The sequence below is a fragment of the Micrococcus sp. 140720015-1 genome (genome assembly GCF_053627595.1).
Genome location: NZ_JBSEYC010000002.1, coordinates 279,868 through 391,782 on the forward strand (window position 1 = coordinate 279,868; position 111,915 = coordinate 391,782).

106 protein-coding genes, 1 tRNA gene and 1 other RNA gene (2 of these 108 cut by a window edge) are annotated in these 111,915 nt (G+C 73.5%); 32 read left to right on the plus strand and 76 right to left on the minus strand.

The features are described from left to right. On the minus strand, window positions 1-578 hold the 5' portion of the coding sequence (locus tag ACUXPL_RS04570) for an ABC transporter ATP-binding protein (protein WP_454182218.1). Its footprint begins 247 nt before the window's first position; only the first 578 of its 825 coding nucleotides appear in the window; its start codon is at window positions 576-578; its stop codon lies beyond the left edge, outside the window. Between the two features lie 64 nt (window positions 579-642). Then, window positions 643-1,599: a co-chaperone YbbN gene (locus tag ACUXPL_RS04575; RefSeq protein ID WP_454182220.1), complete on the minus strand. Its 957-nt coding sequence runs from the start codon at window positions 1,597-1,599 to the stop codon at window positions 643-645. Window positions 1,600-1,724: 125 nt separating this feature from the next. Here ACUXPL_RS04575 and ACUXPL_RS04580 point away from each other — a divergent pair, with 125 nt between their 5' ends. After that, the gene (locus tag ACUXPL_RS04580; protein ID WP_454182222.1) at window positions 1,725-3,047 is read left to right on the plus strand and encodes an AI-2E family transporter; all 1,323 of its coding nucleotides are present in this window, start codon (window positions 1,725-1,727) and stop codon (window positions 3,045-3,047) included. Window positions 3,048-3,081: 34 nt separating this feature from the next. Here the strand turns inward: ACUXPL_RS04580 and ACUXPL_RS04585 are convergent, their stop codons facing one another. Further along, window positions 3,082-3,441: a hypothetical protein gene (locus tag ACUXPL_RS04585; RefSeq protein ID WP_454182224.1), complete on the minus strand. Its 360-nt coding sequence runs from the start codon at window positions 3,439-3,441 to the stop codon at window positions 3,082-3,084. Between the two features lie 52 nt (window positions 3,442-3,493). Here ACUXPL_RS04585 and nucS point away from each other — a divergent pair, with 52 nt between their 5' ends. Continuing rightward, the gene (gene nucS, locus ACUXPL_RS04590) at window positions 3,494-4,189 is read left to right on the plus strand and encodes an endonuclease NucS (RefSeq protein WP_002857250.1); all 696 of its coding nucleotides are present in this window, start codon (window positions 3,494-3,496) and stop codon (window positions 4,187-4,189) included. 14 nt (window positions 4,190-4,203) lie between these two features. On the opposite strand, the gene ACUXPL_RS04595 is transcribed toward nucS, so the two are convergent. From ACUXPL_RS04595 to thiO, 24 genes are all read right to left on the minus strand, one after another. Further along, entirely contained in the window at window positions 4,204-4,572 is a 369-nt protein-coding gene (locus ACUXPL_RS04595) for a DUF2550 domain-containing protein (protein WP_454182226.1), read from the minus strand. Window positions 4,573-4,627: 55 nt separating this feature from the next. Further along, entirely contained in the window at window positions 4,628-4,903 is a 276-nt protein-coding gene (locus ACUXPL_RS04600; RefSeq protein WP_200968574.1) for a F0F1 ATP synthase subunit epsilon, read from the minus strand. Window positions 4,904-4,909: 6 nt separating this feature from the next. Beyond that, entirely contained in the window at window positions 4,910-6,367 is a 1,458-nt protein-coding gene (gene atpD, locus ACUXPL_RS04605) for a F0F1 ATP synthase subunit beta (RefSeq protein WP_044659202.1), read from the minus strand. 53 nt (window positions 6,368-6,420) lie between these two features. Continuing rightward, window positions 6,421-7,314 carry a F0F1 ATP synthase subunit gamma gene (locus ACUXPL_RS04610; RefSeq protein ID WP_044659203.1) on the minus strand — a complete coding sequence of 298 codons (894 nt, stop codon included), beginning with the start codon at window positions 7,312-7,314 and terminating at the stop codon, window positions 6,421-6,423. An 83-nt stretch (window positions 7,315-7,397) separates the two neighbouring features. Further along, window positions 7,398-9,032 (minus strand): F0F1 ATP synthase subunit alpha, encoded by a 1,635-nt coding sequence (gene atpA, locus ACUXPL_RS04615; protein WP_036334989.1) that lies wholly within the window; start codon window positions 9,030-9,032, stop codon window positions 7,398-7,400. Window positions 9,033-9,122: 90 nt separating this feature from the next. Next, the gene (locus tag ACUXPL_RS04620) at window positions 9,123-9,935 is read right to left on the minus strand and encodes a F0F1 ATP synthase subunit delta (RefSeq protein ID WP_044659210.1); all 813 of its coding nucleotides are present in this window, start codon (window positions 9,933-9,935) and stop codon (window positions 9,123-9,125) included. Continuing rightward, window positions 9,935-10,489: a F0F1 ATP synthase subunit B gene (locus ACUXPL_RS04625; protein ID WP_454182229.1), complete on the minus strand. Its 555-nt coding sequence runs from the start codon at window positions 10,487-10,489 to the stop codon at window positions 9,935-9,937. The genes ACUXPL_RS04620 and ACUXPL_RS04625 overlap by 1 nt, the downstream gene beginning before the upstream one ends. 84 nt (window positions 10,490-10,573) lie before the next feature. Then, the gene (locus ACUXPL_RS04630) at window positions 10,574-10,789 is read right to left on the minus strand and encodes an ATP synthase subunit C (protein WP_002857264.1); all 216 of its coding nucleotides are present in this window, start codon (window positions 10,787-10,789) and stop codon (window positions 10,574-10,576) included. A gap of 150 nt (window positions 10,790-10,939) precedes the next feature. Next, the gene (gene atpB, locus ACUXPL_RS04635; RefSeq protein WP_115165153.1) at window positions 10,940-11,740 is read right to left on the minus strand and encodes a F0F1 ATP synthase subunit A; all 801 of its coding nucleotides are present in this window, start codon (window positions 11,738-11,740) and stop codon (window positions 10,940-10,942) included. A 231-nt stretch (window positions 11,741-11,971) separates the two neighbouring features. Beyond that, a complete protein-coding gene (locus ACUXPL_RS04640) occupies window positions 11,972-12,406 on the minus strand; it encodes a hypothetical protein (protein WP_454182231.1) in 435 nt (144 codons plus the stop codon). Beyond that, window positions 12,403-13,542 (minus strand): MraY family glycosyltransferase, encoded by a 1,140-nt coding sequence (locus ACUXPL_RS04645; RefSeq protein WP_454182233.1) that lies wholly within the window; start codon window positions 13,540-13,542, stop codon window positions 12,403-12,405. Before ACUXPL_RS04645 ends, ACUXPL_RS04640 begins: the two co-directional genes overlap by 4 nt. A gap of 9 nt (window positions 13,543-13,551) precedes the next feature. Then, window positions 13,552-14,286 carry an L-threonylcarbamoyladenylate synthase gene (locus ACUXPL_RS04650; RefSeq protein ID WP_454182235.1) on the minus strand — a complete coding sequence of 245 codons (735 nt, stop codon included), beginning with the start codon at window positions 14,284-14,286 and terminating at the stop codon, window positions 13,552-13,554. Further along, on the minus strand, window positions 14,283-15,185 hold the full coding sequence (gene prmC / locus ACUXPL_RS04655; RefSeq protein WP_454182237.1) for a peptide chain release factor N(5)-glutamine methyltransferase: 903 nt from the start codon (window positions 15,183-15,185) through the stop codon (window positions 14,283-14,285). Before prmC ends, ACUXPL_RS04650 begins: the two co-directional genes overlap by 4 nt. Further along, window positions 15,182-16,291, minus strand: coding sequence for a peptide chain release factor 1 (prfA, locus tag ACUXPL_RS04660; RefSeq protein WP_454182239.1), 1,110 nt, complete (start codon window positions 16,289-16,291; stop codon window positions 15,182-15,184). Before prfA ends, prmC begins: the two co-directional genes overlap by 4 nt. Before the next feature lie 115 nt (window positions 16,292-16,406). Next, a complete protein-coding gene (gene rho, locus ACUXPL_RS04665) occupies window positions 16,407-18,488 on the minus strand; it encodes a transcription termination factor Rho (protein ID WP_454182241.1) in 2,082 nt (693 codons plus the stop codon). Window positions 18,489-18,808: 320 nt separating this feature from the next. Beyond that, complete coding sequence (gene thrB / locus ACUXPL_RS04670) at window positions 18,809-19,762, minus strand: homoserine kinase (RefSeq protein WP_454182243.1); 954 nt, start codon at window positions 19,760-19,762, stop codon at window positions 18,809-18,811. 3 nt (window positions 19,763-19,765) lie between these two features. Then, on the minus strand, window positions 19,766-20,878 hold the full coding sequence (thrC, locus tag ACUXPL_RS04675) for a threonine synthase (protein WP_248102288.1): 1,113 nt from the start codon (window positions 20,876-20,878) through the stop codon (window positions 19,766-19,768). Window positions 20,879-20,881: 3 nt separating this feature from the next. Beyond that, window positions 20,882-22,204: a homoserine dehydrogenase gene (locus ACUXPL_RS04680; RefSeq protein WP_454182245.1), complete on the minus strand. Its 1,323-nt coding sequence runs from the start codon at window positions 22,202-22,204 to the stop codon at window positions 20,882-20,884. 171 nt (window positions 22,205-22,375) lie between these two features. Beyond that, on the minus strand, window positions 22,376-23,848 hold the full coding sequence (gene lysA, locus ACUXPL_RS04685; RefSeq protein WP_454182247.1) for a diaminopimelate decarboxylase: 1,473 nt from the start codon (window positions 23,846-23,848) through the stop codon (window positions 22,376-22,378). Between the two features lie 8 nt (window positions 23,849-23,856). Continuing rightward, window positions 23,857-25,527 (minus strand): arginine--tRNA ligase, encoded by a 1,671-nt coding sequence (gene argS / locus ACUXPL_RS04690; protein WP_454182249.1) that lies wholly within the window; start codon window positions 25,525-25,527, stop codon window positions 23,857-23,859. Between the two features lie 117 nt (window positions 25,528-25,644). Further along, window positions 25,645-26,841 (minus strand): molybdopterin-synthase adenylyltransferase MoeB, encoded by a 1,197-nt coding sequence (gene moeB / locus ACUXPL_RS04695; RefSeq protein ID WP_454182251.1) that lies wholly within the window; start codon window positions 26,839-26,841, stop codon window positions 25,645-25,647. Further along, window positions 26,838-27,656, minus strand: a complete 819-nt coding sequence (locus ACUXPL_RS04700) for a thiazole synthase (protein ID WP_087114105.1) — start codon at window positions 27,654-27,656, stop codon at window positions 26,838-26,840. Before ACUXPL_RS04700 ends, moeB begins: the two co-directional genes overlap by 4 nt. Before the next feature lie 3 nt (window positions 27,657-27,659). Beyond that, complete coding sequence (thiS, locus tag ACUXPL_RS04705) at window positions 27,660-27,902, minus strand: sulfur carrier protein ThiS (protein WP_454182253.1); 243 nt, start codon at window positions 27,900-27,902, stop codon at window positions 27,660-27,662. Next, entirely contained in the window at window positions 27,899-29,068 is a 1,170-nt protein-coding gene (thiO, locus tag ACUXPL_RS04710; protein ID WP_454182255.1) for a glycine oxidase ThiO, read from the minus strand. Before thiO ends, thiS begins: the two co-directional genes overlap by 4 nt. 145 nt (window positions 29,069-29,213) lie before the next feature. Here thiO and thiE point away from each other — a divergent pair, with 145 nt between their 5' ends. Together thiE and ACUXPL_RS04720 are read left to right on the plus strand one after the other, a co-directional pair. Then, window positions 29,214-29,957, plus strand: a complete 744-nt coding sequence (gene thiE, locus ACUXPL_RS04715; RefSeq protein WP_454182257.1) for a thiamine phosphate synthase — start codon at window positions 29,214-29,216, stop codon at window positions 29,955-29,957. An 86-nt stretch (window positions 29,958-30,043) separates the two neighbouring features. Beyond that, window positions 30,044-30,116, plus strand: a tRNA-Arg gene (locus ACUXPL_RS04720). A 199-nt stretch (window positions 30,117-30,315) separates the two neighbouring features. Here the strand turns inward: ACUXPL_RS04720 and thiD are convergent. Continuing rightward, entirely contained in the window at window positions 30,316-31,155 is an 840-nt protein-coding gene (gene thiD, locus ACUXPL_RS04725) for a bifunctional hydroxymethylpyrimidine kinase/phosphomethylpyrimidine kinase (RefSeq protein ID WP_454182259.1), read from the minus strand. Between the two features lie 73 nt (window positions 31,156-31,228). Between thiD and ACUXPL_RS04730 the strand changes: the two genes are divergently transcribed. The 7 genes from ACUXPL_RS04730 to ACUXPL_RS04760 all read left to right on the plus strand — a co-directional run bounded on the left by ACUXPL_RS04730 (window position 31,229) and on the right by ACUXPL_RS04760 (window position 39,960). Then, window positions 31,229-32,386, plus strand: a complete 1,158-nt coding sequence (locus tag ACUXPL_RS04730) for a YkvI family membrane protein (RefSeq protein WP_180537241.1) — start codon at window positions 31,229-31,231, stop codon at window positions 32,384-32,386. A 170-nt stretch (window positions 32,387-32,556) separates the two neighbouring features. Beyond that, window positions 32,557-34,380, plus strand: coding sequence for a phosphomethylpyrimidine synthase ThiC (gene thiC / locus ACUXPL_RS04735; RefSeq protein ID WP_180537240.1), 1,824 nt, complete (start codon window positions 32,557-32,559; stop codon window positions 34,378-34,380). A 533-nt stretch (window positions 34,381-34,913) separates the two neighbouring features. Then, complete coding sequence (locus ACUXPL_RS04740; RefSeq protein WP_180537239.1) at window positions 34,914-35,834, plus strand: hypothetical protein; 921 nt, start codon at window positions 34,914-34,916, stop codon at window positions 35,832-35,834. Beyond that, window positions 35,831-36,967, plus strand: coding sequence for a hypothetical protein (locus ACUXPL_RS04745; protein WP_257643211.1), 1,137 nt, complete (start codon window positions 35,831-35,833; stop codon window positions 36,965-36,967). Before ACUXPL_RS04740 ends, ACUXPL_RS04745 begins: the two co-directional genes overlap by 4 nt. Then, on the plus strand, window positions 36,967-37,638 hold the full coding sequence (locus ACUXPL_RS04750; protein ID WP_180537238.1) for an ABC transporter ATP-binding protein: 672 nt from the start codon (window positions 36,967-36,969) through the stop codon (window positions 37,636-37,638). Before ACUXPL_RS04745 ends, ACUXPL_RS04750 begins: the two co-directional genes overlap by 1 nt. 105 nt (window positions 37,639-37,743) lie before the next feature. Then, complete coding sequence (locus ACUXPL_RS04755) at window positions 37,744-38,481, plus strand: DNA-3-methyladenine glycosylase I (protein ID WP_454182262.1); 738 nt, start codon at window positions 37,744-37,746, stop codon at window positions 38,479-38,481. A gap of 63 nt (window positions 38,482-38,544) precedes the next feature. Beyond that, the gene (locus ACUXPL_RS04760; RefSeq protein WP_180537236.1) at window positions 38,545-39,960 is read left to right on the plus strand and encodes an NAD-dependent succinate-semialdehyde dehydrogenase; all 1,416 of its coding nucleotides are present in this window, start codon (window positions 38,545-38,547) and stop codon (window positions 39,958-39,960) included. Between the two features lie 150 nt (window positions 39,961-40,110). On the opposite strand, the gene thpR is transcribed toward ACUXPL_RS04760, so the two are convergent. Together thpR and putP are read right to left on the minus strand one after the other, a co-directional pair. Further along, entirely contained in the window at window positions 40,111-40,704 is a 594-nt protein-coding gene (thpR, locus tag ACUXPL_RS04765; RefSeq protein ID WP_180537235.1) for an RNA 2',3'-cyclic phosphodiesterase, read from the minus strand. Then, window positions 40,701-42,332: a sodium/proline symporter PutP gene (putP, locus tag ACUXPL_RS04770; RefSeq protein ID WP_180537234.1), complete on the minus strand. Its 1,632-nt coding sequence runs from the start codon at window positions 42,330-42,332 to the stop codon at window positions 40,701-40,703. The genes thpR and putP overlap by 4 nt, the downstream gene beginning before the upstream one ends. Before the next feature lie 107 nt (window positions 42,333-42,439). Between putP and hrpA the strand changes: the two genes are divergently transcribed. Next, window positions 42,440-46,543, plus strand: a complete 4,104-nt coding sequence (hrpA, locus tag ACUXPL_RS04775) for an ATP-dependent RNA helicase HrpA (protein WP_454182265.1) — start codon at window positions 42,440-42,442, stop codon at window positions 46,541-46,543. Between the two features lie 24 nt (window positions 46,544-46,567). Here the strand turns inward: hrpA and ACUXPL_RS04780 are convergent, their stop codons facing one another. Both ACUXPL_RS04780 and ACUXPL_RS04785 read right to left on the minus strand, forming a co-directional pair. After that, the gene (locus ACUXPL_RS04780; RefSeq protein WP_135019684.1) at window positions 46,568-46,996 is read right to left on the minus strand and encodes an HIT family protein; all 429 of its coding nucleotides are present in this window, start codon (window positions 46,994-46,996) and stop codon (window positions 46,568-46,570) included. A 44-nt stretch (window positions 46,997-47,040) separates the two neighbouring features. Continuing rightward, entirely contained in the window at window positions 47,041-48,168 is a 1,128-nt protein-coding gene (locus ACUXPL_RS04785; protein WP_180537232.1) for a rhodanese-like domain-containing protein, read from the minus strand. A gap of 111 nt (window positions 48,169-48,279) precedes the next feature. On the opposite strand from ACUXPL_RS04785, the gene ACUXPL_RS04790 reads away from it, so the two are divergent. Next, the gene (locus ACUXPL_RS04790; RefSeq protein ID WP_036381728.1) at window positions 48,280-48,726 is read left to right on the plus strand and encodes a Fur family transcriptional regulator; all 447 of its coding nucleotides are present in this window, start codon (window positions 48,280-48,282) and stop codon (window positions 48,724-48,726) included. 18 nt (window positions 48,727-48,744) lie between these two features. Here the strand turns inward: ACUXPL_RS04790 and ACUXPL_RS04795 are convergent, their stop codons facing one another. The 6 genes from ACUXPL_RS04795 to guaB1 form a co-directional block, all read right to left on the minus strand. Further along, complete coding sequence (locus tag ACUXPL_RS04795) at window positions 48,745-49,563, minus strand: metal ABC transporter ATP-binding protein (RefSeq protein ID WP_180537231.1); 819 nt, start codon at window positions 49,561-49,563, stop codon at window positions 48,745-48,747. Next, a complete protein-coding gene (locus ACUXPL_RS04800) occupies window positions 49,560-50,459 on the minus strand; it encodes an iron chelate uptake ABC transporter family permease subunit (protein ID WP_454182269.1) in 900 nt (299 codons plus the stop codon). The genes ACUXPL_RS04795 and ACUXPL_RS04800 overlap by 4 nt, the downstream gene beginning before the upstream one ends. 2 nt (window positions 50,460-50,461) lie before the next feature. Continuing rightward, on the minus strand, window positions 50,462-51,469 hold the full coding sequence (locus ACUXPL_RS04805; RefSeq protein WP_180537229.1) for a metal ABC transporter substrate-binding protein: 1,008 nt from the start codon (window positions 51,467-51,469) through the stop codon (window positions 50,462-50,464). 76 nt (window positions 51,470-51,545) lie between these two features. Further along, complete coding sequence (locus ACUXPL_RS04810; RefSeq protein ID WP_454182271.1) at window positions 51,546-52,604, minus strand: hemolysin family protein; 1,059 nt, start codon at window positions 52,602-52,604, stop codon at window positions 51,546-51,548. After that, entirely contained in the window at window positions 52,601-53,917 is a 1,317-nt protein-coding gene (locus ACUXPL_RS04815) for a hemolysin family protein (RefSeq protein WP_180537227.1), read from the minus strand. The genes ACUXPL_RS04810 and ACUXPL_RS04815 overlap by 4 nt, the downstream gene beginning before the upstream one ends. 184 nt (window positions 53,918-54,101) lie before the next feature. Further along, entirely contained in the window at window positions 54,102-55,583 is a 1,482-nt protein-coding gene (gene guaB1, locus ACUXPL_RS04820; protein WP_454182273.1) for a GMP reductase, read from the minus strand. Between the two features lie 200 nt (window positions 55,584-55,783). Between guaB1 and ACUXPL_RS04825 the strand changes: the two genes are divergently transcribed. The 3 genes from ACUXPL_RS04825 to ACUXPL_RS04835 all read left to right on the plus strand — a co-directional run bounded on the left by ACUXPL_RS04825 (window position 55,784) and on the right by ACUXPL_RS04835 (window position 60,295). Beyond that, window positions 55,784-59,494, plus strand: coding sequence for a multifunctional oxoglutarate decarboxylase/oxoglutarate dehydrogenase thiamine pyrophosphate-binding subunit/dihydrolipoyllysine-residue succinyltransferase subunit (locus ACUXPL_RS04825; protein WP_180537225.1), 3,711 nt, complete (start codon window positions 55,784-55,786; stop codon window positions 59,492-59,494). A 76-nt stretch (window positions 59,495-59,570) separates the two neighbouring features. Then, window positions 59,571-60,176, plus strand: a complete 606-nt coding sequence (locus tag ACUXPL_RS04830; protein WP_180537224.1) for a GDSL-type esterase/lipase family protein — start codon at window positions 59,571-59,573, stop codon at window positions 60,174-60,176. A 44-nt stretch (window positions 60,177-60,220) separates the two neighbouring features. Then, a complete protein-coding gene (locus tag ACUXPL_RS04835) occupies window positions 60,221-60,295 on the plus strand; it encodes a 50S ribosomal protein bL37 (protein WP_369997043.1) in 75 nt (24 codons plus the stop codon). Window positions 60,296-60,431: 136 nt separating this feature from the next. Here the strand turns inward: ACUXPL_RS04835 and rsrA are convergent, their stop codons facing one another. Next, window positions 60,432-60,710: a mycothiol system anti-sigma-R factor gene (rsrA, locus tag ACUXPL_RS04840; protein WP_036381745.1), complete on the minus strand. Its 279-nt coding sequence runs from the start codon at window positions 60,708-60,710 to the stop codon at window positions 60,432-60,434. Continuing rightward, on the minus strand, window positions 60,707-61,423 hold the full coding sequence (locus tag ACUXPL_RS04845; protein WP_036314006.1) for a sigma-70 family RNA polymerase sigma factor: 717 nt from the start codon (window positions 61,421-61,423) through the stop codon (window positions 60,707-60,709). The genes rsrA and ACUXPL_RS04845 overlap by 4 nt, the downstream gene beginning before the upstream one ends. Window positions 61,424-61,623: 200 nt before the next feature. On the opposite strand from ACUXPL_RS04845, the gene aroA reads away from it, so the two are divergent. The 5 genes from aroA to ACUXPL_RS04870 are packed head-to-tail and all read left to right on the plus strand — an operon-like array spanning window position 61,624 to window position 66,029. After that, entirely contained in the window at window positions 61,624-63,054 is a 1,431-nt protein-coding gene (aroA, locus tag ACUXPL_RS04850; protein ID WP_180537223.1) for a 3-phosphoshikimate 1-carboxyvinyltransferase, read from the plus strand. Beyond that, a complete protein-coding gene (gene rsgA / locus ACUXPL_RS04855; protein WP_454182276.1) occupies window positions 63,054-64,154 on the plus strand; it encodes a ribosome small subunit-dependent GTPase A in 1,101 nt (366 codons plus the stop codon). Before aroA ends, rsgA begins: the two co-directional genes overlap by 1 nt. Window positions 64,155-64,183: 29 nt before the next feature. After that, window positions 64,184-65,023 (plus strand): histidinol-phosphatase, encoded by an 840-nt coding sequence (gene hisN / locus ACUXPL_RS04860; RefSeq protein ID WP_454182278.1) that lies wholly within the window; start codon window positions 64,184-64,186, stop codon window positions 65,021-65,023. Then, on the plus strand, window positions 65,023-65,586 hold the full coding sequence (locus ACUXPL_RS04865) for a FluC/FEX family fluoride channel (RefSeq protein ID WP_454182280.1): 564 nt from the start codon (window positions 65,023-65,025) through the stop codon (window positions 65,584-65,586). The genes hisN and ACUXPL_RS04865 overlap by 1 nt, the downstream gene beginning before the upstream one ends. Next, a complete protein-coding gene (locus tag ACUXPL_RS04870; RefSeq protein WP_454182282.1) occupies window positions 65,583-66,029 on the plus strand; it encodes a CrcB family protein in 447 nt (148 codons plus the stop codon). Before ACUXPL_RS04865 ends, ACUXPL_RS04870 begins: the two co-directional genes overlap by 4 nt. A gap of 23 nt (window positions 66,030-66,052) precedes the next feature. Here the strand turns inward: ACUXPL_RS04870 and ACUXPL_RS04875 are convergent, their stop codons facing one another. From ACUXPL_RS04875 to ACUXPL_RS04950, 16 genes are all read right to left on the minus strand, one after another. Next, window positions 66,053-66,886, minus strand: coding sequence for a hypothetical protein (locus ACUXPL_RS04875; protein WP_454182284.1), 834 nt, complete (start codon window positions 66,884-66,886; stop codon window positions 66,053-66,055). Between the two features lie 118 nt (window positions 66,887-67,004). Next, window positions 67,005-67,376, minus strand: a transfer-messenger RNA (tmRNA) gene (gene ssrA / locus ACUXPL_RS04880). Window positions 67,377-67,510: 134 nt separating this feature from the next. Then, entirely contained in the window at window positions 67,511-68,026 is a 516-nt protein-coding gene (gene smpB, locus ACUXPL_RS04885; RefSeq protein WP_044659238.1) for an SsrA-binding protein SmpB, read from the minus strand. A gap of 129 nt (window positions 68,027-68,155) precedes the next feature. Continuing rightward, window positions 68,156-68,821 carry a CoA transferase subunit B gene (locus ACUXPL_RS04890; RefSeq protein ID WP_454182286.1) on the minus strand — a complete coding sequence of 222 codons (666 nt, stop codon included), beginning with the start codon at window positions 68,819-68,821 and terminating at the stop codon, window positions 68,156-68,158. Continuing rightward, window positions 68,818-69,627: a CoA transferase subunit A gene (locus ACUXPL_RS04895; protein ID WP_454182288.1), complete on the minus strand. Its 810-nt coding sequence runs from the start codon at window positions 69,625-69,627 to the stop codon at window positions 68,818-68,820. Before ACUXPL_RS04895 ends, ACUXPL_RS04890 begins: the two co-directional genes overlap by 4 nt. Before the next feature lie 31 nt (window positions 69,628-69,658). Then, window positions 69,659-70,867 (minus strand): acetyl-CoA C-acetyltransferase, encoded by a 1,209-nt coding sequence (locus ACUXPL_RS04900; RefSeq protein ID WP_454182290.1) that lies wholly within the window; start codon window positions 70,865-70,867, stop codon window positions 69,659-69,661. A gap of 190 nt (window positions 70,868-71,057) precedes the next feature. Further along, window positions 71,058-72,125, minus strand: a complete 1,068-nt coding sequence (locus ACUXPL_RS04905) for a 2,3-butanediol dehydrogenase (protein WP_200970092.1) — start codon at window positions 72,123-72,125, stop codon at window positions 71,058-71,060. Between the two features lie 219 nt (window positions 72,126-72,344). Then, window positions 72,345-73,466 carry a peptide chain release factor 2 gene (gene prfB / locus ACUXPL_RS04910; protein WP_354403123.1) on the minus strand — a complete coding sequence of 374 codons (1,122 nt, stop codon included), beginning with the start codon at window positions 73,464-73,466 and terminating at the stop codon, window positions 72,345-72,347. 12 nt (window positions 73,467-73,478) lie between these two features. Further along, the gene (locus tag ACUXPL_RS04915; protein ID WP_180537217.1) at window positions 73,479-74,213 is read right to left on the minus strand and encodes an alpha/beta fold hydrolase; all 735 of its coding nucleotides are present in this window, start codon (window positions 74,211-74,213) and stop codon (window positions 73,479-73,481) included. Next, window positions 74,210-74,668 carry a pilus assembly protein TadG-related protein gene (locus tag ACUXPL_RS04920; RefSeq protein ID WP_180537216.1) on the minus strand — a complete coding sequence of 153 codons (459 nt, stop codon included), beginning with the start codon at window positions 74,666-74,668 and terminating at the stop codon, window positions 74,210-74,212. The genes ACUXPL_RS04915 and ACUXPL_RS04920 overlap by 4 nt, the downstream gene beginning before the upstream one ends. Continuing rightward, on the minus strand, window positions 74,668-75,096 hold the full coding sequence (locus ACUXPL_RS04925; protein ID WP_180537215.1) for a hypothetical protein: 429 nt from the start codon (window positions 75,094-75,096) through the stop codon (window positions 74,668-74,670). Before ACUXPL_RS04925 ends, ACUXPL_RS04920 begins: the two co-directional genes overlap by 1 nt. Then, window positions 75,080-75,508 carry a TadE/TadG family type IV pilus assembly protein gene (locus ACUXPL_RS04930; RefSeq protein WP_180537214.1) on the minus strand — a complete coding sequence of 143 codons (429 nt, stop codon included), beginning with the start codon at window positions 75,506-75,508 and terminating at the stop codon, window positions 75,080-75,082. The genes ACUXPL_RS04925 and ACUXPL_RS04930 overlap by 17 nt, the downstream gene beginning before the upstream one ends. 2 nt (window positions 75,509-75,510) lie before the next feature. Continuing rightward, entirely contained in the window at window positions 75,511-75,717 is a 207-nt protein-coding gene (locus tag ACUXPL_RS04935) for a hypothetical protein (protein WP_180537213.1), read from the minus strand. Between the two features lie 87 nt (window positions 75,718-75,804). Further along, entirely contained in the window at window positions 75,805-76,746 is a 942-nt protein-coding gene (locus tag ACUXPL_RS04940; RefSeq protein ID WP_180537212.1) for a type II secretion system F family protein, read from the minus strand. Next, window positions 76,743-77,600 carry a type II secretion system F family protein gene (locus ACUXPL_RS04945; RefSeq protein ID WP_454182294.1) on the minus strand — a complete coding sequence of 286 codons (858 nt, stop codon included), beginning with the start codon at window positions 77,598-77,600 and terminating at the stop codon, window positions 76,743-76,745. Before ACUXPL_RS04945 ends, ACUXPL_RS04940 begins: the two co-directional genes overlap by 4 nt. After that, on the minus strand, window positions 77,600-78,826 hold the full coding sequence (locus ACUXPL_RS04950) for a CpaF family protein (protein WP_180537210.1): 1,227 nt from the start codon (window positions 78,824-78,826) through the stop codon (window positions 77,600-77,602). Before ACUXPL_RS04950 ends, ACUXPL_RS04945 begins: the two co-directional genes overlap by 1 nt. Window positions 78,827-79,063: 237 nt before the next feature. Between ACUXPL_RS04950 and ACUXPL_RS04955 the strand changes: the two genes are divergently transcribed. The 3 genes from ACUXPL_RS04955 to ACUXPL_RS04965 all read left to right on the plus strand — a co-directional run bounded on the left by ACUXPL_RS04955 (window position 79,064) and on the right by ACUXPL_RS04965 (window position 84,551). Next, complete coding sequence (locus ACUXPL_RS04955) at window positions 79,064-82,063, plus strand: FtsK/SpoIIIE domain-containing protein (RefSeq protein ID WP_454182296.1); 3,000 nt, start codon at window positions 79,064-79,066, stop codon at window positions 82,061-82,063. A 1,422-nt stretch (window positions 82,064-83,485) separates the two neighbouring features. After that, entirely contained in the window at window positions 83,486-84,067 is a 582-nt protein-coding gene (locus ACUXPL_RS04960) for a dienelactone hydrolase family protein (RefSeq protein WP_180537208.1), read from the plus strand. 124 nt (window positions 84,068-84,191) lie between these two features. Further along, the gene (locus ACUXPL_RS04965) at window positions 84,192-84,551 is read left to right on the plus strand and encodes a hypothetical protein (protein WP_180537207.1); all 360 of its coding nucleotides are present in this window, start codon (window positions 84,192-84,194) and stop codon (window positions 84,549-84,551) included. Between the two features lie 122 nt (window positions 84,552-84,673). Here the strand turns inward: ACUXPL_RS04965 and ACUXPL_RS04970 are convergent, their stop codons facing one another. The 3 genes from ACUXPL_RS04970 to ACUXPL_RS04980 all read right to left on the minus strand — a co-directional run bounded on the left by ACUXPL_RS04970 (window position 84,674) and on the right by ACUXPL_RS04980 (window position 87,583). Continuing rightward, window positions 84,674-85,402 (minus strand): SDR family NAD(P)-dependent oxidoreductase, encoded by a 729-nt coding sequence (locus ACUXPL_RS04970; RefSeq protein WP_454182298.1) that lies wholly within the window; start codon window positions 85,400-85,402, stop codon window positions 84,674-84,676. A 115-nt stretch (window positions 85,403-85,517) separates the two neighbouring features. Next, entirely contained in the window at window positions 85,518-86,930 is a 1,413-nt protein-coding gene (locus tag ACUXPL_RS04975) for an MFS transporter (RefSeq protein WP_454182300.1), read from the minus strand. A 71-nt stretch (window positions 86,931-87,001) separates the two neighbouring features. Continuing rightward, the gene (locus ACUXPL_RS04980; RefSeq protein ID WP_180537204.1) at window positions 87,002-87,583 is read right to left on the minus strand and encodes an LURP-one-related/scramblase family protein; all 582 of its coding nucleotides are present in this window, start codon (window positions 87,581-87,583) and stop codon (window positions 87,002-87,004) included. A 223-nt stretch (window positions 87,584-87,806) separates the two neighbouring features. Here ACUXPL_RS04980 and ACUXPL_RS04985 point away from each other — a divergent pair, with 223 nt between their 5' ends. Genes ACUXPL_RS04985 through ACUXPL_RS04995 form a run of 3 tightly spaced genes read left to right on the plus strand, consistent with a single transcriptional unit; the run spans window position 87,807 to window position 90,194 of the window. Then, window positions 87,807-88,994: an LLM class flavin-dependent oxidoreductase gene (locus ACUXPL_RS04985; protein WP_180537203.1), complete on the plus strand. Its 1,188-nt coding sequence runs from the start codon at window positions 87,807-87,809 to the stop codon at window positions 88,992-88,994. Further along, the gene (locus ACUXPL_RS04990) at window positions 88,991-89,680 is read left to right on the plus strand and encodes an FMN reductase (protein ID WP_180537202.1); all 690 of its coding nucleotides are present in this window, start codon (window positions 88,991-88,993) and stop codon (window positions 89,678-89,680) included. Before ACUXPL_RS04985 ends, ACUXPL_RS04990 begins: the two co-directional genes overlap by 4 nt. After that, window positions 89,652-90,194 (plus strand): MarR family winged helix-turn-helix transcriptional regulator, encoded by a 543-nt coding sequence (locus ACUXPL_RS04995; RefSeq protein ID WP_239664502.1) that lies wholly within the window; start codon window positions 89,652-89,654, stop codon window positions 90,192-90,194. Before ACUXPL_RS04990 ends, ACUXPL_RS04995 begins: the two co-directional genes overlap by 29 nt. Before the next feature lie 105 nt (window positions 90,195-90,299). Here ACUXPL_RS04995 and ACUXPL_RS05000 read toward each other — a convergent pair whose 3' ends face one another. From ACUXPL_RS05000 to ACUXPL_RS05035, 8 genes are all read right to left on the minus strand, one after another. Next, a complete protein-coding gene (locus ACUXPL_RS05000; protein ID WP_257643209.1) occupies window positions 90,300-91,529 on the minus strand; it encodes a trypsin-like serine protease in 1,230 nt (409 codons plus the stop codon). Between the two features lie 123 nt (window positions 91,530-91,652). Then, window positions 91,653-92,654, minus strand: coding sequence for an SseB family protein (locus ACUXPL_RS05005; protein ID WP_180537201.1), 1,002 nt, complete (start codon window positions 92,652-92,654; stop codon window positions 91,653-91,655). Beyond that, entirely contained in the window at window positions 92,651-93,436 is a 786-nt protein-coding gene (gene priA / locus ACUXPL_RS05010; RefSeq protein ID WP_180537200.1) for a bifunctional 1-(5-phosphoribosyl)-5-((5-phosphoribosylamino)methylideneamino)imidazole-4-carboxamide isomerase/phosphoribosylanthranilate isomerase PriA, read from the minus strand. The genes ACUXPL_RS05005 and priA overlap by 4 nt, the downstream gene beginning before the upstream one ends. Window positions 93,437-93,468: 32 nt before the next feature. Next, window positions 93,469-93,627 carry a hypothetical protein gene (locus tag ACUXPL_RS05015; RefSeq protein WP_004167696.1) on the minus strand — a complete coding sequence of 53 codons (159 nt, stop codon included), beginning with the start codon at window positions 93,625-93,627 and terminating at the stop codon, window positions 93,469-93,471. Further along, complete coding sequence (gene hisH / locus ACUXPL_RS05020) at window positions 93,627-94,286, minus strand: imidazole glycerol phosphate synthase subunit HisH (protein WP_454182303.1); 660 nt, start codon at window positions 94,284-94,286, stop codon at window positions 93,627-93,629. The genes ACUXPL_RS05015 and hisH overlap by 1 nt, the downstream gene beginning before the upstream one ends. Next, window positions 94,286-94,867: an imidazoleglycerol-phosphate dehydratase HisB gene (gene hisB, locus ACUXPL_RS05025; RefSeq protein WP_152743305.1), complete on the minus strand. Its 582-nt coding sequence runs from the start codon at window positions 94,865-94,867 to the stop codon at window positions 94,286-94,288. The genes hisH and hisB overlap by 1 nt, the downstream gene beginning before the upstream one ends. Before the next feature lie 181 nt (window positions 94,868-95,048). Then, window positions 95,049-96,170 carry a histidinol-phosphate transaminase gene (locus ACUXPL_RS05030; protein WP_454182305.1) on the minus strand — a complete coding sequence of 374 codons (1,122 nt, stop codon included), beginning with the start codon at window positions 96,168-96,170 and terminating at the stop codon, window positions 95,049-95,051. Window positions 96,171-96,213: 43 nt separating this feature from the next. After that, entirely contained in the window at window positions 96,214-96,588 is a 375-nt protein-coding gene (locus ACUXPL_RS05035) for a LysM peptidoglycan-binding domain-containing protein (protein WP_180537197.1), read from the minus strand. 294 nt (window positions 96,589-96,882) lie between these two features. Here ACUXPL_RS05035 and lexA point away from each other — a divergent pair, with 294 nt between their 5' ends. Beyond that, window positions 96,883-97,599, plus strand: a complete 717-nt coding sequence (lexA, locus tag ACUXPL_RS05040) for a transcriptional repressor LexA (protein ID WP_454182307.1) — start codon at window positions 96,883-96,885, stop codon at window positions 97,597-97,599. Between the two features lie 48 nt (window positions 97,600-97,647). Here the strand turns inward: lexA and ACUXPL_RS05045 are convergent, their stop codons facing one another. From ACUXPL_RS05045 to ACUXPL_RS05055, 3 genes are all read right to left on the minus strand, one after another. Further along, a complete protein-coding gene (locus ACUXPL_RS05045) occupies window positions 97,648-99,747 on the minus strand; it encodes an ATP-dependent DNA helicase (protein ID WP_454182309.1) in 2,100 nt (699 codons plus the stop codon). Then, the gene (hflX, locus tag ACUXPL_RS05050; protein ID WP_454182310.1) at window positions 99,744-101,366 is read right to left on the minus strand and encodes a GTPase HflX; all 1,623 of its coding nucleotides are present in this window, start codon (window positions 101,364-101,366) and stop codon (window positions 99,744-99,746) included. The genes ACUXPL_RS05045 and hflX overlap by 4 nt, the downstream gene beginning before the upstream one ends. 68 nt (window positions 101,367-101,434) lie before the next feature. After that, window positions 101,435-102,061 carry a GNAT family N-acetyltransferase gene (locus tag ACUXPL_RS05055; RefSeq protein ID WP_454182312.1) on the minus strand — a complete coding sequence of 209 codons (627 nt, stop codon included), beginning with the start codon at window positions 102,059-102,061 and terminating at the stop codon, window positions 101,435-101,437. A gap of 216 nt (window positions 102,062-102,277) precedes the next feature. Between ACUXPL_RS05055 and ACUXPL_RS05060 the strand changes: the two genes are divergently transcribed. The 4 genes from ACUXPL_RS05060 (at window position 102,278) to ACUXPL_RS05075 (ending at window position 106,338) form a co-directional block, all read left to right on the plus strand. Further along, window positions 102,278-103,405, plus strand: a complete 1,128-nt coding sequence (locus ACUXPL_RS05060) for an NAD(P)-binding domain-containing protein (protein ID WP_454182314.1) — start codon at window positions 102,278-102,280, stop codon at window positions 103,403-103,405. A gap of 5 nt (window positions 103,406-103,410) precedes the next feature. After that, entirely contained in the window at window positions 103,411-104,058 is a 648-nt protein-coding gene (locus ACUXPL_RS05065) for a class I SAM-dependent methyltransferase (protein ID WP_454182316.1), read from the plus strand. Between the two features lie 28 nt (window positions 104,059-104,086). Next, window positions 104,087-105,526: a dihydrolipoyl dehydrogenase family protein gene (locus ACUXPL_RS05070; RefSeq protein WP_454182318.1), complete on the plus strand. Its 1,440-nt coding sequence runs from the start codon at window positions 104,087-104,089 to the stop codon at window positions 105,524-105,526. A 92-nt stretch (window positions 105,527-105,618) separates the two neighbouring features. Continuing rightward, window positions 105,619-106,338 (plus strand): DUF6270 domain-containing protein, encoded by a 720-nt coding sequence (locus ACUXPL_RS05075; protein ID WP_454182320.1) that lies wholly within the window; start codon window positions 105,619-105,621, stop codon window positions 106,336-106,338. Between the two features lie 36 nt (window positions 106,339-106,374). Here ACUXPL_RS05075 and dapF read toward each other — a convergent pair whose 3' ends face one another. From dapF to recA, 6 genes are all read right to left on the minus strand, one after another. Beyond that, window positions 106,375-107,322, minus strand: coding sequence for a diaminopimelate epimerase (gene dapF, locus ACUXPL_RS05080; protein ID WP_454182322.1), 948 nt, complete (start codon window positions 107,320-107,322; stop codon window positions 106,375-106,377). Window positions 107,323-107,331: 9 nt separating this feature from the next. Further along, on the minus strand, window positions 107,332-108,258 hold the full coding sequence (gene miaA, locus ACUXPL_RS05085) for a tRNA (adenosine(37)-N6)-dimethylallyltransferase MiaA (protein ID WP_454182324.1): 927 nt from the start codon (window positions 108,256-108,258) through the stop codon (window positions 107,332-107,334). Further along, window positions 108,258-109,799 (minus strand): tRNA (N6-isopentenyl adenosine(37)-C2)-methylthiotransferase MiaB, encoded by a 1,542-nt coding sequence (miaB, locus tag ACUXPL_RS05090; RefSeq protein WP_454182326.1) that lies wholly within the window; start codon window positions 109,797-109,799, stop codon window positions 108,258-108,260. Before miaB ends, miaA begins: the two co-directional genes overlap by 1 nt. Before the next feature lie 212 nt (window positions 109,800-110,011). After that, entirely contained in the window at window positions 110,012-110,776 is a 765-nt protein-coding gene (locus ACUXPL_RS05095) for a hypothetical protein (protein WP_454182328.1), read from the minus strand. A gap of 69 nt (window positions 110,777-110,845) precedes the next feature. Continuing rightward, a complete protein-coding gene (locus ACUXPL_RS05100; RefSeq protein WP_454182330.1) occupies window positions 110,846-111,886 on the minus strand; it encodes a RecX family transcriptional regulator in 1,041 nt (346 codons plus the stop codon). Further along, window positions 111,883-111,915 carry the 3' end of a recombinase RecA gene (gene recA, locus ACUXPL_RS05105; RefSeq protein WP_180537184.1) on the minus strand. 1,032 nt of this gene lie beyond the right edge of the window, so only the last 33 of its 1,065 coding nucleotides appear in the window; its start codon lies off the right edge, out of view; it ends in the stop codon at window positions 111,883-111,885. The genes ACUXPL_RS05100 and recA overlap by 4 nt, the downstream gene beginning before the upstream one ends.

Consider the following 111,915-nt stretch of genomic DNA (forward strand, 5'->3'; position numbering starts at 1 on the left):
TCCACGGCCTCGAACGGCTCGTCCAGGACGAGCAGGTCCGGGGCGTGGACCATGGCGGCCGCCAGGGACACCTTCTTGGTCATGCCGGCGGAGTAGTCGGCCACGAGCTTGCGGCCCGCGTCCTCCAGGTCCATCACCCGCAGCAGGTCCGCGGTCCGCTCGGCCACGGTGTCCGCGTCGAGGCCATGCAACAGCCCGGCGTAGGTCACGAGCTGCGCGCCCGTGAGGCGATCGAAGGTCCGCACGCCGTCGGCGAGCACGCCGACCCGGCGCTTGGCCTCGAGGGGCTGCTCCCACACGTCGACGCCGTGGATCCAGGCGCGGCCGTGGTCCGGGCGCAGCAGCCCGGTGGCCATGGACAGGGCCGTGGTCTTGCCCGCCCCGTTGGGCCCGACCACCCCGAAGAACGAGCCGGCCGGGACGTCCAGGTCCAGCGCGTCCAGCGCCAGCTTGTCCCCGAACCGCTGGGTCAGCCCGCGGGTGACGAGGGCGAGGTCCGGATCGGGGGCGTCCGCCGCGCGCCGACGGGCGGTGGCCGCGAGATGGGCGGGGGCAGGCTCGGGCTCGTGCGGAGTCATGCCTGGGACGTTACCCACCGTCAGGCGGACACGGCGTCCTCCTCAGGGATGAACCGTGGGTCCCTCAGAACAACGCTGCGGCCAGCCGGCGCCGCGAGGCCTGCACGCGGGGGTCGTCCGTGCCCACCACCGTGTAGAGGTCCACGAGGTGGGCGCGCGCCGTCTCACGGTCCTCGCCGGGGTGGAGGGCGATGAACCGCACGAGCCGGGCGAAGGCGTCCTCCACGTGGCCGCCGAGCACGTCCAGGTCGGCGACGGCGAGCTGGGCGGCGACGTCGTCCGGGCTGTCCGCGGCGGCCGCGCGCACCGCCGCGGCGTCGGCGTCGCGGGTGCGCAGCATGAGGCGGGCCGCGGACAGGCCCTGCTGGGCCACGGCGTCTGCGGGGCTGTCGGCCAGCGCCGCCTCCCACGCCGAGACGGCCCCGGGCAGGTCGTCGGCGGCGAGGGCCTCGTGGGCGGCCCGGTGCAGCGGCGGCACGGGCGGAGCCTCCGCGGCCGCGGCGCCGGCGTCCTGGCGCGCCGGGGCGACGGGGGGCACGGTGCCGGCGACGCCGTTCTGACGGGCCACCTCGAGGATCTCCCCCATGAGCTGGCGCAGCGTCTCCTCCGGCACCTCCTGATTGACCAGCGGCACCGGCTGCCCCGCCACCACGGCCATGACCGCGGGGCCGGCCCCCAGGCCGAGCGCCTGCAGCACTGCGGGCTCCTTCGCCACGTCCAGACGCGCGAGCACGAGCCGTCCCGCCTGGGCGTCGACCGCGTCCGCGAACTGCCGGTAGAGCGCCTCGCTCGCCGCGGCCCCGGGCACGTGCAGGTGCAGCAGCACCGGCACCTGGGCGGAGAGCTGGACCAGCTGCTGCAGCAGACCCTGGTCGGCGTCCGCGATGACCCACGAGCCGCCGCCGGCGCCGGCGTCGGCCCCCGGCGCGGTGCGCCCGGCCGGGGCCGGGGTGCCGAGCGAGGACAGGTCGACGGCGCCGCGCAGGTGGGACGGGGCGTCGGAGGGGGGCTGGGCGGTCACGTCGGTCACGATCCTTCCGGTCCGGGGCCGCCCCGTCGCCGGGGCGAGGGGCGTTGTCACTGGGCCCCACGGTAGCCTCCCGGGCGCGGCGCGGTCAGACCGGGGCCCTGACGTACGCTGAGCGCGTGGAGGAGAAGGAGACCGCATCCGGCCCGGACGCCGCCGGCGTCGCCGACGTCCGCGCCCCGGCCGAGCCCGAGGGCGCCGAGCAGCCGCCCGTGGCCGGCGTCCCCGTGGAGCCGGTCGGGGTGGCCGCCGCGCCGCCGTCGCACGGGCCGGCGCCCGCCGGGCGTCGTCGACTGCTCCGCCTGGGCTCCGTCCTGCGGCGGCGCCGTCCCTTCCTCGAGGAGGACCGGGTGGACCCCGAGTCGGTCCCCGCCGACGGCGCCGAGGATCCGGCGGTCGCGGCCGTGGCCGTCGCGTCCCCCGTGCTGACCGGCTTCCTGCTCGCGGTCGGCGTGGCCCTGGCCATCGGCGTCGTCTCGGTGCTGCGCACGAACGGGCAGCTGATCGTGTGGATCGCCGCGGCCCTGTTCATCGCCCTGGGCCTGGACCCGCTGGTGCGCCGGGTCGAGTCCTGGGGCGCGCCCCGCTGGGTCGGCGTGCTCACGGCCGCGCTCGGCCTGGCCGCCGTGGCCGGAGCGTTCGTCGCCCTCCTGGTCCCCACGGTGATCGAGCAGTCCACCCAGCTGGTCCAGGACCTGCCGGCCATCATCGACGGGGTGATGCGGGCCGAGTGGTTCGTGCAGCTCGACGAGGAGTTCCACCTCCAGGAGGCCGTCCGCGCCCAGACCGAGCGCCTCGCCGCCGACGGCGCCGCCGTCACCGACCTGTTCGGCGGGCTCCTCGGCTTCGGCCAGACCGTGCTGAACGCCGTCTTCTCGGTGCTCGTGGTGGTCGTGCTGACGCTGTACTTCCTCTCCTCCCTGCCGCACATGAAGTACTGGGCCTACCGGCTCGCACCGCGCTCGCGCCGGCCCCGGATCGAGGCGCTGTCCGAGCAGATCACCTCCTCGGTCGGCCACTACGTGATGGGCCAGTCCTTCGTGGCCGCCCTCAACGGTGCGGTGGCGTTCACGGCGCTGGCCATCGCCGGCGCCCCCTTCGCCGTCCTGCTCGCCGCGATCGCCGCCTTCATGGCCTTCATCCCGCTGGTGGGCGCCGCGATCGGCGGCACGCTGCTGACCCTCGTGAGCCTGCTGACCTCGTGGCAGACCGCCGCCGTGTTCGCGGCCATCTACTTCGTCTACCTCCAGATCGAGGCCTACGTCATCTCGCCGCGCGTCATGGCGCGCGCGGTGTCCGTGCCGGCGGCCGTGGCCGTGATCGCGGTGATCGCCGGAGGCGCGCTGCTCGGCGTCCTCGGCGCCCTCATGGCGATCCCGCTCGCCGCCGCGCTGCTGTTGCTGGTCCGCGAGGTCTTCATCCCCCGCCAGGACGCCCGGTAGGCCCACGACGGCGGCGCGGCCCGGACCGTCGCGCTCAGCGGCCCGGTCGGGCGCGCCAGCACACCGGGTGCCAGTGCCGCCGGTCCGCGCCCGCGTCCTCGTCCCCCATGATCCAGTCGGCGCGCCAGGCCACGAGGTGCGCCTGGCCCTGCCGGATCACCCGACCGCAGCCGGGGCACGTGTAGTCCTTCACCGCGCGCCACGCGGGGATCTGCCGGACGTGCCAGCCGCCGTCGGACCCGAACTGGCGCGAGTAGCCCGCGTCCAGCCCGAGGAGCTCCTCGAGCGGGTCGGCGCGCCCCGGCGACGGCCGGGACCGCCGGGAGGCGCCGGAGGCCCCGCGCTCGCTCCGCCGAGGCGTGGACGAGCGGCGGGGGCGGTTCGAACGGGGCATGCCCCCATGCTGGCACACGAGCCGGTGGGCGCGGTCCGCCTAGGATGGACCGGTGCGACTCGTCATTGCCCGCTGCTCCGTGACCTATGAGGGCCGCCTGAACGCCCACCTGCCCACCGCCACCCGCCTGCTCATGGTGAAGGCGGACGGCTCGGTGCTGGTGCACTCCGACGGCGGCTCCTACAAGCCCCTCAACTGGATGTCGCCGCCCGCGACCCTGCACGTGGAGGAGCCCTCCCCCGACCAGGCCGACCAGGGGGTGACGCAGGTCTGGCGCGTGCAGGCCAAGAAGTCCGACGACCGGCTCATCGTGCTCATCGAGGAGGTCCTGGCGGACGACTCCCACGAGCTCGGCGTGGACCCCGGCCTCGTCAAGGACGGCGTGGAGGCGGATCTGCAGCGTCTGCTGGCCGAGCAGATCAGCCTGCTCGGCGACGGCCACACCCTCGTGCGCCGCGAGTACATGACGGCGATCGGCCCCGTGGACATCCTGGCCCGCGACGCCGACGGCGGCACCGTGGCGGTCGAGCTCAAGCGCCGCGGGGACATCGACGGGGTCGAGCAGCTCACCCGCTACCTCGAGCTGATGAACCGGGACCCGCTTCTGGCGCCCGTGCGCGGCGTGTTCGCGGCCCAGCAGATCAAGCCCCAGGCCCGCACCCTCGCCGAGGACCGCGGCATCCGCTGCGTGACCCTCGACTACGACGCGATGCGCGGCGTGGACGACGCCGAGTCCCGCCTGTTCTGAGGCGCCGGGCGGGCTCAGCGACGCCAGAAGGACGACGCCGCGGACGGCCCCGCCTCGCTCCAGGCGCGCAGGGCGCCGGCGTCGTCGGGGTCGACGACGACGCGCACCGGACGTGCGCCGGCGCTCAGCTCCAGGACGGCCCGGCCGGCCTCGTCCGCCGGGAGGCGGTCGATCTGCAGGCGGCTCCGGTCCGCGCTCCAGCGCTCCCGAGAGAGGCGCCGGCGCCCGGTGAGGCGCAGGCGGGACTCGTCGTAGACGCCGATCACGCGCTCACGCCCCGGGCCCTCCCGCTCCAGGACCGCCGGGAAGGCGGCCGTGACACGGGCGAGGGCCCGGCGCCGCATCACCAGGGCGAGTGCCGACAGCACGATGACTGCCGCCACGGTCGCCGAGGCGATGAGCACCGGGCCCTCCACCGTCAGGTCCTGCCGCGCCGCGTCAGGCCGCCGCGGCGTCGCCCAGCCGGGCGGACGTCGCGGCGATCACGACACGGTCGTGGTCCACGGAGAAGAAGCCGCCGTGGGCCTGCGCGGTGACGGTGCCGCCGTCCGTGGTGCGCACCACGACCTCGCCGTCGCCGAGGACGGCGAGCATCGGGGTGTGGCCCGGGAGGACGCCGATCTCACCGTTGACGGTGCGCGCCGACACGGCCGACGCGGCGCCCGACCAGATGGACCGCTCCTCGGAGACGATCTCGACGTTGAGCTCAGCCATGATCGATCAGCCCTCGGCCTGGATCTTGGCCCACTCGCGCTCGACGTCGTCCAGGCCGCCCACGTTGTAGAAGGCCTGCTCCGCGACGTGGTCCAGGTCGCCGTCGGCGATGGCCTTGAAGCCCTCGACGGTGTCCTTGACCGGCACGGTGGAGCCCTCGACGCCGGTGAACTGCTTGGCGGTGTAGGTGTTCTGCGAGAGGAACTGCTCGATCTTGCGGGCGCGGCCCACGGTGATCTTGTCCTCCTCGGAGAGCTCGTCCACGCCGAGGATCGCGATGATGTCCTGCAGCTCCTTGTTCTTCTGCAGGATCTGCTTCACGCGGATGGCCACGTCGTAGTGGTCCTGGCCCACGTACTGCGGGTCGAGGATGCGCGAGGTCGAGGCCAGCGGGTCCACGGCCGGGTACAGGCCACGGGACGCGAGGTCACGGGTCAGGTTGGTGGTCGCGTCCAGGTGCGCGAACACGTTGGCCGGGGCCGGGTCGGTGTAGTCGTCCGCGGGGACGTACACGGCCTGCATCGAGGTGATGGAGTGGCCGCGGGTCGAGGTGATGCGCTCCTGGAGCACACCCATCTCGTCCGCCAGGTTCGGCTGGTAGCCCACGGCGGAGGGCATGCGGCCCAGCAGCGTGGAGACCTCGGAACCGGCCTGCGAGAAGCGGAAGATGTTGTCGATGAACAGCAGCACGTCCTGGTTCTGCACATCGCGGAAGTACTCCGCCATGGTCAGCGCGGACAGGGCCACACGCAGACGCGTGCCCGGCGGCTCGTCCATCTGGCCGAACACGAGGGCGGTGTCCTTCAGGACGTCCGCCTCGTCCATCTCGACCCAGAGGTCGTTGCCCTCACGGGTGCGCTCGCCGACGCCGGCGAACACGGAGGTGCCGCCGAAGTTGCGGGCCACACGGGTGATCATCTCCTGGATGAGCACGGTCTTGCCCACGCCGGCGCCGCCGAACAGGCCGATCTTGCCGCCCTTGATGTAGGGGGTCAGCAGGTCGATGACCTTGATGCCGGTCTCCAGCATCTCGGTGGAGCCCTCGAGGGAGGCGAAGTTCGGCGCCGGGCGGTGGATCGGCCAGCGGTCCTCGGCCTGCAGCTGCGAGGCGGGCATGTCCAGGGTCTCGCCGAGCACGTTGAAGATGTGGCCCTTCACGGCGTCGCCGACCGGCACCGAGATGGGGGCGCCGGTGTCCACGACGTCGGTGCCGCGCACCAGGCCGTCGGTGGACTGCAGGGAGATGGCGCGGACCATGTTGTCGCCGAGGTGCTGGGCGACCTCGAAGGTGACCGTGCGGCGCTGGCCGTTGAGGTCGATCTCGGTGGTCAGCGCGTTGTAGATCTCCGGCATCGCGTTGGCCGGGAACTCGGCGTCGATCACGGGGCCGATGACGCGGGACACGCGTCCGGTGGCACCGCCGGTGGGGGTCCCGGTGCCCTGGTCAGTGATGGTGGCAGTCATCTCTCTCACTTCTATCGTGTGTGGATGGCGAGTCTGGTGAGTCCCGAACGGGCTCAGGAGTTGTTGAGCGCGTCCGCGCCCGCGATGAGCTCGGTGAGCTCCTGGGTGATCTCGGCCTGACGGGCGTTGTTCATCAGGAGGGTGTAGTCCTTGATGAGGCTCGTGGCGTTGTCGCCCGCCGACTTCATGGCGCGCTGACGGTTGGCGAGCTCCGAGGCCGCCGACTGCAGCATCGCGTTGAAGATGCGCGACTCGATGTACTTGGGCAGCAGTGCGTCGAGGACCTCCTCCGCGTCCGGCTCGTACTCGTAGAGCGGCAGCACGTCCTCGGCGGTGGCGGCCTCCTCCTCGACGACCTCGAGGGGCAGCAGGCGCACCACGTGGGGGTTCTGCTTCACGAGCGAGACGAACTCGGTGAACACGACGTGGATCTCGTCCACACCGCCGTCCGCCGTGTCCGTGAGGAACGCGTCCACGAGCACCTCGCCGATCTCGGCGGCGCGCTCGGCGACGGGGGCGTCCGTCTGACCGGTCCACAGCTTCTTGTAGCCGCGGCCGCGGAAGTCGAAGTACGTCTGCGCCTTGCGGCCGACGACGTACACGTCCACGTCCTTGCCCTCCTCGCCGAGGCGGGAGAGGAGCTGCTCGGCCTTGCGCAGCACGTTCGCGGAGTACGCGCCGGCGAGGCCGCGGTCCGAGGACATGATGAGCACGGCCGCCCGGGTCGGGTTCTCGGGCTCCGTGGTGAGGACATGATCGATGTCGTGCTGGCTCGACACGGCCGAGACGGCGCGGGTGATCGCGTTCGCGTAGGGCAACGACGCGCTGACGCGCTCACGTGCCTTGGTGATGCGAGACGTGGCGATCAGCTCCATCGCCTTGAAGATCTTCTTCATCGACGACGTCGACGCGATCTTCTGACGGTAGACCCGGATCTGGGCTCCCATGGTGGTCCTTTCCCTGGCGGGAGGGCGGCCCGGCGTCGTCCCCGTGGGGTCCGACGCCGGACCGCTCCCTCACCGACCGGCGGTCAGCGCTTCTGCTTGGTGATCTGCTCCTGCGCGACCTGGTCCTGCTCGATCGCGCGGTGCTCCTCGTGGCCGGCCTGCACGCCGCCGTCCTCGGAGGACTGGAAGCCCTTCGAGAACTCGGCGACGGCCGACTCGAGCGCGGACACGGTGCCGTCCTCGAGCTTGCCGGTGGAGGCGATGTCGGTCAGGACGGAGGTGTGGCGTCGCAGGTGGTCGATGAACTCGCGCTCGAAGCGCAGCACGTCCTGCACCGGCACCTCGTCGAGGTGGCCCTTGGAGCCGGCCCAGATGGACACGACCTGCTCCTCGACCGGGTAGGGCGAGTACTGCGGCTGCTTGAGCAGCTCCATGAGGCGCTCACCGCGGGCGAGCTGGCGGCGGGTGGCCGGGTCCAGGTCGGAGGCGAACATGGAGAACGCCTGCTGGTCGCGGTACTGCGCCAGGTCCAGCTTCAGCGTGCCGGAGACCTTCTTCATGGCCTTGACCTGGGCGGCGCCGCCCACGCGGGACACCGAGATGCCCACGTCCACGGCGGGACGCTGGTTGGCGTTGAACAGGTCCGACTGCAGGAAGATCTGGCCGTCGGTGATGGAGATGACGTTGGTCGGGATGTAGGCCGAGACGTCGTTCGCCTTGGTCTCGATGATCGGCAGGCCGGTCATCGAGCCCGCGCCCATCTCGTCCGAGAGCTTGGCGCAGCGCTCGAGCAGACGGGAGTGCAGGTAGAAGACGTCGCCCGGGTAGGCCTCGCGGCCCGGCGGGCGGCGCAGCAGCAGGGAGACGGCGCGGTAGGCCTCGGCCTGCTTCGACAGGTCGTCGAAGATGATCAGCACGTGCTTGCCGCCGTACATCCAGTGCTGGCCGATGGCCGAGCCGGCGTAGGGGGCGAGGTACTTGAAGCCGGCCGGGTCGGACGCCGGGGAGGCCACGATGGTGGTGTACTCCAGGGCGCCGTGCTCCTCCAGCGTGGCGCGGACGCCGGCGATGGTGGAGGCCTTCTGACCCACGGCCACGTAGACGCAGCGGACCTGCTTCTCGACGTCGCCCGACTCCCAGTTGGCCTTCTGGTTGAGGATCGTGTCGACGGCGATCGCGGTCTTGCCGGTCTGGCGGTCACCGATGATCAGCTGACGCTGGCCACGGCCGATCGGGATCATGGCGTCGATGGCCTTCATGCCGGTCTGCAGCGGCTCGTGGACCGACTTGCGCTCGGTCACGGTCGGCGCCTGCAGCTCGAGGGCACGGCGGCCCTCGGCCTCGATCGGGCCCAGGTCGTCGATGGGCTGGCCCAGCGGGTCCACCACACGGCCCAGGAAGGCGTCGCCCACCGGGACGGAGAGGATCTCGCCGGTGCGCTGCACCTCCATGCCCTCGCGGATCTCCTGGAACTCGCCGAGGACGACGACACCGATCTCGCGGGTGTCGAGGTTCTGGGCCAGGCCCTGGATGCCGTTCTCGAAGCGCAGCAGCTCGTTCGCCATGACGGAGGGCAGACCCTCCACACGGGCGATGCCGTCCGCCGCGGAGATGACACGGCCGACCTCGGTGCGATCGGTGCCCGACGGTTCGTACGATGCCGCGAAATCGTTCAAGGCATTGCGGACATCGTCAGCGTTGATGGTCAATTCGGCCATCTGCAGTCCCTGCTCTCTGTGCTTGGTGATCATCGACGTGACGATGATGCTTACGTTCGTGGGTGTTCCGGATGCGGGCGGGAGCCGGCGTCAGCCGGCCATCCGCCGCTGGAGGTCGTGGAGGCGCGAGGCCATGGACCCGTCGACGACGTCGTCGCCGACCTGGACGCGGATGCCGCCCACCACGTGGGGGTCCACCGTCACGTCCATGACGAGATCGCGGCCGAAGGCGCGGCGCAGGCCCAGGGCCAGCCGCTCCTGCTGCTCGGCCTCGAGCGGCCGCGCCACGGTCACCTCGGCGATCCACTGGCGCTGCCGCTCGGCGACGACGTCCGCGGCCTTGCGGACGGCGGCGGACGGCTTCAGGCCGCGCGGGGCCGAGACGGCGCGCTCGACCAGCAGTCGGCCGGCCGGGCTGGCCGACTCGCCCAGGAGACGACCGGCCAGAGCGGCCCGTGCCTCGAGGGGTGCGTGCTGATCGGTGAGCGCCCGCTGCACCTCGTGCGAGTCCTCCACCGTGCGGTTGAAGGCCAGCAGCTCGCCCGAGAGGGCGGCCAGGCCCGCGTGTCCGCCGCGTGCGGCCTCCGCGGCGGCCGCGTGCGCGGCCACCGTCTCGAGGGCGTCCCCGAGATCGCGCTCCGCCGACCAGCGGCGGCCGGCCAGGTCCTTGAGGACCTGCAGTGCACCGGGGGTCACCCGGGCGCCGAACAGCGAGTCGACGAGGCCGTGACGGCGCTCGGTGGTCCAGGCGGGGTCGGTCAGGGCACGGCGCAGGGCGCCGTGCTCGTCCACCACGTCCAGCGCGCCGAACAGCTCGCGTGCCAGGGCCACGCCGCCCTCGTCCAGCACCGGACCGACGGCCTCCAGGGAGGCGGCCAGGGAGTCCCTCGATGCGCCCGTCATCATTCGGCGACACCTGCGCTCTGGTGACGGTCCAGGTCAGCCAGGAAGCGGTCGACCACGCGCTGCGAGCGGGCGTCGTCCTCGAGGGACTCGCCCACGATCTTGCCGGCCAAAGTCGTGGCCAGCGAGCCGACCTCGCCCTTGAGCTGCGCGGCGGCCTGCTGACGCTCGGCGGCGATCTGCGCCTGCGCCTGTTCGGAGATGCGCGTCGCCTCGGCGGTCGCGCGCTCGCGCGCCTCGGCCACGATCTCGGCGGCCTCGGTGCGGGCATCCTCGCGGATGCGGTTCGCCTCGGTGCGGGCGTCCGCCAGCTGCGACTCGTAGTCCGCCATCATCGCGTTCGCCTCGGCCTGGGCCTTCTCAGCCTTGGCCAGACCGCCCTCGATCGCCTCGACACGGTCCTGGTAGGACTTCTCGAGGGTCGGGTAGATGAACTTGATGACGATGAACATGAGCAGGGCGAAGCCCACCACGACGACGAGGATCTCCCACGGGTTGGGGATCAGGGGGTTGGCCCCCTCAGCCGCCGCGAGGATCAGTCCGTTGCTGATCATGTTTCAACCATCCTTCGGTCAAGAGTCCTGTGGAGATGGAGCCCCGACGGTCTCACCGTGCGGGCGCTCCGTGGACGCGGCGCGTCAGGCGCCGATGACGAAGGCGAAGACGAGGCCCAGGATGGCGAGGGCCTCGGCGAGCGCGAAGCCCAGGAGGGCGATCGGCTGCAGGATGCGCTGGGCCTCCGGCTGACGGGCGACGCCGTTGATGTAGGCGGCGAAGATCAGGCCCACGCCGATGGCGGAGCCGATGGCGGCGAGGCCGTAGCCGATCATGTTGAGCGAACCGTGCAGTTCCATGGTGTTCCTTTCACGAGGCCGAGGTGTCCGGCCGGGTTGTGGAGGGTCGGCCTCCCGGGTGGTCCTCCTGCGGAGGGCCGGGAAGACTGGTGGCGGGCTCTCCCGCCGTACCGCGGCCGCCTGGGTCGTGCCCGGGGCGGCCCCGGAAGATCAGTGGTCGTTCGCGTCGATCGCGCCCTGGATGTAGATCGCGGTCAGCAGCGTGAAGACGAAGGCCTGCAGGTACATGATCAGCAGCTCGAGGAAGTACAGGGCCACCGAGCCGAGGATGACCAGGATGCCGGTGCCCTGCAGGGCCAGGCTGCCGGTCTGCGTGATCAGGTAGGCGGCGCCGGCGCCGGCGAGCATCACGATCATGTGGCCGGAGAGCATGGTGGCCATCAGACGCAGGGAGTGGGTCAGCGGGCGCACGATGAAGTTGGAGATGATCTCCAGCGGCACGAGCAGCGGCAGGATCCAGCCGGGCACACCCGAGGGCACGACGGCCAGCTTCAGGTAGCGCACGCCGTGGCGCTTGATGCCGACGCCGATCCAGATCGCGTAGACGATGAGGGCCAGGCCGTAGGCGGCGCCCGCGTGGGAGAAGGTCGGCAGCTGCAGCACCGGGATGGCGCCGAACAGGTTGTTCAGCAGCACGAAGAAGAAGATGGAGAAGAGCAGCGGGACCCACTGCTTGAAGTTCTTCTCGCCCAGGATGTCCTTCGCGATGTCGTTCCGGACGAAGGAGTAGCCGGACTCGGCGAGCCACTGGGCCTTGCCGGGCACGAGCCGGGGACGGCGCATGGCCCACGCGAAGAAGGCGGTGATGAGCACCACGGAGAACAGGACGAGCAGCATCTGCTTGCCGAAGCCGGTGCCGTACTCCGCACCCCAGGGGAAGATCTCCGGGAGGTGACCATCAGAGATGGTGGGGGGCACGAATGATGCGTTGGCCAGCACGAGGGTCAGCACGCGGTTCCTCTCCGAAGTGATGCAGTCGACGGGACCGCAGCCTCGTCCCCGGACCACAGGCGGGCGCCGCGACATTGCGGGGGTACCGGTGCGATGCGAGACACGGATGGCGGCAGGTGGGCGCCGTCGAAGTGTTCGCCGCCAACGATACCAAACGGTGACCCGTGCTCCGTACCGCAGAAGGGGCCTACGGCGTGGCCGCCGGCCCTGAGCCCTCGCCCCTCGGACGGGTCAGTCGGCGTAGATCCCGCGGCGGGTCCGGGCGAAGACGAGGACCTCCGTGGCCTGCCAGACGAGGATCGTCACGAGGGCGGCGATCGCCGCCGCGTCCGCCCGGACCCAGCCGGGGCGGGGCAGGACCCCCAGCAGCACCGCGAACACCGCGATCTTGAGCACGAACAGCCCCACGCTGACCGGCAGCGCCGCCTCGCGCGCCCGGTCCCAGACGAGTGCCGTCGTCGCCCCGGTGAGCGCCGAGAGCGCGAGCACCGCGCCGCCGCCCAGCAGGGCGCTGCCGGCCGCCTCCCCGCCGGCGGAGAGCAGCCACGCGACGCACGTGATCGCCAGGGCAGTCCCCGCCGAGGCCAGGGACCACCCGAGGATCCCCCACCAGCCGCGGCGGTTCTCCCAGCGGCGCCGGCGTCGGCGACCGCCCGCCCCGGTCACGCGTCCCCCCGCTCGTCCGGGTGGGCCACGGCGTCGTGCCGGTCCGCGCGACGGCGCTCCACGATCGGATGCAGGGTCAGGTAGCCGGCTCCGGCCAGGGCCACGGCGAGCACGGGCAGGACGATCATGTGGTCCACGAAGTTCAGGGACACCGCGCCCCATGCCACGAGGAACGCCCAGAGCCAGAGCAGCGCGACGGCCTGCGGCTGGGTGTAGCCGCCGTCCACGAGCTTGTGGTGCAGGTGCCCGCGGTCCGCCGAGAAGGGGCTGGTGCCCTTGGCCGTCCGCCGCAGCACGGCCAGGGCGAGGTCCGCGAGTGGCAGTGCGAGGACGGCGATGGGCAGCAGGATCGGCATGTAGGCGGGGACGTTGCGGAAGCGCATCCCGTCCAGGGCGTTCACGTCGGCGGTCACGGCGACCGCGGCCGCGGCCATCAGCAGGCCGATGAGCATGGCCCCCACCTCGCCCATGAAGATACGGGCCGGGGACAGGTTCCACGGCAGGAAGCCCACGCACGCGCCGACGAGCAGGGCCATGAGCAGGGTGGCGAGGTTGGCGTAGTCGAACTGGTTGATGGTCCGCGTCAGCAGATACGAGTAGACGAAGAAGGCCGAGCCGCCGATCAGCGCGACGCCCGCCGCCAGGCCGTCCAGACCGTCCACGAAGTTGATCGCGTTCATCGTCAGCACCACGGCGAACACCGTGAGGATGACCTGCGTGGTCTCGTTCCCCACCGGGATCCAGCCCACCGGCATCGCCTCGATGCGGATCCCGCCCAGGGCCACCGCGAGTCCGGCCAGCACCTGGCCGGCCATCTTCACCCACCAGCGCAGGTCCCACATGTCGTCGGCGATGCCCACGACGAGCACGACGGCGACGGCGACCAGGAGCCCGCGCATCGCGGCGTCGTCCGCGTAGATCCCCTGGAGGAACGGCACGACTCCCCCGACGGCGAATCCCACCAGCACGGCCGCGGCCATGGCCACGCCGCCCAGCTTCGGCACGGGATGCCGGTGCACGTCCCGCTGGCGCAGCGGGGTGAACACGCGCGCGCGCAGCCCCAGCCGGCGCATGAGGGGCGTCAGGGCCCCGCAGGCGACGGCTGTGACCATGACCAGGACGAGATACGCGCGCATGGGGGCCGGTCAGGCCTCCCGGTCGGCGAGGCGCGCCGCGGCGGCGTCGTCGGCGGCCGCGATCCGCTCGGCGGCGACCGGCGGCTCCTCGCCCTCGGCGAGCAGGTCCGGCACCACCGCGCGCAGCTCCTCCAGGGGCACGGAGCCCTGCCGGGCGACGCGGAACGGGGTGACGGTGCAGTCCACGATCGTCGAGGGATCCCGGCTCTCGCGGGGGCCGGCGTCGAGGTAGAGGGCCACGGACTCCCCCAGCATCGAGCGGGCGGCGTCGGCGGTGGTGGCGGCGTCCATGCCGGTGCGGTTCGCGCTGGAGACGGCCATGGGGCCGACGGCGTAGAGCAGCTCGCGGGCCACCGCGTCGTCGGGCACGCGCAGGGCGACGGTGCCGCGGGTCTCGCCGAGGTCCCAGGTCAGCGTGGGCTGGGACTTGAGGATGAGCGTGAGGGCGCCGGGCCAGAATCGCTCGGCGAGGGCCTCGGCCTCCTCCGGCACGTCGTACGCGAGGCCCGCCATGACGCGGCGGTCCGCGATGAGCACGGGCGGCGGCATGGAGCGGCCACGGCCCTTGGCGGCCAGCAGCACGGCCACGGCCAGCGGGGAGAACGCGTCCGCTCCGATGCCGTAGACGGTGTCCGTCGGCAGGACCACGCAGCCGCGGTCCGCGAGGACCTCGCGGGCGCGGGCCACGGCATTCTCGAGGGCGGCCGGATCCGAGACGTCGATGAAGTCACTCACGTCGGTCATTCTTCCACCTCCGCGCCCGCCGCGGCTTCGCAGGACCGGCGCGCCGTCAGGAACCGATCTCGCCCGGTGAGGTCCGGGTGCACGCGGACGCCCGTGAACCGGGGGTCCGCGCCGAGGGCGGCCAGGAGCGCCGGGCCCTGCGTCTCGTGGTGCTCCATGGCGAAGAGGCCGCCCGGGGCGAGCAGGTCCGCCGCCCGGTGCGCGATGGCCCGCGGGATCCGCAGCCCGGGCGTGTCCCCGCCGTAGAGCGCCCGCGCCGGGTCCAGTCGGGCCTCGGGCTGGGCGGGCACCTCGGCCTCGGGCACATAGGGCGGGTTGCTCACGACGACGTCCGCGCGGCCGTCGAGGTCGGGGCATGCGACAAGGGCATCACCTTGTCGCAGGTCGACCCCGCGCGGGGCGAGGTTCCGCCGGGCCCAGTCGGCCGCCGTCGGGTCGAGCTCGACGGCGGTGACGGCGAGCGGGCGGCCCCGCGCCTCGCCCCACGCCGCGACGGCCGCGGCGATCGCGCCGGAGCCGGTGCACAGGTCCACCACGACGCCCGCCGCGGGCCGCGCGGCCAGGTCGGCCACGACGGTCTCCACGAGCAGCTCGGTCTCCGGCCGCGGGATGAAGACGCCCGGGCCGACCGCCAGGTCGAGCCCGTGGAAGTGCGCGACGCCGGTCAGGTGCTGGACGGGCTCGCGGGCGGCGCGGCGTCCGACGAGCGCCTCGAACGCCGCCGCCTGCGCGGGCTCGGCCACGGCACCGGCGAACACCCGGGCCAGCAGCGCGCCGCGGTCGAGGCCGAGCACGTGGGCCAGCAGCAGCTCGGCGTCCACGCGCGGCGAGTCGATGCCCACCGCGGCCAGGCGGGCGGCGGCGTCGCGCAGCAACGCGGACCAGGCCGGTGCGCTCACGCGTCCCCGCCCAGCGCGGCGAGCCGCCGCTCCTCGTCGACGGCGAGGCAGGAGGCGATCACGGCCTCGAGGTCGCCGTCGAGGACCGCGTCGAGGTTGTGCGCCTTGTAGCCGGTGCGGTGGTCCGCGATCCGGTTCTCCGGGAAGTTGTAGGTGCGGATGCGTTCCGAGCGGTCCATGGTGCGCACCTGCGCGGCGCGCGCCGCGGAGTCCTCGGCGTCCTGCTCCGCCCGCTGCCGCTCGAGCAGCCGCGACCGCAGCACGCGCAGCGCGGCCTCGCGGTTCTGGATCTGGGACTTCTCGTTCTGCATGGAGACGACGATCCCCGTGGGCAGGTGCGTCAGACGCACCGCGGAGTCGGTCGTGTTGACGGACTGGCCGCCCGGCCCGGAGGAGCGGAAGACGTCCACCTTGAGGTCGTTCGGATCGAGGTGGACCTCGTCCGGGGCGTCCACCTCGGGCAGCACGAGCACGCCGGCGGCGGAGGTGTGGATGCGGCCCTGGGACTCGGTGACGGGCACGCGCTGCACGCGGTGCACGCCGCCCTCGAACTTGAGCCGGGCGTAGACGCCGTCGGCCGGGTCGGCCGCGCTCCCCCGCACCGCCACGTGGACGTCCTTGTAGCCGCCCAGGTCGGAGTGCGTGGCGGAGAGGACCTCCGTCTTCCAGCCCCGGGACTCGGCGTAGCGCAGGTACATGCGCAGCAGGTCGCCGGCGAACAGGGCCGCCTCCTCGCCGCCCTCGCCGCCCTTGATCTCGAGGATCACGTCGCGGGCGTCGTCGGGGTCGCGCGGGATCAGCAGCCGGCGCAGCCGTTCGGCGGCCTCGGCCTCGGCCGCCTCCAGACCGGGCACCTCGGCCGCGAAGGCCGCCGCGTCGTCGTCGCCGGCCTCGGCCAGCTCCCGCGCGTCGGCCAGCTCCTCCGCGGCCGCCGACCAGGCGCGGTGGGCCGTCACCACGGCGCCGAGCTCGGCGAACCGCCGGTTCAGCCGCCGGGCGAGCGCCGGGTCCTGGTGCACCGCCGGGTCGGACAGGCGCGCCGTCAGCTCGCGATGCTCCGCCAGGAGCCGATCCACGGCCTCGCGCCGCTGATTCGAATCGAACACGTGCCTGCCTCTCCTCCTCCGGCCTCAGCGGGCCGGGCTGTCCGACGCGGACGGCCCCGCCCCGTCCGGCGGAGACGAGCTCCCCCGGACGGGACGGGGCCGTGCGACGGGACGGTCAGTCGTCGCCCTTGGACCCCAGCGTGGTCTTGGAGACCAGCATGAGGAACTCGGCGTTGGACGCGGTGTCCTTGATCTTGTTGGTGAGCAGGTCGAGGGCCTGCTGCTGCTCGAGGCCGGAGAGCACCCGGCGCAGCTTCCACATGATCTTGACCTCCTCCTGCGAGAGCAGGGCCTCCTCGCGGCGGGTGCCGGACGCGTTGACGTCCACCGCCGGGAAGATGCGGCGCTCCGCGAGGTGGCGGGACAGGCGCAGCTCCATGTTGCCGGTGCCCTTGAACTCCTCGAAGATCACCTCGTCCATGCGCGAGCCGGTCTCGACCAGCGCGGTGGCCAGGATGGTCAGCGAGCCGCCGTTCTCGATGTTGCGGGCGGCGCCGAAGAACTTCTTCGGCGGGTACAGCGCCGAGGAGTCCACACCGCCGGAGAGGATGCGGCCCGAGGCCGGGGCGGCCAGGTTGTAGGCGCGGCCCAGGCGGGTCATGGAGTCGAGCAGCACGACGACGTCGCGGCCCATCTCCACGAGGCGCTTGGCGCGCTCGATGGCCAGCTCGGCGAGGGTGGTGTGATCATCCGCCGGGCGGTCGAACGTGGAGGCGATGACCTCGCCGTCCACCGACCGCTGCATGTCGGTGACCTCCTCGGGGCGCTCGTCCACGAGCACCATCATGAGGTGGACCTCGGGGTTGTTCGTCTTGATCGCGTTGGCGATCGACTGCAGGATCATCGTCTTGCCGGCCTTGGGCGGGGAGACGATGAGGCCGCGCTGGCCCTTGCCGATGGGGCTGACCAGATCGATCACGCGGGGGCCGATCAGCTTGGGATCGGTCTCCAGGCGCAGGCGCTCCTGCGGGTACAGCGGCACGAGCTTGCCGAACTCCACGCGCTGCGGGTGCTCGACGGCGGGCTGGCCGTTGACCGAGGAGATCTTCACCAGGGCGTTGAACTTCTGGCGGTTGGAGCCGCCGCCGTGGTGCTGCTGCTTCTCTCCGTCGCGCGGGGCGCGGATCGCGCCGACGACGGCGTCGCCCTTGCGCAGACCGTACTTCTTCACCATGGCCAGGGAGACGTAGACGTCGTTCGGGCCCGGCAGGTAGCCGGAGGTGCGGACGAACGCGTAGTTGTCCAGCACGTCGAGGATGCCGGCCACGGGCTGCAGGACGTCGTCCTCGGTCAGCTCGGTCTCGTCGACCTCGGGGCCGCCGCGGCCACGGCGGTTGCGGCCGCGCTCGTTGCGGTTGCGGCGGTTGCGACGGTTGCGGCCGCCCTCGTCGTCGCGGTCGTCGCGGCGGCTGCGGTCCCCGCGTCCGCCGTCGCCCCGGCCGCCGTCCTCGGACTTGTCGCCGCGCTGCTCGCGCGAGCCGTCACGGCCGTTCTCACGGTCCCGGTTGTTCTCGCGGCCGTTCTCGCGGTCGCGGCCGTTGTCGCGGTCCCGCCCGTTGCGGCCGTTGCGGCCGCGGCTGTTCTCGCGCCCGTTGTCGTCACGGTCCTCCCGGTCGCCGCGGCGGTCGGCGTCGGCGCCGTCCTCGCCCTGGGCGCCGTCGGAGCGACGGTCCTGACCCTGCTGGGCGTCGTCGTCGCCGGCGCGGCGGCGGCCGCGGGAGCGGCGCTCGGACTGCGAGCGGTCCTCGCCCTCGTCGCGGGCCTCGGACCCCCCGGACCGATCCTGGTCCGAGGCGGCCTCGCGGGGGGACTGCTCGGTCTGGGCCTCGCGGGCCTCGGCCTGGGGCTGCCCGTCCTGGGCGGCGGCGACCGGAGCCGAGGTGTCGGCGTCGGCGCGGCGCGAGCGGCGGCGGGCCGGGCGCTCGGCGGCCGGGGCGGCGTCCTGAGAGGACGCGGCCGCCGGGGCGGCCTCGGCGGCGGGGGCGGCGGTGGTCTGGGCCGCGCGTTCGGCGGCGTCGCGGTCCGCCACGGAGCCGCCGCGCTGGTGGTCGGAGATCGCGGTCACCAGGTCGGCCTTGCGCATGCGCGAGCCGCCGGCGATGCCGAGCTGAGAGGCCAGGGCCTGGAGCTGGGCGAGCTTGAGCGAGGCCAGGCCACCGCCGTTCGTCGGCGTGGTCTGTTCCGTGGATTCGGTCACGAAGGTTCCTTCTCCCTCGAATGCGGCCCGGCGGCGCGTGGCGCGTCGGGCTGCGGTGTGCATCCGGTCGGGCCGCGCAGCGGCGCCCCAGAAAACCGGGTTTCATGGTGTGAACTCATCAGTGGCGCCTCCCCTGATCGTGCGCAGTCGCTGCGTGACGGGGCGGAGGCGTCCGGACTCGACCGAGCCGGAGGGGGTCCCGCACGCCGGCCGTGCGCAGCACGGGATGGATCGCGGCGGGGTTCCGGCCGACGGCGCACGGTGCGTCCGGCCGTCACTGGCCCGGGCACCGGAGACCCGGGCCGCGCGAGGCGGTGGGGTCAGCCGTGGTGGAGTGATTCCACCCTAACACCGTCCACGGCCACGGACGGCACCAGCACGCGCCAGGAGGCCGCCCCGTCCGCCGTCAGAGCACGCGCAGCCTCCGCGGCGTGCTCGGCCGCCTGGACGCCGTCGCACAGCGCGAGCACCGTGGGGCCCGCGCCGGAGACGACGGCGGCATGGCCGCGCTCGCGCAGCCCCGCGACCAGTGCGGCGCTGGCCGGCATGGCCACGGCGCGCGGCTCCTGGTGCAGCCAGTCCCGCGTGGCGGCCAGCAGCAGCGCGGGGTCCTCCGCCAGCGCGTGGACGAGCAGCGCGGCACGGCCGGCCTGGGCCGCCGCCACGGCGTGGGGCACCTCGGCGGGCAGGACACCCCGGGCGACATGGGTGGACAGCTCGGTGTCCGGGATCGCGACCACCGGCACCACGCGCTCGTGCAGCCGCAGCCGCGCCGTGGCCGGGCCGGGGACGTCGTCGCGGGTCCAGGAGACGGTGGCCCCGCCCACGAGCGCGGGGGCGACGTTGTCCGGGTGCCCCTCGAAGCGGGTGGCCGCCTCGAGCAGGCCCGCGGGCGCCCGGCGCAGCGCGGCCGGCACCAGGGCCTCGGCCGCGGCGTAGGCCGCGACGACGGCGGCCGCGGACGAGCCGAGCCCACGGGCATGCGGGATCCGGTTCACGGCGCGCAGGTGCAGCCCCGGCGCGGTGAACCCGCGGTCCCGCAGGTGCTCGTGCGCCAGGCGCAGGATCAGGTGCGCGCCGTCCCGCGGCAGGGTGGCCTCCCCCTCCCCCTCGACCTCCGCGACGTCGGGGCCCGCCACAACCGTGAGCGTCACCTCGTCGCGCAGCTCCAGGGCCAGGCCCATCGAGTCGAAGCCGGGGCCGAGGTTGGCGGAGGTGGCGGGGACGGAGACGGACGCGGCGGTCCCGGGCGCCAGCGACTGCGGTGCGGCCATGGCTCAGCTCAGGCCGAGCGCCTGGGCGACGGTGACCACGTCGAACGGCACCGAGCGCGGGGTCACGTCGGCGCCGTCGTCGCCGCGCAGGGCCCACTGCGGGTCCTTGAGGCCGTGGCCGGTGACGGTGATGACCCAGCTCTTGCCGGCCGGCACGTTCCCGGCGGCGTGGTGCTTGAGCAGCCCGGCGACGCCGGCGGCGGAGGCGGGCTCGACGAACACGCCCTCCTTCGCGGAGAGCCAGCGATGGGCCTCGAGGATCTCCTCGTCCGTGACGGAGTCGATCATGCCGCCGGACTCGTCGCGGGCGGCCTCGGCCTGCTCCCACGAGGCCGGGTTGCCGATCCGGATGGCGGTGGCGATCGTGTCCGGGTCGGTCACGGGGTGGCCCTGGACGATCGGGGCGGCGCCCGCGGCCTGGAAGCCCCACATCACGGGGGTCTTCGTGGCCACCGCGGGCAGCTCGGCGTCCGAGGCGCCCTCGTGCGGGTTCACGTAGGGGGCGGCGTACTCGCGGTAGCCCTTCCAGTACGCGGTGATGTTGCCGGCGTTGCCCACGGGCAGCAGGTGGTAGTCCGGGGCGTCGCCGAGGGTGTCCACGACCTCGAACGCGCCGGTCTTCTGCCCCTCGATGCGGGCCGGGTTGACGGAGTTCACGAGGAACACGGGGTAGTTCTCGGCCAGCTTGCGGGCCACCTCGAGGCAGTCGTCGAAGTTGCCCTGCACCTGGAGGATCTCCGCGCCGTGGGCCACGGCCTGGGACATCTTGCCCATCGAGATCTTCCCCTCGGGGACGAGCACGGCACACGTGATCCCGGCCTGCGCGGCGTAGGCCGCCGCCGAGGCGGACGTGTTGCCGGTGGACGCGCAGACGACGGCCTTCGCGCCGTCCGCGACCGCGGCGGTGATCGCCATGGTCATGCCGCGGTCCTTGAAGGACCCGGTCGGGTTCATGCCCTCGAACTTCACGTGCACGGTGCCCTGCACCAGCTCGGAGAGGTGGGGGGCGTGGATGAGCGGGGTGCCGCCCTCGCCGAGGGTGATCACGCGCGTGTCCTCGGTGACGGGCAGGCGGTCGGCGTACTCGCGGACGACGCCGCGCCACTGGTGGGCCATGGGTCAGTTCCCTTCGACTCGGAGGACGGACGCGACCTCGTGGACGACGTCCAGGGCGGCGAGCGCCTCGACGGTGGCGTCGAGGTCGCGCTGCCGCGCACGGTGGGTGATCAGCCGCAGGGACGCGCCGGGGGCGTCCTCGCGTTCAGACGGGACCTGGCGCAGCGTCTCGATGGAGACGCCGTGCTCCTCGAACACCCCCGCGACGCGACGCAGCACGCCGGGCTGGTCCGCCGCACGCAGCACGACCATGAAGGAGGTGTGGGCCTCGGCCGGGTCCAGGGCGGGCAGGGCGGTGACGGGGGTCCGCAGGCGCGCCGGGCCGCCGCGCACGATGCGCTGGGCGATCGAGACGACGTCGCCCATCACCGCGGAGGCGGTGGGGGCGCCGCCGGCGCCGGGACCGTAGAACATGAGCTCGCCCGCGTTGTCGGCCTCCACGAAGACGGCGTTGAACGCCCCGCGCACGGAGGCCAGCGGGTGCTCCCGCGGCAGCAGGGTGGGGTGCACGCGCAGGACCGCGCCCTCGGCGCCGCCGGCGGCGCGGCCGCGCTCGGCGATCGCCAGCAGCTTGATGACGTAGCCCGCCTCCGCGGCGGCGGCGTTGTCCTCGGCCGTGATCGCGGTGATGCCCGCGACGGCCACCTGGTCCAGGGTGTACGGCGCGCCGAACGCGATGGTCGCCAGGATCGCGGCCTTCGCGGCGGCGTCGTGGCCCTCGACGTCGGCGGTCGGGTCGGCCTCGGCGTAGCCGAGCCGCTGGGCCTCGGCGAGGGCGTCGTCGAAGTCTGCCCCTTCGGAGTCCATCCGGTCGAGGATGAAGTTGGTGGTGCCGTTGGCGATGCCCATCACGCGGGTGACGCGGTCGCCGCCCAGGGAGTCGCGCAGCGGGCGCAGGATCGGGATGGCGCCGGCGACGGCGGCCTCGAAGCTGAGCTGCGCGCCGGTGGCGGCGGCCGCGGCGTACAGCTCCTCGCCGTGCTGGGCCAGCAGCGCCTTGTTGCCGGTCACCACGGACGTGCCGGCGGCCAGGGCGCGCAGGATCAGGGTGCGGGCCGGCTCGATGCCGCCCATCAGCTCGATGACGACGTCCGCGCCGTCCACGAGCGCCTCGGCGTCGGTCGTGTAGAGCGCCGGGTCCGCCTGCCAGTCGCGCGTCGCGCCCGTGTCCCGCACCGCGATGCCCGTGAGCTCGAGGTCGGCGCCCACGCGGTCCCGCAGGATGTCGGCGTCCTCGGTGAGGATCCGGGCGGTCTGGGACCCCACGGTCCCGCCGCCCAGCAGGGCGACCTTGAGTGCGGTGGGGGCGTCGGTGTGCTGGGGCATGGTCCTCCGTGATCCAGGGTGGGGTCGGGCCCGCGCGACCGCGCGGCCCGGCTGGCCTCGAATCTAGCGTGGCGCCCCGGCCCGTCCCACCGCGCGACACTCGGTGTCCGCAGAGCGGGACGGGCCCACCCGGGGCCGAGGCCGGCGGCCGGGTGCGCCTCGCCCGCGTCCTCAGCGGGCGAGGCGCGGATCGGCCTCGCGGGCGAACAGGTCCTCCTGCGTCTCGCGACGGATGATCACCCGCGCCTGCCCGCCGGAGACCGCGACGACGGCCGGGCGGGCCAGCGCGTTGTAGTTCGAGGACATCACATGCGTGTACGCGCCCGTGGCCGGCACGGCCAACAGGTCGCCGCGGCCCAGGTCGGACGGCAGGTACACGTCGCGGACGAGGATGTCGCCGGACTCGCAGTGCTTGCCCACCACACGGGAGAGCACCGGCTCGGCCTCCGAGGTGCGGCGCGCGGAGACGGCGGTGTAGTCGGCGTCGTAGAGCACGGGACGCGGGTTGTCGGACATGCCGCCGTCCACGGCGACGTAGCGGCGGGCCGCGGTGCCGCCGTCCGGGGCGTCCGCGTCCACGGTCTTGGTCACCCCGACCGTGTAGAGGGTCAACCCCGCGGGGCCCGAGATGGCCCGCCCCGGCTCGAGGGAGACGCGCGGGCACCTCAGGCCGAGGCGCTCGACGGTCTTCTGGACGTCGTCGGCGAGGGCGTCGGCGATCTCCGCGGCCGGGCGCGGCTCGTCCACGGCCGTGTAGGCGATGCCGTGGCCGCCGCCGAGGTCGAGCTCGGCCAGCTCCACCCCGTGTTCGGCCTTGACCTCGGCGAGGAACTCGAGCACGCGTCCGGCCGCCAGCCCGAAGCCCTCGGCCTCGAAGATCTGGGACCCGATGTGGCAGTGCACGCCCAGCAGGTCGATCGACTCGGCGGCCAGGGCCGCGGCCACGGCGACGGCGGCCGGCGAGCGGCCGGCCACGTTGCCGTCCCGGTCGGTGGACGCCGGGGCCAGGGAGAGCCCGAACTTCTGGTCCTCGTGCGCGGTGGCGATGAAGTCGTGGGTGTGCGCGTGCACGCCCGGGGTCAGCCGGAGCATCACGGGGGCGCGGCGGCCGGCCTCGGCCGCGAGCGCGGCCAGGTGGGTGAGCTCGTCGAGCGAGTCCACGATGATCCGGCCCACGCCCGCCTCGAGGGCGGTGCGCAGCTCGGCGTCCGACTTGTTGTTGCCGTGCAGTCCGATGTGGGCCGGGTCGACGCCGGCGGCCAGCGCGATCGCCAACTCGCCGCCCGAGGCGGTGTCCACGCGCAGGCCCTCCTCGGCCGCCCAGCGGGCGGTGGAGAGAGTGAGCATGGACTTGCCGGCGTAGTAGACGTCCGCTCCCCCGCACAGGTCGGCGAACGCGGCGTCGAAGCCCTCGCGGAACGCGCGGGCGCGGGCGCGGAAGTCGTCCTCGTCCACCACGAGCAGCGGCGTGCCGAACTCCGCGGCGAGCGCGCTCGCGCGCAGGCCCTGGACGGTGAGCTCGCCGTCGGCGGCACGGCCCACGCCGGCGGCCCACAGGCCGGGCACGAGCGCGTCCGGGTCCCCCGGCGCGGGGAGCCAGGCGGGGGCGAGCGGGGAGGCGGGGGCGGGCTGCGGCGTCGTCATCCGGGCGCTCACATCTTCTCCGGGGCGGTCACGCCGAGCAGGCCGAGGCCGTTGGCCAGCACCTGGGCGGTGGCGTCGTTGAGCCACAGGCGGGTGCGGTTGAGGGTCTCGACGGGACGCGGCGTGCCGTCGTCGGTGGGCATGGGCACGATCCGGCAGGCGGCGTACCACGAGTGGTAGGCCCCGGCGATCACCTCGAGGTGGCGGGCCACGCGGTGCGGCTCGCGCAGGCGCGCCGCCGCGGCGACGACGGCCGGGAACTCCGCCAGCTGGGCCAGCAGCTCCGACTCGGTGGCGTGGGTGAGCAGGGCGGCGTCGAACTCGGAGCGGTCCACGCCGTGGGCCTGCGCGGTGCGCGCCGCGCCCGAGGCGCGGGCGTGGGCGTACTGCACGTAGTAGACGGGGTTGTCGTTCGTGGCGGAGCGCAGCAGCTCGGGGTCGATCGTCAGGGGCGAGTCCGCGGGGTAGCGGGCCAGGTCGTAGCGCAGGGCGTCGCGGCCGAGCCACTCCACGAGGTCCTTGAGCTCGATGATGTTGCCGGCGCGCTTGGAGAGCTTCGCGCCGTTGACCGAGATGAGCTGGCCGATGAGGATCTCGATGTTCGTCGCCGGGTCGTCGCCGGCGGCGGCGGCGATCGCCTTGAGGCGGTTCACGTAGCCGTGGTGGTCGGCGCCGAGAAGGTACACCTTCTCCTCGAAGCCGCGGTCGCGCTTGTGGAGGTAGTAGGCGGCGTCGGCGGCGAAGTAGGTGGGCTCGCCGTTGGCGCGGATGAGCACGCGGTCCTTGTCGTCGCCGAAGTCGGTGGTCTTGAGCCACACGGCGCCCTCGCGGTCCTCGATGTGGCCCTGCTCGCGCAGCCGCTGCACGGCCTGTTCGATCGCGCCGGAGTCGTGGAGCGTCTGCTCCGAGGTGAACACGTCGAAGTGCACGTCGAAGGCGGCGAGCGTGTCCTTGATGTCCTGCATCTGGAGCCGGTACGCGGCCTCGCGGACCACCGGGCGGGCGGCCTCGTCCGTCAGCTCGCGCACGTCCGGGTGCTCGAGGGCGACGGCGTCGGCCAGCTCCTGCACGTACGCGCCGGGGTAGCCGCCCGCGGGGACGTCGCGGCCGTGCAGGCGGGCGAGGACCGAGTCGGCGAACACGTTCATCTGGTTGCCGGCGTCGTTGACGTAGTACTCGGCGGTGACGTCCGCGCCGGAGGCTCGCAGCAGGCGGGCGATCGCGTCGCCCAGCGCGGCCCAGCGGGTGTGGCCGATGTGCAGCGGGCCGGTGGGGTTGGCGGAGACGAACTCCATGTTCACGGTGTGTCCGGCCAGAGCCTCGTTGCGGCCGTACTCCGGGCCGGCCTCGACGATCTCGCGGGCCAGGGCGCCGGCCGAGGCCGCGTCCAGGGTGACGTTGAGGAAACCGGGGCCGGCGACGTCGACGGCGGCGATGCCCGGCTTCCCGGTCAGACGCTCGGCCACGAGCCCGGCGAGGTCGCGCGGGGCCATCCCGGCCTTCTTGCCCAGCTGGAGGGCGACGTTGGTGGCCCAGTCGCCGTGCTCGCGGCTGCGGGGTCGCTCCACCTTCACGCGCGCAGGGGTGATCTCCTCCCGCAGCGCGGCGGGGAGGTCACCGGCATCGACGGCGTCGGTGAGGACAGCGGACAGCAGGGCGGAGAGGTCTTCGGGCTTCACCCGTGCAAGTCTACGGAAGGGCCGCCGCGCCCGTGCGCGTGCGAACGAACCCTGCGAGATGGCCCTCTCCGGCCCGCGGTGGGGGCCATCTCGCAGGGTTCGTCGGGGTGGGGGGGGTCAGGCGGGCCAGGCGGCGAGGCCGCCGGCGAGGGACAGGACGCGCCCGCCGGCGCTCGGGTCGGCCTCGACGACGGCGTCCCGCGCCCGGGCCGACCGCGCGCCGGCGGCGCAGTAGACCACCAGGACGCGGTCCTGCCCGGGCGTGTGGGCCACCGGCTCCGCGAGGACGGCCTCGAGCGGGACGTGCCGATCGGCCACCGCCGCGGGGGCCTCGACCCGGCGCAGGCGGCGCTCCCAGTCCTCGCGGACGTCGAGCAGGGTGAGGGACGCGGCCCGGGCGGGGTCGGCGAGCAGGGCGGCCAGCGCGGCGGGGGCGATCTCCCCGCCCGCGGCGCCGCAGGCCTCCGCCGAACCGGGGGCGCCGGCGTCGTCCGAGCCGGGGGCCTGGTCCGCGTGGGCGGACAGGTCCGTCACAGGGGTCCGCTCGGGGTCGGCCACGAGCCGCAGCTCACGGAAGCGCATCGTCAGGGCGTCCACGGAGAGCAGCCGCCCGACCAGGGGCTCGCCCACCCCGGAGAGCAGCTTGATCGCCTCGGCCGCCATGAGGGAGCCGATGATCCCGGGCAGCACCCCGAGCACCCCGGCCTGCGCGCACGAGGGCACCTCGCCGGGTTCGGGCCGCTCCGGGAACACGTCCCGGTACAGCGGCCCGCCCGGGGCGAACACGCTCACCTGCCCCGCGAACCGCAGGATCGCGCCCCACACCACGGGCACGCCCGCGATCTCGCACGCGTCGGCCACGAGGTAGCGGGTCGCGTAGTTGTCCGTGCCGTCGAGCACGAGGTCCACGGCGCCGACCCGCTCGAGCGCGTTGGCCGCGGTCAGGCGTTCGCGGTGCTCGACCACGCGCACCGCGGGGTGCAGGCCGCGCATCGTCGCGGCGGCGGAGGCGGTCTTGGGGCGGCCGAGGTCCGCCTCGGCGTGGATCACCTGGCGGTGCAGGTTGGAGCGGTCCACCACGTCGTCGTCGATCACGTGGACCTCCCCCACGCCCGCGGCGGCGAGGTAGGTCAGCACGGGCGCGCCGAGGCCGCCGGCGCCGACCACGAGGACGCGGGAGCGCAGCAGCGCCAGCTGGGCCTCGGGGCCGAAGCCGTCCAGGCTCAGGTGGCGGGCGAAGCGCTGCAGCTGGGTGTCGGACAGTGCGGTGAGGTCGCGGGGCTCACGGTCGGCGGGGTCCGGGGCGGCGGTCACCGCTCGTCCTCCTCGGCCGTGACCCGCCCGGCCATCGGTGAGGAGGCCAGGGCGTGCTCGCGGCGCGGGATGCGCCCGGCGCGGCGGGCGTGGAAGCCCGCCTCGAGCGCGAGCCGGCACGCGTGGGCCATGCGGGCGGGCTCGGCGGCGCGGGTGATCGCGGAGGCGGCGAGCACGGCGTCGCAGCCGGCCTCCATGGCCAGGGCGACGTCCGAGGCGGTGCCCACGCCGGCGTCGAGCACGATCGGCACGGAGGCGCGGGAGACGATCAGCTCCAGGTGTGCGCGGTTGAGGATGCCCAGCCCCGAGCCGATCGGCGAGCCCAGCGGCATGACGGCGGCGGCGCCGGCCTGCTCGAGGCGCAGCGCCATGGCGGGGTCGTCCGAGGTGTAGGCCAGGACGGTGAAGCCGTCGGCGGCGAGCAGCTCGGTGGCCTCGAGGGTCTCGACGACGTCGGGCAGCAGGGTGCGCTCGTCGGCGATGACCTCGACCTTCACGAGGTCGGTCTCGAGCGCCTCCCGGCCGAGCCGGGCGGTGAGCACGGCGTCCCGGGCGGTGTAGCAGCCGGCGGTGTTGGGCAGCACGTCGATGCCGAGGCGGTCCAGCAGCGCGACCAGGCCGTCACGGGTGTCCGCGGACCAGCGGCGCAGCGCCACGGTGGTGAGCGTGGTGCCGGAGGCGACGAGGGCGCCCTCGAGGGCGGTGAGGTCGGTGATGCCGCCCGTGCCCATGATGAGCCGGGAGGCCAGGTCGTAGCCGCCGATCCGCAGCGGCGGGATCGCGGGGGCGGCGGGCGGGGTGCGGTGCTCGGCCATCGCTCAGCCCCCCTGCACCGCGGTGACGACGTCGACCTCGTCCCCGGCGGCCAGCCCCCGGGTGGCCCAGGCCGACCGGGGCACGACCTCGCCGCCGACCGCCACGGCCACGCCGAGCCGCCGCCCGTCCGCGGCGGCGCCGTCGTCGCCGACCGCGCGCCCGGTGACGTGCGCGACGACGTCGCGGACGGTGGCTGCGGCCAGCTCGGCGGGCTCTCCGTTGAGGGTCAGGGTGAGGGTGCTCATGCGATCTCCTTCAGGCGGGCGTGCAGCAGCTCGAGGATCCGCCCGGCCGCCCAGGGGGCGAGCAGGATCCCGTGACGGTGGAAGCCGGTGGCGACGACGGCGCCCGGGGCCTCGGGCACGGTGAGCACGCGCGGGGCGTCGTCGGGGGTGCCGGGGCGGGCGGCGGTGGTGATCTCGGCGAGCTCGCACTCGCGGACGGCGGGCAGGATCGCGGCGGCGTCGGCGAGCAGGTCCAGCACGGCCCCGGCGGAGGTGCCGGCCAGGCCGTCCTCGCGGGCCGAGGCGCCGACCACGAGGGTGCCGTCCGCACGGGGCACGAGGTAGACCTGGCGCCCGTGGACGAGGCCGCGGACGGTGCGGGTGATCAGGTGCGACTCCCCCGGCAGCAGCTGCTCGGGGCGCACCCGCAGGCGCAGCACGTCGCCGTGGACGGGGCGCAGCGGGACCTCGACGGCGGTGGCCGCGCCGCCGATCCCGCGGTGGCCCAGGCCCGCGGCGAGGACCGCGCCGTCGGCGGTGAGGACGCCCCCGTCGGCCAGCGTGAGGCGCACCCCCTCGCCCTCCGGGTCGGCGGCGGTGACGCGTCCGGCCACGAACCGGGCGGCGGGTCCAGCGCCGGCCGGGAGCGGGCCGCCGTCGGGTCCGGTCTCGGCGCGCAGGGCGGCGACGCAGGCGGCGGCGAGCCGTCGCGGGTCCACCTGATGGTCGTCCGGGGCGTCGAAACCGGCGGCCAGGCCCGGGGCCAGGGCGGGCTCGGCGCGGCGCAGCGCGCGGGCGGAGACGGGCTCGACCCGGCGACCGAGGATCGAGGCGTGCTCGAGCACGTGGTCCCAGGCGCGGGCGTCCGAGGGGTCCGCGGCCACGATCCAGGCGCCCTGTGCGAGGAAGCCCGTCTCGACGTCGGTGAAGGCGGCGAGCAGGTCCACGAGGGCCGGGTAGGCCTCCCAGCCGGCCTGCAGCAGCGGGGCGAGGTCGTCCTGGCTGAACTGGGTCTCGGCGAGCGGCGCGAGCATCCCCGCCGCGGCGTGGGTGGCCCCGGCCACGGCGTGTGGGCGCCCGGCGGCGTCCAGCTCGGGGGCGATCAGGGTGACGGCGTGGCCTGCGGCGCGCAGACGCACGGCGGCGGTGAGGCCGATGATCCCGGCCCCGACGACGGCCACGTGCACGGACCGGTCCTCCTCACGGCGGCATGACCCGCATCGAGTGGTGATGGTCGGCCGCGCCGGCGCGGTGCGCCCCTGCGGCCCTCTCAGCCCGGCGTGTGCGGCCCGGGCTCCCATGGAACAGTGGCCAGTCTGCCACAGTGGGCGCATGCACTCCCCTGATCCGCTCCTGATGACCGCGGCCGGCCGCGACGACGGCGGCACCGGCCCCGGCGCGGGCCGCCGCGCCCGCCTCGCCGCCTCCCGGCTGTACGTCTGCACCGACCTGCAGCGGTTCCTGCGCCCGGACGGCACGCTCGACACGGCCGCGTTCGCCCACTTCTGCGCGGCGGCGTTCCGCGGCGGAGTGGACCTGATCCAGGTGCGGGACAAGGCCGTGGACGTGGCGGTCGAGCTGGCCGCGTTCGCCGTGCTCATCCCGCTGGCCCGGGAGCACGGGGCGCTCTCGGTCGCCAACGATCGCGCCGACGTCGCCGCCCTGGCCGGGGTGGACGTGTTCCACACGGGCCAGACCGACCTGACCACCGCGCAGTGCCGCGCCCTGTTGGGCCCGGACGTGGTGCTCGGCCGCTCGTGCCACACCGAGGCGCAGGTGCGCGCCGCCCGCGCGGAGGACGGCCTGGACTACTTCTGCACGGGACCGGTGTGGGCGACGCCCACGAAGCCGGGCCGGGCCGCCGTCGGACTGGAGCTGCCCTCCTTCGCCGCGCGCCTGGACGCCGAGGACCCGGCGGGGGCGCGGCCGTGGTTCGCCATCGGCGGCGTCGACGCGGACCGGCTGCCCGAGGTCCGCGCGGCCGGGGCGGAACGGATCGTGGTGGTCCGCGCCGTGACGCAGGCCGAGGACCCCGAGGCCGCGGCCCGGACGCTGCGCGCGGGCCTGCCCGGCTGACGTGCCCCGTGGGGAGGTCACGGACGGGCCGTCCTGATGGTGTAGAGTCGACGAGTCCGCAACGCGCTCGACGCGTCGCGACCCCCGCCTCCGTAGCTCAGGGGATAGAGCGTCTGCCTCCGGAGCAGAAGGCCGCAGGTTCGAATCCTGCCGGGGGCACGAGCGAACAGAGCCGGTCCCCCGTGACGACACGGGGGTCCGGCTCTTCCGCGTTCTGCGGCCCCGGACGCTCGAGCGGAGCGGGAGGTCCGGGTCAGCGGCATTCGAGGCGGGAAATCGACCTCATGGAACGTCCCGCGGCGCGCATTCGCCGGATTTTCCGCCTCGAACGTGTCGAAGCCCGGAGGTCCGCCGCGCCTCAGCCCCGCTGCGCGTGGCCGTGGTCCACGGGCCCGTGCCACGTCGGCCGCGAGGCGTCCCCGACCGCGAGCGCCTCCCCCGCCCGCATCGCGTCGGCCAGCCACGGCTTGGCCCGCTCGAGTGCGTCCTCCCAGCTCAGGCCCGCGCCGGCCAGCGTGGCCAGGGCCGAGGAGAGGGTGCAGCCGGTGCCGTGCGAGGCGCGGGTCGTCACGCGCGGGCCGCGCACCTCGTGTACGGCTCCGTCCACGCGCACGACGGCGTCCGGCACCTCCGCCGCCTCGGCCTCGTCCAGATGCCCGCCCTTGAGCAGGACCGTCACGTCGTGCTCGGCGGCCAGGCCCCGGGCCGCGTCGAGGGCGGCGTCCCAGTCCGTCGCGTCCCGCCCGGTCAGCCGGGCCAGCTCGGGCATGTTGGGGGTCACCAGGTGCGCCGCCCGCAGCAGCCGGGCCCACGCGGCGCGCCCGTCGTCGTCGCCCGCCGTGGTGAGGGCGTCCCCGCTCGAGGCCACCATGACCGGGTCCAGCACGACGACGGCGGGCCGGGTTTCCTCAAGCCAGCCGGCGACGGCCCCCATGAGCTCCGCCGTGCCGAGCATGCCGATCTTCACGGCGTCCACGGCGATGTCGGCGGCGACCGAGTCGAGCTGGGCGCACACCACGTCCACCGGCAACGGGTGGACGGCCTGCACGCCCTGCGTGTTCTGGGAGGTGATCGCGGTGATCGCGGTCATCCCGTAGCCACCCCACGCGGCGATGGTCTTCAGGTCGGCCTGGACACCGGCGCCGCCGCCCGAGTCGGAGCCGGCGATGCTGAGCACGCGGGGGACGGCGGACGTCATGCGGGGGCTCCTTCGGGTCGGGGCGGATCGGCCGCCCGGGCCGGGCCGATCCCGTCCATGAGAATGTAGTCGCATGTCCCACGTCACAGAGAGCTCTCCCGCGCACCCCGGCCGAACCGAGAAGTCGGCGCCGCTGCGGCCGACCTCCCCGCTCGGGATCGCCGCCACGTTCATCGGCACCACCATCGGCGCGGGCTACGCCTCGGGCAACGAGATCCTGCAGTACTTCGTGAGCTTCGGCCTCTGGGGCGGCACGGGGGCGCTCGTGATCGCCGGCGCGCTGTTCTTCCTGCTCGCGGTGATCGTGCTGCGGCTGGCGCAGAAGCTGCGGACCACGGACATCCACCGGATCGTGAACCCCACGACGTCGCGCGTGCCCACCTGGTTCGCGGACCTGTGCATCACCACGTCCCTGCTGGGGACGCTGGTGATCATGCTGGCCGGGGCCGGGGCGGCGGTGCACACCGCGTTCGGGCTGCCCTCGCTCGTGGGCTCGCTGGTGATGGCGGCCGTCTGCGTGGTCTCGGTGTTGGCCGGCATCACAGGCCTCGTGCGCGTCCAGGCCGTGGTGGTCCCCCTGATCATCGTGGTCGCCGTCGGCGTCGCGGTGTGGGGGTTGGCGAACCCGGGGGCCGCGGTGGACGACGTCGCCGCGCTCGTGACCTCGTCCCCGCTGATCAACCAGTGGTGGCTCTCGGGCGTGCTGTACGTGGCGTTCAACATCCAGCTGGCCTACGCGGTGCTCGCCCCGATCGGCGAGGAGAGCTCCTCGTCGGGCCGCTCCCTCGTCGCCGGGGCCGGGCTCGGGGCACTGGGCCTCGTGGTGATGGCCGGCGCGGTGATGGCCGCGATGACCGCCCACGCCCAGCTCATCGGCCGCGCCGAGCTGCCCATGGTCGAGCTGGCCGCGATGATCGGCGGCTGGGCCGCCCTGCTGTACACGGTCGTCCTGCTGCTGGCGCAGTTCACCACGGCGGTCTCGTGCCTGTACGGCGGTGTGGAGCGCATCGCCCTGCTGTCCTCGATGCGCCGTGTGCCGGGCTGGGTCATCGCCGTCGTCACGGCCCTGGCCGCCACCCTGCTCTCGAGCGTCGGCTTCTCCGACCTCGTGGGCACCGTCTACCCCGTCCTCGGCTACGCCGGGATCGTCATCATCGTGATGCTCATCGTGACGTGGATCGTCGAGCGCACCACGGTGCGCCGCCGGGCGGCCCGCGCGGCGCGCGCCTGAGCGGCCCGCCGCGGCCGGACGGCGGACGGTGAGGCGCCGCGGGGGACGTGCTAGGGTCGCTCACATCCCACGGGAGCCCCACGGCACGGGGCTGAGACCGGGCTGACGCCGCCCGGAGACCGTCTGAACCTGTCCGGGTCATTCCGGCGAAGGAAGAAGGAGCCGCGGCCATGTCCGTTTCCGAGCGCACCCCCCTGCCCGCAGCCGAGTCGACGGCCGAGGTCGTCGCCGAGGAGAACTACCCCACGCACCGTCTGGGCTGGCTCGAGGATGCCGAGCACGGCATCCGCGTGCCCGTCACCGAGGTCCACCAGGACGACTCCCCCGACGGCACGCCCAACCCGCCCCTGACCGTCTACCGCACCATGGGCCCGGGCTCCGTGCCCGAGCGCGGCCTGCCCGCCCAGCGCGCCGAGTGGATCCGCGCCCGCGGCGACGTCGAGGAGTACGAGGGCCGCGAGCGCGACCTGCTCGACGACGGCCGCTCGGCCGTGCGCCGCGGCGCCGCCTCACAGGAGTGGGCCGGCGAGCGCCGCCCCCCGCTGCGCGCCAAGGAGGGCGCGCGCGTCACCCAGATGCACTACGCCCGGCGCGGCGAGATCACCCCGGAGATGCGCTACGTCGCCCTGCGCGAGGGCGTGGACGTGGAGCTGGTGCGCTCCGAGGTCGCGGCCGGCCGCGCCATCATCCCGGCGAACGTGAACCACCCCGAGTCGGAGCCGATGATCATCGGCAAGGCGTTCGCCGTGAAGGTCAACGCGAACATCGGCAACTCGGCGGTGACGTCGTCGATCGCCGAGGAGGTCTCGAAGCTGCAGTGGGCCACCCGCTGGGGCGCGGACACCGTGATGGACCTGTCCACGGGCGACGACATCCACACCACCCGCGAGTGGATCCTGCGCAACTCCCCCGTGCCGATCGGCACCGTGCCGATCTACCAGGCCCTCGAGAAGGTCGGCGGCGACCACCAGGCCCTGACCTGGGAGATCTTCCGCGACACCGTGATCGAGCAGTGCGAGCAGGGCGTGGACTACATGACCGTGCACGCCGGCGTGCTGCTGCGCCACGTGCCCCTGTCCGCAGACCGCGTGACCGGCATCGTCTCCCGCGGCGGCTCGATCATGGCCGGCTGGTGCCTGGGCCACCACAAGGAGAACTTCCTCTACGAGAACTACGACGAGCTCTGCGAGATCTTCGCGCGCTACGACGTCGCGTTCTCCCTCGGCGACGGCCTGCGGCCGGGCTCCGTGGCGGACGCCAACGACGCCGCCCAGTTCGCCGAGCTCGACACGCTGGCCGAGCTGACGGAGCGGGCGTGGGCGTACGACGTCCAGGTCATGGTGGAGGGCCCCGGCCACATCCCGCTGCACCTGGTGCGGGAGAACGTGGAGCGCCAGCAGGAGCTGTGCAAGGGCGCCCCGTTCTACACGCTCGGCCCCCTCGTCACGGACATCGCCCCGGCGTACGACCACATCACCTCGGCCATCGGCGCCACCGAGATCGCCCGCTACGGCACCGCGATGCTCTGCTACGTCACGCCCAAGGAGCACCTGGGCCTGCCGAACCGGGACGACGTGAAGACGGGCGTGATCACCTACAAGATCGCCGCGCACGCCGCCGACGTCGCCAAGGGCCACCCCGGCGCCCGCGACCGCGACGACGCGCTGTCCAAGGCGCGCTTCGAGTTCCGCTGGCGCGACCAGTTCGGCCTCGGCCTGGACCCGCAGCTCGCCGAGGAATACCACGACGAGACGCTGCCGGCCGAGCCCGCCAAGACCGCCCACTTCTGCTCGATGTGCGGGCCGAAGTTCTGCTCCATGCGCATCAGCCAGGACATCCGCAGCGAGTTCGGCGGCGCGTCCGAGCAGGCGCGGATCGCCGAGGCCGGCATGGCCGCGAAGTCCGCGGAGTTCCGGGCCGCCGGCGGGTCCGTGTACCTGCCCGAGCCGAGCCTGCGCCGGCCCGAGGGGGACGCGGTGCTCGCGAGGGACTGAGCGGTCCGTGCCGCGGCGCGGGGGCCAGGGTGCCGGCCGTGAGCACCTCCCCCGCGCGCGGTGCGAACCTGCCCGCGATCGCGGCGGCCACCGGCTGCCCCTGGGCGGAATGGAGGCGTGTCCGCCGGCCGACGGGAAACCCGCGAAGGCGGCAGTCACCGCCACGCAGTCCAAGGTCGCTGCCCCCGAGGAGACGGCCGCCTGGAGGGGGCTCTGGAAGGACCTGCTGGGGCGACTGTGACCAGCCTTGAGGGGCCAGCAGGAAGGGTGCGAGTGAGCTCTTGACACACACATACTTCTTAGCGTTCGGTTCGACATCTGTAATGTGTGTCACATTCGCCCGCGAGGGCCCTGTGGAGGGAATCCGCCATGGACAAAGTCGCTCTTTCATTCACGGCGCCGAAAACTCGCATGACCGACATGCCTGAACCGTGCACCCGTGGGGGCCGTCGGCATTCCAGTCGACCGCGTCGTAGAGGTTGAGGTGAAGTGACCGCTCATTCGATCCTGACGCGTCCTCCCAGACCCCGCCCGTGACACGGTTGTTCGCCTCCCGGTTCCTCCTTCTCCTGATCGCGCTCGGAACAGCAGCGCTCCTCGCGTCCTACGTCGGGGTGGAGAAGGAGGAACGCTGGCACCTGGACGGCACGGTGTACGAGATCTCGGCATTCCCCGCTGGCGAGGCCTGGCTCATGATCCGGACGTCGCTGACGGGACCGGACTCCGGTTCTGCAGCCACGTCCACGAGCCCCCACGTGACTGCCCTCGCTGGCCGGCCTGCCCTGGACGTGCTCCCGGATGGCGTCGCCCCGACCGCGGTCGTCCCCAGCACCTCCCCCTTCGCCGCACGTGCCGCTGCGGGCGAGCTGAGCTGGCCGGACGTCGATCGGGTCGTCGTCCGAGACCTCTCCTCCGCGCCGGATCGCGCCACCGAAGCAGACCTCCTGGTCCCGTTCCTGTCCACCGACAGTTCGTCCCTTGCCGGCGTGATCGGCGGATCACCGGCCCAGGTCGACGAGCTCGTCCAATCGCTGCGGCGGGCCGGTGTCGTCGTCGACGTCGTCCCGCTCCCGCCGCCGTGGGAGGCAGCGATGCGACGCAGTGTCCACGTGCCCCTGCTCGCCGTGATCGCCGGCTTCGCCCTGCTGGGCGCACAGGTCGTCTGGCGCACGACCCTGCGCAGCCGACTGCTCCCTGCCGTCACCTCGCACCGCCTCGTCGGTGCCTCCCCGCTGCGAGCGGCCCGGCTCGGTGTCCGGCCCGCCATGCTCGCCTGGGCGACCGCCGCCGCGAGTGCCGGCGGAGTCTGGCTCGTGGCATGGCCCCGGTGGGACGCGGAGATCGGGCTCACGGGGGACACCGCTCTCCTCTGGTCCGCCGTGCTCGTCGTGGACGCCATCCTCATCCTCGGCACGACCCTGTCCACCCTCTGGGTCCGAAGGGCACACGCATGATGGCAGCCATGCGGGCCGTTGCGGACGGCCTCCGCGACCTGTTCGACACGCCCGGACTGCTGTTCCTGTCCCTGCTGCACACGACCGTGGCGTCGGTCGTGTTCGGACTGGCCCTGGGCGTCGCCGGCGGGGTGACCACGGCGCTCGAGGTGCTCGAGGACGCCGAGTCGTCGGGCCTGGTGACAGCCAGGATTCTGGACCCCGCCGTCACGACCGACCTCCGCCCCCGCGCCGTCGACACCGTCTCCCGGGCGTTCGCCGCCCATGTCGACGGAGTCGACCCCCGTGCCTTTCTCGTGACGGACGCCATCGGAATCGAGGACCCCCGGCTGCAGGGGGCGGTCATCGCCACGCCTGGTCTGGCCCGGGAGTTCGGCGCTGCCGCTGCCGTCAGTCCCGCCGAGGGTGTGTACTTCGCTCCCGCCGCGATCACCTCCGGGGGGCCGGGCGGCACCGTGTATGTGGGGTCCACACCCCACAGCTATGCCGGCCCACTCCCCGGGGACGCGGCCGCGCCGCGGGCCGACGGATCCCTCTGGCCCCTGGGTGAGTCGCCCGTCATCGTCACCAGCACGACGACCATGGTCGGCCTGATCGAACCGGCCCAGCTCGCGGCGGTCTACGGTTCCGTCGTGGCACGCCAGGACGCGGCCTCCGAGGTGAGAGCGGCACTCGACGTCCTCGAGGACGAGACGGGCGTGGTCGCCGAGTTGGCCCCGACCGCCTCGGCCAGGTCTCCGATCGCCCGAGAAGCCCGCGGTGCCGCGCTCATGGTCACCGCCTACACCGCCGGGCTTGCCAGCGCCGTCGTGACGGTGGTGAGCCTCCTGACGACCATGACCCGTCGACTCACGCCCACGTGGCTGGCGCACCTGACGGTCGGGGCGCCCAGACGACTGATCCGGCTCCGGATCGCCACATCCGTGGCCGCGGTATGGGGCATTCCGGCCGTGCTCGGATCGTTGCTCGGCCTCGGCATCGCCTCGGAAGCGGGCGGACTGCGTCCGGCGCCTGCCGTCGTCGTGGTCGGGCTGGCGGTCGTCTTGGCGATCGCCGCTGCGTGCACCCGCCATCCCCTCCGCCGGCTGCACCGGGCCGTCCGCACGGCGGCACTCGTCGAAAGGACCGTGTGATGTCCCTGCTCACCGTGCACGACGTGCACCGCTCCTACCGCGGCCCCGCCGGGGATGTCCCCGTGCTCCGCGGCGTCTCACTCCAGGTCCCCGAGGGCGGCATTCACGCGATCATGGGACCCTCCGGGTCCGGCAAGTCCACCCTGCTGCGGCTCCTCGCCTGCCTTGACACACCGGACGCCGGCAGCATCCGTGTGGCCGGGCGGAGCCTGCCGGCACCGTGGTCGTCCGACGGCGACGCCTACCGGAACCGGACGTGCGGCATCGTGCTCCAGGACCATCTGCTCATCGACCGGGCGACCGCCGTGGACAACGCGGCCCTGCCGCTGCTCTACGCGCGGCCGCGCACCTCGAAGCGGGAGCGCCGCGACATGGCCGCCGAGCTTCTGACGCGGCTCGGACTCGGAGACCGTCTCCGCCACCCCGTCGGCCGACTCTCCGGCGGCGAGCGCCAGCGCGTGGCGATCGCCCGGGCCGTGATCATGGGGCCCTCACTGCTGCTCGCCGACGAGCCGACGGGCGCCCTGGACGAGGAGCGCACCGACGAGGTCATGGGGCTCTTCCGCTCCATGTCGCAACCGGGGCGGGCGATCGTGATCGTCACGCACGACCCCGCCGTAGCGGCCGGGTGCGACCACACGTGGCGGCTGCGGGCCGGGCGGCTCGAGTGACGAGGTCCGGCCGTGCCTCCTGCACAGGTGTCCGCAGACGGCGTGGCGTCCCCGGGCGTCGCGTTCCGGCTCCGGATGTCCGGGGCCGCTCCTAGGCTCGGGGGCATGAGCGCGCACCACGCCGACGACGGCCTCCCCACCCCCGCCGAGGATCCACCGGCGGGCGGGCGCCAGGCGCCGCCGAGTGGCGTCGTCGTGGGTGAGGACGGGCGAGCCCGCCCGCCGTGGGCGGCACGGGATCCGCTGCTGCGGGAGTACTACGACACGGAGTGGGGCCTGCCCGTCACGGACGAGCAGGGCCTGTTCGAGCGCCTCGTGCTCGAGGCGTTCCAGTCGGGCCTGAGCTGGCGGACCGTCCTGGCCAAGCGGCCGCGGTTCCGGGAGGTGTTCGGGGGCTTCGACCCGGACGCCGTCGCGGCGTTCGGGGACGCGGAGGTCGAGGCGCTGCTGGCGGACCCCGGCGTCATCCGGAACCGGCGCAAGATCGAGGCCGCGATTGCGAACGCACAAGCCGTCGTGGGGATGCGCGGCGAGCGGTTCGCCCCGCTGCACCCAGGCTCCCCCGGTGCGGGCCCCGCCTGGCACGGCGACAGCGACCGGCCGGCCCGCGGCCTGCCGGGGCTGGTCTGGGCTCACCAGCCTGCGGCGACCCCACGGCCGGAGACGGTGGCGCAGGTCCCCTCGACCTCGGACGAGTCGCGCGCGCTCGCGAGGGCGCTGAAGGCGCACGGCTGCCGATTCGTGGGGCCGACCACGTGCTTCGCCCTGATGGAGGCCGCCGGGGTCGTGGACACCCACCTTCTCGGCTCGTGGCGAAGAGGGGCGTCCGGGATCTGGGAGTGAACGGGGGCCTCCGGCAGGATGGGGAGCTCAACGCAGGACGTCCACACGAAAGGGTGACGACTGATGACCACCACCTCCGCCTCTCAGGGCTACCGCACGATCAACCCGGCCACCGGGGAGCTGCTGAAGTCCTTCGACAACGCCACGGATCAGCAGATCGCCGACGCCCTCGACGCGTCGCAGGCCGCCTACGAGCAGTGGTCCCAGAAGTCGGTGGCCGAGCGCGCCGCCGTCGTGAAGCGGATCTCCGAGCTGCTGGCCGAGCGCTCCAAGGACATCGCCGCGCTGATCACCATGGAGATGGGCAAGTCCCTCGGCGCGGCCGTCGGCGAGGTGCGCTACAGCGCCCAGATCTTCGGGTACTACGCGGACGAGGCCGAGGAGCTGCTCGCGGACCAGCCGATCAAGCAGTTCTCCGGGCAGGAGGCGTTCGTCCAGCGGCTGCCGATCGGCCCGCTGCTGGGGATCATGCCCTGGAACTTCCCGGTGTACCAGGTGGCCCGTTTCGTGGCGCCGAACCTCGTGCTCGGCAACACCATCCTGCTCAAGCACGCCGAGATCAACCCGCAGGTGGCGCAGCTGCTGGAAGAGCTCTTCACCGAGGCAGGGCTGCCGGAGGGTGTGTACCAGAACCTGTTCGCCACCCACGACCAGATCTCCACGATCATCGCCGATCCGCGCGTGCAGGGCGTGTCCCTCACCGGTTCGGAGCGGGCCGGCGCTGCCGTCGCCGAGCAGGCCGGCCGGCACCTCAAGAAGGTCGTCCTCGAGCTCGGCGGCTCCGATCCGTACATCGTGCTGTCCGCACCGGACGCCCGCGCCGCCGCCCGCGACGCACTGGCCACCCGGCTGGGCAACTGGGGCCAGGCCTGCAACTCGAACAAGCGCATGATCGTCATGGAGGACATCTACGACGACTTCGTGGACGAGCTGGTCCAGCGCTCCTCGGCGATGCAGCCCGGCGACCCGACCTCGCGCGACGCCGACGTCTACGGCCCGCTGTCCTCCGAGTCCGCGGCCGACGGGCTCGCCGAGCAGATCGCCGCGGCCAAGGAGGCCGGCGCCACCGTCCACGTGGGCGGCGAGCGCGTCTCCGGCCCCGAGGGCGAAGGCTTCTACGTCTCCCCGGCCGTGATCACGGACGTGGACCAGGAGAACCCCGCCTACTCGCAGGAGCTGTTCGGCATGGCCTCCGTGGTCTACAAGGTGTCCTCGGCCGAGGAGGCCGTGGCCCTGGCCAACGACTCCCAGTACGGTCTCGGCGGCGCCGTGTTCTCCACGGACCTGGACGAGGCCAAGCGCGTGGCCGGCCAGCTCGAGGTGGGCATGGCGAACGTGAACCTCGCCTCCGCCGCCGGCGCGAACCTGCCCTTCGGCGGCGTGAAGCGCTCGGGCTTCGGCCGCGAGCTCGGCCCCCTGGCCCTGGACGAGTTCGCCAACAAGCGCCTGTACGCGGTGCAGGGCCCCCTGGAGGGCTGACCCCGGGCCGGGTCGGCCGGACGGGTCCCCCGCTCCGGCCGGCTCGTCGGTCGCCTGACGCACACAGAGTGGTCACGACATGCCGTCACCGGAGTCCGGTGACGGCATGTCGTGGCCACTCTGTTCGTTGGGGGCCGGCTCGTCGGTCCCTCAGCCGCGCAGCGGGACGGTCGCCAGCACCTCGTGCAGCGGCCCGCCGGACCGGCCCTCGCCGAGCCGGGACGCCACGACCTCGAGCTCGTCCGCGGTCCACTCCGGCCCGCGGTACACCGCGAGCGCGTGCACGGCTTCGGCCAGCAGGACGGTGGCCGGCGCCGGCGGACGGGGCTCGCCCCGCCTCCGACCCCGAGGTCGGGGCGCGGCCCCCGAGACCCGCGCCACGGTGAGGTGGGCGCGCCGGCGGTCCCGGCCGTCGTCGTCGGCGAGCCAGGGCTCCGCCAGGAGCGCGCCGAGCTCCCGGACCTGCCCGCCCACCCCCATCCAGAGCGTGCGGTGGGAGAACTCCCCCGCCCCGGCCAGGTGCAGGTCCAGCGGCGCATGTCCCGCCGCGATGCGGCCGGCGTCGGCGACGACGTCGTCCACGGCGCCGGCGGGCACCTCCGGGTGGAACGCCAGCGTCAGGTGCCGCTGCTCCGGATCGGTCCAGCGCAGCGCGCGTCCGGCCCGGTCCCGGACGCCGTCGAGGGCCGGCTCGAGGTGGTCGAGCACGGCCCTCGGCGGACGGATCGCGAGGAAGAGCCTCACGCCTGCGCGCGCGGATCCGCGGCGGCTGCGGTCGAGCCCCCGGCGGCGTCCCGCGTCATGGCGGCCGGGGCCACGTCCGGGTGCGGCTCGCGGCCGGCCACGATGTCGATCGCGCCGGTGAACTCGGCGTCGATCCGCCGCTGCACACGGCGCGAGCGCTGGGTCACGAGGGACACCACCACACCCACCACGAGGGCGGCGACGAAGCCCGGCAGCAGCTCGTACAGGCCGAACCATTCCCACGTCTCGGCACTGGCCTCGGACCACAGCCAGGCGACGGCGGCGCCGGTGACCATGGCGGCCATCGCGCCCCACGAGGTGAACCGCGGCCAGTACAGGGCGAGCAGGATCACGGGGCCGAAGGCGGCGCCGAAGCCGGCCCACGCGAACGAGACGAGCTCGAGCACGGAGGAGTCCGGGTTGAGGGCGAGCAGACCCGCCACGAGCGCCACCACCAGCACGCCGATGCGGCCGAGCCACAGGGTGAACGTCGGGGAGCCGGTGCGCCCGCGCAGCATGTAGAGGTCCTCCACCAGGGCGGAGGAGCACACGATCAGCTGCGAGGAGAGCGTGGACATGATCGCGGCGAGGACGGCGGCCAGCACCAGGCCGGCCACGAACGGGTGGAACATGATCGAGGCCAGCACGAGGAACACGGTCTCCGGGTCCTCGAGCGTGGTGCCGGGGTTGGCCTGGAAGTAGGCGATGCCCACGAGGGCCACCATCACGGCGCCGAACACGGACAGCGCCATCCAGCCGATGCCGACGCGCCGGGCGACGGCCGCGTCGTGCGGGGTGCGCAGGGCCATGAAGCGGACGATGATGTGCGGCTGGCCGAAGTAGCCCAGGCCCCAGGCGAGGGAGGACAGGACGCCGATCAGCGTCGCGTTCTCGAACATCGAGAAGTGGTTCACTCCACCGGCGGCGTCGGCGGCGCGGATGCCCTCGACGACGGCGTCCCAGCCGCCCATGGTCAGGATCACGACGACTGGCACGGCCAGCAGGGAGAGGAACATGAGGACGCCCTGGGCCACGTCCGTCAGCGAGGCGCCGAGGAAGCCGCCGAACAGGGTGTAGAGCACCGTGATGCCCGCGACCACGAGCATGCCGGTGAGGTAGTTGATGCTGATGCCCTGGGCGTAGAAGGAGTCGGGGCCGAAGGTCGACTCGACGAACTTGCCGCCGGCCACCATGCCCGAGGAGACGTAGAAGGTGAAGAACACGAGGATGATCAGGCCGGCCACGATCCGCAGGATGTGCGTGCGGTCCTTGAACCGGTTCTCGAGGAAGGACGGGATCGTGATCGAGTTCCCGGCCACCTCGGTGTAGGAGCGCAGGCGGGGGGCGACCACGCGCCAGTTCACCCACGCGCCCACGGTCAGGCCGACCGCCATCCAGCCCTCGACCAGGCCCGCGGCGTAGATCGCGCCGGGCAGGCCCATCAGGAGCCAGCCGGACATGTCGGACGCGCCCGCGGAGAGCGCCGCGACGGACGGCTTCATGTCGCGTCCGGCGAGCATGTAGTCGTCGAGGTCGGTGTTCTTGCGGGAGGCGTACAGGCCGATCGCGATCATCGCGAGGAAATAGAGGCCGATCGCCGCTAACAGGAAGACGGTGTTCGTGTCCATGGGCTCCAGAGAATCACATCCGGACTCTCAGCCCCAGTCCCAGGTCCGTCCCGGATTCGCCCCGCCCGGGCCCGTCCGGACGCCGCGCGCCTAGGATGGAGGCCGTCATGACGCAGACTCCCCCACCCTCCACGCCCGCCGCGCAGCCGTCGGCGACGCCCCACGACGCCGTCGCGATCACGTTCCCCGAACACCTGCCGGTGGCGGAGCGTCGCGAGGAGATCATGGCCGCGATCCGCGACCACCAGGTGGTGATCGTCGCGGGCGAGACCGGCTCGGGCAAGACCACGCAGCTGCCGAAGATGTGCCTGGCCCTCGGGCTCGGGGAGGCGGGCTCGATCGGCCACACCCAGCCCCGGCGCATCGCCGCCCGCTCCGTGGCCGAGCGCATCGCGCAGGAGCTGGGCGAGGAGATCGGGCAGACGGTCGGCTACCAGGTCCGCTTCACGGCGCAGACCTCGAAGGCGACCCGGGTCAAGGTCATGACGGACGGCATCCTGCTGGCCGAGATCCCCCATGACCCGCAGCTGCGCCGCTACTCCGTGATCATCGTGGACGAGGCCCACGAGCGCAGCCTCAACATCGACTTCCTCCTGGGCTACCTGCGCAACCTGCTGCCCCAGCGCCCGGACCTGAAGGTGATCATCACCTCGGCCACCATCGACCCGGAGCGCTTCGCCCGGCACTTCGGCCGGCCGCTGGCCGAGGGCGAGGACCATGCGGACGCGGTGGAGGCCGACGACGGCGGCCGTGTGGTCCCGGCGCCGATCATCGAGGTCTCGGGGCGCACCTACCCCGTCGAGATCCGCTACCGGCCGCTGACCGACGAGCCCTCCCCGGACGACCCCGAGGACGACGCGGACGACGACGCCGAGACCCGCGACCCCCTCGACGCGATCGGCGACGCCGTCCTCGAGCTGGCCGCCGAGCCGCCGGGCGACATCCTCGTGTTCCTGCCGGGCGAGCGGGAGATCCGCGAGGCCGCGGACCACCTGACCGGCGTCGTCGCCGGCACCACGCGCCTGGCCGGCACGGAGATCCTGCCGCTGTTCGGCCGCCTGTCCATGGCGGAGCAGCACCGCGTGTTCGGCCGCGCCGGGGCCGGGGTGCGGCGGCGGATCGTGCTGGCCACGAACGTCGCCGAGACCTCCCTGACCGTGCCGGGCATCAAGTACGTGATCGACACGGGCACCGCGCGCATCTCGCGGTACTCGAACCGCACCAAGGTGCAGCGCCTGCCGATCGAGCGTGTCTCCCAGGCCAGCGCGAACCAGCGCTCGGGCCGGTCCGGCCGCACCTCGGACGGCATCGCGATCCGCCTGTACTCGGAGGAGGACTACCTCTCCCGCCCCGAGTTCACGGACCCGGAGATCCTGCGCACCTCCCTGGCCTCGGTGATCCTGCAGATGCTCTCCCTCGGCGTGGCCCGCACCCCGGGCGACGTCAAGGAGTTCCCCTTCGTCCAGCCGCCGGACGGCCGTCAGGTCACCGACGGCGCCACCACGCTCACCGAGCTCGGCGCGCTCGAGGCCGGCGGCGCCCGCGCGGGCACCATCACCCGGGTCGGACGCCGCCTGGCCCGTCTGCCGGTGGACCCGCGGCTGGGCCGCATGGTCCTCGAGGCCGGTGAGCGCGGCTGCGTCCGGGAGGTCATGGTGATCGCCGCGGCCCTGACCATCCAGGACCCCCGCGAGCGCCCCACGGAGCAGCGTGAGGCCGCGGACGAGCTGCACCGCCGGTTCGCGGACGAGAACTCGGACTTCTCCGCGATCCTGAACCTGTGGGCCTACCTGCGCGAACGGCAGCAGGAGCTCTCCGGCTCCCAGTTCCGGAAGCTGTGCCGCCGTGAGCACATCAACTGGCTGCGCGTGCAGGAGTGGCAGGACCTGGTGCGCCAGCTGCGCCAGCTCGCCAAGGACGTGGGCCTCACCGTCGAGGCCGGGCCCGTGGACCCGGTGGGCCGGCACGAGGCGGTGCACAAGTCCCTGCTCACGGGCCTGCTCTCGCAGATCGGCGCCTACGACGAGCGCCGTCGCGAGTACGCGGGCGCCCGCGGCACCCGTTTCGCCGTGTTCCCCGGCTCCACCCTGTTCAAGAAGCGCCACCCGTTCGTCATGGCCGCCGAGCTCGTGGAGACCTCCCGGCTGTGGGCGCGCACGGTGGCCCGGATCGAGCCGGAGTGGGCCGAGGAGGTCGCCGGCCACCTCGTCAAGCGGGCCTACAACGAGCCGCACTGGTCGCGGCGGGCGGGCTCCGTCGTCGCGCGCGAGAAGGTGACGCTGTTCGGCGTCACCCTGATCCCGGACCGCTCGGTCCGGTACGGCCGCATCGACCCGGAGCTCTCCCGCGAGCTGTTCATCCGACACGCCCTCGTGGAGGGCGACTGGCGCACGCGCCACCGGTTCTTCGCCCGCAACCGGGCCGCGCTCGAGGAGGTCGACGCCCTCGAGACGCGCCTGCGCCGCCGCGACCTGCGGATCGGGGACGAGGACCTGTTCGCCTTCTACGACGCGCGGGTCCCGGGAAACGTCGTCTCCGAGCGGCACTTCGACGCGTGGTGGAAGAAGGCGCGCCAGGAGCAGCCGGACCTGCTGGACCTCGACGTCGCCGCCCTGCTCACCGCCGACGCCGAGGACCTGGACACCGACGCGTTCCCCACCACGTTCGCGTATCCGATGCCCGGCGGCGACGTGGAGCTCGACCTCGAGTACACGTTCGACCCGACCGGCGCGGCCGGCACCGACGGCGTGACCGTGGCCGTGCCGATCCTGCTGCTCAACCAGGTCTCCCCCGGCCCCTTCGCGTGGCTGGTCCCCGGCCTGCGGGTCGAGCTCGTCACTGCCCTCATCAAGGCGTTGCCCAAGGCGGTGCGCAAGAACCTCGTGCCCGCCCCGGACGTGGCCCAGCAGCTCGTGGCGGACCTCGAGGCCCACGCCGACCCGCTGCGGGACGAGCTGCCGGACGCGCTGTCCGCGGCCGTGCGCCGGGTGCGCGGCGTGGTGGTGGAGCCCGGACTGTGGGCCCCGGACGCGGTGCCCCTGCACCTGCGGATGGACTACCGCGTCGTGGACGCCCGCGGCGCCGTGATGGGCGCCGGCCAGGACCTGCCCGCGCTGCAGGCCCGGCTCGCGCAGGCCAACCGCTCCGCGATCGCCGCCCGACTCGCCGGCACCGACGACCCCGCCTCGGCCCGGCCGGGGCCGCGCGGCAAGGGCCGCGGCGGCCGGGCCCAGGCCGACGCGCGGGCCGGGGCCGAGGGACGCCGTCGCCCGGAGGGCCCCGGGCGGTCCGGCGCGGCGCCGGCCTTCGAGGAGCGGCACGGGCTGACCTCGTGGAGCATCGGCACGGTGCCGAAGACCGTCTCCACCGCGGCCGGGGCGCGCGGCCCCGCCATCACGGGCTACCCGAGCCTGGTGCCCGAGACCACCACCGACGGCGGCCCCGCGGCCGGCCTGACCGTGGCCCGGTCCGCGGAGGACCAGGCGGCCTGGCACCGGGCCGGGGTGATCCGGCTGCTGCTGGCCACCCTGCCCAGCCCCCAGCGCTACGTGCTGGACCACCTGGACAATAGGGAGAAGCTCACCTTCACCCAGAACCCGCACGGCTCGGTGGACTCCCTCGTCGCGGACTGCACGCAGGCCGCCGTGGACCGTCTCGTCGGGGACGAGCTGCCGTTCGACGAAGCCGCGTTCCGCGCCCTGTTCGACCGGGTGCGGGCCGACCTGATCGACACGGTCTTCGCCGTCACGTCCCTGGTGGAGCAGGTGCTCTCCCGGGCCGCGCAGGTGCGACGCCGGCTCAAGGGCTCGGTCTCGCTCGCCCTCGCGCCGGCGCTGTCGGACGTGAAGGCACACCTCGAGCAGCTCGTGTTCCCCGGCTTCGTGGCGGCCACGGGCTGGGAGCGGCTGCAGCACCTGCCGCGCTACCTGCAGGGCATGCTGACGCGCCTGGACCGGCTGGACGCCGGCGGCCACCTGCAGCGCGACGGGCAGCACATGGCGGTGGTGCACGGGCTCGAGGACGAGTTCGACGCCGCCGTCGCGGCCCACCGCGCCCGGTTCGCGGGCACGCCCGTGCCCGCGGAGCTGGAGCGGGTGCGCTGGCTCCTCGAGGAGCTGCGCGTCTCGTTCTTCGCCCAGGAGCTGGGCACGGCGGTCTCGGTCTCCGAGAAGCGGGTGCGTCAGGCGCTCGCCCGGGCCACGCGCGCCTGAGCCGGGCCCGGGCGGCGCGGGCCGTCAGTCCTGCGGGACGACCTCGCCGTGGCCCAGGTCCCGCAGGGCCGCGCGGAGGCGGGCCGCGGCGTCGTCCAGGTCCGCCGGATCGGGGGCGTTGTCCACGCGGGCCAGGTCGAAGTCGGCGAGCGAGGTGGAGGGCCACACGTGCACGTGCAGGTGCGGGATCTCATAGCCGGCGATCATGAGCCCGGCCCGGCGGGCGGAGAACGCCGCCACCTGCGCCTTGCCGATCTGCTGGGCGACGGTCGTCAGGTGCGTGACCAGCGCCGGGTCGACCTCCACCCATTCGTCCACCTCCGCACGGGGCACCACGAGCGTGTGCCCCGGCTGGAGCGGCGCGGCGGACAGGAACGCGACGCACGTCTGGTCCTGCCACACGAAGCGGGCGGGCAGCTCGCCGGCGATGATCCTGCTGAAGACGGTGGCCATCGGGGGTCCTCCTGGGGGTCGGCGGGGCGGGGCCCCGGGGCTCGTCAGTCCCGGCCGGACGCACCGTCGGGCTCGGGGCCGACCGCGACGGCGTTGGACGGGTCCTGGACCCATGCTGACCACGAACCCGGGTAGAGCGCCACTCCGGGTCGCCCCGCGACGGCCAGGGTGAGCACGGCGTGCGCCGCGGTGATGCCCGAGCCGCAGTACACGGCCACGGGAGTGGCGTCGTCCACGCCGACGGCGTCGAACCGCTCCGCCAGCTCCGCGGCGGGCCTCAGGCGGCCGTCCTCGGCGATGCTCTCCGCCGTGGGCACGTTCCGCGCCCCGGGGATGTGCCCGGCCACGGGGTCGAAGGGCTCGACCTCCCCCCGGTAGCGCTCGGCCGCCCGCGCGTCGAGGAGCAGACCGCCGGAGGCCATCGCCTCGGCGCCGGCCGTGTCCACGACGGGCATGCGGCCCCAGGAGGGCCGGGCGGTGCCGGGCACCGGGATGACCTCGCCGGGCTGCAGGGGCAGGCCCGCGGCGCGCCACGCCTCGAGGCCGCCGTCCAGGAGCATGGAGTCCCGCAGCCCCGCGTGGCGCAGCAGCCACCAGGCGCGCGCGGCGGACAGGCCGTGGTCGTCGTCGTAGACCACGACGGTGTCGCCCTCGTCGATCCCCCACATCCGCACGGTCTCCGCGAACTGGCGCGCGTCCGGCAGGGGGTGACGCCCCGCCGCCGGACCGGCGTGGCCGGCGAGCTGGCTGGGCAGGGAGACGTAGACGGCGCCCGGCAGATGGCCCTGGAGATAGGCGGCGTGGTCGGGCCCGCCCCCCGTGGCCCGGAACCGGACGTCGAGCAGGATCACCCGGTTCGGGCGGCATCGGCCCGGCTGGGCGTAGGCCGGGCCCTCGGGCACCGGCGGCAGGTCCTCGACGGGGGCCAGGCCGAGCCAGCCGGCCAGCACGTCCACCGTCACCAGGGTGGGCGGCTCGGCGGCCTCGGGATCGACGCCGTCGGTGTCCGCGTCCGGGTCGCCGCCGGCGTCATGGGACGAGGACGGGGCCGCCGTGGGCGCCGGGACGACGCGGCCCTGCCCCTCGTCGACGACGATCAGCGGGTCGGGTCGATCGGGGGCGGCGCCGTCGCGGTCCGGGACAGGGGATGGGTCCGGGGTCTCGCTGTGCACCCGGACACCCTACTCCACGCCCCCTTCGGCGTCGCTGATAACCTGGAGGATGGCCCGCGCGGACCTGTTCCGGACCGCGCGGAGGAGGCGGCAGCCGCCGCAGAAGGAGTCGTGAGCACCGTGAGCGCCCCCGAGCCCAGCCCCCGTGCCGCCCGTCCCCGGGCGACCCGGCAGAAGGCCGCCGTCGACCGAGCCCTGGACCGCATCCCGGACTTCGTGAGCGCGCAGGAGCTCCATGCCCGCCTCCAGGACCAGGGCGAACGCGTCTCGCTGGCCACCGTGTACCGGACCCTGCAGCAGCAGCTCGACGACGGGCTCGTGGACATGCTCCGCCGCGACGACGGCGAGTCCGTGTACCGCCGGTGCGAGGACGAGGGCCACCACCACCACCTGGTGTGCCGGATCTGCTGGACCACCGTCGAGGTCACCGCCCCCCACGTCGAGGCGTGGGCCACCGCCGTCGCCGCGGAGCACGGCTTCACGGACGCGGACCACACGGTGGAGATCACCGGTGTGTGCGCCCGCTGCCGGGCCGAGGGGCGCACCCGCGCGGCCTGACCCCGGGCCGGGCCCCGGTCAATGGCGGATGCCGCCCGCGGGGTCGTCCAGGAAGTCCGCCGCGTCCTCGACCGCCGTGGAGGGCCCGTGCAGGGCGCCCCGGCCGTAGGCGATGTCCAGGTTCTCGACCGTGAGCACGTCCCGCGGCGGGCCGGAGGCCACGACACGCCCGCCCATCAGGACCACGTGGTCCGCCTCCGCGGCCTCGTCGAGATCGTGGGTCGTGTAGACCACGGACACCCCGCGCGTCGGCTCCTCGTGGAGGAGGTCGTCGATCGTGCGGGCGGAGACGATGTCGAGGCCCGTCATCGGCTCGTCGAGCAGCAGCACGTCGTGGTCCTGGGCGAGGCCCTGGGCCACGTAGGCGCGCTGGCGCTGGCCGCCGGAGAGCTGGTCGAGGTGCCGCCGCGCCAGGTCCGCGACCTGCATGCGCTCCATGGCGGCCCCCACGACGTCCCGGTCCTTCCTCCGGAACCGGCGGAACCACCCCCGCGTGGGGTACCGGCCCATCCCGACGACGTCACGCACCGTCACCGGCACGCCCTGGGGCACGCCGATGGACTGCATCACGAAGGAGGTGCGCTGCGAGCGCCGCCGCGGGTCCTCACCGAGCACCTCCAGCGCACCAGAGGCCGGGTCGCTCAGGCCCGCCAGGGCGGTCAGCAGCGTGGACTTGCCGGAGCCGTTGGGCCCGATCACCGCGATCAGCCGCCGGGCCGGCAGGGTGAAGTCGGAGGGCCGGACGGCCACGTGCGAGCCGTGGCGCAGTTCGAGCGCCCGGGCGACCGCGAGGGGAGGCGGGGCCGCCGCGGCGCCCGCGGGGAAGGACGCGTTCATCGGGCGACCTCCGCTCCGGGCAGGGCCACGACCGGCGCCTCCTGCTCACGCTGCGCGCGCGAGCGCACGTGTCGGCCCAGGAGCGCCAGCACGGCGGCGCGGACGGCGAGCACGACGAAGAACAGCAGGATCGGCATGAGCGCCATGGTGGCCGAACCCGCCGTGCCCAGCCGGTAGCTGAGGGTGAGCCCGGTGACGACGCACGCCGCGCCGATCACGACGGAGACGAGCATCATCTGGGGGACGCTGCGCGTCAGCAGCGCCGCCGTCGCGGGCGGCCCCACGAGGAGGCCGAACACGAGCACGGTGCCCACCGCCTGGAACGAACCGATCACGGCCGCGCCGATCATCACCAGCAGCAGCGTGTGCGTCAGCCCCGGTCGCATGCCCAGCGAGCGCGCCTTGACCTCGGAGAAGCTCAGCGCCAGCAGGGGCCGGTAGAGCAGCAGGGCCAGGGCGATCACCACGATGGCGATGACCGCCTGGGTCACGATGCCGTCCACGCTGACCCCCAGCACATCGCCGAACAGGATCGACGTGAGCGATCCCGTGTAGGAGTCCGACTTGGAGATGATCACCACGCCCAGGGCCATCATCCCCACGAAGAGCAGGCCGATGGCGGTGTCCTCCTTGAGGGTGGTGGCCCGGTGCACCAGCGAGATGCCCGCCATCATGACGACGGCGGCCACCGCCGCACCGAGGTGGGGGCTGCCGCCGGTGACGACCGCCAGGGCGATGCCCGGCAGGACACCGTGCACGAACGCGTCCCCGAAGAAGCTCATCCCGCGCAGCACCAGCCACGTGCCCACGACCGAGCACATCACCACCGCGATGAGTCCGCCGACGAGGGCGCGCTGCTGGAATCCCATCTGGAAGGGCTCGAGCAGCCAGTCCATCCTCAGCCCTCCAGCGCGTCGGCGAGGGTGCGGGCGTTGACGAGCATGGCCTCAGCGTAGTCCGCCTCCGGGGTGTCCTTCGGGCCGACGCCGCCCTCGTAGACCTCGATGACCGGCAGGTCGCCGGCCTCTTCGGCCACGGTGTCCACCAGGCTGTTGCGCGCGCCCACGGACGTGATCACGGCGTCCGCGCCGCCGTCGCGGATGGACCGGGCGAGCTCGGCGATCTCCTGCGAGGAGGGCTCGCCGTCGGTGGAGCCGCCCGGGACGACGACGCCGGACACCGTGAAGTCGTACGCCTCGCTGAAGTAGCCGTAGGCGTCGTGGTCCGTGACCAGCGTGCGGCGGTCCTCCGGGACCCCGGCGAGGATCTCCCGGACCTGCGCGTCCGTCTGCTCGAGCTCCCCGCGGACGGTCGCGCCGCACTCGGCGAACTGCTCGTCGCCCCGCTCCTGGGCGAGCGTGTCGCCCATCAGCTCGGCGGCCCTCGCCATGCGGGCGACGTCCATCCAGACGTGCGGATCCTCGGACCCGTGGTCATGGCCCTCGTGGCCCGCCCCCTCCTCGGCGTGGTCATGGCCGCCGAAAGGCAGCGGATCCAGCTGGGGCGCCACCTCGACGACGGTCGCGCCGTCCGCCTCGGCGTTGGCGAGGGCGGACTCCATGCCGCCCTCGAGGCCGAGGCCGTTGGAGAACACGAGGCCGGAGGAGACCATGTCCTTCACCTGCGCGGACGAGGCGGAGAAGTCGTGCGGGTCGTCGCCGGGGCCCATCACCGTGGCGCTGCGGGCGTCGGCGCACGCCACCACGCGGTCGAGCACGGAGCCGAGCTGCGTCGTCGTGGCGACGGCCACGGGCTCGCCCGCGGCCGAGCCGGACCCGGCGTCCGCAGAGGCACCCGCGGCCTGCGCACCCGAGGAGTCGCCGCTGGTCCCGCCGCACGCGGCGAGGCTCAGGGTGAGCGCGGCGAGGGCCCCGGTCAGGGCGGGCAGACGACGGCGGCGGAGCATGGGGCGACCTCGTTCGTGTCGGGGACGGTGCATGAAATCGGTTCTCAACAGTAGCACCACGCCGACCGCGCGACGCTCACGCGGGCCGGAACCGACGTGGCGACTGCGTCACGTCGTTGATCTCCCCGACGAGCTCCTCGAGCACGTCCTCGAGGAAGAGGATGCCCGCAGTCTCGCCCTCGGGCGTGATGACCCGGGCGAGGTGGGAGCCCGTGCGCTGCATGAGCGCCAGGGCGTCCTCGACCTCGTCCTCGAGCCGCACGTTGGCCAGCGAGCGCACGCGCGTGAGCGGGATCGGCTCGTCGTGCCCCGACGGCCCCACGGTGAGGACGTCCTTCAGGTGCAGGTAGCCGGTGTAGCCGCCGTCGGGGTCCTCGACCACGAACCGGGAGAAGCCCACGCGGCCCACGGCCCACTCGAAGTCGTGCGGCGTGATCCCCTCGGGGACGGTGACGACCCGCTCGAGCGGCACCATCACGTCCCCGGCGCGGTGGTCCGAGAACTCGAGGGCCGAGTGCAGCACGCCGGACTCGTCCTCCAGGGTGCCCGAGCGGGTGGACTCGGCCACGATCGACTGCACCTCCTCGAGCGTGTAGGAGGAGGCCACCTCGTCCTTCGGCTCGATGCGCAGGGCATGCAGCACGAGGTTGGCCGTCCAGTTCAGCGCGGCCACGACCGGATGCAGCAGCTTCGAGAGCCACACGAGCGGCTGGGCCAGCAGCATCACGGCGCGGTCCGCGAACGAGACGGCGGCGTTCTTGGGCACCATCTCGCCCAGGGTCACGTGCAGGAAGGTGACCACCAGCAGCGCGAGCACGAACGCGGTGACGTCCGCCGCCGCCACCGGCACCCCGAGGGCGCCCATCGGGACGACGAGCAGATGGTGCAGCGCCGGCTCGGACACGTTGAGGATGAGCAGGGAGCACACCGTGATGCCGAGCTGGCAGACGGCCAGCATCTGGGAGACGTGCTCCATCGCGTAGAGCGCCACCTGGGCCTGGCGGGAGCCGGCCTCGGCCCTCGGCTCGATCTGCGCCCGACGGGCGCCCATGACGGCGAACTCGCCCGCCACGAAGAAGGCGTTGGCGGCCAACAGGACCACCAGCCACAGCAGTCCGACGACGTCCCCGTTCATGCGCGCGTCTCCTCGTCCTCAGCGGCCGGGTCGAAGCGCACGCGCTCGATGCGGCGGCCGTCCATCCGCTCGACCGTCAGGGTGCCGCCGTCCACGTCCACCACGTCCCCGACCTCCGCCAGGCGCCCCAGGCGGGCCAGGATGTACCCGCCGACGGTCTCGTAGGCCCCGTCCTCCGGCACCACGAGGGCCGGGATCTGGGTCCGCACCTCGTCGGGCCGCAGCTCCGCCGGGAAGTACCAGCGGCCGGAGGCCGTCTGGAGGACCCCCGGGGTGACGCGGTCGTGCTCGTCCGCGACCTCGCCGACGATCTCCTCCACCACGTCCTCGAGCGTGACCACCCCGGCGGTGCCCCCGTACTCGTCCACGACGACGGCCATCTGCAGGTTCGCGTCGCGCAGCTCGGCCAGCAGCTGGTCCAGGTGCACGGTCTCCGGCACGCGGATGACCTCCGTCATCAGCGCACCGGCCTCGAGGTCGGCGCGGCGCTCCCGCGGCACGGCCACGACCTTCTTCACGTGCACCACGCCACGGATGTCGTCCGAGGAGTCGCCGATCACGGGGAACCGGGAGTATCCGGTGCTGCGGGCCAGGTCCAGGACCTCGGGCAGCGCCTGGTCCTCCCCCACCGTCTCCACGCGGATGCGCGGGGTCATCACGTCCGCGGCGGTGCGGTCCGCGAAGCGCAGCGTCCGGTCCAGGAACGTGGCGGTCTGCGCGTCGAGCGTGCCCAGCTGCGCCGAGCGGCGGACCAGCGAGGAGAGCTCCTCGGGGCTGCGAGCGCCGGAGATCTCCTCCTTGGCCTCGATGCCCACGCGGGCCAGCACGCCGTTGGAGAACCCGTTCAGGACCAGGATCGCCGGCTTGAACACGGTGCTGAACACGAGCTGGGGACGGGCGAGCGCGCGGCCGATCGCCATGGGCTCGGCGATGGACATGTTCTTGGGGATCAGCTCGCCGAGGAGCATCGAGAGCAGGGTCGCCACGACCATCGCGACGACGAGCGAGACGGTGCCCACCACGCCGGCCGGCAGCCCCACCTGGAGCAGCAGCGGGTCGATGAGCCGGCTGATCGCCGGGTCCATCACGTAGCCGGTGAGCAGTGTGGTCAGGGTGATGCCCAGCTGGCACGCGGAGAGCTGGGTCGAGAGCGACTTGAGGCAGCGCAGCAGGGGCTCGGCGCCGCGGTCACCCGCGTCCACCATGCGCTGCACGGTCGGCACGTCGATCGCGATCATGGCGAACTCGACGGCCACGAAGAACCCGGTGCCCGCGATCAGGACCAGGCCGAGGATCAGCAGGAGCCACTCCACCCGACCTCACCCCCTCGACGGCGGGCCGGGCGGCGGTGCGGGGCACCGGGACTGGAAGGCTCCGATCCGGCCGCGTCCGCGTGGGCGGACGGGCGGTCTGGCACACAGGTGTCAGGGTGATCCATAGTCCGTCCAGTATAGGGGTGTCAGGCCCCGGCGGAACGGGCCGGGGAATGCGGCCGCCTCACCACGACGAGGCGACCGGCCGGCCCTCCTCGTAGCCCGCCGCGGACTGCAGGCCGACGACGGCGCGCTCGCGGAACTCCGCCAGGTCGTGGGCGCCGGCGTAGGTCAGCGACGAGCGCACACCGGACGTGATGGTGTCCAGCAGGTCCTCCACCGACGGGCGGCGCGGGTCGACGTACATGCGCGAGGACGAGATGCCCTCCTCGAACATCGCCTTGCGGGCCTTGGTGAAGGCGTCCTCGTGGCGGGTCCGGTGCTGGACCGCGCGGGCCGAGGCCATGCCGAAGCTCTCCTTGTACCGCCGACCGTCCGGGCCGTGCACGAGATCGCCCGGAGACTCGAGCGTCCCCGCGAACCACGAGCCGATCATCACCGAGCTGGCTCCGGCGGCCAGCGCGAGCGCCACGTCCCGCGGGTGCTTCACCCCGCCGTCCGCCCACACGCGTGCCCCGAGCTCGCGGGCCGCGGCGGCGCACTCCAGGACCGCCGAGAACTGCGGCCGGCCCACCGCGGTCTGCATGCGCGTGGTGCACATCGCGCCCGGGCCAACGCCCACCTTCACGATGTCCGCGCCGGCCGCGACCAGGTCCCGGACGCCGTCGCCGGAGACGACGTTGCCGGCCACCACGGGCACGCCGGGGTCGAGGGCCCGCACCGCGGCGAGCGCGTCCAGCATGGTCCGCTGATGACCGTGCGCCGTGTCCACGACGAGCACGTCGACGCCGGCCTCGACCAGGGCGGCGGCCTTCTCCCCCACCGCCCCGTTGATGCCGACGGCGGCGCCGACGCGGAGCCGTCCGTCGTCGTCGAGACCGGGCGTGAACAGGGACGAGCGCAGCAGGCCCGCCGCGGTGACGACCCCGCGCAGCACGGGAGCCGTGGCGCCCTCCGCCGCGTCCACGACGGGGGCCATCTCCTGACGTGCGGCATGCAGGCGCTCGAAGGCCCTCCGCAGCCTGTCCCCGTCCGGGGCCCCGTCCGTGCCGCCGAGCTCGGCGAGCGTGAGGGTCACCGCCGGAGGGTGCATGACGGAGGCGGCCGAGGCGAAGCGGTCCACGTCCTCGCAGTCCTGGGGACGGACCACGCCGAGCAGCCCGCCGCCCGCGTCCACCACGCAGACAGCCCCGTGGTTGCGGCGGTCCATGAGGTGGAGCAGGTCCAGCACCGTGTCCTGCGGCCCGACGGTCAGGGCGGTGTCCGCCACGGGGTGGGCCCCCTTCACCCGGCGCACGACGTCCCGGATCACATCCGCAGGGATGTCCTGCGGCAGGATCCCGAGACCGCCGCGCCGGGCCATGGTCTCGACCATCCGACGCCCGGTCACGGCGGTCATGTTGGCGGAGACCAGGGGGATGGTGGCGCCCGTGCCGTCATCCGGGGCGATGTCCACGTCCATGCGGCTGGCGACGTCCGAGTGCGAGGGCACGAGGAAGACGTCGTTGTACGTCAGGTCGACGGCCGGGTCGGTGAGGAAGCGCATGGCGTCAGTCTCCCAGATGAGGCGGACCCGAGAGGCCCCCCGCGCGTCCGCCCGGAGCGGAGTCGAGCCGAGGCCGCGCCATTCCGACCGGCGGCGTCGAAGAACTATGATGGCTCGAGGCGTTCCCGGCCCCACGCGCGCCGCGCGGGTGGCCCGGCGCAGCACATCGCATCCCAAGGCTCAGGAAGAGGCGTTACACAGTGCCAGAACTCACGTCGGACCGGCTCGCACAGGAGTTCCCGGGGAACGAACGGCTCGTGGCCGAGATCTACCGGAAGTACCGCGAGGACTCCGGTTCCGTGGACCGGCAGTGGGCACAGATCTTCGCCCGTCTCGAGGCCAGCGCCCCCGCCACCGCCAAGGCCGAGCCGAAGGCCGCCACCACGGCCGAGCCGAAGGCCTCCGCCAAGGTGACCGAGCCGAAGGCGGCGACCGCCCCGGCCCGGGGTGCACAGCCCAAGGAGACCTCGGTCAGCACCGGCCCCAAGGCCAAGAAGACCCCGGCGGCCCAGGCCGTGCCCTCCGAGCCCGCCGACACCGCCACCACCACCGCGGACGAGAAGCAGGAGAAGGCCACCGTCCTCAAGGGCATGGCCAAGGCCGTGGCCACGAACATGGACGCCTCCCTGTCCATGCCCACCGCCACCACCGTGCGCGACCTGCCGGCCAAGGTGCTGATCGACAACCGCGTGGTCATCAACAGCCACCTGGCCCGCACCCGCGGCGGCAAGGTCTCCTTCACCCACCTCATCGGCTACGCCGTGGTCCGTGCGCTCGCGGCCATGCCCTCGATGAACGTGACCTACGAGGAGCGCGACGGCAAGCCCACCATGGTGGAGCCGGCCCACGTGAACTTCGGCCTGGCCATCGACCTGCCCCGCCCGGACGGCACCCGCGCGCTCGTGGTCCCGAATGTGAAGGCCGCCGAGACCCTCGACTTCCGCGGCTTCTGGAAGGCGTACGACGACCTCGTCCAGCGCGCCCGCAAGAACAAGCTGACGATGGACGACTACGCCGGCACCACGGTCTCCCTGACCAACCCGGGCGGCATCGGCACCGTGCACTCGGTGCCCCGCCTGTCCCAGGGCCAGGCCGCCATCATCGGCGTCGGCGCGCTGACCTATCCGGCCGCCTTCCAGGGCGCCGCCGAGTCCACGCTGCACGACCTGGCGATCTCCAAGACGATCACCCTCACCTCCACGTACGACCACCGCGTGATCCAGGGTGCCGGCTCGGGCGAGTTCCTGAAGATCGTGCACGGCCTCCTGCTGGGCGAGGACGGCTTCTACGACGAGGTCTTCCACTCCCTGCGCATCCCCTACGAGCCCGTCCGCTGGGCCCAGGACGTGCAGGTGAACCCGGAGGAGCAGGTCGGCAAGGTCGCCCGCATCCAGCAGCTCATCCACGCCTACCGGGACCGCGGCCACCTGCTGGCCAACGTGGACCCGCTCGAGTACTCGATGGCCTACCACCCGGACCTCGACATCCGCGAGCACGGGCTCACCCTGTGGGACCTGGACCGCGAGTGGCCCACCGGCGGCTTCGGCGGGGCGAGCAGCCTGACCCTGCGCAAGATCCTCGGCGTGCTGCGTGACGCGTACTGCCGCACCATCGGCGTCGAGTACATGCACATCCAGGACCCGGCCGAGCGCGCCTGGTTCCAGGAGAAGCTCGAGCAGCCGTACGCCAAGCCCACCCGCGAGGAGCAGCTGCGCATCCTGGGCCGCCTCAACGCCGCGGAGGCGTTCGAGACGTTCCTGCAGACCAAGTACATCGGCCAGAAGCGCTTCTCCCTCGAGGGCGGCGAGTCCCTCATCCCGCTGCTGGACGGCATCCTCGGCGACGCCGCCGACGCCGGGCTGGACGAGGTCGCCATCGGCATGGCGCACCGCGGTCGCCTGAACGTGCTGACGAACATCGCCGGCAAGACCTACAGCCAGGTCTTCCGCGAGTTCGAGGGGGCCACCCCGGGCGGCGCCTCGGGCTCGGGCGACGTGAAGTACCACATGGGCACCGAGGGCACCTTCGTGTCCGACGCCGGCAACAGCACCCGCGTGTACCTCGCCGCCAACCCCTCGCACCTGGAGGCCGTGGACCCGGTCCTCGAGGGCGTCGTGCGCGCCAAGCAGGACCGCCTCGATCTGGGCGGCCAGCGCCCGGACTCCTTCTCCGTGCTGCCGATCCTGGTGCACGGCGACGCGGCCTTCGCCGGCCAGGGCGTCGTGACCGAGGTGCTGCAGCTCTCGCAGCTGCCCGGCTACCGCACCGGCGGCACGATCCACGTGATCGTGAACAACCAGGTGGGCTTCACCACGCCGCCGACCCAGGCGCGCTCCGCGGTGTACTCCACCGACGTGGCCAAGACCATCCAGGCCCCGATCTTCCACGTCAACGGCGACGAGCCGGAGTCCGTGGTGCACGTGGCCCAGCTCGCCTTCGAGTACCGCCAGCGGTTCAACAAGGACGTCGTCATCGACCTCGTCTGCTACCGCCGCCGCGGCCACAACGAGGGCGACGACCCGTCGATGACGCAGCCGCGCATGTACAACCTCATCGAGCAGAAGCGCTCCACCCGCAAGCTGTACGTCGAGTCCCTCGTGGGCCGCGGCGACATCACGCAGGAGGAGGCGGACAGCGCCCTGAAGGACTACCAGCAGCAGCTGGAGCGGGTCTTCGCGGAGACCCACGAGGACGCGCCCGCGTCCGGCGGGGAGGGCATCCGCCCGGCCGAGGACCGGGACGCCGCCCCGGAGGCGCCGGCGTCCACGGCCATCTCGGCCGAGACGCTGCGGGCCATCGGGCAGGCGCACATCGACGTGCCCGAGGGCTTCACGGTCCACCCGAAGCTCGCCGCCCTGCTCGAGCGCCGCGCCAAGATGGCCGTCGACGGCGGCATCGACTGGGGCTTCGCCGAGCTGGCGGCCTTCGGCTCGCTGCTCATGGAGGGCGTGCCGGTCCGCCTGGCGGGTCAGGACTCCCAGCGCGGCACCTTCACGCAACGCCACTCGGTGTTCCACGACCGGATCACCGACGAGACGTGGGCGCCGCTGAAGCACCTCTCCGAGGACCAGGCGAAGTTCTGGGTCTACAACTCGCTGCTGTCCGAGTACGCCGCCCTCGGCTTCGAGTACGGCTATTCCGTGGAGCGCTCCGACGCCCTCGTGCTGTGGGAGGCCCAGTTCGGCGACTTCGTGAACGGCGCGCAGACGATCATCGACGAGTTCATCTCCTCGGCCGATCAGAAGTGGTCGCAGACCTCGTCCGTGGTCCTGCTCCTCCCCCACGGCTACGAGGGACAGGGGCCGGACCACTCCTCCGCCCGCATCGAGCGCTTCCTGCAGATGTGCGCCGAGGACAACATGCGCGTGGTCAACCCCTCCACGGGCGCGAACCACTTCCACCTGCTGCGCGAGCACGCCTACGCCCGCCCGCGCCGGCCCCTCGTCGTGTTCACCCCGAAGCAGCTGCTGCGCCTCAAGGCCGCCGCGAACTCGGTGGAGGACTTCACCGAGGGCCGCTTCCAGCCGGTCATCCCGGATGCCGGGGTGGACGCCAAGGACGTCACGCGCGTGGTGCTGGTCTCCGGCCGGCTGTACTACGACCTGCTCGCCCGCCGCGAGAAGTCCGGTGACACGTCCACCGCGATCGTGCGGGTGGAGCAGCTCTACCCGCTGCCGCTCGACGAGATCCGCAGGGCGCTCCGCGCCTACCCGGACGCCGACGTCACCTGGGTGCAGGACGAGCCCGCGAACCAGGGCCCGTGGCCGTTCATGGCACTGAACCTCGTGCCGCAGCTCGACGGCCCCGTGACCCTCGTGTCCCGCCCGGCCTCGGCCGCGACCTCCGCGGGCACCAAGGGCCGCCACGACCAGGAGCTCAGCACGCTGCTGGACGCCGCCTTCGGCCGCTGACCCGGACCGACCCTGCGCCGCCGCCGCACCCTCCGGTGCGGCGGCGGCGCCGGATCGGCCGACGAAAGGACACACTGTGCACAACCGCCGGATCCGGATCGCCGCCGTCGGCGACCAGCTGCTGGCCGGTGCGGGCGACGCCCGCGCCATCGGCTGGTGGGGCCGCGTGCTCGCCCGCACCCAGGCCCCCGACGTGGAGCTGGAGAACTACGTGCTGGCCGTGCCGCACGAGACCACCGAGGACCTCAACGAGCGCTGGTGGGGCGAGGCCTCGCGGCGCTTCTCCGAGGAGACGGAGAACCGCCTCGTCGTGGCCCTGTCCGACGCGGACCTGGACCTGGAGGCCACCTCGACCGCCCGCTCGCGGCTGAACCTGGCCAACGTCCTGGACACCGCCTCGCAGCGGAACATCCCGGTGCTCGTGGTGGGCCCCACGCCCACCCTGGACGAGCAGCGCAATGCCCGGCTCGCCGAGCTCAACACCGCCTACCTGGATGTGGCCGACCGGCGCAACCACGTGTACGTGGACACGTTCACCCCGCTGGTGGGACACGAGCAGTGGCGCGCGGACCTCGCCTCCGGCCAGGGCCGGCCGGGCCAGGCGGGCCACGGGCTCATCGCGTGGCTCGTGCTGCACCGGGGCTGGTACCAGTGGCTCGGTCTGCCTGAGCCCACGGCCTGATGTGACAGAATGGACCACCGACCGACTCGTTGAAGGGAGACGTCATGAGCAAGCGTGCACGCAAGCGTCGCGACCGCCGCAAGGGCGGCGCCAACCACGGCAAGCGTCCCAACGCCTGATCCGCTGATCGGCGTCGCGGACCGGCCGGGTGACACCCGGCGACCGCAGACCACGAAGGGCCGTCCCCTCAGGGGACGGCCCTTCGTCATCGTCGGGGCGCCCGATCGGGCGCCCACGGGTCCGCATGTCGCGGTGTCAGCCCCAGGTGACGGTCGTCGTCGAGATCTGGGTGATGCGGGTCATGATGGTGGCCCGCAGCTGCGCGGGCGCCTTCTCCTGACAGCACCGACGCACCGCCGAGCGGATGAGCTCCTCGAGCTCCTTCTGGTGCCGGCAGTCCGGACACTCCGCCACATGGGCGCGCACCTGCTCGATGTCCTCGGGCGTCAGGGCGCCGTCCAGGTACTGGTACAGCCGCTCCAGGGAGGCGTCCTGGGCGTCGCGGCACTCATGGCCGTGCTGGTCCGCGGTCATCGCGTGGCCTCCTTCGTGCTCGTCTCGGTCTGCTTCGTGCCGCCGCGCCCGGTCTTCTTCTTCGGCTGGGCCTTGATGCCGCGCGCGGCCGCGTAGTCCGCGAGGCGCTCGCGCAGCTGCTTGCGGCCGCGGTGCAGCCGCGACATGACGGTGCCGATCGGCACGTCGAGGATCTCGGCGATCTCCTTGTAGGCGAAGCCCTCCACGTCCGCGAAGTACACGGCGAGCCGGAACTCCTCCGGGATCGCCTGCAGGGCGTCCTTCACCTGGGAGTCGGGGAGCCGGTCGAGGGCCTCCGTCTCGGCGGAGCGCAGGCCACCGGAGGTGTGCTCGGCGGCCCGGGCCATCTGCCAGTCCTCCACCTCCGGGTTGTCCGCCTCGAGGGGCTGGCGCTGCCGCTTGCGGTAGAGGTTGATGTACGTGTTCGTGAGGATCCGGTAGAGCCAGGCCTTGAGGTTGGTGCCGGGCCGGTACTGGTGGAACGAGGAGTACGCCTTCGTGTACGCCTCCTGGACCAGGTCCTCGGCGTCCTGCGGGTTGCGCGTCATGCGCAGCGCAGCGGAGTACAACTGGTCCACGAACTCCAGGGCGTCACGCTCGAACCGGGCACGGCGCTGCTGTTCGGACTCGGCGGCGACGTCGATGTCGGCGCGGTCATGCTCGGGGGCGTCCTCGGGCCGGGCGAATTCCGGCCGGCTGTTGTCAGTGCTCATCGCGGGCCAGTCTACGGTCCGGGAGGGATGCGTCAGCAGGGCGGCGCTCATGCGGGGCTCCTCTCCGGCTGCGGTCCGCGGCGAGCGGGACCGGTGCGCCGACACGGGTACGGGGTCCTCCAGTGGAGCGCCAGGACCGTTCCAGGTATTCCCCCGAGACAGGCCGACCTCGGCCGACAGACGCCGGATAGGCTGGTCCGGTGACCCGCCCCACGCGTGCCGCCGCGCACTCCCCCGCCCCCCGTCCCGACGCCGCCGAGATCTGGCCCGCGCCCGTGGCGCGCGGCCCGGTGCGCGGAGAGATGCGGCTGCCGGGATCGAAGTCGCTGACGAACCGGCATCTCGTGCTCGCCGCGCTCGCCGACGGTCCGTGCGTCCTGCACGGCGTCCTCGAGTCGCGGGACACGGCATTGATGCGCACGGCGCTCACCGCGCTCGGAGCCCGGTTCGAGCCCCTGTCCGACGGCGGACTGCGGGTGCATCCGATGCCGGTCGGCGAGCCGCTGGCCGGGGATGTCGCCGTGGACTGCGGACTGGCGGGGACGGTCATGCGCTTCGTCCCGTTCGTCGCCGCACTGCGGCCCGGCCGGGTCCGCTTCGACGGCGACGCCGGCGCGCGCCTGCGCCCGATGGCCCCGGTCCTGGACGCGCTGCGCCAGCTCGGGGTGGCCGTCGTCGAGGAGGGCGAGCCCGGTCGCCTGCCCTTCACGATGACGACCCGCGCGGACGCGGCCACGGTGGCCCCCGACGGCGACGTGCCGGAGGTCGCGGTCGACGCCTCCGGCTCCTCCCAGTTCCTGTCCGCCGCGCTGCTGGCGGCCGCGGGGATGCCGCACGGTCTCCGGCTGCGGCACGCCGGGGAGACCGTGCCGAGTCCGGAGCACGTCGCGATGACCGTCGGGGTGCTGCGCGCGCTCGAGGTGGACGTCGCCGAGACGGGTCCCGGGGCGTGGACCGTGGCCCCGGGGCGCGTCCCGGCACACGAGGCGGCCGTCGAGCCGGACCTGTCCAACGCGGGCCCCTTCCTGGCGGCCGCCGTGGCCACGGGCGGCTCCGTGACGGTGCCGGACTGGCCGACCCGCACGACGCAGATCGGCGACCGCTGGCGGCGGATCCTGCCGCAGTTCGGGGCGAGCGTGGCCCTCACGGTCGACCGCACGGACCGCTCCCGCGGCCGGCTCACGGTGACCGGGGCGGTCCACAACGACGGCACGCCCCGCATCACCGGCGCCGGTGAGATCGCGGACACGGCCGAGCTCGCCCCCACCGCGGCCGCGCTCGCCCTGCTGGCCTCCGGGCCCACCCGCCTGACGGGGATCGGCCATCTGCGAGGTCATGAGACGGACCGGCTCGCCGCGCTCACCGCCGAGGCCGCCCGCCTGGGGATCACCGTGGACGAGGGAGAGACGGCGCTCGGCTTCCCGGGCACGGACGCGTCGGGGCCGCTGTCGCCCGCCGCCCTCGAGACCTACCACGACCACCGGATGGCGACCTTCGCCGCCGTCGTCGGCCTGCGCGTGCCGGGGACCGGCATCGTGGACGTGGCGACCACCGCGAAGACGATGCCGGACTTCCCCGCACTGTGGACCGCGCTCGTGGCACCCGGCGACGCGGCCGAGGAGGCCCGCTGATGGCCCGGCGCCTCGATCCCTCGGCGTGGGACGAGTCCGATGTCCGGGTGCGCCCGTCCAAGCGCGGCACCCGCCCGCGCACCAAGGAGCGGCCCAAGCACGAGGACGCCGAGATCGGCATGGTGACCACGGTGGACCGGGGCCGGTACGCCGTGGTGCTGCCCGATCGCCTGGACGAGCGGATCACGGCGATGCGCGCCCGTGAGCTGCGCCGCACGCCGATCGCCACGGGCGACCGGGTGGCCGTCGTCGGGGACCTCTCCGGGGACGAGGGCACGCTCGCGCGCATCGTCCGTGTCGAGGAGCGGGGCACCGTCCTGCGCCGGTCGGCGGACGACTCGGACGAGGTCGAGCGGGTGGTGGTGGCCAACGCCGACCTGCTGGTGATCATGGTGGCCGCGGCCAATCCGGAACCCCGGACCGGCTTCATCGACCGCGCCCTCGTCGCCTGCTACGACGCCGGCATCCACCCGGTGCTCCTCATCACGAAGACCGACCTGCGTGATCCGGACGCGCTGGTGGCGCACTACGAGGCGCTGGACCTGGAGGTGATGACCTCCGGTGCGGCGACCTTCGAGGCCGAGACCGGGGACACCGCCCTGGACGCCTCGCTCGTGGCCCGGGTGGCCGATCGGCTGATCGGGCACACCAGCGCGTTCGTGGGGCCCTCCGGCGTCGGCAAGTCCACGCTCCTGAACGCGCTCACCGGCGCGGAACGGGCCACCGGCCACGTCAACGCCGTCACCGGCCGGGGCCGGCACACCTCCTCATCCGCGCTCGCGCTGCCGCTGACGGGCGACGACGGAGCCCCCCTGCCGGACACCTGGGTGGTGGACACCCCCGGCATCCGGTCCTTCGGGCTGGGCTGGGTCGAGCCGGACCGCGTGGTGGAGGCGTTCGACGACCTCGCCGGCGGACTGGCGGACTGCCCGCGCGGCTGCACCCACACCGCCGACTCCCCCGGCTGCGGCCTGGACGCATGGGTGGCCGCGGGCCACGCCGGCCCCTCGGGAGCGGCACGCCTGGCCTCGCTGCGGCGTCTGCTCGGCAACCGGCTGGCCCCCTCGGCGGCGGAGGATGCGGCGTCGTCCGAGGACTGAGGCGGCCCGCGCGGTATAGCGTGGGCGGCATGGAGCGACCTGAGAACTCTGCGACCCGCGGCCGCGACCTCACCGAGGACCTGCGGCTGGCCCACATGCTGGCGGACAACGTGGACTCGATCACGATGTCCCGGTTCAAGGCCCAGGACCTCGAGGTCAGCACCAAGCCGGATCTCACCCCTGTCACGGATGCGGACCGCGCCGCGGAGGAGTCCATCCGCTCGACCCTGTCCCGTGCCCGGGCGCGCGACGGCATCGTGGGTGAGGAGTTCGGCGGATCTCTGAGCCGCTCCGCTCGGCAGTGGGTGGTCGACCCCATCGACGGCACCAAGAACTTCGTGCGTGGCGTGCCCGTGTGGGCCACCCTCATCGCGCTGCTGATCGACGGCGAGCCCGTCGTCGGCGTCGTCTCCGCCCCCGCCCTGCACCGTCGCTGGTGGGCCGCGGCCGGCCAGGGCGCCTTCGCGGGCACCTCGCTCACGCGTGCTCAGCGGATCACCGTGTCCGGCGTGGATCGGGTCGAGGACGCGTCGCTGTCCTTCTCCTCGATCGAGGGCTGGCGCGAACGCGGTTCGATCCGCGCGTTCCTGCAGCTCACCTCGGACGTGTGGCGCGTGCGCGGCTTCGGCGACTTCTGGTCCTACATGCTCGTGGCCGAGGGCGCCGTGGACATCGCGGCCGAGCCCGAGCTCGAGCTGCATGACATGGCCGCGCTGGTGCCGATCGTGCGCGAGGCCGGCGGCCGCTTCACCTCGCTGGACGGCGAGGACGGCCCATTCGGCGGGCACGCGCTGGCCACGAACGGCCTGCTCCACGACGACGTCCTCGCCCGCCTGCGCGCGGGTGACGAGAACGAGAACGGCGCCTGATGGCCGCGCGGGGGAAGCCGACGGCCGACCCCAGGGACCGGCTCGGGACAGATCGTCGGCCCGGCACTGCGGGTGCGGTGGCCCTCGGCGGTGCCGCGGGCGTGCTGTGCGGTGCGGGGGTGATGAACGCGGTGAGCGCGCTGGCCGGGGCGCCCAACTTCCGCGGCACGTTCGGCGCCGCGTTCGGGGCGGTCGACGTGCTGGTCCAGGCCCTGCCGCTGTTCGTGGTGAACGTGCTCGGCTCGTTCCTGCTCGGCCTGCTGTGGGCGGCCTCGCGACGCCGCGGGCCGGACTGGCGTCCACGCCTGGTGGCGGGGCTGGGAACCGGCTTCCTCGGTGCGTTCACCACCATCTCCAGCGCCGTCGCCCTGATGCTGTGGCCGGTGCGGCTGGGCGCCGCGGCGTCCGGGGCGGGTGGCGTCCTCGCCGCGGCGACGTCGGTGCTGCTGGTGCTCGCGCTGATGGCTGCACTCTCGACGGCGGCGGCCGTGCTCGGCCTGCGCGCCGGGGGCGCCCCGGGGTCGCGCGTGGTCGGGACGGATCGTTCGGAGGAGGACGCATGAGCGACGCGGGATACGAGGTCTTCGCGCTCTTCCAGGTGGCCCTCCTGGCCTGCCTCGCGGCGGGCGGGGCGCTCGGCGCCCTGGCGCGTCGGCGCCTGACCGACCGGCTCGGCCCCCGGGGTCTGCTCACCGCCAACACGACGGCGGCCCTGCTCCTCGGCGTCACCGTCGGCCTGGCCGTGCCGGAGCTGGTGCACACGTCCGGGGGCGGGGGCGACGGGCAGGGGCTCATGCTCGTCGCGGCGGTGTCCGCCGTGGTGTCCGGGTTCTGCCTCGCCCTGGGGACATGGTCCACGGTGGCCGCTGAGGCCGCCGACGCCGTGCTCGCCCGTCGATGGGGCGCGGCCGCCCGCCTGTGGGCCGCGCAGCTGGGGCTCGGGCTGGTGGCCGTCGTCGTCGGCTGGGGCGCCGGCCTGGGCCTGCACGCGGTCCTGGCCGGCTGAGGAGGGGCGGGCGGTCGCGCCCGCTAGGCCCGTCTCGCCCGCCCCGCGAGGGCGTCGTGGAGGAGCATGATGCGGCGCAGTCGCCACCGCTGCAGGCCGGCGACCACGGAGAGGATCAGGGCGCCCGCAGCGAAGGCGAGAAACGTGATCAGGCCGTCGCCCACGTCCCCCTGCAGGGCGATGACCCCGCCGATGGCCAGGCCGAGGACCACCGAGGTGGGGGCCAGGACTCTGGCGGGCAGGGCCGCGATGGCCGCCCCGCGGAGCTCGGGGGCCGGCAGCGCTGACGTCCCCCTCGCGATCTGGCCCTCACGGTCGCAGGCCCAGGCGAAGTAGCGGCGCCGCAGCGCGTACCGGCGCACCGTCTGGGCGGCATCGTGGAGCGCGGCGCACACGAACGGGTAGACGACCACCATCAAAGGCAGCTGCTGGGGAAGCCCCGGGACGGACCTCACCGCCGCGTCCATCAGGTCCGTCCCCGTGATCGCGTCCAGGCCGACGACGACGAGGATCCCGCCCAGGGCTCCGAACAGACAGACGTACATCATCGCCAGTGCGAGCCGGCCGACCCCTTGGGCCGCCCCCGCAACGGCACCCGTGCCGATGCCCGCGGCGCGGGCTTCGTCCAACTCGTGCCGCCGCTGCTCCCGGGACAGGCCGGTGCGCCGCCGCTCGTGCGCCAGTGCCTGGGCCGCCTCGTCGACGTCGCCCGTCCCGAAGGCCCGCTCGCGCTCGCTCCGACGCATCGCGCGCACGATCAGGCGCGCAGATTGCTCCGGCGACGCCTGGGGAGGGCCGCCGGACGGGTTCCGGCCGGCCTCGGCGCCCGTCATCGCCGCCCATACATCGAGGTGCATCCCCGTCCCCTCTCGTCTGACGGCCATTCTGCGGCCCGGGCACGGGCCGCCGCAAACCGGGCGCGGACACGAGGAAGGCCCCGGAATCGTGACGATTCCGGGGCCTTCCCGTGGTGGTGAGTGGAGCCGGCGGGAATTGAACCCGCGTCCGATGAGGTGTTGCCAGGTCTTCTCCGGGCGCAGTCTGCTGTGGGTGTTGCTCGGTCCTGGCCGTCCCGCAGACGGGCGGCCAACCCGGACCCAGCCGGATTGATGTCGGCGTCACGACCCCCGGCGAGGGTGACGCCCAGTGGCTATCTAGCTGACGCCACGATCCGAGGCGACAGCGACCTCGGGGTGACGGACTCGATCACTGATCAGGCAGCGAGAGCGAAGTCAGTGCGCTTGGATTCGGCACTTATTGGTTTGCAGAGAGCGTTTGACGAGATGACTCTGCATCCTCGGCCCGCTTCTCCCGACGCGACACACACCGTCGAAACCGATCGGCCCCAGGGGGGCGACTCCTCTATGAGGTTGTCAATCACCACTGCAGGCGGAGGGCGCGGAGCCCGCCGGTCCTGAAACCGGGCCTGCGAGAGATACAACGTAGCACGCCCCCCGCGCATTCCCAAGGGGCCGCCGCGCTCAGGCCACGCCGGCGCGCCTGTTGCGCATCCGCATGGCCCGCTGGGCCTCGCGGTTGTCCTGCTGCTCGCGCAGCTTGTGCCGCTTGTCGTACTCGCGGTTGCCCCGTGCGACGCCGATCTCCACCTTCACGCGCCCGTTCAGGAAGTACAGGGACAGCGGCACGATGGTCAGGCCCGGATCCTGGATCTGCCGGGAGATCTTCGTCAGCTCGGCGCGGTGCAGCAGCAGCTTGCGACGCCGGCGGGCGGCGTGGTTGGTCCACGAGCCGTTGAGGTACTCCGGGATGTACACCTGCTCGAGCCACAGCTCGTCCCGGTAGAAGACCGCGAAGCCGTCCACGAGCGAGGCCTTGCCCTCGCGCAGCGACTTCACCTCGGTGCCGGTGAGCACCATGCCGGCCTCGTACGTGTCGAGGATGGTGTAGTCGTGGCGCGCCTTCTTGTTGTTGGCGATCACCTGGCGCTCGCCGGGGGCCGGCTGCTTGGCGGCCTTGCCCTTGCTGTTCTTGCCCATGGCCTCACGTCCTTCCAGCGTCCACGGCGACGGCCGCGCCCCGATCAGGGCGCGGCCGTCCAGTCTATCCCGTGCCGGTCCGATGCCCGCCGAGGCGATGCGCCGGGGCCGCGGGGCGGCGTCGTCGGCTCAGTCCAGCGGTGCGCCGGTGAGCGCGCGGACCTGCTCCTCGGTGACGCCGGGCGCGGTCTCCAGGAGCGCCAGGCGGGGCTGTTCCGGGGTGCCGACGACGTCGATGACGGCCAGGTCCGTGATGATGCGGTCGACGACGGCGCGGCCGGTCAGCGGCAGGGTGCACTGGTCGACGATCTTGGGGGTCCCGTCCTTGGACACGTGGTCCATCATGACGATCACGCGGCCGGCGCCGTGGACGAGGTCCATCGCGCCGCCCATGCCCTTGACCATCTTGCCGGGCACCATCCAGTTGGCCAGGTCGCCCGCGGCGGAGACCTCCATGCCGCCCAGGACGGCGACGTCGATCTTGCCGCCGCGGATCATGCCGAAGCTCAGCGCGGAGTCGAAGAAGGACGCCCCCGGGTTCACGGTGACGGTCTCCTTGCCCGCGTTGATCAGGTCCGGGTCCACGGCGTCCTCCGTGGGGTATGGGCCGGTGCCGAGGATGCCGTTCTCGGACTGCAGCACCACGGACCGCCCGGCGGGGATGTGGTTGGGGATCAGCGTGGGCATGCCGATGCCGAGGTTGACGTAGGCGCCGTCCGGCAGCTCCTGCGCGGCGCGGGCCGCCATCTGGTCGCGGCTCAGGCCCTGGGGGCGCCCGGTGGTCTGCTCGCTCATGCCTGCTCCTCCCCCGATGCGCGCACGGTGCGCTTCTCGATCCGCTTCTCGATGTCCGTGCCGACCTCCACGATCCGGTGCACGAAGACGCCGGGCAGGTGCACGTCATCCGGGTCGATCTCGCCGGGCTCGACGAGCTCCTCCACCTGGGCGATGCACACCCGGCCGGCCATGGCCGCGGGCGGGCCGAACTGGCGGGTGGCCTTGCGGAACACGAGGTTGCCGTGGCGGTCGCCCTTCCACGCGTGCACGAGGGAGAAGTCGGTGACGATGGAGCGTTCGAGCACATAGGTCTCGGGCTGGTCCGGGGCCTGGCTGAGGTAGCCCTCGCCGAGCACGAACGTGTCCGTGGGCTTGGCCTGCGAGGACTTCACCACGGTGCCGTCCGCGTCGTAGCGCATGGGCAGGCCGCCTTCGGCCACCTGGGTGCCGACGCCGGAGCGGGTGTAGAACGCCGGGATGCCGGCGCCGCCGGCGCGGAGCTTCTCCGCGAGGGTGCCCTGCGGGACGAGCTCCACCTCGAGCTCGCCCTCGAGGTACTGGCGGGCGAACTCCTTGTTCTCCCCCACATAGGAGGAGGTCATCTTCCGCAGCCGGCGCGCGCCGAGCAGGACGCCCAGGCCCCAGTCGTCCACGCCGCAGTTGTTGGAGACGACGGACAGGTCCGTGGCGCCCTGCTCGAGCAGGGCCTCGATGAGCTGCACGGGGTTGCCGGAGAGTCCGAAGCCGCCGACGGCCAGGGACGCGCCGTCCGGCACGTCCGCCACCGCCTCGGCGGGCGTGGCCACGGTCTTGTCGAGAGCCATGTCCGGGGTCCTTTCTGTCAGGGGCGGTCCGTCAGCGGAAGAGGATCAGGGCCTCGCCCTGGCCGCCGCCGCCGCAGAGCGAGACGGCCGCGCGGCCCCCGTCGCGCCGGTCGAGCTCGAGGGCGGCGTGCAGGGCCAGCCGGGCCCCGGAGGCGCCGATCGGGTGGCCCAGGGCGATGGCGCCGCCGTGGATGTTGGTCTTCTCGTGCGGGTAGCCGAGGTCGCGCAGGGACTGCACGGCCACCGCGCCGAATGCCTCGTTGATCTCGATGAAGTCGAGGTCGGCCACGTCCCAGCCCTGCTTCCGCACGGCGGCGTTGATCGCGTCGGAGGGCTGCGAGTGCAGCTGCGAGCTGTCCGGGCCGGCGGTCTGGCCGGGTGCGCCCACCGTGGCGAGGACCGTCAGGCCCTTCTCCTCGGCGAAGGCACGCGAGGTCACCACGAGGGCGGCGGCGCCGTCGGACAGGGGCGAGGAGTTGCCGGCCGTGATCGTGCCGTCCTTCGCGAACGCCGGGCGCAGGGAGCCCAGCGACTCGGCGGTCGTGTCCGGGCGAACCCCTTCGTCCTGGGAGACGACCAGCGGGTCGCCCTTGCGCTGCGGCACCTCCACCGGGGCGATCTCGCCTTCGAAGACGCCCTCGGACTGGGCCCGGGCGGCCCGCTGGTGCGAGGCCGCGGCGACCTCGTCCTGCTCGGCGCGGGCGATGTTCCGCTCGCCGTTGCCGGACTCGGTCAGCTCGCCCATGGTCTCGTGGCTCAGGGAGTCGGTGAGGCCGTCCCACGCGACGGCGTCGAGCATCGTGGCCGGGCCGTACTTGAAGCCCTTGCGCGCGCCGGGCAGCAGGTGCGGGGCGTTGGTCATGGACTCCTGACCGCCGGCCACCACCACGTCCGCCTCGCCGAGGCGGATGAGACGGGCGGCGTCGATCACGGCGGTGAGGCCGGACAGGCACACCTTGTTGATCGTCATGGCCGGGACGTTCCACGGGATGCCCGCGGCGAGCGCGGACTGGCGGGCCGGGTTCTGCCCCGCGCCGGCCTGCACGACCTGGCCCATGTAGACCATGTCCACGTCCTCGGGGGCCACGCCGGCGCGCTCGAGCGCATGCGTGATCGCGTGGGCGCCTAGGTCCACGGCGCGCAGGTCGGCCTGCTGCGAGAGCAGCCGGGTGAAGGGCGTGCGGGCACCGCCCACGATCACGGCGTCGGTGGGCTGAGGCTGGGGCAGCTCGGCGGTCATGCGGTCCTCCTGGGACGTTCAACTCGGTTCATCACGATTCACTCAAATGCAGTCTATGACCCCGGTCACAGGCGCGCCAGGCGGCGACACATCCATGACGACGCGCCGCGGGGTAGGGACCACGACGGCCCGCACCCGCCGGCTGCGGGCGCGGGCCGTCGTCGGGACGTCCGGGGATCGGGCCGGCGCCTCAGAGACCCTGGCCGGTCGGCGAGACGAGGATCTTCACGGCCGTCTCGTTGTGGTGGATGAGGGTCTCGAAGCCCTGGTCGACCAGGTCGTCGAGGCCGATCTTCCCGGTGATGAACGGCGTGAGGTCCACGGCGCCGTCCTCGACCATGCGGATGGTGTCCGCGTGGTCGTTCGCGTACGCGATGGTGCCGCGCAGGTCGATCTCCTTCATCACCAGCTTGTGCAGGGCCACGGCGGGCTCGTGGCCCCAGATGGACTCGTTGACGATCACGCCGCCGGGGCGCACCGCGTCCAGCAGCATGTCCAGCACCACGTCCACCGAGGTGCACTCGAAGCCCACGTCCGCGCCCTGGCCGTCGTGCAGTTCGCGGATCTTGGCGGGCACGTCCACCTCGCGCGGGTCGAAGGCCTCGTCCACCACGCCGGCCTCGAGCACCTTCCGGCGGCGCAGCTCGGAGAGCTCGGAGACGTACACCGTCAGGCCCTTGCCCTTGAGCACGGCCGCGGTGAGCGCGCCGATGGGGCCGGCGCCGCCGATCAGCGCCACGCCCGACGTCGGAGAGCCGGCCCGCACCCACGCGTGGTGGGCCACGGAGAGCGGCTCGATGAGCGCGGCCTGGTCGAGGGGCACGGAGTCGGCCACGGGGTGGACCCAGCGGCGCTGCACCGCGATCTGCTCGGCCAGTCCGCCGCCGTCGCCGCCCAGGCCGATGAAGTTCATGTCCGGCGCGAGGTTGTAGTCCGGTCGGTCCCGGTCCTCCTCGCGCACGATGTACGGCTCCACGACGACCTTCTGGCCGACCTCGAGGTCCGTGACGCCCTCGCCCAGGGCGGCGACGGTGCCGGACATCTCGTGGCCGAGCGTGACGGGGGCGGCGTCGCCGGAGATCGGGTGCGGGTGCCCGGCCGGCGGGATGAAGATCGGGCCCTCGAGGTACTCGTGCAGGTCCGTGCCGCAGATGCCGCACCACGCGACGTCCACGAGGACCTGCCCCGGACCGGCCGTGGGTGAGTCGATCTCCTCGATGCGGATGTCCTTCTTGCCGTGCCAACGGGCGGCGCGCATGGTCATGCTGGTCGACCTCCTGGGTGGGGATGGAGTCGGGTGCCGGGCCGACGCGCGGGGGCGCACCGCCCCGGTGCTTCGAGCATCCCACCGGGCCGGTCTGCCGGGCCAGGCCCGAGGCCCCTGCGGGGGCTTGAACGACGACGCCGCCCCGCGCCTCGCTGCGGAGGGGCGGGCCGGCGTCGTGGTGGCCCAGGCGGCGGGGCCGCGCCGCGGGGCTCAGTCCTCCTGGGCGGCCTTGACCTGCTCGGCGCGCCAGCGGATCCCGGCGTCCACGAAATCGTCGATGTGGCCATCGAACACGGCGGAGGGGTTGCCCTCCTCGTGGCCCGTGCGCAGGTCCTTGACCATCTGGTACGGGTTCAGGACGTAGGAGCGCATCTGGTCGCCCCAGGACGCCTTGACGTCGCCGGCCATCTCCTTCTTCTTCGCGTCCTCCTCGGCCTTGCGCAGCAGCAGCAGGCGGGACTGGAGCACACGCAGGGCGGCGGCACGGTTCTGGATCTGCGACTTCTCGTTCTGCATGGACACGACGATGCCGGTGGGCAGGTGCGTCATGCGGACGGCGGAGTCCGTGGTGTTCACGGACTGGCCGCCGGGGCCCGAGGAGCGGAACACGTCCACCTTGATGTCGGACTCGGGGATCTCGATGGAGTCGTCCGACTCGATCAGCGGCACCACCTCGACCGCCGCGAAGGACGTCTGGCGGCGGCCCTGGTTGTCGAAGGGGCTGATGCGCACGAGGCGGTGCGTGCCGGCCTCCACGGAGAGGGTGCCGAACGCGAAGGGCGCGTTGACCTCGAAGGTGACGGACTTCAGGCCGGCCTCCTCCGCGTAGGAGGTGTCCATGACCTTGGTGGACCAGCCGCGCTGCTCGGCCCAGCGCAGGTACATGCGCATGAGGGTCTCGGCGAAGTCGGCCGCGTCCACGCCGCCGGCGCCCGCGCGGATGGTCACGACGGCGTCGCGCTGGTCGTATTCGCCGCTGAGCAGCGTGACGACCTCGAGCTCCTCCAGGGCCTTGCGGATGGAGGTCAGCTCCTGGTTGGCGTCCTCCAGGAGGGAGGGCTCGTCCTCCTCCGCGGCGAGCTCGACCATGGTCTCCAGGTCCTCGATGCGGCTCTCCAGGGAGGTGATGCGCTTGAGGTCCGTCTGACGGTGGGAGAGCTTGGAGGTGACCTTCTGGGCCTCCTCCGGGTCGTCCCAGAGGTCCGGTGCGGAGGCCTGCTGCTCCAGTTCGGCGATGTCCGCCTTGATGCGGTCGAGGTCCGAGACCTGCTCGATGGAGGCCAGGGTGTGGCGCAGGGAGTCGATCTCCGCGGAGAAGTCAGTGTCAGCCATGATTCGGCCAGCCTACCGCGTGGGGTGGACGCCGGTCGTGTGCCAGCGGCGGATCGCCGCGGCGACGGCCTCGGGCTCCGCGACGTGCGGCCAGTGGCCCGGGCCGACGTCGACGACGGTGGTGTGCGCGGTGACCGCGTCCAGGTCCCGCTGGTGGACGTCCCGGGTGCTGCGCACGTACAAGGTCGGGACGGTGATGCCGGCCCAGAGGGCACGGGTGTCCGCGGCGAGGACGGCGGCCCAAAGCTCGCGCATCGGATGGTCCGGCGTGGCGTCCAGGTCGGCCAGAATCCGCTCGCGCCACGGCTCCGGGGCGAGGAGGTCGCGCGCTAGCGAGGCGCGGAGCACGCTCCGCCAGTCCGGGCGGGCGGCGAGGCGGGCCTTGGCCGCCCGGGCGGCCAGGGCGGTGTCCGTCACCGGGACGTTCGAGTCGATGACCACGAGGGCGCGGGGCCGCGCCAGCCCGTCGGCGACGGCGCGCAGCGCGATGACCCCGCCCGTGCTGTGGCCGATCAGCAGCCCCGGCACAGGGCCGGCCTGTGCCGCCCAGGTGCGGGCCGCGTCGAGGACGGGGTCCGCATCGGTCGCCGGCCGTGCGGACCGGGGGCGATCCTGACCACCGGCGTCCGTGCCCGGGTGGCCGGGCAGGGCGGGCGAGACCGCGAGGTCGGCCGCAGCGCCGAGCGCGTCGGCAAGGGGCTCGAAGTGGGTGGGTCGGCCACCGATGCCGTGGAGGAAGCGGATCACCGGGCCAGGCTAGTGCGACTGCTGCCCGTCGCCTCCAGGGGGACCGACAGGGGCAGTGTTCCCGCGAACGGGCCGGTCATGGCGAACAGATCGGCCCGGGCGTCGAGGGTGACGACGACGGTGGTGCCGTCGTCGGCCACGCGGGCGTTCATCGCGCCGAGCCCGGGCACGGCCTCACGGGCGCCGACGGCTGCGAGGTGTGCGCTGGCGGAGGCGGCGACGTCGCCGTCGGAGAGCACGACGCCCGGGTCCTCCCCCAGCCGGAAGCCGAGCTCCTCTGCCCCGGCGACGGCGGCCGAGTCCGCGAGCGACTGCAGACGACGGTGCTGCAACTGCACGGTGGTGACCGCGAGCATGACCAGCATGAGGGCCACGAGCACGGCGCACAGGCCGACGGTGAGGACGGTGGTCTGCCCGTCATCGCGACCCAGGCGAGCGGTGCGGGGGCGACGCATCAGAACCTCGGCACCGTCTGGCGGGCGTCGGAACCCACCGTCACGGGGGTCAGCGACCACGCTGCCGGCGTGAGAGGGACGGGCACCGCCACGTCCACCCGCACGGCGACGACCTCGCCCGGTTCGAGCGTGCCACAGCCGCCCTGATCGCAGCCGACGGTCAGGTCGTACCGGCCGGCGCCCACGCCGTAGTCGGCCAGCGTGAGCTCGACGGTGGCGTGGGCGGCGCCTGCGCTGGGGTGATCAGCGTCGGCGACCACGGCCTTGACGGCCTGGTCGGCGGCGGCGACCGAGGCGAACGCCGCGGCCTGGACCTGGGAGACATAGATCATCAGGTACACCACGGGGATCAGCAGGACGAGGGTGAGGCCCAGGAATTCGACCGTGGCCGCTCCCCGCTCGTCGCGGACGTCATTGACGGAACGCATGGCCGCTCACCTCCACGGGGATCGGGCCCGGCAGGAACCCCAGGCCGGGCAGCGAGCTCGAGACCGTGACGCGCAGGACCGGGACTCCGTCCTGGCTGGTGAGCTCGGCAGCGATGTCGGCCCCGGACTGGCCGGGCACACCGGTGGAGAGCAGCTCCCGGGCCCGTTGGACGCCGTCCTTGGGGCTCCGATCCGCGAGCGCCCCGTACCGGGCGCCGGCGGAGGCGGCGTCGATCATCACGTTGCGTGTATGGATCACGACGCCGGCCTGGAGGAGCGCCGCGAAGAGCAGGACGACCAGGGTCATCACCATGGTGGACTCGGCCACCGCGGCGCCCCGGTCGTCCCGCCAGCGGACGCCCGTGTGGCCGCCACGGGGCGCCGGCGCGTCGTGGGCAGCACCCCGGGGCATGCTCAGCCGCCCTGGGACACCTGGGAGATGGCCTGGTCGAACAGCCCCTGGAGCGCCGGCAGGGCCAGGGCCAGCAGGCCGGCCACGAGCACGGCGGACATGAGGGTGATCATCACCCAGCCGGGGACGTCGCCGCGCTCGTCGCGGACGTCGTCGTGGATAAGGGCGCGCAGGGCGGCCAGGACGGTGATGGCGTGGTGGTGAAGCATGGTCCCCTCCTCGGGTGGCCGGCCGCCCGTGCGGCCGAGGTGGATGGTGATGGTGGGTGGACGGATGGACTATTCAGTTGTGGGTCTTCAGAACCCCAGGCGCATCAGGGAGATGCCGGGGAAGACGGCGAAGATCACCGTGAGCGGGAGGATGCCGAACACGAGGGGGACCATCATCTGGATCTCCTTCCGGCCGGCGGCCTCCATGAGCTCGCGGCGACCCATCTCACGCACGTCCTGGGCCTGCGCGCGCAGGACGTCGGCGAGGGGCGTGCCGCGGTCGAGCGCGATGAGCACGCCGCCGATGAACCGTTCGACGGGGGCCAGCTGTACGCGCCGGCCCATGGCCTTGAGCGCCGCGGACAGCGACGCCCCGGCACGCATGTCGGCGAGCGTGATGCGGAACTCGCCGGCCAGCTCCCCGCGCGCCGTCCCCGCGATGCGCTCGAGCGCTCCAGCGGCGCTCTCCCCCGCGCCCACCGAGAGCGCGAACAGCTCGGCCACGGACGGGAACTCGGAGAGGATGGCCTCGCGCCGCCGTCGCACCCGCAGGGAGAGCAGCTGCTCACGGAGCAGGAACCCGGCCATGCCGCCGGCGATCACCAGGGCGACCCCCGTGATCACCGGCACGCGGCCCGTGACGGTGAGGCTGAGCGCGAGGACGGCCGCCACGGCGGCCCCCGCGGCCGCACTCAGGACCTGCTGGGCACGGAAGTCCGCCGCCGTGACCGCGAGTCCCGCGGCGGCCAGCTTGCGGTCGAGCGCGACCCCGCCCGGGGAGATGCGCTGGACCCAGCCGACCCCGGCCTGCACCACGGGATCGAGGATGCGTCCCCACGCCCCCCAGGGTGAGGCGCCGGCACGTTCCTCCTCGAGGAGGCGGGAGGCCGGGATGTGGTGGCGCAGCTGCGGTTCGACCCGCTGCTCGAGGCTGGGGCGCCAGCCCACCGGCTGGGTGACCAGGATGAGGAGCAGTCCCGCCCCGAGGGTGAGGCCCAAGAGCGCGGCCCAGATCAGCGCGGACGTCATGCGAACACCCGCTTCTCCCGGGGCAGCGCGCCGATGCGGAGCATGACGCGGTAGCAGACGACGGAGGCCACCATGCCCGCGAGGAGCACGGCCCCGCCGGCGGCGGACCGGTAGGCCGCGACCGCGGCGGGCTGGGTCCCCAGCAGCAGGAGCACGAGCCACGGGGCGCACACCGCCAACCGGGCCGCGTTCACGGTCCACGACTGCCGGGCCTCGAGCTCGGCGCGGATGCGGGCGTCCTGCCGGAGGAAATCGGAGAGGGTCTGCAGCAGACGGCCGATGTCGGCGCCGCCGACCTCGCGGGTCAGGCGCAGCGAGACCACCAGGCGGTCCGCGACGGGGTCGGCCATCCGGGCCTTGAGCCGGTCCAGAGCGTCCACGAAGCGGGCTCCGGCCCGGTAGTCCCGGGCGAACTGCTGGAACGGCTCGCGCAGCCCCTCCGGCCCGGTCTCCCCGAGCTGGATGAGCGCCTCCGGGAGGGTCAGGCCCGCGCGGATGGCCGACCGGGCGTGGTCGATCGCGTCCGGCCACAGCTCGCGCAGTGCCGTGGACCGCCGACGGGCCTGCCAGGACAGCAGCAGCCAGGGCACGGCCGCGCCGAAGACGGCGAAGCACGCGGCGATGGTCCACGTGCCGGTCAGCGACAGGACGAGCAGCCCGACCACGAGACCGCCGACGGCCATGGCGGACACGACGCCGGCCGGGCTGAGGCGCTGGATGCCGGACTGGGCGATCAGCACCCGCAGGCGCGAGTCGGTGCGGGCGGCTTCGGGCTTCTCCATCGGAGGGGACCAGAGGGACCACCACAGCAGGAACAGGCCGCAGCCGAGCGCGAGCCCCAGCAGCGCGGCCATCAGCGCAGCCCCACCAGTTCGTGGACGTCCACGCCGCGACGGGCGAGCGCCTCGAACTCCAGGTTCGCACCCTCGTTGAGGCGCAGGTCGCCCTCGGCGTCGCGCTGGAAGAGCGCCGACGTCTCGATGACCCCGCCCTCCACCCGTGAGCCGACGGTGAGGATCTCCCGCACCCGCCGGCGGCCTTGACGGTCGCGCTCGCAGTGCACGACGACGTCGATGCACGTGGCGACCGTCGGGACGACGAAGTCCCGGGAGATGTTCTCCCCTGCCAGCAGCGGCAGCGTGCAGAGCTTCGTGAGCGCGTCCACGGCCGAGTTCGCGTGGATCGTGCACATGCCGGCCAGGCCGGAGTTCAGCGCAACGAGCATGTCCAGTGCCTCGGCCTCGCGCACCTCGCCGACGATCAGGCGGTCCGGGCGCATCCGCAGCGCCTCCTTGACGAGGCGGCGCAGCGGGATCTCACCGTGGCCCTCCAAGTTCGGCTGGCGGCACTGCAGCCCGACGACGTCGCGCACCGGGATCTGCAGCTCGAAGATCTCCTCCACGGTGATCACCCGCTCCCGCGGGCCGATGGCCGAGGCCAGGCAGTTGAGCAGGGTGGTCTTGCCCGCCTGGGTGGCCCCGCTGACGAGGATGTTCATGCCCCCGTCCACGGCCGCGTCCAGGAAGCGGGCCGCCGTCGGAGTGAGGGAACCACCCCGGACGAGGTCGTCCAGCCGGCGAGCCCGGGCGATGAACTTCCGGATGTTCACGGCCCAGTGGCGCCGGGTGATGTCGGGAATGGCCACGTGCAGGCGCGAGCCGTCCGGCAGGGCCGCGTCGACGAACGGCATCGACAGGTCCAGGCGCCGGCCCGAGGACTTCAGCATGACCTCGACGAGGTCCTGGACCTCCTCCTCGGTCAGGACGATGCCCGTCAGCTCGGAGCGGCCGGACCGCGCGCAGTAGACGGCGTCCGGCGCGTTCAGCCAGATCTCCTCCACGGACGGATCGTCCATGAGCCGCTGGAGCGGCCCGAGGCCCGCGATGCGGTCGAACAGGTCCTGCCGCGCCGCCACGGGATCCTCCAGGTCCGGCAGCGAGCTGACCATCGCGCGGGACTCGTAGTCCGCGGCCGCGTCCTGGATGAGCGTCAGGACCCGGGCGTGCTCACGCTGCGGGTCGATGCCCTGCCGCCGGACGACCTCCCGGATCTCGTCCTCGAGAATGCGCACCGCATCCATGTGTCCCTCCTGTGCCGAATTCGGCGCCATCCCCAGCGCCGCACACGTCTCGATCAGGAAGATACCCCGTTCCGTCGACGCGTGTGGTCCAGGACACCATGACTGTGGACAACGTGGCGGCGGACCCGTTCGACGGAGAGTTGTCCACAGGACGCCCGAACCAGCCTCCGGCCGTGGCAGGGTCGTCCCCAGGCGACCGGACGGGCCGGTCGCCGGTCTCAGGAGGGAGGGGCGGGGATGGCCTGGAGCGTGCGGATCCTGGGCGGGGCCGCTCCCGAGACATGGCGGGTGGAGCACTTCCCCGCCGACGCAGACGAGCAGGACCGGGCGGTGCGGGAACGCTTTCCCGCCCGGTCGCTGCGCCGCTGCGCTGCCGGGCCGCGCAGCGTGACGTACGCGGAACGGGTCGGGAGTGCACCGGCCCGGGGGCCGGAGCTCGCAGTCGTCACCGAGCACGGGCCCGACGCCGGCCGCCTCGTCCCTCTGGGGGAGGGCGGGTTGAGCGTGGGACGCGGTGGGGCGCGGCTGCTGCTGGACGACCCCTCTGCCCCGTCGCGGCCGATGCGTCTGCGGCTCGCACCCACCGGGCTGCACGTCCACGACGGCCCTCGGGCCACCGGACGCCTGTGGGACGGCCGAAGCCCGCTCCCTGTGGGCCGGACCGCCCTGGGTCTGGTCCGCGGCCCCGGGTCCGCCCTGCCGCGGCCGATCACGCCGGAGCCGCCCGCCGTCGACCTCGGATCCCCACCGGCCCGGCAGTCCGTCGTGATCCCGCTGGTGGTGGCCCTGGGCCCGCTGGTGCTCGGGGTCGCCCTGGTCCTGATGATGGGCAACCCGATGTTCCTGCTGTTCGGCGTGCTGTCCGTGACGGTGGCGCTGGTCATGCTGGCGATGCAGCGCCGCACCCGGCTGCGGCATGCGCGCCTGCTCGCCGCCCGCGCGGACGCGGTCGTCCGCCGGCGGGCCCGGGCGGCGTTGAGCCCCGGTGCGGTGGCCCGCGCCGTGCGCTCCGGCGCGACGGACCGCTTCGGGCTGACGTCGGGGGCCGACGAGGCCGTGGCGGTGTCGTGGGGATCCGGCGTCGGGGCGCTGTCCCTGTCGCGGGACGACCCGGACGAGGCATGGGTGGAGGCCGTCACGTCGCGGCGCACCGTGATGACGACGTCACCGCCGGAGTCGCGCGTCGTCGTGGTCGGGCCGCCGCGCGATGTGGCCGGGGCCTGCCGGTGGGCGGTGTTCCAGCTCCTGCGGCACGCGGTGGCCGCCGACGGCGCGTTCATGGTGGAGGCCGGCGGCGTCCGTCGCACCTGGTGGTCGGGTGGGTCCGGCCCGCACGTGCTGGTGACGGCCCCTGAGGACGCGGCACTGGATCCGGCGTGGCGAACGTGGCGGGCCGCCATCGGCGACGACGCGGGGACGACGCCCACGGCCCGGACGGATCTGCCCTGGACGCGATACGACTTCACCGGGCCGCCGACGGCGCCGGGGGATGCCGTCCTCGACCTGCGCGGGCGCACCGTCATGGTCCCCGCCGAACAGCAGCGCTTCGAGGACGTGGCCGCCGACGGCCTCGCCGCCGGCACCCTGGTCGCCTGGCTGACCGAGCTGGCCGACGACGTCGTGGACCTCGGCCTGCTGCCCACCGACGACGGTGACGGCACGCTCACACCACCGGGGCAGGTGGGCACCCGTGATGCCGTCGACGGGCTCACCGTGACCCTCGCCCGGGGCGGCGACGAGACGGGCGTCGTCGAGATGGACCTGGCCGCCGACGGGCCGCACCTGCTCATCGCGGGCACCACGGGATCCGGGAAGTCGGATCTCCTGCTGTCCCTCCTGCTGGGGGCCGCGGCGCACCACCCGCCGGCCGAGGTCGCGTTCCTGCTGCTGGACTTCAAGGGCGGCGCGTCGTTCGGTCCGCTGGGTGCGCTCCCCCACACGATGAGCCTGGAGACCAACCACGTGGGAGCCGCCTCGTTGCGGGCGTTGAGCGCCATCCGGGCGGAGCTGCATCGCCGCGAGGCCCTCTTCGCGGAGGCCGGGGTCAGCGACTATCCCGGCTTCCGCCGCCGCCATCCGGACGCGGCGCTGCCTCGGCTCGTCGTGGCGATCGACGAACTGCGCGTGCTCGTGGACGACCACCCGGACGCGGCCGCCGTCCTGCAGCGTCTGGCCGCCACGGGCCGTTCCCTCGGCTTCCACCTCATCCTGGCCACGCAGCGGGCCACGGGTGCGGTGGGCTCGGACCTGCGCTCGAACCTGGGCAGCACGATCGCCCTGCGCACCGCGACGGAGCAGGAGTCGTGGGACCTGGTGGGCACGGCCGCCGCGGCCCGGCTCGACCCGCGTCGCCCCGGCTCCGCGATCCTCTCGACGTCGGGGCGCCCGCCGGTCTCGTTCCGCGCATCCCAGTGGACGGTCGACGGCGGCACGCCCGTGTGGCGGCGGCTGGGCGAGGCCGCGGCCGCCCCGGCCGTCGCCCCCTGGGAGGCCGTCGTCTCGGTCCTGGTGGAGAAGTACGCGGCGGGTGACTGGCCGACACCTCCGCCCGTGGTCACCCCCGCCCTGCCGGAGCGCTGGGTGCCGGACCGTGGTCGCCGGGCGGAGGCCACGGCCCTGGCCCTGCTCGACGACGCGGCCCACGGCCGGCACCGTCCCTGGCGGTGGCCGACCGGCGCGGAGGGATGCACGGCATGGATCGTCGAGGCCGCGGGCGGTCGCGCGGAGACGCTGGCCGCCGTCGTCGAGGTGGCGATGCGCAGCGGCCGGCCGGTGGCCGTGCTGGACGGCACCGGGGAGGCCGCGACGGCCGCACGGTCCGGGTTGCCGGTGCTGACCCCGGACGCCGAGGGAGCCGGGGAGGCCGTCCTGGCCCGCCTGCGCGAGCTCGCGTCCGCCGGCGGCACGGCAGTGATCACGGGCTGGAACGCGTGGTCCGGCCTGCGCGTCGGGGACACCTACCGCACGGTCGAGGAGGACGTGCACGACTGGCTCGGCCGTCCGGCCGCCGCCGGGCTGCGGTTGGCGATGTTCGGCGGCCGCGAGCTGGCGACGGGCCGGCTGCTGCTGCACCTGCCCCACCGCTTCTTTGTGCCGGCCGGGACGAACGCCGAGCACCGGCTCGTCTGGCCCCGGCTGACCGAGGTCGAGCCCCTGCCGGGGCGGGCAGTGCACATCAGTCCAACCGTCCCCGAACCCGGGATGCCCTGCCAGCTCGCGTTTCCCGCCCCGGCGTGACCGCACTGACGGCGATGCCCGTGAGGACGGAGCGGAACGGTGGGCTCAGCTCCGACGTCCACCCGGTGGGGCGTTCTGCGTCGAACATGGACGTCGTGGGCGGGCGCGCCGGTAGCAGTCGGACATGGCGCCCCGTCGTCGCCGTGCGTCCGAAGGGGTCGCGGCATCGGCTCATGCCGTCGTCGCAGTCGACCGGATGTGCTCCCGGGACCACGGACGGCACACCACCAGAGACGCAGATCCGTGAGCCCGAACCAGCCAGCATCAGGACGGCGACCTCCCGGCCGCGGCATGGTCCGGCGATGGCGTCCCGAAAGTCGCAGGACGGATGGAGCCAGGTGGCCGGTGCCCGCTCATACCGCGAGCGACCCCGTCACCGTTCGCACGAGTGGCTCGGAACTATCGAGTGACGTGATCGAATAGAGGTTGAGTCGCCGGCTCAGACCTGAGACTTCCTCACACGAGTTCCACCTGGCTCCCCTATCATCGACTGCCATGACTAACCAAGTGCTACGCCGGTCCCTGGCAGTAGTTCTCTTGCTGGTGCCCCTGCTTTGGTATGGCGGGCGCCAGTCCCTCCTGCCAGACTCATGGACCACAGGAATTGGAGGATGGCTAGGTTGGGGTATTGCCCTGCTCGCTCTCTTGGTCGGGGCCTGGCTCTGGGCGACCTCCACGGCTAGGTCGCGTGGCCCGGGTGACATGGCGTGACCGAGCTGATCCTGGCCGTACGACAGTCAGGGTGCGGTCTGCGCAATTTCTAGGGGGGTACTGCGAGTTCAGGAGGACCACTCCACGTCAGCGGCTGGGCGCATGTTTATTGATGCACCGAGCACGAAGCCGGCGTCTACGCAATCATTGATGCTTCCAATGTCGTACCACGGCGCACCGTCACCCTGGCCACCTACTCCGGCGCCTGGATCCGGAGAGCTGGATCAGAACGGGAGCGTGTCCTTAGGCACATGCTCTCAGCCGCGCCTACCACGGAGTCGCCGCTCCTCAATGTGAATGACGACAAGAACGAGCGACGCGTCGGGCCCGGCGTACGTTTGAGCGAGCGGTCCGGACGACTTCGAAGTCGACCCCGCGGGCCTGATGAGACAGCTCATCGAGCTTAGCTGGCGCAGCCGAAAACTTCGTGCACGGGTCATTCAGAGGCTACGGCGAGGACCTCGAGGTGCTTCTGGGTTCGGCCGGCGGCACCCTCTGCACGTTCATCTGGCAATCGAATGAGACCCGCTGGCGTCCCACCGATTGCCCTGGCGCCCTACAGCTTCAATGGTCCGGCCAGGCCAGACCAACGCACGCCGGGTGGGCGTAGGGGAACGGCTTGCTGGCGCTGCGCGCCGCACCGGCGACCTACGCCTCGAGCACGGCACAAACTCCGCGCCCGGGGACCACCATGCTTCTAGGATGTGAGGCATGGCACAGATCCTCCTCTTCCACCACGCCCTCGGCCTCACCGACGGCGTCCGGGCCCTCGCCGAGCAGATCGAGGCCGGCGGCCACACCGTGCACACCCCGGACCTCTACGACGGCGCCCTGTTCACGGACGTGGAGGAGGGCATCGCCCACGTCGAGTCGCTCGGCGGCTTCGACGTCATCGCCGAGCGCGGCATGCGCGCCGCCGCGCAGCACCCCCAGGCCTCCGTCGTCGCGGGCATCTCCATGGGCGTGGTGGCCGCGCACAAGGCGGCCCAGGCGGTCCCCGCGTTCCGCGCGTGCATCGACATCGCGGGCATCGTGCCGCTCAACGCGTTCGCCCCGCTGTGGCAGCCCCACACGGCGCTGCAGGTCCACCTGGCCACGCGAGACCCCTGGGTGATGGACGAGGACCTGCCGCTGGCCCGCTCCGTCGCCGCCACCGACGAGGACCCGGACAAGCCCGCCGTGCTCTTCGAGTACGAGACGGACCAGCACCTGTTCATGGACTCCTCCACCGAGGGTTACGACGCCGCGCTCACCGAGGTGCTGGTGCGCCGCATCCACGAGCTGCTGGCCTGAGCCCCCCCCCCCCCCGCGCGGCTCCCCGCGACACGCTGAGACAGGGGTTGTGGCCCGCGGGCGGCGAGCACACACTGACGGTGACTCGACCGGGAGTCGCATCTTGACCCATTGGAGGGAAACCATGAAGGTCCGTCACAAGCTCGTCGCCGCCACCGCCGCGCTCGGCCTCGCCGTCGCGGCTGCCGGTCCGGCACAGGCCAGCACGATCCCGACCACCTGGAACGGCGGGACGAAGATGTACTACAGCTACTCCGACTCGAGCAACCTGTTCTGCATTCAGAAGGGATCGTCCTCGCCGTCCCGCATCTCCGTCGACTTCTACTCGACCACGAGCTCGCACAGTCGGCGCGGGCTGGAAGTGTACGTCGGCAACAAGGTCTGCGTGGACCCCGCCGTGTGGGGGTGGAAGGAGAACCAGACGGTCGCCTTCCGCCTGCACAACAGCCTCGGCGCCCAGTCCCGGGGATCCTTCACCACCTGAGAAGCCCAGAGCCCTTCGAGGAAGGCCCTTCGCTCGACCCCGGGGCGCCGCCCGCCGCATCGTCGGCGGGCGGCGCCCCGGCGCCCCTCTCCGGCCTGCCGACGCCTCGACGGCCGGCTCGCTCAGTACATCTTCTGGGTGCCCCCGTCGGCCATGAGCGTCTGACCCGTCATGTACTGCGAGTCCGCCGAGAGGAGGAACGCGACCACCGGGGCGACGTCGCGCTGGGGGTCGCCGAAGCGGCCGAGCGGGATGCGGGCGCGCGTGGCCTCGTACATCTCCGGGAAGTTCTCCTTCCAGGGCGCCACGCCCTCGGTGAGCGCCACCGGCGAGACCAGGTTCACGCGGATCCCCTCCGGGGCGCACTCGTTGGCCGCCACACGGGTCAGGCCGCGGATGGCCTCCTTGGCGGCGGCGTAGGCGGCCCGCGTGGGCTGGCCGCTGATGGCGGCACCGGAGCCGAAGTTCACCACGGCGCCCTTCGTCTTGGCCAGCTCGTCGTGCGCCGCCACCATGAAGTTCCGGGTGGCGGTGAACCCGGTGGAGAAGGAGAGCTCCCAGTCGGCCTCCTCGAGCTCGAGGAACGGCTTCTGCCGGGAGGCGTGCGCATTGTTCACGAGGCCGTAGAGGGTGCCGAAGGACTCCACGGCCAGCTCCACGGCACGCGCCGCGGTCTCCTGCTTCGAGACGTCGCCGCCGAGGAAGACGACCGACTCGCCCAGCTCGGACGCCAGGGCGGCCCCGGCCTCCTCGTCGAGGTCCACGACGACGCACCGGGCGCCGCGGGCGACGAGCTCCCGCAAGGTCGCCCCGCCGATCCCGGCGGCTCCGCCGGTGACGATGACGGACATTCCCGCGAGCTGGTCAGTGGTGGACGTCGTGGCCTCTTTCCCTCATGGCTGACCGGGTGAACCGGGCCGCGGGGCGGCCCGACCCCACCACCCTTCCACGCGGGGTCGCACCGCGTCAGCGCCGGACGCCCCGCCGCCGTCGGGCCAGGGTGACCAGCGCGGCCAGCAGCACGAGCACGAAGCCCGCGGCCGCCGCGAACACGTAGCCGGCGGACGGGGCGACGCCGTCGATGAACACGCCGGCCAGCGGGGCGCCCATCGCGGCGCCGGCGGTCATGGCCGATCCGTAGAAGCCCATCGCCTCGCCGCGCCGCTCCTCCACCACGAGGTGCGAGAGCCGGGACGAGGCCGAGGCCAGGGTCGGCGCCGTCAGCAGACCCGAGGGGATCGAGGCCAGCGCGAGCGCCCACACCCCGTCCACGAGCGCGAGCGGCACCGTCGCCACGGCGAACAGCGCCATCAGCAGGTACGGGTGCACCTGGCGGCCCCAGGCCCCATAGAACAGCCCGCCCACGGCGGAGGCGCCGCACCAGAACGCGTACACCAGGCCCACCGACGCCGCGGCGCCCTGCGACTCCAGCTCGGCCACCATCGAGACCTCGGTGCCGACCATGACGATCCCGGCCGCCATCGACACCACGAGCACGCCGAGCACCTCCGACCCGGCCCAGGAGAAGTGGGTCCGCCGCCACTGCCGCAGCCGCTCGGCCCGGGCCTGGCGCGGCACCGTCGTCGTCGGCCCGGAGCCGTCCGCCGCGATCACCGGCAGCGCCCCGGTGACGATCGGGATGGCCTCGGTGATGGCCGGCAGCGCGCCGGTGGCCAGACTGGGGGCGGCCATCTCCACGTGCATGGGCGCGGCGGTCACCGCCTGGGCGATCGCCTCCTGACGGTCCTGCTCCTCGGTGTACGGGTCCTCGGTCGCCGGTCCGACGACGGCCAGCTGACTCGACCGCGTGGGCGGGTTGAACCACATCAGCAGGATGCCGCCCAGCGCGCTGGACAGGCCCACGATGGTCAGGCCGAGGGCACTCGACCACGTGGCCGCGACGACGGCGCCCAGCGCCGGGCCCATCATGAAGATCGTCTCCGTGACGATGGAGTCCAGGGCGAAGGCCGTCTGCCGGTCCTTGCCGTGGGTGAGCACGCCGAGTCCCTGCCGGACCACGGAGAAGATCGGCAGCGAGAACACGCCGCCCAGGAACACGGCCAGGAGCATCGGCCAGAACGGCAGCCACGGGACGATCGGCCAGATCACCGCCTCCGCGATCACGGAGGGCAGCAGTGCACGGCGCAGCCCCTTCGCGTCCACCACGCGGCCCCGCCACGGCGAGCCCACCGCGATGCCCAGCGTCATCGCCGCCCCGGCCAGGCCGGCCTGGCCGTAGCCCAGGCCCAGCGTGAGCGCCACGTGGAGGGTGAGGATCACCCCGGCCGCGGTGTGCGGGAAGCGGGCGATGAACCCCACCGCCAGCAGATGACGGATCCGAGGGTCCTGCAACAGCCGTCCGTACGCTCCGAAGTCCACCGTCGAATCCTATGGGAGGCGTCAAGGCACGCCCCGGAGGCGCCGTCGAGACGGCCGCGCGCTCGGCGGACTCAGCCGGTGCTGCGCCGGTCCTTGGCCCGGATCAGGTCGAGGGCGATGGCCGTGCCGAGCACGGCGCAGCGCACCACGGGCGGCATGCCGGGGTCCAGGCGCAGCTCGTACCGCGAGCGCCCGGCCAGGGCGTTCATGACACCTCCGAATTGCGCGGTCACGCGGGCGATCGGCTGCTGCCCCACGGTCATGGCGTAGTCGTGGTCCCACAGGTCGCCGGTCACCGCGAAGCACGTGCCGTCCACGACCTCGACGCTCACGGAGGTCCGCAGGAACGCGATCTGGCGGACGAGGTTGGCGAGGGGCAGCCCGTCGGCGTCCAGGATCGCGAAGCGATCGCGGCCGAACGTGGCCGGGTCGGCGAGGCGGAAGAGCACGCGGCCGTCGTCACCGTCGACCACGTCGAAGCTGCGGTTCCCCATCAGCATTCGGCCCAGTCCTCCGCCCGTGGTGACCACCGAGACGACGGTGCGCCCGTCCGGGTCCGTCACCTGGAGGTCGTTGGACAGGAAGCTCGTCACCTGCTGCAGGGTGAGGACGTCCGTGTGGGCGAGGCGACCGGCGTCGAAGGCGGGGCTCATGGGACCAGTCTGCCGTGTCGGACCCGGCTCGCGGGCCACCGGAGAGGACGCATCGCGGTGCCCCGCAGGAGCCGCCCCGGAGGCCGCCGGGTCGACGGTGTCGACCCCGCGGAATATTCAGGGCCGGGCGGCTCGTTGTGCGGTATAGTTCATTTTTGAAGAACACGGCGACGGCGCGGCCGGCACCGTGAGACCCGCCCCCGGGCACACTGAGGAGCACACCATGCAGTTCGGCGTCTTCACGATCGGCGACATCACCGCCGATCCGACGAACGGGACCGCCCCCACCGAGCATCAGCGGATCAAGGACACCGTCAAGATCGCCCGCCACGCCGAGCAGGCGGGCTTCGAGGTGTTCGCGACCGGCCAGCACCACAACCCGCCCTTCGTGGCCCCGGGCAACCCGCCCACGCTGCTGGCCTACCTGGCCGCGCAGACCGAGACCCTCCAGCTCTCCACGGCGACGACCCTGATCACCACCATGGACCCGGTGCGTCTGGCCGAGGACTACGCGTACCTGCAGCACCTCGCCGACGGTCGCGTGGACCTGACGATGGGCCGCGGCAACACCGGCCCCGTGTACCCGTGGTTCGGCAAGGACATCCGCCAGGGCATCCAGCTGGCCGTGGAGAACTACAACCTCCTCTACCGCCTGTGGCACGAGGAGACCGTGGACTGGAGCGGCCAGCACCGCACCCCGCTGCAGGACTTCACCCTCACCCCGCAGCCCCTGGACGGCGTCGCCCCCTTCGTGTGGCACGGCTCCATCCGCTCCCCCGAGATCGCCGAGCAGGCCGCCTACTACGGCGACGGCTACTTCCACAACAACATCTTCTGGAACAAGGAGCACGTCATCCAGATGGTGCGCCTGTACCGCCAGCGCTACGAGTACTACGGCCACGGCAAGGCCCATCAGGCGTACGTGGCCCTGGGCGGCCAGGCCTACATGGCGAAGAACTCGCAGGACGCCGTGGCGGAGTTCCGCCCCTACTTCGACAACGCGCCGGTCTACGGCCACGGCCCCTCCCTCGAGGACTTCTCGAGGATGACGCCCCTGACGGTCGGCTCGCCGCAGCAGGTCATCGAGCGCACGCTCACGTTCCGCGACTGGGTGGGCGACTACCAGCGTCAGATGTTCCTCATCGACCACGCCGGCCTGCCCACGGACACCGTCCTCCGGCAGATCGACCTCTTCGGCGAGGAGGTCCTGCCCGTGCTGCGCAAGGAGTTCGACGCTCTGAAGCCGGACGACGTCCCGGCGGCCCCGACCCACGAGTTCCTCGTGGCGCGCGCCCGCCGCGGCGAGGCCCCCGTGCCCGGCGGCAAGGAGGGATCGCCGGCCCAGCTCGACCGCGCCGCGGCCGCCGAGCAGCGCGCCACCGCCGCCGCGAAGGGCGGTGCCGCGAAGTGACCACCCCCGGCGCCCCCGAGGCCTCCGACCCGTTCACGCCGCAGGCCCGACACCTCGCCGTGGTCTCCGGCGGGTCCGGGGACCCGTCCCAGACCCGCATGCTCGCCGAGCGCATGGCCGAGTCCGCCTCGGCGGCGCTCTCCGAGCACGGCGTGGTCCCGCAGATCCACCTGATCACGCTGCGGGAGCTCGCCACGGACATCGCGCAGGCCCTGGTGACCTTCGCCATCTCCCCGGCCCTGCGCGCCGCCCTGGACGAGGTCGCCCAGGCCGACGCCGTCATCGCCGTCTCGCCCACGTACAAGGCCTCCTACTCGGGCCTGTTCAAGTCCTTCTGGGACCTCGTGGAGCCCACGTCCGTCGTCGGGGTGCCCGTGCTCCTCGGCGCCACCGGCGGCACCGCCCGCCACTCGCTCATGATCGACACCGCCATGCGGCCGCTGTTCGCCTACCTCAAGGCCCGCATCGTGCCGACCGCGGTCTTCGCGGCCTCGGACGACTGGGGCGAGGCGGCCGGCGTGCAGGCCTCGATGCGGACCGACCCGCTGCAGTCCCGCATCCGGGCTGCCGGACGCGACCTGGCCGAGATCACCCTGAACCGCCCCCCGCGGGCACGTGCCGCCGCGCCCGCGGACCTCGACCTGGAGGTGACCCCCTTTGAGCAGCTCCTCAACCCCGGCCCCTGAGCCCGCCGCGCAGGACGCGGCGGCGGAGCCCGACGGCGGCTGGTTCGGCTCCGCCTCGGAGGCGCACCGCCCGGTGGACCCGCCCAAGCGCGCCTGGCGCGCCTACTTCGAGGCCACCCAGATGCTCACGGAGGTGCTGGAGCGCCGCCTGAAACAGGACTGCGGCATGTCGCTGGCCGACTACAACCTGCTGCTGCTCCTCTACGAGTCCCCCGAGGGCCGGCTCCGGCTGGGAGAGCTGGCGTCCCGGATGGTCTTCTCCCCGTCGCGCATCACCTACCAGGTGAAGACGCTCGTGGCCCGCGGCCTGATCGACCGCCGCCCGGTGGCCTGTGACCGGCGGGGCTTCGAGGCCGTCCTCACCGACGAGGGCCGGTCCGCCTTCCGGCGCGCCGCGATCGAGCACGCCCGGCAGGTGGACGAGCTCTTCCTCGGCGACCTGGCGCCGGGCGAGGCGGAGTCCCTCACCCGGATCTTCTCCCGCCTGGGGCGGCGGCTCGAGGGGCTGTGCTGACCGCGTCCCCACCTGGCCGGGGTCGCCCCGGCCCCGGGACATGACGAGGCCCGGTGATCCGTGCGGGATCACCGGGCCTCGTCGTACCGTCCGGGGCGGAACCGATCAGCCGACCAGCTGACCGCCCAGGGTCACGGTGGCGTCCGTGGTGGCGCCGGCGGCGTCGACCACGGTGACGACCACGGAGCCGCCCGCGGGCACCTCGGCCGGCACGGACAGCCATGCGCGGTACTCGCCGGTGAGGTCCAGGCCGTCCTGGCCGAGGACGGTGCCGTCCGCGTCGTAGGCCGTGACGGTGACGGAGGCGAAGCCGCCCTGATCTGTCTGCGCGACCACCCGGGTGCCGTAGGCGACACCTTCGGCGGGCGCGGCCACGACGTCGGTCACGCCCGGCGCGGCGGCCTCGGCGGCCGGGGCCTCAGCAGCGGGGGCCGCCTCGGCGGCCTCCTCCTCCGCGGTGGCCTCGGCGCGGGCCTTGAGCTCGGCCGCGATGGCCTCCTCCTCGGCCGGCGTGAACTCGGTCAGCTCGGACTCGTCCACGGCGGGCTCGCCGCCGGTGGGCAGGTCCTCGTCGGCCACGGGGCCGGCGACGTCGGCAGTCGCCGGGGCGGTCTCGGCTGCCGGGGCGGTCTCGGCAGTCGCCGCGGCGGTCTCGGCGGCGGGCGCCGCGGAGGCGTCCAGCGCGTCGAGGGACTCGACCGGGACCATGATCGAGGACATCGCCTGGGCGTCGCAGCCCACCACGTTGCCCTCGGCGTCGAAGGTCACCGGGGCGATGCCCGAGATGACGCCCACCACCCGCTGCTGGGCGTCATAGACGGCGCCGCCCGAGTCGCCGGCGTGGGTCGAGGCGGTGTCCAGGGCGACCTGATCCGCGTACGCGTCGTCGCAGACCGTGGCGGCCTCGAACGTCTGCGTGTGGGACACGGTGTTCGGCGCGCCCAGCGGCACGGACGATCCGTGGGTGTAGACGGTCTCGCCCACGCCGATGGACGAGGCCGGCCGCGTGGACCAGTCGCCCACGACGTCGACGTCGTCGGCCAGGGCCACGCGGACCGCGTCCACGCCCGAGTCGCCGGGCAGTGCCGCGACGGTGCCGATCGCGGCGCCGTCGACGTCGCGGACGGTCGAGCCGATCTGCCACTGGCCCGCGCCACAATGGGCAGCGGTGTAGGCGGTGGCCTCGTCGACGATGGTCAGGCTGCACGCCCCGGCCGGCGCGGTGATCGCCGAGCCCTGGGTGAGCGTGGTCTGCGCGAGGGCGGGGCCGGCACCGGCCACCACCACCGCGCCCAGCGCCGCGGTGGCGACGCCGGTCAAGGTTCTGGTTCTCATGGGTACTCCTCGGAGGATGGGAGGCATGGGGCCGGCGCGCGGCGCACGGCCTCCAAGGATGGGGTGGGGCCACCACGGGCCCTCCCCTCCCCCTCAACGGTACCGGACAGGCCGGGCGACCGATCAGGGTCGGCGGACCGTGATCTCCACGGAGTCGGCCCGCTCGGCCAGCAGCGGCAGGTCTGCCAGGAGGGTCTTGAGCGTGGCCGTCATCAGGCGTACCCCGGCCGCGTCGGCGTCCCGGGTGGGCATCGCGACGATCTGCAGCTCGGGCCCGGCCCCGCCTCCGTTCATCACCGCGCCGGAGCCCGTGTGCGTGGCCACCCCCGACCCGGGGGCGAGGCCCAGGTTCAGCAGGTTCGGGACCAGGTCGGCGACCTCGCCGATCTCGTCCGCGATCTCCTGGTCCCGATAGGCGGGGGTCCACTCCTTCTGCTGGGCGAGCGACCACACGGCCGGGCGTCGCACCACGTACGTGTGCTCGGCGCCGGCGTCGATGACGACGAGCTCACAGCCCTCGTCCACGGCGGACAGGCAGGCACGCGGCAGCCACACGGCCACGGGTCGGGCGACCGGGTTCCACGCCGTCAGCGCGGGCACGTTCGTGAACACCGGCAGCGCCTGCCGGCCGTCCGGCGCGCGCATGGTCACGAGGGCCACGTCCGCGGCCTTGTCCCCGTGCGCCGCGACGTCGTGCTCGTGGCCGGTGTGGTCGGCGTGGTCGTGGACGTCGTCCTCGTCCACGGCGAGGGTGGGCACGACGGCGGCGAACACGCGGATGCGCGCGAGCACGTCCGTCACCTCCCGCTCCCCGGCGGAGCCGTCCGTCAGGGCCGCCATGACGGCGGTCCACTCGGCCGGGCTGGTGCCGTCGTCCTCGTCGAACACGTGCAACGGGTTCGCGGAGCCGTCCACGCCGGGGCCGGAGAGGTCGCGGCCCTGCCACGGGATGCCCGCGGTGTCCGCGGTGTTCTCGCCCGCGGTCTTCTCCCGCATGCGGTCGAGCGCGGCCCGGATGTGCCCCGGCAGCTCCCGGGCCGCCGGGTGCGGCACCGCGACCGTCTCGTCGATCGGGCCGAGCCCGTCGCCGCGGGCCAGGCCGCCGTCGTCGTGCGAGCCCGTCACGGGGCGACCGGGCCGGGCTGCTCGGAGCGCGCCTGCTCCACCGTGGCGCCGCCGGCGACGGCCAGCGCCTGCTCCAGGCTGAAGCGGCCGGCGTACAGCGCCTTGCCCATGATCGCGCCCTCGACGCCCTGGCCGGTCATGGCCGCGAGCGCGGCGACGTCCTCGAGGGAGGAGATGCCGCCCGAGGCGACGACCGGCTTCGCGGTCTTCGCGCAGACCTGGGCCAGCAGCTCCGTGTTCGGCCCCTTGAGCGTGCCGTCCTTCGTGACGTCGGTGACCACGTAGCGGGCGCAGCCGGCGTCCTCGAGGCGGTTCAGCACCTCCCAGAGGTCGCCGCCCTCCTTCGTCCAGCCGCGGGCGGCGAGCGTGGTGCCGCGCACGTCGAGGCCCACGGCGACCCGGTCGCCGAAGCGCTCGATGACGCGCGCGGTCCACTCCGGGTCCTCGAGGGCGGCGGTGCCCAGGTTCACCCGCGCCGCGCCCATCTCGAGGGCGTTCTCGAGCGAGGCGTCGTCGCGGATGCCGCCGGACAGCTCGATCTTCACGCCGATCTCCTCCACCACACGGCGCATGACCTCGCGGTTGTCGCCGCGGCCGAAGGCGGCGTCCAGGTCCACGAGGTGGATCCACTCCGCGCCGGCGCGCTGCCAGTCCAGGGCGGCGGTCACCGGGTCGCCGTACGAGGTGGCGCTGCCGGCCTCGCCCTGGACGAGGCGGACGGCCTGGCCGTCCTGGACGTCGACGGCGGGCAGCAGCTCGAGGGCGGGGGCGTTCGGGGTCATGGGGTTCCTCTCGGATGGGGCGGCCGGCGCGATCAGGCGCCGACGGTCAGGAAGGAGGCGGCGATGGCCATGCCGGCCAGCACGAGGACGATCACGATGGCCCACAGCGGCGCCTTCTGCGTGCGCATGGACCAGGCTGCGCCGAGCAGCAGCCCGCCGAGGGCGAGGTACAGGACGGACCAGTAGGGCATCAGAGGGTCCCCAGCCAGTTGCGCAGCAGCTGCAGCCCGGCATCCCCGGACTTCTCGGGGTGGAACTGCGTGGCGGACAGGGGGCCGTTCTCCACGGCGGCGATGAAGTCCGCGCCGTGGTGCGCCCAGGTGACCTGGGGCGGACGCATGGCGGAGATCGTCTGGTCGAACTCCCACTTGAGCACGCCGTAGGAGTGGACGAAGTAGAACCGCTCGTCCTCGATGCCCGCGAAGAGGGCGCTGCCCTCGGGCGGCCGGACGGTGTTCCAGCCCATGTGCGGCAGGACCTCGGCGGGCAGCTCGGCGACGACACCCGGCCACTCCCCCATGCCCGCGGTGCGCTCGCCGTGCTCGACGCCGGCGTCGAAGAGGATCTGGTGGCCCACGCAGATGCCGAGGACGGGTCGGCCCCCGGCCACGCGGCGGCCGATCCAGCGGGTGCCGCCGACCTCGGTCAGTGCCCGCATCACGGACGCGTACGCCCCGACACCGGGCACAAGCAACCCGTCGGCGTCCTGCACGGCCTGCGGCTCGCGCGTGAGCTCGACGTCCGCGCCGGCCCGCTCCACGGCACGCAGCGCCGAGTGCACGTTGCCCGAGCCGTAGTCCAGGACGGCGACGCGCGGCCGCACACCGGGGACGGTGGTGGGGCGGGCCATCAGAGGGCGCCCTTGGTGGAGGGCACGCCGGTCATGCGGGGGTCGTCCTCGACGGCGGCGCGCAGGGCGCGGGCGAAGGCCTTGAACTGCGCCTCGACGATGTGGTGCGGATCCCGACCCCGCACGACGTCCATGTGGAGGCAGATCGCCGCGTGGTACGTGATCGACTCGAACACGTGGCGGGTCATGGAACCGGTGAAGTGCCCGCCGATGAGGTGGTACTGCTGGCCCTCGGGCTCGCCCTCGTGCACGAGGTACGGCCGACCGGAGACGTCGACGACGGCGCGCGCCAGCGCCTCGTCCAGCGGCACGGACGCCTCGCCGAAGCGGCGGATGCCGGACTTGTCTCCGAGCGCGGTCTTGAGCACCTCGCCCAGGGTGATGGCGACGTCCTCGACCGTGTGGTGCACGTCGATGTGCGTGTCCCCGGTGGCACGGACCGTCAGGTCGATCTGGGAGTGCCGGGACAGCGCGGTGAGCATGTGGTCGTAGAACGGCACGGTGGTGGAGATCTCGGCGCGGCCGGTGCCGTCCAGATCCATCTCCACGTACACGTCCGACTCGCTCGTGGTGCGCGTCATGCGCGCACGGCGTCCGGAGATCAGCTCGGCTGCCACGGGTCCTCCTCGGGCTGGGTCCGCACCGGTCCGGGACGGGTGCGGGGGGATGCGGGTGCGCGCGGCCGGTGCCGGCGGGCCGGGGCGCCGCGCGCGCTGCCCCCATCCTAGGGAGCCGGGCGGACGCCGAGACCCCGGTGACGCCTCAGGACCGGTGCCCGGTCTCGCCGAGGACCTCCTCGAGAGCGGTGAGGAACACCGTCGTCTCCGGCTCGGTGCCGGCGGTGACGCGCAGGTGGTGCGGGATGCCGACGTCCCGCACGAGGACGCCGCGGTCGAGCAGGCGGCGCCACACGTCGGACGCGTCCTCGAGGTGGCCGAAGAAGACGAAGTTCGAGTCGGACACCGAGGGCCTCAGTCCCAGGCCGCGCAGGGTGGAGACGATACGGTCACGCTGGGCCTTGATGTCCTCCACGGTGCGCAGCAGCGCGTCCACGTGGTCGAGGGCGGCCTCCGCCGTGGCCTGCGTGACCGCGGAGAGGTGGTACGGCAGGCGCACCAGGCGCAGGGCGTCGGCGACGGCGGGGTCCGCGGCCAGGTAGCCCAGGCGCGCGCCGGCCAGGGCGAACGCCTTGGACATGGTGCGCGTGACGATCAGCCGCTCACGGCCGGGCAGGAGGGTGAGGGCGGAGCGGGTGCCGGCGAGGGCGAACTCCGCGTAGGCCTCGTCCACGACGACCATCGCGCCGGGCCCGCCGGCGGCCTCATTCTCCGCCTGCGCGGCGTACACGGCCTCGATGGTCGCCAGGTCCAGGGCGGTGCCCGTCGGGTTGTTGGGCGAGGCCAGGAAGACGACGTGCGGACGGTGCTCCCGCACCATGGCCGCCGCGTGCTCGGCGCTGAGGGTGTGGTCCGCGGCGCGGCCGCCGTCCACGAACACGGTGTCCGTGCCGCCGGCCAGCAGCGGGTACATGGAGTACGAGGGCAGGAAGCTCAGCAGTGTCCGCCCGGGGCCGCCGAAGGCCTGGAGGATCTGCTGCAGGATCTCGTTGGAGCCGTTGCCGGCCCAGACATGGTCCGCCGTGAGGCCGTGGCCGAGGTAGCCGGCGAGCGCACGTCGCAGCCCCGTGAACTCGCGGTCCGGGTAGCGGTTCAGCCCCCCGGCGACGGCTGCGACCCGCTCGGCGATGGCGGCGGCGACCTCCTCCGGCACCGGATGCGTGTTCTCGTTGGTGTTGAGCATGTACGGCACGTCCAGCTGGGGGGCGCCGTAGGGGCTCAGGCCGCGGAGGTTCTCGCGCAGGGGCAGAGAGCTGAGGTCGGTCATGGCCGCCAGTCTAGGAACCGTGGAGGGCGGGGCCCGCCGTGCGTCACCGCGTGGCCGGGACGAACAGCTCCTCGCCCGGAGCGGGGGCCCGGCCCTCGAGCCCGTTGAGCTCGTCGATCGCGGCGATCACCTCGTAGACGTCCGCCTCCGGAGCCACCGTGGTGGCGATGGTCCACAGGCTGTCCCCGGGCATGACCGTGACGGACTGGGTGGCCGGCCCCGCAGTGTCCACGGACACCGCGGCGGGCGACAGCAGCACACCCAAGAGGAAGGCAGCCGCCAGTGTGGCGGCCACGGCTCCGGCGATCACGGGGATCCCCCGCAGCACGAGGCGGCCGCGACGGGTCAGATGGATGGTGGCCGGACGCGGCCGCGCCGTCGCGGGCGAACCGGCGAACTGGGCGGTGGTGAGCGTCATGGTGTCCTCCTCCGGGGCGGGAGCCCTCCAGGTGATCGAACATCTGTTCGAATCCGTTCGAATGCCTTTCTAGCACAGGTGTTCGAGACACGCCACGAACAGATCGAACATATCTTTGAAGGAGAGGCGGCTCTCCTCTAGGCTCGAGGCCATGCACGGACGCCCTGGAACGCCCCCGGGGACCGCCAGGACACAGGCAACCAGGGGGGGCGGACACGGTAAGCGTCCGGACGGCAGCCGGACGCCGGAACACGAGGCCGGCCACCATCACCCCCGGGAGAACGGACGGCAGCCATGAGCACCACCGACGATCAGCCGGCGGCGCGCGCGCCGCTCACCGACCGCCAGCGGCGGATCGTGCAGACCATCCGGGATGCGATCGCCGACCACGGCTACCCGCCCTCCATGCGCGAGATCGGCGATGCCGCGGGCCTGGCCTCGCTGTCCTCCGTCACGCACCAGCTGGGCCGTCTCGAGCGGCACGGCTACATCCGGCGCGACCCCGGACGCCCGCGTGCCCTCGAGGTGCTGCTCGACGTGGACGGCACCCCGCTGGGCGAGGCCGCCTCCCCCGCCGCTGCGCCGTCGTCGCAGGTCTCCGCGATCCCCGCGTGGCACACCGGCACGGACGAGGCGGACAGCGTGCCGGTCCCCTGGGTCGGCCGCATCGCGGCGGGCGGCCCCGTCCTGGCCGAGCAGCAGGTCGAGGACGTCATGGCGATCCCGCGCCGCCTCACGGGCGAGGGCGAGCTGTTCATGCTGCGTGTCACGGGTGACTCGATGGTGGACGCCGCGATCTGCGACGGCGACTGGGTGGTGGTGCGCCGGCAGGAGACGGCGGAGAACGGCGACATCGTCGCGGCCCTGCTCGACGACGAGGCCACCGTGAAGACGTTCCGCCGCCGCGACGGGCACACCTGGCTCCTCCCCCAGAACACGGCCTACGAGCCCATCCTCGGCGATCACGCCACCGTGATGGGGCGCGTCGTCACGGTCCTGCGTTCGCTCTGACCCGCTTCCTCCGGCCGGGCCGGGCCGACGGTCGGAGGCCGAGCGACGTCAATCGCCGGAGGCGAGCCGTGCCAGCACCCCACGGACGACGTCGCCGTCCGTGGTGCGCCAGAAGTCCGGCAGGGCGCTCGTGATGTAGCCGCCGTACCGCTCGGTGGCCAGGCGGGGGTCCAGCACGGCCACCACGCCGCGGTCCGTCACGGAGCGCACGAGGCGCCCCGCGCCCTGGGCCATGCGCACGGCCGCGTGCGTGGCGGAGATCCGCATGAACCCGTTGCCGCCGTGCCGGGCGACGTCCCGGGTGCGGGCCTGGGAGAGCGGGTCGTCCGGCCGCGGGAACGGGATGCGGTCGATCACCACGAGCCGCAGCGAGTTCCCCGGCACGTCCACGCCCTGCCACAGGCTCATGGTGCCGAACAGGGACGTGTCCGGCTCCTCGGCGAACTGGCGCACGAGGGCGGAGAGGGTCGCGTCTCCCTGGCACAGGATCGTGGCCTTCGGCCCGAGCCGACGGCGCATCTCGGCGGCGGCGTCCTCGGCCGCCCGGCGCGAGGAGAACAGGCCGAGGGCCCCGCCCCGCGACGCCCTCAGGAGCGCCTCGAGCTCATCCAGGGACTCCGGCGAGGCCGTCCGGCCGGGCCGGGGCAGGTGCCGGGCCACGTAGAGCACCCCCTGACGCGGGTAGTCGAAGGGGCTGCCGACGTCGAGGGCCTCGAACTTCGGGGCGTCCGGGCCGGCCAGGCCCACGTCGCCGGCCACCGAGTCGAACCGGCGCTCCCCCGAGCCCACGGTGAGCGTGGCGGAGGTGAGCACCGTCGTCGCCTTGCCGAAGAGGCCCTCCCGCAGCTTGCCGGCCACCGAGAGCGGGGCCACGTAGAGCTGGGGCGGGTCGGTCTCGTCCCCCGGCTGCCAGCCCACGCCGGGCTCGAAGTGGCCGGGGCGGGTGGCCCACAGCACCTCGGGGAAGTCGGCCTCGGGCCGGGCGGCGAGCATGCGCTCGACCACCTCGAGGACCTCGAGGATCCGCGAGCGCGCCATCTGCCGGCCGCCGTCGGCGTCGGCCTCCTTGTCCTTGTCCTGGCCGAGGTCGGACAGGCACTGGCGCGCGGCGGTGAGGACGCCGGTGAGGGCCTGCTCCTGCACCTCGTCCGGGCCGGCGGCGATCAGGCCGGACGGGGTGTCCGTGAACGCGCGGTCCAGGGCCGCCCCGGCCTCGATCAGGTCCTCCACGGCCACCGTGGTGTGGCGGCGCAGCGAGGTGGCCGCGCCGTGCACGATCGACCCGGACAGCTGCCCGGTGACCGCACCGGTCACCCGGTCCTGGAGCTCGTGGGCCTCGTCCACGACGACGGCCGAGTACGCCGGCAGCACCGCGAGCCCCTCGAAGGCGCTGATGGCGAGCATCGCGTGGTTGGTGACCACGACGTCCGCGTCCGCCGCGTCCGCGCGGGCCCGCTCGGAGAAGCACTCCTCGGCCTGGGGGCAGCGGGACGCGCCGAGGCAGTCGACCGCGGAGACGGAGACCTGCCGCCACGCGCGGTCGGTGACGGGGACCTCGAGGTCGTCACGGTCCCCGGTCTCGGTCTGGTCCGCCCACGCCCGCAGGTACATGACCTCCTTGCCCAACAGGGAGGAGGGCCCGGCGGCACCGTCCGCGGCAGAGCCGATCACCCCGCCGTCGTCGGCGACCGTGAAGAGGGCCTCCTCGCCCTCGTCCCCGGGATAGCCGCCGTCCACCTTGTGACGGCACAGGTAGTTGGAGCGGCCCTTGACCAGGGCGACGACGGGCTCGCGGGGCAGCTCGTCCTTGAGCGCCTCGACCAACCGCGGGGCGTCCCGCTTCATGATCTGGGCCTGCAGCGCGAGCGTAGCCGTGGCGACGACGACGGGGTCCTCCTGTGTCATCGCGTGCTGGAGCGCGGGGATCAGGTAGGCCAGGGACTTGCCGGTGCCGGTGCCGGCCTGCACGAGCAGGTGGCGGCGCGACTCGAGGGCGCGCGCCACCTGCAGCACCATCTCCCGCTGGCCCGCGCGGTGCTGCCCGCCGGTGGCCTGCACCGCGACGTCCAGCAGGCGCAGCGCCTCACGCTCGTGCTCCGTGCGCGGCTGCGCGCCGCCCGCCCCGGCTTCCTCCGCCCCGCCGCTCACGACGCGTCCGCCTCCACGACGAACTCGGCGAAGTCCGGTGCGATGTCCTCACGGACCAGCACGGACAGGCGGGTGCCGCCCTCCTCGTAGCCCTCGGCCAGGATCTCCGCGTCCGCCGAATGCAGGCGGGAGACCAGCTCACCCCGGGTGAACGGGATCAGCAGTTCGAGCCGCACGTCAGGCCGCGGGATGGTGGCCGCGATGGCGCGCTCGAGCTCGTCGATGCCCTCGCCGGTGCGCGCGGAGACCACCACGGCGTGGGGCTCCTTGGCCCGGATCCGGGCGATGACGGCCGGGTCCGCGGCGTCCCCCTTGTTCAGCACGATGATCTCCGGGATCCGGTGCGCGTCCACCTCCGCGAACACGGACCGCACCGCGGCGATCTGGCCCTCGGGGTCCGGGTGCGAGCCGTCCACGACGTGCAGGATGACGTCCGCGTCCGCGACCTCCTCGAGGGTGGAGCGGAACGCCTCGACCAGCTGCGTGGGCAGGTTCCGCACGAAGCCGACCGTGTCCGAGAGGGTGTAGCCGATGCCGTCCGGCGTCATGGCCTTGCGCACGGTGGGGTCCAGCGTGGCGAACAGGGCGTTCTCCACGAGCACTCCGGCATGGGTGAGGCGGTTGAGCAGGGACGACTTCCCGGCGTTGGTGTACCCGGCGATCGCCACGGACGGCACGCGGTTGCGACGACGGTTGGCGCGCTTGGCCTCGCGGGCCGGCTTCATCCCGGCGATGTCCCGGCGCAGCTTCGCCATGCGGGTGCGGATGCGGCGGCGGTCCAGCTCGATCTTGGTCTCGCCGGGGCCACGGGAGCCGATGCCCTCGCCGGCGGCGGCACGGCCGCCGGCCTGCCGGGACATGGACTCGCCCCAGCCGCGCAGGCGCGGCAGCAGGTACTCGAGCTGCGCGAGCTCGACCTGGGCGCGGCCCTCACGCGAGCTCGCGTGCTGGGCGAAGATGTCCAGGATCAGCGCGGTCCGGTCGATCACCTTCACCCGCACCACGTCCTCCAGCGCGCGGCGCTGAGACGGGGCGAGCTCGGAGTCCACCACCACGGTGTCCGCGCCGGAGAGCGCCACGATCTCGGCGAGCTCCTGCGCCTTGCCCTTGCCGAGGAATGTGGCCGGGTCCGGGGTGGCGCGGCGCTGGATGACGCCGTCGAGCACCTCCGAGCCCGCGGTCTCGGCGAGCGCGGCGAGCTCCCGCAGGGAGTTCTCCGCGTCCTCCGCGGACCCCTCGGTCCAGACACCCGCCAGCACCACGCGCTCCAGGCGCAGCTGGCGGTACTCGACCTCGGTCATGTCCTCGAGCTCGGTGGACAGGCCCTGCACTCGCTTGAGGGAGTGGCGCGCGGCGAGCTCGTCCTGGTCGCCGTCGGCGTCCGTGTGCCCGTCCTCGCCCTCGTCCAGGGCGAGTGCGCGGCCCGCGAGCGCAGAGGTCCGGTCCGGGGTACCGGCGTCGGCGCCCCCGGCGGTCTCCGCGTCGGCGCGGCCGGGCGTGTCCGCACGGTCCTGCGCCGCGGCCCGGCGAGCGTCGTCGGCGGCCAGGATGCGGTCGATCACGGCCTGGATCTCGTCCTCGGAGCCGTGGGCGGGGGTGGGGTTCTTCTCTTCAGTCATGGTCTCCTCTGGGACGCCTCGCTCGGGCGTCCCGATGTCAGTTCAGAGTAGTGGGTGGGGCGGACGCGCTAGCCGGTCATCCCCACGGGGCGGACGTACCGGCTCACGCGGACCACCCGGTGGAAGCGTTCGCGGATCCACGCCTCGTCCTCGAGGGAGGCGTGGAAGAGCCCCTTGACGGGGGCCGAGAGGGCGGGCGGGGTCCGGATCAGGGCCGCGACGTCGTCGCCGTCCACCCAGCTCTCCAGGTGGACCTGGAGGTACACGTGGTCCCGGGCGAAGCCGTGCGCGCGGTACCAGGCGTTCGCCGCCTCGTCCTCGCGCGTCCACGCGTCCACGTGCCGGACCCGCTCGGGCAGCCGCTCCAGGACGGCCTCGAACAGGCGGCCGGCCAGGCCCCGACGCCGGTGGTCCGGGTGAACGGCCAGGGTGTCGATCGTGGCCAGCCCGGCGTCGTCGCCGTCCGCGGCGCCCACGGAGGCGTCGAGGATCCCGGCGACCGTGCCGGCGTCGGGCCCGTCACGCACCACGGCGACCCACTGGAGCGAGTCCGCGGGGTCGGCCACGTCGGGGTCGGGGACGGGGTGGGCGGCGTGGACGTCGTCGTGGTTCTGGGTGTCGAGGAAGGCGAGGACCCGGCAGCGCAGCCACGACGGCTCGTCCTCGGGTGTGCAGGGGCGGACGATGAAGTCCATGGGGGTGTCCTGTTCGCGTCGGCGGGATCCGGGCGCACGGGGGCGCGGACCGGAGCGGGATGCGGAGCGATCGACGGCGGCCGGAGCGGTGGCTCGACGGGCGGCGGCGATCAGGCGAACAGCAGGAACATGCGGACCATCCTAGCGGCCGATCGTCGCCGGCGACACCCCTCCCCCGTGGGCGAACACGCGCGGGCCCCGCCTACGCTGGGCCGCATGACCCCGCACCCGGACCGGCACGTCACCGTCCTCGTGGTCGGCGCCGGCCAGGCCGGGCTCTCCGCCGCCCACCACCTGCGCCGCCGCGGCTTCCTGCCCGTCGGCCCCGGCGAGGCCCCGGGACCGGCCCCCGCGGGGGCGCCGGGCACGTTCGCCGTCCTCGACGCCGAGGAGCGCCCCGGCGGGGCGTGGCTGCACCGCTGGGACACCCTCACGATGGGCTCGGTCAACCGCATCCACGAGCTGCCCGGCCACCCGGTGCCGCCGGCGGACCCGGCCGCGCGGGCCAACGCGGTGCTGCCCGCCTACTTCGCCGAGTACGAGGAGCGCTTCGACCTGCGCGTGCACCGCCCCGTGCGCGTGTCGCGGGTGGAGCGGATCGGCGAGCCCGGGGCCGCCGAGGGGTTCCGGGTGCACACCGACGCGGGCACGTGGACGTGCGGGTTCCTGGTCAACGCCACCGGGACGTGGACCTCGCCGCACTGGCCGGCGGTGCCGGGCCGGCGGGAGTTCCGCGGCCGGCAGCTGCACACCCACGACTACCGCGGCCCGGAGGAGTTCGCCGGGCGGCGCGTGGTGGTCGTGGGCATGGGCGTCTCCGCGACCCAGCACCTGGCCGAGGTCTCGCGCGTGGCGGACACGCTCTGGGTGACCCGGCGCGAGCCCCGCTGGATCGACGACCCGGACCCGGGCCACCTCGCCGAGTCGGTGGAGGGCGTCGAGGAGCGCACCCGCCTCGGCCTGGCCCCGCGCTCCGTGGTGAGCGCGACCGGCATGTTCCGCTCCGACTGGGTGCGCGAGGCGCAGGCCCGCGGGGTGCTCGAGCGGCACCCCATGTTCGAGCGGATCGAGCCGGGCGGGGTGCGCATGCCCGACGGCTCCCTCGAGCGCGCCGACGTCATCCTCTGGGCCACCGGCTTCCGCCCCGCCGTCCGCCACCTCGCCCCGCTGCGCCTGCGCACGCCCGACGGCGGCATCCGGGCGGCGCACGGCCGCGCCCTCGACGAGCCGCGCCTGTTCCTCATCGGCTACGGGCCGTCCCAGTCCACCGTGGGCGCCAACCGGGCCGGCCGGGACGCCGTGCGGGCGATCCTGGCGGACCTGCGGGCCGCCGGCGCCGCCTGACTACGATGGACGCCGTGACCTCGCCTGCGCACTACTTCTCCCCCGACCCCGGCACCCCTGAGCAGCGCCGCCGCGTCGACGTCGAGATCGCCGGGCGGCGCGTCACCCTGCAGACCGCCAACGGCGTGTTCTCCCCGGACGGGATCGACAAGGGCACCGCGGCCCTGCTCTCCGCCGTCCCCGCGCCCCCGGCGCGCGGCGCGTTCCTCGACGTCGGCGCCGGCTGGGGCCCGCTCGCCCTCACCTTGGCCCTGGCCTCCCCCGAGGCCGAGGTGACCGGCGTCGAGGTGAACGAGCGCTCCCTGGCCCTGGCGCGCGACAACGCGGCCGCCGTCGGGGCGCAGAACGCGCGCTTCCTCACCCCCGAGCAGGTCCCGGACGACGCCCGATTCGACCTGATTTGGTCCAACCCGCCGATCCGCATCGGCAAGGCCGCCCTGCACGACCTGCTCGCGCAGTGGCTGCCGCGCCTGGCCCCCGGCGGCGAGGCCTGGCTTGTGGTGCAGAAGAACCTCGGGGCGGACTCGCTGCTGCCGTGGATCGCGGGGATGCTCCAGGAGCGGGCGCCCGGGGCGTTCACGGCGACGCGGGCGGCCACGGTCAAGGGCTTCCGGATCCTGCGGATCTCGCGGGCGGCCGAATCGTCCTCCTGAACGGACCGTCCTGGATAGTGTCGGGGGCATGAGCACCCTGAACACCGTGAAGGACACCGTGACCGCCGCCGGCACCGCCGAGCTCGAGACCGACGTCCTGGTGATCGGCTGGGGCAAGGGCGGCAAGACCCTCGCCAAGACGCTCGGCTCCCAGGGCCGCAAGGTCACCCTCGTGGAGCGCGACGCCGGCATGGTCGGCGGCACCTGCATCAACGTGGCGTGCGTGCCTACCAAGGCCCTCGTCCACCGCGCCGACGCCGTCCGCCCCGGGGACGACCCGGACGCCGCCGTCGCCTCCGCCTGGGACTTCCGCGACGCCCTCACCTCGAAGCTCCGCGACGCGAACCGCGCCATGCTCGAGGACCTGGACGCCGTCACCCTCGTCCAGGGCGAGGCCCGCTTCACCGGCGAGCGCACCGTCGAGGTCCGCCCCTCCGAGGCCGCGGACGGCGACGACGACGGCGAGCGCCTGACCATCCGCGCCCGGCACGTGGTCGTCAACACCGGCACCACCCCCCTGCGCCCGGAGATGCCCGGCGTGGACCTGCCCGGCGTGCACGACTCCGAGACCCTGCAGCTGCAGATGGACCGCAGCCGCGCGCCGCGCCGCGCCGTCGTCGTCGGCTCCGGCCCCGTGGGCCTGGAGCTGGCCTCCATGCTGGCCGGCTTCGGCGCCGAGGTGACCGTCCTGGTGCGCGGCGAGCAGATCCTGCCCGACGAGTCCGACGCGGTCCGCGACTCCCTGGTCGAGGCCCTGCAGGGCCGCGGCGTGCGCCTGGCCACCGGGGCCTCCGCCACGGGCTTCGCCGAGGCCGACGGCGGCCTGCGCGTGGACCTTGAGGAGGGCGAGCCGATCGCCGCGGACATCGTGGTGCTGGCCACGGGCCGCGCGTCGACCGCCGAGGCCTTGGACCCGGCGGCCGCCGGCATCGAGCTGGACGAGAAGGGCTTCATCGCCGTCGACGAGCACCTGCGCACCTCGGCGCCGGACGTGTGGGCCGTGGGCGACGTCAACGGCGGGCCGCAGCAGACCTACATCTCCCTCGACGACCACCGGATCGTCACCGGCCAGCTCGCCGGGGACGGCGCGTACTCGCGCGCCGACCGCGTGGCCGTGCCCACCACGGTCTTCACGACGCCGCCGCTCGGCTCGGTCGGCATGACCGCGGAGCAGGCCCGCGAGGCCGGCCACGAGGTGAAGGTCGCCTCCAAGCCCGTGGCGAAGATCGCCGCCATGCCGCGCCCGAAGATCGAGGAGGACGCGCACGGCGTCATCGAGGTGGTCGTGGACGCCGCCACCGACCTCGTGCTCGGCGCCCGCCTGCACTGCGTGGAGGCGCAGGAGCTCGTGAACCTCGTGGCCCTGGCCATGCGCGCGGGCGTCACGGCGTCGGCGCTGCGCGACGGGATCTGGACGCACCCCTCCGCCACCGAGGCCCTCAACGAGGTGCTCGGCGAGCTGCGCTGACGCTCGTGGCCCCGTGACGACGGCGGCCCGGGCGGATCGGCCCGGGCCCGCCGTCGCCTGGCACGCCCAAGGCTGGTGATAAAATCCGCCGGATGGACGTGGTCGTATACGGCTCCTGCGTAAGCCGGGATGTATTCAGGGTTGATGCAACTCATCAGGTAGCCGCATACGTGGCCCGGTCATCGTGGATTTCCGCGACGACTCGATCGATCCCCCACCCCGACATTCCCCTGGATCTGAATTCAGCTTTCCAGCGAAGGATCGTCGAGCAGGACTTCGAGTCCGCCATTCCGTCGATCATCCGGTCCACGGCGGGAAGCGTCCTCATCGACATGACCTACGAGCGGCACGGCGTCCTCGAGGTCGACGGCGGGTACATCACGCCTTCGAACGAATTCCTTCGCTCCTCATGGGCCTCCGCGATCCAGGGGCGGCACATCCGGTTCGGCACTCCCGAGCACTTCACCCTCTGGTCGCGGGCAGCAGTTCGCCTTGCGAGGATGCTGGAAGGGCGCCGCGTGTGGGTCATCAGGGCGCCCTTCGCCGCACGGACCGAGAGCGGAGCCGAGGTCAAGCCGGACAAGGGTCTCACTCCAGAGGAATGGCGCGGGCGGTTCTCCATCTATTACGAGGTTCTGCGAGATCTGGGATTTCCGATCCTCGACGTTCCACAGAATCTGTGCCTGTCGGCGGACGACCATGAATGGGGCCCGGCCCCCATGCACTATTCGGACGACTTCTACAGGTGGGTCTCCGGTCAGATTCCTCGGATGCCCCGGTTCCAGGCGAGCGCTTCGCCGCGGCTCTCCTGACATCGCGGCAGTCGCACGGCGGCGCTGACGCGCCCCTCAGACGGTGAGCTCGCCGTCGAAGACCAGCTCGGCCGGGCCTGCGAGGACCACGTGCTCGGTGCCGTCCGGGTGGGCGACGAAGTCCACGCCGAGGACGCCGCCGGGGACCTCCACGAGCCACGAGTCGGAGCCGCCCTCGCCGGACCACGCGCGCATCGCCACGGCCACCGCGCACGCGCCCGTCCCGCAGGACTGGGTCTCGCCCACCCCACGCTCGTGCACGCGCATGCGCACGCGGCCGACGCCCTCGCGCACGAGCGGCTCGTGCGCGGCCACGAACTCGACGTTCGTGCCGTGCGGCGGAGCGGGGTCCACCTCGGGAGCACGGCCCAGGTCCAGGCCCTGGAGGTCGGCGAAGGAGGCCAGCGGGACCACGGTGTGGGGGTTGCCCAGCGACACGCTCAGCGCCGGACGCGGATCGGTGAGGCCGTGGGCGCGGACCATCGAGTCCGACGCCGCCTCCTCCGCCAGCTCGGGGTCGAGGTAGGACCAGGGGCCCATGTCGATCGCGTAGCCGTTCTCGAGCCGGGTCACGGCCTTCACACCGGCGCGCGTGCCGATGGTGATCGCCCGGCCGGGGGCCAGGTCCACGAGGCCCTTCTCGACCAGGAAGTGCACGAAGACGCGCACCCCGTTGCCGCACATCTCGGCGATCGAGCCGTCGCCGTTGCGGTAGTCCATGAACCACTCGGCCTCGGGGTGCTCGGCGAGCAGCGCCTCACCCTCCGGCAGGCGCGCCGAGCGCACGGCGCGGATGACGCCGTCGGCGCCGATCCCCCGGTGCCGGTCAGCCAGCCGCGCGACGTGCTGGGCGTCGAGCTGCGTGTTGCCGTCCGGGTCGGCGATCAGCACGAAGTCATTGCCCGTGCCATGGCCCTTCGTGAAGGGCACGCGGGGGGCGGCGTCGGACGTCGGGGCCGCGGCGGCGGCGGTCTTCTCGGTCATGGGGTCAGTCTAGGAGCCGGCCACCACGGCCAGCGCCTGCGCGACGACATCCGGGGCCAGGGCGTCCACCCAGTGCACGCGCGGGTCGGCCCGGAACCACGTCTCCTGCCGGCGGGCGAAGCGCCGGGTGGCGACGACGGTCTGCTCGGCGGCCCGCTCCGGCGTGAGCGTGCCGTCCAGGACGGCAAGCATCTGCGCGTACCCGATGGCCCGGGAGGACGTGGGCCCCTGGCGCAGCCCGTCCGGGCCGGGCACGTCCAGCGCGCGGACCTCGTCCAGCAGCCCGGCGGCGAGCATGCGCTCCACCCGGGCCTCGATCCGCTCGTGCAGCACGGCCCGCTCCAGGCTCAGGCCGATCTGCACCACCGGCGCCACGGAGGGATCGTGCTCGCGCCGCGGCATGAACGCGGAGAAGGGCCGACCCGTGATCCGGTGGACCTCGAGGGCGCGGACGAGGCGCCGTGCGTCGGCCACCTTGGCCGCGGACTCGGGGTCGACGGCGGCCAGCTCGGCCCGCAGGGCCGCCTCCCCGCGCTCGGCCAGCTCGGCCTCCACCGCGGCCCGGACCTGCGGGTCCGTGGGCGGGAACTCGAGCACGTCCAGCGCCGCCCGCACGTACAGGCCGGAGCCGCCCACCAGGATCGGGGTCCGCCCCCGGGAGCGGACGTCCGCGAACACGCCGCGGGTCGCGGACTGGAAGGCGGCCACCGAGGCCTCCTGCCCGACGTCGAGCACGTCCAGCAGGTGGTGCGGCACGCCGTCGCGATCGGCCTCGGTCACCTTGGCGGTGCCGATGTCCATGCCCCGGTAGAACTGCAGCGCGTCCCCGTTGACGACCTCCCCGTCCAGGGCGTGCGCCAGCGCGACGGCGAGGGCGGACTTGCCCGTCGCCGTCGCCCCGACCACGGCGACGACGGGCGGGCGGGCGGCGCGCATCAGGACCGGGGGCGCAGGGTGGGCATGCCGAGGCTCGTGGCTCCGGCGCCGCCGGAGGCGCCCGGCGTCGGCACCCCGCAGGACTCGGCCTGGGCGCGGTCCCAGGCGTCCCCGGCGCGCGAGCGGCGCAGCGAGTAGTCCTCGGGCGCGGGGTCCGCGACCGCGAAGAACGGGTGCGCCTCGGTGACGGTGACGGTGACGAAGTCCCCGGGGCGCGGGGTCGGCGCGCCGGCCGGCACCGAGAAGTGCACGAGGCGGTTGTCCCGCGCACGCCCGGAGAGGCGGCCGCGCTCGGCGGCCTTGGTGCCGGAGTCGGCGGTGACGAGCAGCTCCTGGCGGGTGCCCACGAGCGTGGCCATCTCCTCCGCGGAGATGCGGTCCTGGAGGGCGACGAGGCGCTCGAAGCGCTCCTGCACCACGGCCTTCGGCACCTGGTCCGCCATCTCGCCGGCCGGAGTGCCGGGGCGGATGGAGTACTGGAACGTGAACGCGGAGGAGAACCGCGAGGCCTCGACCACCCGCATCGTGTCCTGGAAGTCCTCCTCGGTCTCTCCCGGGAAACCGACGATGATGTCCGTGGTGATGGCCGCGTGCGGGATCCGCTCGCGCACCTTCTCGAGGATGCCGAGGAACCGCTTGGACCGGTACGAGCGGCGCATGTCCTTGAGCACCTTGTCTGAGCCCGACTGCAGGGGCATGTGCAGCTGCGGCATGACGTTGGGGGTCTCGGCCATCGCGTCGATGACGTCGTCCGTGAACGCGGCCGGGTGGGGGCTGGTGAAGCGCACGCGCTCCAGGCCCTCGATCTGCCCGCACGCGCGCAGCAGCTTGGCGAACGCGCCGCGGTCCCCGAACTCCACGCCGTACGTGTTCACGTTCTGGCCCAGGAGGGTGACCTCCACGGCGCCGGCGTCCACGAGGGCCTGGACCTCGGCGAGGATCTCCCCCGGCCGGCGGTCCTTCTCCTTGCCGCGCAGCGACGGGACGATGCAGAACGTGCACGTGTTGTTGCAGCCCACGGAGATGGACACCCAGCCGGAGTGGGTGGAGTCCCGCTTGGTGGGCAGGGTGGAGGGGAACACCTCGAGCGACTCGAGGATCTCGATCTCGGCCTCGGCGTTGTGGCGGGAGCGCTCCAGCAGCACGGGCAGGGAGCCGATGTTGTGGGTGCCGAAGATGACGTCCACCCAGGGGGCCTTGCGCTGGATGGCGGCCTGGTCCTTCTGGGCGAGGCACCCGCCGACGGCGATCTGCATGCCCGGGTGCGCGTCCTTCACCGCACGCAGGTTGCCGAGGTTGCCGTACAGGCGGTTGTCCGCGTTCTCGCGGACCGCGCACGTGTTGAAGACCACGAGGTCGGCCTGGGCGTCCTGCGGGGCGGGGGCGTAGCCGGTGGACTCGAGGAGGCCGGAGATGCGCTCCGAGTCGTGCACGTTCATCTGGCAGCCGAACGTGCGGACCTCGTACGTCAGCCCCTCGTGGGGGCGCGCGGAGATCTGCCGGGGGGCGGGGGCTTCGAGGGTGGGGTCCGTCAACGTCACCGCACCATTCTAGGAACCTCGTGCGGGGCGCGGGGCCCGCCGCCGATCAGACGTTTCGCGGACGCCCCGCTCGTGGCAGGCGACGGGGATCCGGCGTCAGCGGTGTCGAAGCCGGCAGAAGCCCCTGGACGGCGTCGTCCGTGACAGAGGGAATGCCGAAACGTCCACCGGCCGATCGAGGCGGAATCGGGTGGTACCCGCCGGGTGAGACCTCAGCCTTCCGTCGGCAGCGCTGCCCTGATGGCGCGCAACGCCACTGCGCGTTGGAGGGTCTGATGCTCGTGAGTGCGTGCCGTCACCAGAAGGTCGGCGTTCTCCGCGCGGTAGAGCGTGCTCGAACGGATCGTGCTGATCAACTTCAGCTGCTGGGGGAAGCACCGGTCCGCCTCGTTGGAGATCATGGTGAACGGTGGGACGTACCGCTCGAAGAGGAACCGGGACCAGACGTCCACCCGCTCGGGGTGGTGGCGTCGATACTCGGTGACCGTCATCCCGAGGATGCGCTTCTCGACGGCCCGTACGGCGCCGGGGAGCCAGCCGCGGAAGTCGATCTGCGGCACTTCAGCCACCGCACGGGTCCGGGCGGCGGCGGCGGAGGCGAGCGCACCGAAACCACCCAACGAGGATCCGTAGAACAGGATCTTGTCCGGGCCGAGTCCACGTTCCCGGGCATGTTCGAGGACCACGGCCGCGATCTCGCGGACCACGTCCACCTCGGGATGGATGAACCAGGCCCCGTCGAGCTCCGCGTCCTGGCGGAGTGCGGGGTCCGCGATGGTCAGGACCGCGAAGTCCGGCAGGTCCTCAGCCCACGACCAGCGGTGAAACACCGGCATGGAACGGTCCTCACGTTTGGGCGAGAGCGCTCCGGGGAGGAATACGACGAGGCCCCGGGGAGACGGGACGTCACGCACCAGCGCTTCGACGACCAGTCCTGTGGGGCCGGGCAGCGCGGTGACGTCTGGCATTGCGAGCATGGCGGTCATCGTATCGGCCAGGCGGCGCCTCGCCGTCCGTCGACCCGGTCTTGCCGGAGGAACACCTCGTCATCCCTGCTCCTGAAGTGCCTCCCGGACGACTGCGAAAGCGAGCCCTCCTCCATACCCCTTGCGCCCCAGCATGCCGACGAGGCGCCGGGTCACCTTGTCCCGCTCTGCGCGCGCGTCCGGTCCGTTGCCGGCGGGGACCCGGCGGCCGCGCAGGCGGCGGCGGACGAGCTCGAGGGCGGCGGCACGCTCGTCCTCCCCGTCGATGGCCTCGAGTGCCTCGGCCGCGACGTCCCGGTCCACACCCTTCTGCCGCAGCTCGTGGCCGATGGCCCGCCGGGCCAGTCCCTTGGACCGGTGGCGGCTGCGGACCCAGACCTCGGCGAAGGCGACGTCGTCCACGAGCCGGACCTCCTCGAACCGGTCCAGGACCCGGGCGATGAGCTCGGGCTCGGCCTTGCGCTCGGTGAGCTTGGCCTCGAGCTGGCCGCGGGACCGCGGCCCCAGGGCGAGCTGCCGCAGGACGACCTCGCGGGCGGCCTCCTCCCGCTCCTGCGGGTCGGCCGGCAGGGGCGCGGGCCCCGGGCGACGGCGCGGCCGGGCCTCATCAGGGGTGGACGCGGCATCCGCGGCGGACGGCCGGGCATTCCGACGGCGCACACGCCTCGGCCCGGACGGGGCACCGCCCCCGTCACGCTCGGGTCGTGCGTCCGTCGACCACGGCAGCACGCGCGCGGCGGCGCCGGGCGAGGGGCTGGGCAGGTCGCTCGCACGGCCCAGGAGCGAGCCCAGGTCCGGAGCCTCGGCCTCGGCCCGCGCTGGGACAGGACCGGACGGCGCTGACGCAGGGGCGTTCCCCGCCGCGGCGAGGCTCCGATCGACCGGGTTATCCGGTGGGACCGCGGGCGACGCCGTGCCCGCGTTCCTCTCCTCGACCGGCCCGTCGGCCTCGGGCACACCCGCCAGCTCGAGCCACATCCGGGCGGCGTCGGTGTCGCGCGCGTCGTCGAAAGCAGACGCGCCGGAGGCGGCGCCGCTCCGCCCGGTCCTCTCGGACCGGCGGGCGGCGCCGCCTCCGGCGTCCTTGCGGGCTCGGGTCATCCGGCCGCGGTGTCACCCGGGACTGCGGT

What these genes read in the sequence shown, in the direction of transcription:
- miaA (WP_454182324.1), bottom strand. Translation starts at nt 108,258, where the DNA reads ATGCGCGCCGCCCGCCCGCCCGTCGTCGCCGTGGTCGGGGCGACGGCG.
- ACUXPL_RS04800 (WP_454182269.1), bottom strand. Translation starts at nt 50,459, where the DNA reads ATGGACTGGCTGCTCGAGCCCTTCCAGATGGGATTCCAGCAGCGCGCC.
- ACUXPL_RS04935 (WP_180537213.1), bottom strand. Translation starts at nt 75,717, where the DNA reads ATGCTTCACCACCACGCCATCACCGTCCTGGCCGCCCTGCGCGCCCTT.
- atpA (WP_036334989.1), bottom strand. Translation starts at nt 9,032, where the DNA reads ATGGCCGAATTGACCATCAACGCTGACGATGTCCGCAATGCCTTGAAC.
- ACUXPL_RS04730 (WP_180537241.1), top strand. Translation starts at nt 31,229, where the DNA reads ATGTCCCACGTCACAGAGAGCTCTCCCGCGCACCCCGGCCGAACCGAG.
- thiC (WP_180537240.1), top strand. Translation starts at nt 32,557, where the DNA reads ATGTCCGTTTCCGAGCGCACCCCCCTGCCCGCAGCCGAGTCGACGGCC.
- ACUXPL_RS04610 (WP_044659203.1), bottom strand. Translation starts at nt 7,314, where the DNA reads ATGGGAGCCCAGATCCGGGTCTACCGTCAGAAGATCGCGTCGACGTCG.
- ACUXPL_RS04970 (WP_454182298.1), bottom strand. Translation starts at nt 85,402, where the DNA reads ATGTCCGTCATCGTCACCGGCGGAGCCGCCGGGATCGGCGGGGCGACC.
- ACUXPL_RS05030 (WP_454182305.1), bottom strand. Translation starts at nt 96,170, where the DNA reads ATGACCGACCTCAGCTCTCTGCCCCTGCGCGAGAACCTCCGCGGCCTG.
- ACUXPL_RS04645 (WP_454182233.1), bottom strand. Translation starts at nt 13,542, where the DNA reads ATGCGCGCGTATCTCGTCCTGGTCATGGTCACAGCCGTCGCCTGCGGG.
- ACUXPL_RS04950 (WP_180537210.1), bottom strand. Translation starts at nt 78,826, where the DNA reads ATGGATGCGGTGCGCATTCTCGAGGACGAGATCCGGGAGGTCGTCCGG.
- ACUXPL_RS04700 (WP_087114105.1), bottom strand. Translation starts at nt 27,656, where the DNA reads ATGGCCGAGCACCGCACCCCGCCCGCCGCCCCCGCGATCCCGCCGCTG.
- thrB (WP_454182243.1), bottom strand. Translation starts at nt 19,762, where the DNA reads ATGGCCGCACCGCAGTCGCTGGCGCCCGGGACCGCCGCGTCCGTCTCC.
- putP (WP_180537234.1), bottom strand. Translation starts at nt 42,332, where the DNA reads ATGGACACGAACACCGTCTTCCTGTTAGCGGCGATCGGCCTCTATTTC.
- ACUXPL_RS04630 (WP_002857264.1), bottom strand. Translation starts at nt 10,789, where the DNA reads ATGGAACTGCACGGTTCGCTCAACATGATCGGCTACGGCCTCGCCGCC.
- ACUXPL_RS05060 (WP_454182314.1), top strand. Translation starts at nt 102,278, where the DNA reads ATGACCCCGCACCCGGACCGGCACGTCACCGTCCTCGTGGTCGGCGCC.
- ACUXPL_RS04600 (WP_200968574.1), bottom strand. Translation starts at nt 4,903, where the DNA reads ATGGCTGAGCTCAACGTCGAGATCGTCTCCGAGGAGCGGTCCATCTGG.
- hisH (WP_454182303.1), bottom strand. Translation starts at nt 94,286, where the DNA reads ATGGCCCGCCCCACCACCGTCCCCGGTGTGCGGCCGCGCGTCGCCGTC.
- ACUXPL_RS04905 (WP_200970092.1), bottom strand. Translation starts at nt 72,125, where the DNA reads ATGCGCGCCGCCCGTTGGCACGGCAAGAAGGACATCCGCATCGAGGAG.
- ACUXPL_RS05065 (WP_454182316.1), top strand. Translation starts at nt 103,411, where the DNA reads ATGGACGCCGTGACCTCGCCTGCGCACTACTTCTCCCCCGACCCCGGC.
- ACUXPL_RS04980 (WP_180537204.1), bottom strand. Translation starts at nt 87,583, where the DNA reads ATGAGCCCCGCCTTCGACGCCGGTCGCCTCGCCCACACGGACGTCCTC.
- ACUXPL_RS05095 (WP_454182328.1), bottom strand. Translation starts at nt 110,776, where the DNA reads ATGCTCGCAATGCCAGACGTCACCGCGCTGCCCGGCCCCACAGGACTG.
- ACUXPL_RS04745 (WP_257643211.1), top strand. Translation starts at nt 35,831, where the DNA reads ATGATGGCAGCCATGCGGGCCGTTGCGGACGGCCTCCGCGACCTGTTC.
- ACUXPL_RS04900 (WP_454182290.1), bottom strand. Translation starts at nt 70,867, where the DNA reads ATGACCGCCGAGCTGCCCCAGCCTCAGCCCACCGACGCCGTGATCGTG.
- ACUXPL_RS04940 (WP_180537212.1), bottom strand. Translation starts at nt 76,746, where the DNA reads ATGACGTCCGCGCTGATCTGGGCCGCGCTCTTGGGCCTCACCCTCGGG.
- hisB (WP_152743305.1), bottom strand. Translation starts at nt 94,867, where the DNA reads ATGACGCGCACCACGAGCGAGTCGGACGTGTACGTGGAGATGGATCTG.
- thiD (WP_454182259.1), bottom strand. Translation starts at nt 31,155, where the DNA reads ATGACGTCCGCCGTCCCCCGCGTGCTCAGCATCGCCGGCTCCGACTCG.
- ACUXPL_RS05035 (WP_180537197.1), bottom strand. Translation starts at nt 96,588, where the DNA reads ATGACGCTCACCACCGCCCAGTTCGCCGGTTCGCCCGCGACGGCGCGG.
- priA (WP_180537200.1), bottom strand. Translation starts at nt 93,436, where the DNA reads ATGACCCCGAACGCCCCCGCCCTCGAGCTGCTGCCCGCCGTCGACGTC.
- thiS (WP_454182253.1), bottom strand. Translation starts at nt 27,902, where the DNA reads ATGAGCACCCTCACCCTGACCCTCAACGGAGAGCCCGCCGAGCTGGCC.
- ACUXPL_RS04620 (WP_044659210.1), bottom strand. Translation starts at nt 9,935, where the DNA reads ATGACGGGCGCATCGAGGGACTCCCTGGCCGCCTCCCTGGAGGCCGTC.
- ACUXPL_RS04795 (WP_180537231.1), bottom strand. Translation starts at nt 49,563, where the DNA reads ATGAACGCGTCCTTCCCCGCGGGCGCCGCGGCGGCCCCGCCTCCCCTC.
- ACUXPL_RS05055 (WP_454182312.1), bottom strand. Translation starts at nt 102,061, where the DNA reads ATGGACTTCATCGTCCGCCCCTGCACACCCGAGGACGAGCCGTCGTGG.
- ACUXPL_RS04760 (WP_180537236.1), top strand. Translation starts at nt 38,545, where the DNA reads ATGACCACCACCTCCGCCTCTCAGGGCTACCGCACGATCAACCCGGCC.
- ACUXPL_RS04920 (WP_180537216.1), bottom strand. Translation starts at nt 74,668, where the DNA reads ATGCGTCGCCCCCGCACCGCTCGCCTGGGTCGCGATGACGGGCAGACC.
- ACUXPL_RS05100 (WP_454182330.1), bottom strand. Translation starts at nt 111,886, where the DNA reads ATGACCCGAGCCCGCAAGGACGCCGGAGGCGGCGCCGCCCGCCGGTCC.
- prfB (WP_354403123.1), bottom strand. Translation starts at nt 73,466, where the DNA reads ATGGCTGACACTGACTTCTCCGCGGAGATCGACTCCCTGCGCCACACC.
- ACUXPL_RS04875 (WP_454182284.1), bottom strand. Translation starts at nt 66,886, where the DNA reads ATGCACCTCGATGTATGGGCGGCGATGACGGGCGCCGAGGCCGGCCGG.
- ACUXPL_RS05075 (WP_454182320.1), top strand. Translation starts at nt 105,619, where the DNA reads ATGGACGTGGTCGTATACGGCTCCTGCGTAAGCCGGGATGTATTCAGG.
- ACUXPL_RS04960 (WP_180537208.1), top strand. Translation starts at nt 83,486, where the DNA reads ATGGCACAGATCCTCCTCTTCCACCACGCCCTCGGCCTCACCGACGGC.
- hisN (WP_454182278.1), top strand. Translation starts at nt 64,184, where the DNA reads ATGGAGCGACCTGAGAACTCTGCGACCCGCGGCCGCGACCTCACCGAG.
- ACUXPL_RS04890 (WP_454182286.1), bottom strand. Translation starts at nt 68,821, where the DNA reads ATGAGCGAGCAGACCACCGGGCGCCCCCAGGGCCTGAGCCGCGACCAG.
- ACUXPL_RS04865 (WP_454182280.1), top strand. Translation starts at nt 65,023, where the DNA reads ATGGCCGCGCGGGGGAAGCCGACGGCCGACCCCAGGGACCGGCTCGGG.
- ACUXPL_RS04810 (WP_454182271.1), bottom strand. Translation starts at nt 52,604, where the DNA reads ATGAACGGGGACGTCGTCGGACTGCTGTGGCTGGTGGTCCTGTTGGCC.
- ACUXPL_RS05070 (WP_454182318.1), top strand. Translation starts at nt 104,087, where the DNA reads ATGAGCACCCTGAACACCGTGAAGGACACCGTGACCGCCGCCGGCACC.
- ACUXPL_RS04925 (WP_180537215.1), bottom strand. Translation starts at nt 75,096, where the DNA reads ATGCGTTCCGTCAATGACGTCCGCGACGAGCGGGGAGCGGCCACGGTC.
- ACUXPL_RS04985 (WP_180537203.1), top strand. Translation starts at nt 87,807, where the DNA reads ATGCAGTTCGGCGTCTTCACGATCGGCGACATCACCGCCGATCCGACG.
- lysA (WP_454182247.1), bottom strand. Translation starts at nt 23,848, where the DNA reads ATGACGACGCCGCAGCCCGCCCCCGCCTCCCCGCTCGCCCCCGCCTGG.
- ACUXPL_RS04650 (WP_454182235.1), bottom strand. Translation starts at nt 14,286, where the DNA reads ATGACCGACGTGAGTGACTTCATCGACGTCTCGGATCCGGCCGCCCTC.
- lexA (WP_454182307.1), top strand. Translation starts at nt 96,883, where the DNA reads ATGAGCACCACCGACGATCAGCCGGCGGCGCGCGCGCCGCTCACCGAC.
- ACUXPL_RS04755 (WP_454182262.1), top strand. Translation starts at nt 37,744, where the DNA reads ATGAGCGCGCACCACGCCGACGACGGCCTCCCCACCCCCGCCGAGGAT.
- dapF (WP_454182322.1), bottom strand. Translation starts at nt 107,322, where the DNA reads ATGACCGAGAAGACCGCCGCCGCCGCGGCCCCGACGTCCGACGCCGCC.
- smpB (WP_044659238.1), bottom strand. Translation starts at nt 68,026, where the DNA reads ATGGGCAAGAACAGCAAGGGCAAGGCCGCCAAGCAGCCGGCCCCCGGC.
- rsrA (WP_036381745.1), bottom strand. Translation starts at nt 60,710, where the DNA reads ATGACCGCGGACCAGCACGGCCATGAGTGCCGCGACGCCCAGGACGCC.
- thrC (WP_248102288.1), bottom strand. Translation starts at nt 20,878, where the DNA reads ATGGCCCACCAGTGGCGCGGCGTCGTCCGCGAGTACGCCGACCGCCTG.
- ACUXPL_RS04750 (WP_180537238.1), top strand. Translation starts at nt 36,967, where the DNA reads ATGTCCCTGCTCACCGTGCACGACGTGCACCGCTCCTACCGCGGCCCC.
- ACUXPL_RS04930 (WP_180537214.1), bottom strand. Translation starts at nt 75,508, where the DNA reads ATGCCCCGGGGTGCTGCCCACGACGCGCCGGCGCCCCGTGGCGGCCAC.
- thiE (WP_454182257.1), top strand. Translation starts at nt 29,214, where the DNA reads ATGCACTCCCCTGATCCGCTCCTGATGACCGCGGCCGGCCGCGACGAC.
- ACUXPL_RS04965 (WP_180537207.1), top strand. Translation starts at nt 84,192, where the DNA reads ATGAAGGTCCGTCACAAGCTCGTCGCCGCCACCGCCGCGCTCGGCCTC.
- hflX (WP_454182310.1), bottom strand. Translation starts at nt 101,366, where the DNA reads ATGACTGAAGAGAAGAACCCCACCCCCGCCCACGGCTCCGAGGACGAG.
- ACUXPL_RS04805 (WP_180537229.1), bottom strand. Translation starts at nt 51,469, where the DNA reads ATGCTCCGCCGCCGTCGTCTGCCCGCCCTGACCGGGGCCCTCGCCGCG.
- atpD (WP_044659202.1), bottom strand. Translation starts at nt 6,367, where the DNA reads ATGACTGCCACCATCACTGACCAGGGCACCGGGACCCCCACCGGCGGT.
- ACUXPL_RS04680 (WP_454182245.1), bottom strand. Translation starts at nt 22,204, where the DNA reads ATGCCCCAGCACACCGACGCCCCCACCGCACTCAAGGTCGCCCTGCTG.
- ACUXPL_RS04945 (WP_454182294.1), bottom strand. Translation starts at nt 77,600, where the DNA reads ATGGCCGCGCTGCTGGGGCTCGCGCTCGGCTGCGGCCTGTTCCTGCTG.
- ACUXPL_RS04845 (WP_036314006.1), bottom strand. Translation starts at nt 61,423, where the DNA reads ATGAGCACTGACAACAGCCGGCCGGAATTCGCCCGGCCCGAGGACGCC.
- ACUXPL_RS05000 (WP_257643209.1), bottom strand. Translation starts at nt 91,529, where the DNA reads ATGAGAACCAGAACCTTGACCGGCGTCGCCACCGCGGCGCTGGGCGCG.
- ACUXPL_RS04895 (WP_454182288.1), bottom strand. Translation starts at nt 69,627, where the DNA reads ATGGCTCTCGACAAGACCGTGGCCACGCCCGCCGAGGCGGTGGCGGAC.
- hrpA (WP_454182265.1), top strand. Translation starts at nt 42,440, where the DNA reads ATGACGCAGACTCCCCCACCCTCCACGCCCGCCGCGCAGCCGTCGGCG.
- ACUXPL_RS04585 (WP_454182224.1), bottom strand. Translation starts at nt 3,441, where the DNA reads ATGCCCCGTTCGAACCGCCCCCGCCGCTCGTCCACGCCTCGGCGGAGC.
- rsgA (WP_454182276.1), top strand. Translation starts at nt 63,054, where the DNA reads ATGGCCCGGCGCCTCGATCCCTCGGCGTGGGACGAGTCCGATGTCCGG.
- ACUXPL_RS04780 (WP_135019684.1), bottom strand. Translation starts at nt 46,996, where the DNA reads ATGGCCACCGTCTTCAGCAGGATCATCGCCGGCGAGCTGCCCGCCCGC.
- guaB1 (WP_454182273.1), bottom strand. Translation starts at nt 55,583, where the DNA reads ATGCGCTTCCTCACCGACCCGGCCGTCGACCTGACGTACAACGACGTC.
- ACUXPL_RS04870 (WP_454182282.1), top strand. Translation starts at nt 65,583, where the DNA reads ATGAGCGACGCGGGATACGAGGTCTTCGCGCTCTTCCAGGTGGCCCTC.
- ACUXPL_RS04955 (WP_454182296.1), top strand. Translation starts at nt 79,064, where the DNA reads ATGGCCTGGAGCGTGCGGATCCTGGGCGGGGCCGCTCCCGAGACATGG.
- ACUXPL_RS05015 (WP_004167696.1), bottom strand. Translation starts at nt 93,627, where the DNA reads ATGCCCTACTGGTCCGTCCTGTACCTCGCCCTCGGCGGGCTGCTGCTC.
- ACUXPL_RS04625 (WP_454182229.1), bottom strand. Translation starts at nt 10,489, where the DNA reads ATGATCAGCAACGGACTGATCCTCGCGGCGGCTGAGGGGGCCAACCCC.